This is a genomic window from Luteibacter sp. NPDC031894 (assembly GCF_050273135.1).
Classification (GTDB): domain Bacteria; phylum Pseudomonadota; class Gammaproteobacteria; order Xanthomonadales; family Rhodanobacteraceae; genus Luteibacter.
Genome location: NZ_JBNNMV010000005.1, coordinates 224,298 through 305,877 on the forward strand (window position 1 = coordinate 224,298; position 81,580 = coordinate 305,877).

At 67.3% G+C, this 81,580-nt stretch carries 61 protein-coding genes (1 of these 61 running past the window's edge); 21 read left to right on the plus strand and 40 right to left on the minus strand.

The window, feature by feature from the left end; genetic code table 11:
- From ACQKIE_RS14715 to ACQKIE_RS14730, 4 genes are all read left to right on the plus strand, one after another.
- A protein-coding gene (locus ACQKIE_RS14715; protein ID WP_427460370.1) for an MFS transporter crosses the window boundary here: on the plus strand, positions 1–250 show its 3' portion. It extends 1,010 nt beyond the left edge of the window; 250 of the gene's 1,260 nt are visible here — the last part of the coding sequence; its start codon lies beyond the left edge, outside the window; it ends in the stop codon at positions 248–250.
- A 62-nt stretch (positions 251–312) separates the two neighbouring features.
- The gene (locus ACQKIE_RS14720) at positions 313–1,614 is read left to right on the plus strand and encodes a thioredoxin family protein (protein ID WP_427460372.1); all 1,302 of its coding nucleotides are present in this window, start codon (positions 313–315) and stop codon (positions 1,612–1,614) included.
- A gap of 60 nt (positions 1,615–1,674) precedes the next feature.
- On the plus strand, positions 1,675–2,358 hold the full coding sequence (locus ACQKIE_RS14725) for a glutathione S-transferase (protein ID WP_427460374.1): 684 nt from the start codon (positions 1,675–1,677) through the stop codon (positions 2,356–2,358).
- A 93-nt stretch (positions 2,359–2,451) separates the two neighbouring features.
- Complete coding sequence (locus tag ACQKIE_RS14730; protein ID WP_427460376.1) at positions 2,452–2,775, plus strand: hypothetical protein; 324 nt, start codon at positions 2,452–2,454, stop codon at positions 2,773–2,775.
- A 68-nt stretch (positions 2,776–2,843) separates the two neighbouring features.
- Here ACQKIE_RS14730 and ACQKIE_RS14735 read toward each other — a convergent pair whose 3' ends face one another.
- From ACQKIE_RS14735 to ACQKIE_RS14745, 3 genes are all read right to left on the minus strand, one after another.
- Positions 2,844–3,179, minus strand: coding sequence for a DUF4377 domain-containing protein (locus ACQKIE_RS14735; RefSeq protein WP_427460378.1), 336 nt, complete (start codon positions 3,177–3,179; stop codon positions 2,844–2,846).
- Positions 3,180–3,297: 118 nt separating this feature from the next.
- The gene (gene aceE / locus ACQKIE_RS14740) at positions 3,298–5,991 is read right to left on the minus strand and encodes a pyruvate dehydrogenase (acetyl-transferring), homodimeric type (protein WP_427460380.1); all 2,694 of its coding nucleotides are present in this window, start codon (positions 5,989–5,991) and stop codon (positions 3,298–3,300) included.
- 166 nt (positions 5,992–6,157) lie between these two features.
- On the minus strand, positions 6,158–8,458 hold the full coding sequence (locus tag ACQKIE_RS14745; RefSeq protein ID WP_427460382.1) for an NADP-dependent malic enzyme: 2,301 nt from the start codon (positions 8,456–8,458) through the stop codon (positions 6,158–6,160).
- A 337-nt stretch (positions 8,459–8,795) separates the two neighbouring features.
- Between ACQKIE_RS14745 and ACQKIE_RS14750 the strand changes: the two genes are divergently transcribed.
- Positions 8,796–10,802 carry a reprolysin-like metallopeptidase gene (locus ACQKIE_RS14750; RefSeq protein ID WP_427460384.1) on the plus strand — a complete coding sequence of 669 codons (2,007 nt, stop codon included), beginning with the start codon at positions 8,796–8,798 and terminating at the stop codon, positions 10,800–10,802.
- 5 nt (positions 10,803–10,807) lie between these two features.
- Here the strand turns inward: ACQKIE_RS14750 and ACQKIE_RS14755 are convergent, their stop codons facing one another.
- Entirely contained in the window at positions 10,808–12,088 is a 1,281-nt protein-coding gene (locus ACQKIE_RS14755; protein WP_427460386.1) for a flavohemoglobin expression-modulating QEGLA motif protein, read from the minus strand.
- Between the two features lie 30 nt (positions 12,089–12,118).
- A complete protein-coding gene (locus tag ACQKIE_RS14760; RefSeq protein ID WP_427460388.1) occupies positions 12,119–12,865 on the minus strand; it encodes an FAD-binding oxidoreductase in 747 nt (248 codons plus the stop codon).
- An 82-nt stretch (positions 12,866–12,947) separates the two neighbouring features.
- Between ACQKIE_RS14760 and ACQKIE_RS14765 the strand changes: the two genes are divergently transcribed.
- Genes ACQKIE_RS14765 through dbpA form a run of 4 tightly spaced genes read left to right on the plus strand, consistent with a single transcriptional unit; the run spans position 12,948 to position 16,804 of the window.
- A complete protein-coding gene (locus ACQKIE_RS14765; protein WP_427460390.1) occupies positions 12,948–13,880 on the plus strand; it encodes an ABC transporter ATP-binding protein in 933 nt (310 codons plus the stop codon).
- Positions 13,877–14,650: an ABC transporter permease gene (locus ACQKIE_RS14770; protein ID WP_427460392.1), complete on the plus strand. Its 774-nt coding sequence runs from the start codon at positions 13,877–13,879 to the stop codon at positions 14,648–14,650. Before ACQKIE_RS14765 ends, ACQKIE_RS14770 begins: the two co-directional genes overlap by 4 nt.
- A gap of 13 nt (positions 14,651–14,663) precedes the next feature.
- Entirely contained in the window at positions 14,664–15,383 is a 720-nt protein-coding gene (locus ACQKIE_RS14775; protein WP_427460394.1) for a pseudouridine synthase, read from the plus strand.
- Between the two features lie 44 nt (positions 15,384–15,427).
- Positions 15,428–16,804 carry an ATP-dependent RNA helicase DbpA gene (gene dbpA, locus ACQKIE_RS14780; RefSeq protein ID WP_427460396.1) on the plus strand — a complete coding sequence of 459 codons (1,377 nt, stop codon included), beginning with the start codon at positions 15,428–15,430 and terminating at the stop codon, positions 16,802–16,804.
- 20 nt (positions 16,805–16,824) lie between these two features.
- On the opposite strand, the gene hrpB is transcribed toward dbpA, so the two are convergent.
- The 15 genes from hrpB to ACQKIE_RS14855 form a co-directional block, all read right to left on the minus strand.
- The gene (gene hrpB, locus ACQKIE_RS14785; protein WP_427460399.1) at positions 16,825–19,335 is read right to left on the minus strand and encodes an ATP-dependent helicase HrpB; all 2,511 of its coding nucleotides are present in this window, start codon (positions 19,333–19,335) and stop codon (positions 16,825–16,827) included.
- A gap of 38 nt (positions 19,336–19,373) precedes the next feature.
- Entirely contained in the window at positions 19,374–21,581 is a 2,208-nt protein-coding gene (gene gspD / locus ACQKIE_RS14790; protein ID WP_427460401.1) for a type II secretion system secretin GspD, read from the minus strand.
- A 35-nt stretch (positions 21,582–21,616) separates the two neighbouring features.
- A complete protein-coding gene (locus ACQKIE_RS14795; RefSeq protein ID WP_427460403.1) occupies positions 21,617–22,396 on the minus strand; it encodes a hypothetical protein in 780 nt (259 codons plus the stop codon).
- Entirely contained in the window at positions 22,393–22,995 is a 603-nt protein-coding gene (gspM, locus tag ACQKIE_RS14800; RefSeq protein WP_427460405.1) for a type II secretion system protein GspM, read from the minus strand. Before gspM ends, ACQKIE_RS14795 begins: the two co-directional genes overlap by 4 nt.
- Entirely contained in the window at positions 22,976–24,124 is a 1,149-nt protein-coding gene (locus ACQKIE_RS14805) for a PilN domain-containing protein (protein ID WP_427460407.1), read from the minus strand. Before ACQKIE_RS14805 ends, gspM begins: the two co-directional genes overlap by 20 nt.
- Positions 24,121–24,975: a general secretion pathway protein GspK gene (locus tag ACQKIE_RS14810; protein WP_427460409.1), complete on the minus strand. Its 855-nt coding sequence runs from the start codon at positions 24,973–24,975 to the stop codon at positions 24,121–24,123. Before ACQKIE_RS14810 ends, ACQKIE_RS14805 begins: the two co-directional genes overlap by 4 nt.
- The gene (locus ACQKIE_RS14815; RefSeq protein WP_427460411.1) at positions 24,972–25,637 is read right to left on the minus strand and encodes a prepilin-type N-terminal cleavage/methylation domain-containing protein; all 666 of its coding nucleotides are present in this window, start codon (positions 25,635–25,637) and stop codon (positions 24,972–24,974) included. The genes ACQKIE_RS14810 and ACQKIE_RS14815 overlap by 4 nt, the downstream gene beginning before the upstream one ends.
- Positions 25,634–26,053 (minus strand): prepilin-type N-terminal cleavage/methylation domain-containing protein, encoded by a 420-nt coding sequence (locus tag ACQKIE_RS14820; protein WP_427460413.1) that lies wholly within the window; start codon positions 26,051–26,053, stop codon positions 25,634–25,636. Before ACQKIE_RS14820 ends, ACQKIE_RS14815 begins: the two co-directional genes overlap by 4 nt.
- A complete protein-coding gene (locus tag ACQKIE_RS14825; RefSeq protein WP_427460415.1) occupies positions 26,050–26,556 on the minus strand; it encodes a GspH/FimT family pseudopilin in 507 nt (168 codons plus the stop codon). The genes ACQKIE_RS14820 and ACQKIE_RS14825 overlap by 4 nt, the downstream gene beginning before the upstream one ends.
- 17 nt (positions 26,557–26,573) lie before the next feature.
- Entirely contained in the window at positions 26,574–26,999 is a 426-nt protein-coding gene (gspG, locus tag ACQKIE_RS14830; protein WP_427460417.1) for a type II secretion system major pseudopilin GspG, read from the minus strand.
- 23 nt (positions 27,000–27,022) lie between these two features.
- Positions 27,023–28,240: a type II secretion system inner membrane protein GspF gene (gene gspF, locus ACQKIE_RS14835; RefSeq protein WP_427460420.1), complete on the minus strand. Its 1,218-nt coding sequence runs from the start codon at positions 28,238–28,240 to the stop codon at positions 27,023–27,025.
- 10 nt (positions 28,241–28,250) lie between these two features.
- On the minus strand, positions 28,251–29,966 hold the full coding sequence (gene gspE / locus ACQKIE_RS14840; protein WP_427460511.1) for a type II secretion system ATPase GspE: 1,716 nt from the start codon (positions 29,964–29,966) through the stop codon (positions 28,251–28,253).
- A 207-nt stretch (positions 29,967–30,173) separates the two neighbouring features.
- Complete coding sequence (locus tag ACQKIE_RS14845) at positions 30,174–37,784, minus strand: ESPR-type extended signal peptide-containing protein (RefSeq protein WP_427460422.1); 7,611 nt, start codon at positions 37,782–37,784, stop codon at positions 30,174–30,176.
- 211 nt (positions 37,785–37,995) lie between these two features.
- Positions 37,996–39,963: a PA domain-containing protein gene (locus ACQKIE_RS14850; RefSeq protein ID WP_427460424.1), complete on the minus strand. Its 1,968-nt coding sequence runs from the start codon at positions 39,961–39,963 to the stop codon at positions 37,996–37,998.
- Positions 39,960–40,409 (minus strand): post-PEP-CTERM-1 domain-containing protein, encoded by a 450-nt coding sequence (locus tag ACQKIE_RS14855; protein ID WP_427460426.1) that lies wholly within the window; start codon positions 40,407–40,409, stop codon positions 39,960–39,962. The genes ACQKIE_RS14850 and ACQKIE_RS14855 overlap by 4 nt, the downstream gene beginning before the upstream one ends.
- Before the next feature lie 591 nt (positions 40,410–41,000).
- Here ACQKIE_RS14855 and ACQKIE_RS14860 point away from each other — a divergent pair.
- Entirely contained in the window at positions 41,001–41,792 is a 792-nt protein-coding gene (locus ACQKIE_RS14860) for a TatD family hydrolase (protein ID WP_427460428.1), read from the plus strand.
- A gap of 12 nt (positions 41,793–41,804) precedes the next feature.
- Here the strand turns inward: ACQKIE_RS14860 and ACQKIE_RS14865 are convergent, their stop codons facing one another.
- Entirely contained in the window at positions 41,805–43,463 is a 1,659-nt protein-coding gene (locus ACQKIE_RS14865) for a Na+/H+ antiporter (RefSeq protein ID WP_427460430.1), read from the minus strand.
- Between the two features lie 537 nt (positions 43,464–44,000).
- Between ACQKIE_RS14865 and ACQKIE_RS14870 the strand changes: the two genes are divergently transcribed.
- Positions 44,001–47,102 (plus strand): carboxypeptidase regulatory-like domain-containing protein, encoded by a 3,102-nt coding sequence (locus ACQKIE_RS14870; RefSeq protein WP_427460432.1) that lies wholly within the window; start codon positions 44,001–44,003, stop codon positions 47,100–47,102.
- 108 nt (positions 47,103–47,210) lie between these two features.
- Here the strand turns inward: ACQKIE_RS14870 and ACQKIE_RS14875 are convergent, their stop codons facing one another.
- Positions 47,211–48,101 carry an EamA family transporter gene (locus tag ACQKIE_RS14875; RefSeq protein WP_427460434.1) on the minus strand — a complete coding sequence of 297 codons (891 nt, stop codon included), beginning with the start codon at positions 48,099–48,101 and terminating at the stop codon, positions 47,211–47,213.
- A 31-nt stretch (positions 48,102–48,132) separates the two neighbouring features.
- Positions 48,133–48,918 (minus strand): AMP nucleosidase, encoded by a 786-nt coding sequence (locus ACQKIE_RS14880; protein ID WP_427460436.1) that lies wholly within the window; start codon positions 48,916–48,918, stop codon positions 48,133–48,135.
- A gap of 191 nt (positions 48,919–49,109) precedes the next feature.
- Between ACQKIE_RS14880 and ACQKIE_RS14885 the strand changes: the two genes are divergently transcribed.
- Entirely contained in the window at positions 49,110–50,054 is a 945-nt protein-coding gene (locus ACQKIE_RS14885) for a DegV family protein (protein ID WP_427460438.1), read from the plus strand.
- Between the two features lie 2 nt (positions 50,055–50,056).
- The gene (locus ACQKIE_RS14890) at positions 50,057–50,698 is read left to right on the plus strand and encodes a DUF4124 domain-containing protein (protein WP_427460440.1); all 642 of its coding nucleotides are present in this window, start codon (positions 50,057–50,059) and stop codon (positions 50,696–50,698) included.
- Between the two features lie 7 nt (positions 50,699–50,705).
- On the opposite strand, the gene ACQKIE_RS14895 is transcribed toward ACQKIE_RS14890, so the two are convergent.
- Positions 50,706–51,944, minus strand: a complete 1,239-nt coding sequence (locus ACQKIE_RS14895; protein WP_427460442.1) for an Hsp70 family protein — start codon at positions 51,942–51,944, stop codon at positions 50,706–50,708.
- 79 nt (positions 51,945–52,023) lie between these two features.
- Positions 52,024–52,806 (minus strand): SDR family oxidoreductase, encoded by a 783-nt coding sequence (locus ACQKIE_RS14900; protein WP_427460444.1) that lies wholly within the window; start codon positions 52,804–52,806, stop codon positions 52,024–52,026.
- Between the two features lie 117 nt (positions 52,807–52,923).
- On the opposite strand from ACQKIE_RS14900, the gene ACQKIE_RS14905 reads away from it, so the two are divergent.
- The gene (locus tag ACQKIE_RS14905) at positions 52,924–53,136 is read left to right on the plus strand and encodes a hypothetical protein (protein WP_427460447.1); all 213 of its coding nucleotides are present in this window, start codon (positions 52,924–52,926) and stop codon (positions 53,134–53,136) included.
- A gap of 8 nt (positions 53,137–53,144) precedes the next feature.
- Here ACQKIE_RS14905 and sppA read toward each other — a convergent pair whose 3' ends face one another.
- Both sppA and ACQKIE_RS14915 read right to left on the minus strand, forming a co-directional pair.
- A complete protein-coding gene (gene sppA, locus ACQKIE_RS14910; RefSeq protein WP_427460450.1) occupies positions 53,145–55,064 on the minus strand; it encodes a signal peptide peptidase SppA in 1,920 nt (639 codons plus the stop codon).
- 52 nt (positions 55,065–55,116) lie between these two features.
- Positions 55,117–56,505, minus strand: a complete 1,389-nt coding sequence (locus ACQKIE_RS14915; RefSeq protein WP_427460453.1) for an MATE family efflux transporter — start codon at positions 56,503–56,505, stop codon at positions 55,117–55,119.
- A gap of 86 nt (positions 56,506–56,591) precedes the next feature.
- On the opposite strand from ACQKIE_RS14915, the gene ACQKIE_RS14920 reads away from it, so the two are divergent.
- The 3 genes from ACQKIE_RS14920 (at position 56,592) to tal (ending at position 61,383) form a co-directional block, all read left to right on the plus strand.
- On the plus strand, positions 56,592–57,764 hold the full coding sequence (locus tag ACQKIE_RS14920) for a DUF3667 domain-containing protein (protein WP_427460455.1): 1,173 nt from the start codon (positions 56,592–56,594) through the stop codon (positions 57,762–57,764).
- Between the two features lie 372 nt (positions 57,765–58,136).
- A complete protein-coding gene (locus ACQKIE_RS14925) occupies positions 58,137–60,311 on the plus strand; it encodes a primosomal protein N' (protein WP_427460457.1) in 2,175 nt (724 codons plus the stop codon).
- A 118-nt stretch (positions 60,312–60,429) separates the two neighbouring features.
- Positions 60,430–61,383: a transaldolase gene (tal, locus tag ACQKIE_RS14930; protein ID WP_427460459.1), complete on the plus strand. Its 954-nt coding sequence runs from the start codon at positions 60,430–60,432 to the stop codon at positions 61,381–61,383.
- Positions 61,384–61,465: 82 nt separating this feature from the next.
- On the opposite strand, the gene ACQKIE_RS14935 is transcribed toward tal, so the two are convergent.
- The 8 genes from ACQKIE_RS14935 to ACQKIE_RS14970 all read right to left on the minus strand — a co-directional run bounded on the left by ACQKIE_RS14935 (position 61,466) and on the right by ACQKIE_RS14970 (position 72,246).
- Complete coding sequence (locus ACQKIE_RS14935) at positions 61,466–62,872, minus strand: efflux transporter outer membrane subunit (protein ID WP_427460461.1); 1,407 nt, start codon at positions 62,870–62,872, stop codon at positions 61,466–61,468.
- A complete protein-coding gene (locus ACQKIE_RS14940) occupies positions 62,859–64,028 on the minus strand; it encodes an efflux RND transporter periplasmic adaptor subunit (protein ID WP_427460463.1) in 1,170 nt (389 codons plus the stop codon). The genes ACQKIE_RS14935 and ACQKIE_RS14940 overlap by 14 nt, the downstream gene beginning before the upstream one ends.
- On the minus strand, positions 64,018–67,221 hold the full coding sequence (locus tag ACQKIE_RS14945; protein ID WP_427460465.1) for an efflux RND transporter permease subunit: 3,204 nt from the start codon (positions 67,219–67,221) through the stop codon (positions 64,018–64,020). Before ACQKIE_RS14945 ends, ACQKIE_RS14940 begins: the two co-directional genes overlap by 11 nt.
- A gap of 80 nt (positions 67,222–67,301) precedes the next feature.
- Positions 67,302–68,675, minus strand: a complete 1,374-nt coding sequence (locus ACQKIE_RS14950; RefSeq protein ID WP_427460467.1) for a sensor histidine kinase — start codon at positions 68,673–68,675, stop codon at positions 67,302–67,304.
- The gene (locus tag ACQKIE_RS14955) at positions 68,653–69,333 is read right to left on the minus strand and encodes a response regulator transcription factor (protein ID WP_427460469.1); all 681 of its coding nucleotides are present in this window, start codon (positions 69,331–69,333) and stop codon (positions 68,653–68,655) included. Before ACQKIE_RS14955 ends, ACQKIE_RS14950 begins: the two co-directional genes overlap by 23 nt.
- A gap of 83 nt (positions 69,334–69,416) precedes the next feature.
- Positions 69,417–70,277 (minus strand): RNA polymerase sigma factor RpoH, encoded by an 861-nt coding sequence (gene rpoH / locus ACQKIE_RS14960; protein ID WP_427460471.1) that lies wholly within the window; start codon positions 70,275–70,277, stop codon positions 69,417–69,419.
- Between the two features lie 138 nt (positions 70,278–70,415).
- Entirely contained in the window at positions 70,416–70,733 is a 318-nt protein-coding gene (locus ACQKIE_RS14965) for a DMT family transporter (protein WP_427460473.1), read from the minus strand.
- 91 nt (positions 70,734–70,824) lie between these two features.
- Positions 70,825–72,246: a PLP-dependent aminotransferase family protein gene (locus tag ACQKIE_RS14970; protein WP_427460475.1), complete on the minus strand. Its 1,422-nt coding sequence runs from the start codon at positions 72,244–72,246 to the stop codon at positions 70,825–70,827.
- A 103-nt stretch (positions 72,247–72,349) separates the two neighbouring features.
- Here ACQKIE_RS14970 and ACQKIE_RS14975 point away from each other — a divergent pair, with 103 nt between their 5' ends.
- On the plus strand, positions 72,350–73,048 hold the full coding sequence (locus tag ACQKIE_RS14975) for an FMN-dependent NADH-azoreductase (protein WP_427460477.1): 699 nt from the start codon (positions 72,350–72,352) through the stop codon (positions 73,046–73,048).
- Here the strand turns inward: ACQKIE_RS14975 and ung are convergent.
- The 5 genes from ung to ACQKIE_RS15000 all read right to left on the minus strand — a co-directional run bounded on the left by ung (position 72,958) and on the right by ACQKIE_RS15000 (position 78,110).
- Entirely contained in the window at positions 72,958–73,659 is a 702-nt protein-coding gene (ung, locus tag ACQKIE_RS14980; protein WP_427460479.1) for a uracil-DNA glycosylase, read from the minus strand. The genes ACQKIE_RS14975 and ung overlap by 91 nt on opposite strands.
- A complete protein-coding gene (locus ACQKIE_RS14985; RefSeq protein ID WP_427460481.1) occupies positions 73,656–74,495 on the minus strand; it encodes a response regulator in 840 nt (279 codons plus the stop codon). Before ACQKIE_RS14985 ends, ung begins: the two co-directional genes overlap by 4 nt.
- A gap of 13 nt (positions 74,496–74,508) precedes the next feature.
- Entirely contained in the window at positions 74,509–75,489 is a 981-nt protein-coding gene (gene ftsX, locus ACQKIE_RS14990; protein ID WP_427460483.1) for a permease-like cell division protein FtsX, read from the minus strand.
- The gene (ftsE, locus tag ACQKIE_RS14995) at positions 75,486–76,163 is read right to left on the minus strand and encodes a cell division ATP-binding protein FtsE (protein WP_427460485.1); all 678 of its coding nucleotides are present in this window, start codon (positions 76,161–76,163) and stop codon (positions 75,486–75,488) included. The genes ftsX and ftsE overlap by 4 nt, the downstream gene beginning before the upstream one ends.
- Positions 76,164–76,304: 141 nt before the next feature.
- A complete protein-coding gene (locus ACQKIE_RS15000; protein WP_427460487.1) occupies positions 76,305–78,110 on the minus strand; it encodes a DEAD/DEAH box helicase in 1,806 nt (601 codons plus the stop codon).
- Between the two features lie 427 nt (positions 78,111–78,537).
- On the opposite strand from ACQKIE_RS15000, the gene trxA reads away from it, so the two are divergent.
- From trxA to ACQKIE_RS15015, 3 genes are all read left to right on the plus strand, one after another.
- Positions 78,538–78,864 carry a thioredoxin TrxA gene (trxA, locus tag ACQKIE_RS15005; RefSeq protein WP_427460489.1) on the plus strand — a complete coding sequence of 109 codons (327 nt, stop codon included), beginning with the start codon at positions 78,538–78,540 and terminating at the stop codon, positions 78,862–78,864.
- A gap of 150 nt (positions 78,865–79,014) precedes the next feature.
- A complete protein-coding gene (rho, locus tag ACQKIE_RS15010; RefSeq protein WP_427460491.1) occupies positions 79,015–80,811 on the plus strand; it encodes a transcription termination factor Rho in 1,797 nt (598 codons plus the stop codon).
- A 220-nt stretch (positions 80,812–81,031) separates the two neighbouring features.
- Positions 81,032–81,580 (plus strand): glutamate-cysteine ligase family protein (locus ACQKIE_RS15015; protein ID WP_427460493.1); only part of this gene is annotated, 549 nt, incomplete at its 3' end.

The window sequence follows — 81,580 nt, forward strand, 5'->3', positions numbered from 1 at the left end:
GACGCCTGACGACATGCGCGGCCGCGTGAGCGCGGTCAACGCCATCTTCATCAACACGTCCAACCAGCTCGGTGAGTTCGAGTCCGGCCTGCTCGCCGCCGCCATGGGCGCGGTGAACGCGACGCTCATCGGAGGCATCGGGACCCTTCTGGTCGTAGGCCTCTGGATGTGGTGGTTCCCCTCCCTGCGCCGCCGCCAGGGCCTTGTTTCCGAGCCCGAGCCCGTCGAGGGGGCCAGCGGCACGATCTGACACGGCACCCCAAAGCGTGCTATTAGGTAGACGTCTATACCTCCAAATGGGAAGGTGTCTCCATGAAGCGACTGTTCGCCGTCCTCCTGTTCAGCCTCGTTGCGACGGCCCAGGCCGCCCATCCGGGTCCCGCCACGCTCGACGAGGCCCTTGCCCAAGGCAAGCGCGAGCACAAGCCCGTGCTCGTCGATTTCCAGGCGGTCTGGTGCTACTCGTGCTATTTCATGGCGAGCCATGTGCTCAATGGCAAGGAGTGGGACGACCTCACCCGTAAAGTCGTGGTTTACGAGGCGGACGCCGACCAACCGGCCGACAAGGCCTGGATGGAGAAGCTCAACGTCCACTTCCTGCCGACGTATGTCCTGGTCGGCCCCGATGGCGAAGAACTCGGCCGCATCCTCGCCGAACGCCCCCGCGCCGCCTTCTACAGCGAAGTCGCGGGCATCCTTTCCGGCGACGCCCGCCTGTCGAAGCAGAAGGCCGACGCGGCGAAGGGCTCGCTGGCCGCTGTCGCCGACGTGCTCGACACCTACCAGCTCCGATACCAGGGCAGCGAGGGCATGGCGTGGTTCGACACGCTGCCGCCGATGGTGCGCAACGTGTCCGACAAGGACAAGCGTGTCGCCCTCGCCAAACAACGACTGCTCCTGCTGCAGGCCAAGGACAAGAAGGACGACGACGCCATCGTCGCCGCCGCGGGCAAGATCCTCGCGGGGAAGATCGGTTGCGACCGGCCGTACGTGCTCGACGACCTCCTCGGCGCAAGCAAGTCGCGGCAGCCCGATGCGCGGCGTGAGCTGCTGGCACCGCAGAAAGCACCTTACGAGGCGTACCTCGCTTCCCAGGTGTTCACGGACACACCCGCTTGCGCCGACCAGCGCAGCGCGGTTCTCGCGGCGGCCGACCTCGATGCGGCACTCGGTGACGCCCGCGGTGAGCAGGCGGTGCTGCGCAAGGCGATCGACCTCAGTCGCGCAAGGTTGCACGGCGATCTCCGCAGCGACCGCAATCTCGCGGATAACCTCCGCGTCTACCTCGTTCGCGTGAAGGCGGGCGATGAACTCGACACGCTGGAAAAGCAGCTGATCGCGGCCTATCCGGAAGACTACGTCTACAACTACCGCTATGGGCGCCGCCTGGTCGAAAACGGCAAGGCCGCGGAAGGTCTCCCCTACCTCGATGCCGCGGCGAAGAAAGCGTATGGCGCCAACCGCATCACGGTCACCACCTACCAGGTGAAGGCACTGCGTGCGCTGCATCGCGACGACGAGGCGCGGAAGCGGGTGGCCAAGACGGTAGCCGAGGAGGGCAAGGCATTCCCCGAGCAGACGAAGAAGCTCCAGGAATCCCTCACGACGATATGAACGAACGAAGGAGCGCCGTGGCCTGCTAGTCTTCGCGTTCCGTCACGCGCGAGCCGGCCCATGATCGTCGTCCACCACTTGAACAACTCGCGCTCGCAACGCGTGCTCTGGATGCTCGAAGAACTCGGCCTTTCGTACGAGATCGTTCGCTACCAGCGCGACCCGAAGACGATGCTGGCCCCGAAGGCCTTGCGCGCCGTCCACCCGCTCGGGAAATCGCCCGTGCTGGTCGACGGCGATATCGTCCTCGCCGAATCCGCGGCCATCCTGGAGTACCTGTTGGACCGTTACGGCGAAGGGCGCTTCGTTCCGACGCCGGGCACGCCCGATGCGTTGCGCTACCGCTATTTCATGCATTACGCGGAGGGGTCCGCCATGCCGCCCCTGCTGTTGAAGCTCGTCTTCATTCGCATGGAATCGGCGCCGGTGCCGTTCTTCGCCAAGCCCATCGCCCGCATGCTGGCACGCGGCGCGCAGAAGGCTTTCGTCGATCCGCAACTGGCGCTGCACCTCGATTACCTCGAAGGCGAAATCGGCGAGACGGGCTGGTTCGCGGGGGAGGATTTCACGGCGGCGGACATCCAGATGAGCTTTCCACTAGAGGCCGCGGCGAGCCGTGCCACCCTCGACGGTTCCCGGCCGTCGCTGCACGCCTTCCTCCAGCGCATCCACGCGCGTCCCGCCTACCGGGCGGCCCTCGAGCGTGGCGGCGACTACGACCTCGCACCGAAGCCGTCACGCTGAATCGCGGTTCAACTCCGTTGCCGCTGTTTACATGAGCCTCACGGAACCGACTGCAAAGTCTGCAGCCTGTAGAAACGCTGCGAGGAAACACCAATGAGCAGGAACCGCGAATTCGCACGCCAGGTCGAAAGCGCCGTCAATGGGGTTTCGGGCCGCGTCCGCCACTATGCCGACGAAGCTGCCGGTGCCGGCAGCGACCTGCTCGACCGTAGCCGTCGCATTACGGGCAAGCTCTCCCGCACCGCCAACGACCAGCGCATCCGCTATATGGCCGAAGACATCGCCGACGTGGCCACGTACCAGTACCGCAAGTTGCGCCGCCGGGTGCAGCGCCATCCGGGCGTAACCATCGGCATCGCGGCCGCCGCGATCGGTACCTTCCTGCTTATCCGGCACGCCCTGCGCGACGACGACTGAGGTCGGTCCGCGGGACACGAAAAGGCCGGGAGCGATCCCGGCCTTTCTTTTTGCGGCTACCGCATCGGTTACTGCACCGGGTGCTGCTCGACCACCTTGTCGACGTGCCAGCGCACGCGCGACGCGTCCTGCGGTGCGTCGCCAGGGCTGTGGACCTCGGTAATCTTCAGCAGGTACTCGTTGCCCGATTTCCAGTCGAAACCCTCCACCGGCACGGACGTGGCCTGCCAGGGTTCGGTGGGTTGCTCGCGGAACTGCAGGCATTCCGTCTTCATCGTGCCGGTGCCGCATGGCACCTTGCTGCCGGCGACATAGAGCAGGCGCGACCGCGATCCGTGGTCCGGTGGCGCCGTGGCGCATCCGGCAAGGGAAACGGCGATGAGGGCGAAGGCGACTAGGCGCATGACGAGTTCCATGGCGTGAATGCGAGAAGGAATACCACCCGGGCCATCGACGACGCGTGACGCGAAAACGACGAAGGCCGGGATGGCCCGGCCTTCGTCATGCTACACGTCCCTGGGATCAGACCGACATCGGATTCGGCTTATTCGCGTCCAGTTTGTATTCCTTGATCGCACGGCTGACGTCCTTGGCGTTGACCTTGCCATCCTTCGCCAGCGCGGCCAGGGCGGCGTGCGCGATCCAGTAGCGATCCACCTCGAAGTGGCTGCGCAGGTTGGCGCGGGTGTCGCTGCGACCGAAGCCGTCCGTGCCCAGCACCGTGTAGCGCACGCCGTCCGGCATGAACGCGCGGATCTGGTCGGCGAACTCGCGGACGTAATCCGTCGCGGCAATGGCGGGGCCCTGGCGATCGGCGAGCAAGCCAGTCACATACGGCACGCGCTGCGTCTCTTCCGGATGCAGGCGGTTCCAACGCTCGGCGTCGAAACCTTCGCGGCGCACTTCCGAGAAGCTCGGCACCGACCAGATGTCGGAGGTGACGCCGAAGTCCTTCTCGAGCAGTTCGGCGGCCGCGATCACTTCGCGAAGGATGGTGCCCGAGCCCATCAGCTGCACGCGCGGTTCGTTCTTCTTCGCCTTGCCGCCGTCCTTGAACAGGTACATGCCCTTGACGATGCCTTCCTCGCTGCCCTTCGGCAGGTCGGGGTGGGCATAGTTCTCGTTCATGACGGTGATGTAGTAGTAGACGTCTTCCTGCTCCTGCATCATGCGGCGCGTGCCGTCCTGCAGGATCACCGCCAGCTCGTAGGAGAAGGTCGGGTCGTACGACACCACGTTCGGGATCGCGCCGGACAGCAGGTGCGAATGGCCGTCTTCGTGCTGGAGGCCTTCGCCGTTCAGCGTCGTGCGGCCCGAGGTGCCGCCGATCAGGAAGCCGCGGGCGCGCATGTCGCCCGCCGCCCAGCAGAGGTCGCCGATGCGCTGGAAGCCGAACATCGAGTAGTAGATGAAGAACGGCAGCATCGCCACGTTGCTGATGCTGTAGCTCGTGCCCGCGGCGAGCCAGGCGCTCATGCCGCCGGCTTCGCTGATGCCTTCCTGCAGCACCTGGCCCTTCTGGTCCTCGCGGTAGTACAGCAGCTGGTCGGCATCCTGCGGGCGGTACTTCTGCCCGAACGGTGCGTAGATGCCGATCTGACGGAACATGCCTTCCATGCCGAAGGTGCGGGCCTCGTCGGCCACGATCGGCACGAGGCGCGGACCGAGCTCCTTGTCGCGCAGCATGAGGTTCATGCCGCGCACGAGCGCCATGGTGGTGGAGATCTCGCGATCGCCCGTGCCCTTGGTGATCTGCTCGAACGACTCGAGCGTCGGTGCCTTGAACGACTGGTCGGCCTTGCGGCGACGCTGCGGCAGCGAACCGCCAAGCGCGCGGCGGCGCTCCAGCATGTACTGCACTTCCTCCGAGTCCTTGCCCGGGTGGTAGTACGGCACTTCGTCCAGCTTGTCGTCCGGCACCGGGATGTTGAAGCGGTCGCGGAAGGCGCGCACGGCGTCTGCGTCCATCTTCTTCTGGTTGTGCGCCGGGTTCTGCGATTCGCCGGCGGCACCCATGCCGTAGCCCTTCACCGTCTTGGCGAGGATCACCGTGGGCATGCCCTTGGTGTTCACCGCCGCATGGTAGGCCGCGTACACCTTGTGCGGATCGTGCCCGCCGCGATTGAGGCGCCAGATGTCGTCGTCGGACATGTTGGCGACGAGCGCCGCCGTCTCGGGATACTTGCCGAAGAACTTCTCGCGCGTGTACGCGCCGCCGAAGGCCTTGCACGCCTGGTATTCGCCGTCGACGGTTTCCATCATCAGCTGGCGCAGCTTGCCGGTCGTGTCACGGGCGAGGAGCGGATCCCAGTAGCTGCCCCACACGACCTTGATCGCGTTCCAGCCGGCGCCGCGGAAGACACCTTCCAGTTCCTGGATGATCTTGCCGTTGCCGCGCACCGGACCGTCGAGGCGCTGGAGGTTGCAGTTGATGACGAAGATCAGGTTGTCGAGGCCTTCGCGGCCGGCCAGGGAGATCGCGCCCAGCGACTCCGGCTCGTCCGACTCGCCGTCGCCCATGAAGCACCAGATCTTGCGATCGGTCTTCGGCATGAGGCCGCGGTGCTCGAGGTACTTCCAGAACTGCGCCTGGTAGATCGCCTGGATCGGGCCGAGGCCCATCGAGACGGTCGGCACCTGCCAGTAATCCGGCATGAGGTAGGGGTGCGGATAGGACGAAAGGCCGCGGCCCTTGCCCTCCACTTCCATGCGGAAGAGGTCCATCTGGTCTTCGCCCAGGCGGCCTTCGAGGAAGGAGCGCGCGTACACGCCCGGCGCCGAATGGCCCTGGTGGAACACCAGGTCGCCCGGGTGATCGGCGCTCGGGGCGCGCCAGAAATGGTTGAAGCCGACGTCGTACAGCGTGGCCGACGAGGCGAAGCTGGAAATGTGGCCGCCGAGGTCGCCGGGCTTGCGATTGGCGCGCACGACGGTGGCCAGGGCGTTCCAGCGGATCAGCGAGCGGATGCGCCATTCGATGGCGGCGTCGCCGGGGCTGCGCGCCTCCATGTGCGGCGGAATGGTGTTCACGTACTCCGTCGTCGGGTCGAACGGCAGGTAGCCGCCCGCGCGACGGGTGGAATCCACCATGCGCTCCAGCAGGAAGTGCGCGCGCTCGGTGCCGTCGTGATTGATGACGGCATTGAGCGACTCGACCCATTCACGGGTTTCGGTGGGGTCGAGGTCCTGGTTCAGGATTTCGTCGATCTGGTCCATGGATGCTCCGCTCGCGCGTGACGCGCGCTCATGGGGACTAAGTGGGGCCGCTGGGGTGGCGGGAAAACCTTTTCATGATACCGCAAGGTTTCCCCATGCGCGGCGGTGTGGGGGTTTGGATCGTGTTAAATCGAGGATCTGGGCCGATTGGCCTCGGCCCGGACCGTCAATCGGGCACGACCGTCCTCGGCTTCCCGGCCCGGATCTGCGCCTCGACGCAGGCCACCGAGGTCATGTTCACCACCCGGCGGACCGTGGCCTGCGGGGTGAGGATATGCGCCGGCTTGGCCACGCCCATGAGGATCGGGCCGATGACCACGCCGTCGCAGAGCACGCGGATCATGTTGTAGGTCGTATTGGCCGCATCGAGGTTCGGGAAGACGAAGACGTTTGCCTTACCCTCCAGGCGCGAGTTCGGGAAGATTCGTTCGCGCAGTTCCGGCGTAAGCGCCACGTCGGCCTGCATCTCGCCTTCGACCTCGAGCCGGGGCGCCCGTTCGCGGATCAACTTGAGCGCCTCGCGCATCTTCCTGGCGTTACGCGTCTCGCGGCTGCCGAAGTTGGAATTGGACAGCAGCGCGATCTTCGGCTGGATACCGAACAGCTTCAGGCGGATCGACGCCTGCAGCGTGGCCTCGGCGATCTCCTCGGCGGTCGGGTCTTCCTGCACATAGGTGTCGAGGAAGAAGAACGTGCCCTGCTCCGTCGCCACGGCCGCCATGGCGGACGCCTCGGTGACGCCTTCGTCCAGCCCGATGATGTCGCGGATGTAGTCGAGCTTGCTCTGGTACGTGCCGACGAGGCCGCAGATCATCGCGTCCGCCTCGCCACGCTCCACCATCAGCGCGGCAATCACGGAGGGACGGGAGCGAACCACCGCCTTCGCCGACGCCGGCGTGACGCCGCGGCGCTCCATGATCGAGTGGTACAGGCGCCAGTATTCCTCGAAGCGCGGATCCGAGTGGATGTTGCACATCTCGAAGTCGATACCCGGCTTCAGGCGCAGGCCCGCGCGCACGATGCGCTTCTCGATGACGTCGGGCCGCCCGACGAGGATCGGCCGGGCCAGGCCTTCGTCCACCACCGTCTGCACGGCGCGCAGCACGGTCTCCTCTTCGCCTTCGGCGTAGACCACTCGCTTGGGATCGGCCTTGGCGCGGTCGAAGACGGGCTTCATCAGCAAACCGGTGCGGAAGACGAAGCTGGTGAGCTTCTCGATGTACGCCGGGAAATCCTCGATCGGTCGTTCCGCGACGCCGGAATCCATCGCCGCCTGTGCGATGGCCGGCGGCAGCTGGATCAGCAGGCGCGGATCGAACGGCTGCGGAATGAGGTAGTCCGGGCCAAAGCTGGGCGGCTTGCCGCCATAGGCCCGGGCGCTGACGTCCGACGACTCACGACGCGCCAGCTCGGCGATCGCCTGGACGCAGGCGACCTTCATCTGTTCATTGATGACCGTCGCGCCGACGTCGAGCGCGCCGCGGAAAAGATAAGGGAAGCACAGGGCGTTGTTGACCTGGTTCGGATAGTCCGAGCGGCCCGTCGCCATGATGCAGTCTGGCCGCACGGCCTTCGCGTCCTCCGGCAGGATCTCGGGATTCGGATTGGCGAGCGCGAAGATGATCGGGCGCTCCGCCATCGTCGCGACCATCTCCGGTTTCAGGATGCCGCCAGCGGAGAGGCCCAGGAAGATGTCCGCGCCCTCGACGATCTCCGCCAGGGTACGCTTGTCGGTATCGCGCGCGTAGCGCTGCTTGTCGGGGTCGAGATCGGTGCGACCGCTGTGGAGCACGCCGTCGCGGTCGAACGCGAGGATGTTTTCCTTCTTCATCCCCAGCGTGACCAGCATGTCGACGCAGGAAATGCCCGCCGCGCCCATGCCGGTCGTGGCCAGCTTCACGTCTTCGATCTTCTTGCCGGTGACGAGCAGCGCGTTGATGACCGCCGCGCCCACGATGATCGCGGTGCCGTGCTGGTCGTCGTGGAACACGGGGATCTTCATCCGCTCGCGCAGCTTGCGCTCGACCACGAAGCACTCGGGCGCCTTGATGTCCTCGAGGTTGATGCCGCCGAAGGTCGGCTCGAGGCTGGCGATGATCTCGACCAGCTTATCCGGATCGGTCTCGTCGATCTCGATGTCGAACACGTCGATGCCGGCGAATTTCTGGAACAGGACGCCCTTGCCTTCCATGACCGGCTTGCCAGCGAGTGCGCCGATGTTGCCGAGGCCGAGCACCGCCGTGCCGTTGGAGATCACGGCCACCAGGTTGGAGCGGGCCGTCAGCTCGGCGGCCTGCTTCGGATCCGCCACGATCGCGTCGCACGCGGCAGCGACGCCGGGCGAATACGCGAGCGACAAGTCGCGCTGGGTCAGCAGCGACGTGGTAGGCGTGACCTTGATCTTGCCCGGGCGCGGAAGGCGGTGGTATTCGAGAGCGGCTTGCCTCAGTTCCTCGGAAATGGCCATGGGATCCTGTGGGACGTAACGGGTCGGAAGGGGCGCATGCCGCCCTGTCGGGGGCTGCGATGCAAGCGGGCATGGTAGCACCGGCAAGCACGGCAACCGCCCGTCGGGGCTGTGTCGCAATACGACATGCAGTGATATGGACCCCGACCTATCCGTGCGATGCATACCTGGAATGCGACTGCGTTCAGGCGCACGTTGTGGCCCGGCATGGCGTCGACTGCCGCGGACTGACCCAAGACTGCGAATCCACCGACAGATTTTGCCGGGACTGCGGGGGTCTCATGCAGTTGCCTGGCACGACGCCGGGCGCTCCCCTCCCCTAAGGAAAGGATTCGAGATGTCCGTCCGTCATCCATTGATCTATCCGTTATCGGGCTTCTTCGCGCTTGTGTCATCGACCGCCCTGGCAGACACGCCACTCTGGCGAGACGCGCCCAGCACCCAGCAAAGGACGTCTGCCCGCGCCTCGTCCGACCTGCCGGCATCCACCCGCCGGGTCATCCTGGACCAGGACGCCCTCGAGAGCACGATGCGGCGGATGCGCGGAAGCAAGGCGCCATCGTCCCTGGCACTACCACTGCCGGCAGGCGGAAGCAGCACGTTCATGCTGGAACCCTCCGGGGTGCTCCCTCCAGGACTGGCGTCGCGTTACCCGGACCTGAAGAGCATGCGGGGCGAGGACGCCGAAGGGCGCCGTGTCCGCATCGACATGGGGCCCAACGGCATCGACGCGACGGTACGCGATCCCGCCGGTGACTGGCTGGTCCGGCCGGAAGCGCCTGCCGCTCCGAATGCGCGTTCCGGCGAGCGATTTCACGCCGTGTTCCGACGAGCAGTCGCCACCCGAAGGCCGCACGGCGAGAACGCCGACATGCACGAAGCAAGCGCCCAGGACGACGATGCAGGAGGCCGGCGCACGGACACGCCCGCTTATCGCACCTTCCGCATCGCCATGACGGCCACGCCCTCGTTTACCCGTAGCCAGGGCGGAACGCGGGCCCAGGCCCTGCAAGCCATCGTCACCGCCGTCAACCGCGTCAACCGCATCTACGAGCGAGACTTCGGGGTGCACCTCGTCCTCGCCGAGGACAACGACAAGCTGGTATTCACCCCGGACGAACCCGACCCCTTCGGTGACCTGAAGCCTGACGATGGGACCTACGACATCGATATGGCGCTGCGGAACGTCGAAGTCGTGTCGCGAGCCCTGGGCGACGATGCCTTCGACGTCGGTCACCTGCTGGATGCGCGGCGCGATAGCGGCATCGTCGGCGCGATCGGCAACACATGCACGCGATGGACGGGCAGGACGGAGGATCGCGACCTTTCCAAAGCCGCGGGCATGACAGGCAGTGCGAGGCCGTTCGGCGACCCCTTCCATGTCGACTTCATTGCCCACGAACTCGGACACCAGTTCGGCGCCTCCCACACGTTCAATGGCTGCTCACGCGCCCAGCGGGCGGCGGGTACGGCGCTCGAACCGGGAAGCGGTTCCACGGTGATGGGTTATGCGGGCCTGTGTGGCCAGCAAGACCTGCAACCGCATTCGGACGATTATTTCCATGGCGCGAGCGTCGAAGAGGTCGGGGCGTGGCTGGCAGGCGCCGGAGGTGCGTGTGCCACGACCGAAACCGCGACGGCGCGTCCGCCCTGGCTCGACACCGAAGGATGGCGGCGGCCCATGCGGGTGCCCGCGCGCACGCCGTTCCAGTTGACCGGCCTGGCGCGGTTCACGGAGGCCGGTGCGAGGACGAGCTACACATTCGAGCAGATGGATATGGGCGACTTCCAGATCGATGCGACCCTTACCGACCGTGGCAGCGGCCCCCTCTTTCGTTCGCGCAAGCCCCACATGGACGGGACGCAGACATTTCCCGCGATGGCGGTGCTGCTGGGAAGCGAGAAGGCGGACCAGGGCGACACCTTAGCGACGAGCGACCGTCGGCTGCGTTTCCGCATGACGGTTCGTGACGAGCGTGAAGGTTTGCGAACTCCCGCGGTCTATGCCGAACGCGTCGTGGAGGTCGTGGATACCGGCAGGGCCTTCGCGGTCACCGCGCCGCTACGGTCCGCCACCCTTCGGCGCGGCAAACCGCACATCGTCCGGTGGGATCCCGCGGATACCGCCAAGGCCCCCATCGACTGCCCGTCGGTGCGGATCGACGTGTCCATCGACGCCGGCTCCAGCTTCCTGGACATGCCGCTGGCCCGGCAGTTGCCCAACGAGGGGCGCGCCAAGGTCGTCATACCCGCCGATATCGCCCCTTCGACAGACGCCCGACTCCGCATCGCCTGTGCCGATGGACGCTTCTTCGCCATCTCCCCACGGCTACAGGTGCGCTAGCCGGCTCAGAGGCCGAGGGAGATTTCCTCGGCTTCCACGCCCGCCATGTGGATGTGGTTGACGAACAATGAAAAAGCCAGCTTTCCGGCCAGTCCGTGCACGTGCTGCATCCACGGCGGCAGGTAGCGCGGCAGGGCGATGTCGCCGCTTTGGAAGTGCGCCTCGAGGCTCATGACGTCGTGCAGCGCGAGCTTTCCGGCGAAAAGGTTGCGCAACAGGTCGAGCCGCCGCTGGCGCAACGCCCAGCGGAAGAACGTATGCACCGCCAGCAGGCCGCTGAGGTACACGTTGTCCTTCGCGAACGCGGAGCCACCGGTCAGCGGCACGCCGCGGAAAACGCGCTGCGCGGAGTGGAAGCTGTCGGGGACGTTCTGTCCGCATTCGCGGAAGTAACGGAAGACCTCGACGAAGTCGGCGCCGTTCAGGGCCATGTCGATGGCGAGGATGCGCAGGCTGATGCGCTTCAGCCGGGAGATATCGATCGCGCCGGACATCAGTTCGGCGAACACCGCCAGGCCTTCCTGCGTTGCCGTGACGCGCGGCGAGGTGCGCGCGAGGGAGGCCAGTACGGGCTGCTCGCGGCCGTTGAGGGCGGTGAGCGAATGCACGAAAGCTTCGTGCGCGAGGAGCTGGTGACGGTCGTATTCGGTGAAGCGCACGCCGGCGCGCAGGCGAATGCGGGTCGCGCCGGCCGCCGCTTTCGCCGTCAGTTCCGGATCGACTTCCACCGAAATGGTCCCGGGGGCGAAGAAGGCGTCCAGGCGCTCGGCCATGTCGCGGCGCAACTCTTCCGCGGGGATGACACCCGTGGCGTCCTCGGTCTCGAGGTCGGCGCCGAGCTCGTCGGCGAGGTCCACGAAGTAGCGGGCGGCATCGAGATTGCTCCGGTTGCTGCCGGGAATCGCATCACCCGGCTTGCCGTAGAGCAGGACGGACGTCTCGGTCACGCGCGCGCTGCCGGCCGCGTGCAGCATGTCCGCCGCGATGCGCCAGGATTCGGCGGTGCGCCGAAGGTATTCCGCGATCGGGTGGTCCTCGTCGGCTTCGGCCTCGATGGCCTCCAGCTCGGCACGGGTACCGTCCAGCATCGGCGGACGGTAGCGAATATCGGGGATCGAGAGGCGTCCTGCGCCGAATTCCTCGATCAGCCGCTCTTCCACCGAGGCTGGCCACGACACCGTGGGCAGGATGCGAATGCTGCCGGCGGCGACGAGGAGGCGCTGGTCCAGCGCGGCGTAACGCCGCATCTCCGGCGAGAGGTGTAACGGGACGGCAGGCAGGTGCATGGGGCCGGATTATAGGCCCGTGAACGCCTCTTACCGGGAGGAAATGTACTTCTCGCGGCGGATGTGCTGCACGGACAGGCCGTGTTCCTTCAGTGCCGCAAACGCCGCGTCCACCATGTTCGGGTTGCCGCAGAGGTAGGCGATGTCGCCCTCGCCGCTGGGTTCCAGCTCCGCGAGCATGTCCTGGACGTATCCGAGGCGGTCGTGCGGGCGCGGGTTCGGCCGGGCGCCACGGGACAGGCAGGGATGGAAGGTGAAGCCCTCATGGCTACGCGCGAAGGCCTCGAATTCCTCGCCGTAAAGCAGTTCGCCTTCGTTGCGCGCCCCGTACAGGAGCACGAAGCGGCAGCCGCGCGAGGCGATGAGTGCCTCGATCTGAGGCAGCATGGCGCGGTACGGCGTGACGCCGGTACCGGTGGCGATGAGGATGTAGCGGCGGTTCTGGTCGCCTTCCATGAGACAGAAGCGGCCATACGGGCCGCTGGCATCGACCGTGCCCCCATGCTCCAGGCCACCCAGCAGGGCGGTCGCGGCGCCGCCGTCGACGTAGCTCACCGCGATCTCGACGCGCTGCACCGGGCCCGAGCCGTCGCCCACCGTGCCGACCGAATAGCTGCGCTTGGTCGGCTTGCCGTCGTCGTAATGGAAGTGGACCTGGAGGAACTGTCCCGGCACGAAGGCCAGCGGCTGGCCGTCCACCCGCTCGAAGGAGAGGTGGCGCACCGTCGGAGCCAGCATGAAGCTGTCGACGAGGCGGAGCTGGAACTGTTCAGCCATGGAAAGTCTCTGTTGACGCCGGGGAACAAAGCGGGCCGGCAAAGCCCGGTATAATAGGCGGCTTGTCATTCCGGCGCAGCCCATGACCACTCCCGCTTTACACGTCAACGATTTACGGAAGACCTACGGCAACGGCGTGGAGGCCCTGAAGGGCATCTCCCTCACCGTGCAGCCCGGGGATTTCTTCGCCCTGCTCGGCCCTAACGGCGCCGGCAAATCGACCCTGATCGGCATCCTCTCCTCCCTGGTGAACGCCTCTTCCGGCGATGCCGAGATCTTCGGGGTGTCGATCCACAAGCACCGCAGCGAAGCGATGCGCCTGATCGGCCTGGTTCCCCAGGAGATCAACTTCAACCAGTTCGAAAAACCTTTCGACATCTGCGTGAACCAGGCGGGCTTCTACGGTATCGGCCGCGCCGAGGCCTCGATGCGCGCGGAGAAGTACCTGAAGGAACTCCGGCTGTGGGATAAAGCCCACCACCAGGCCCGGATGCTTTCCGGCGGCATGAAGCGGCGCCTCATGATCGCTCGCGCGATGATGAACGAGCCGAAGCTGCTGATCCTCGACGAGCCCACGGCGGGCGTGGACATCGAGATCCGCCGTTCGATGTGGCAGTTCGTCAGCGGCATCAACGCCGCGGGCACCACGGTGATCCTGACGACGCACTACCTCGAGGAAGCCGAGCAGCTCTGCCGCAACATCGCGATCATCGACCAGGGCCGTATCGTGCAGAACACGACGATGCGCAGCCTGCTGGCCACGCTGGACGTCGAGACCTTCGTGCTCGACGTGTCGGCCGTGCCGGCCACGTTGCCGAGCCCCCCGGGCGTCACCCTGCGCAAGCTCGACGACCACACCATCGAGGCCGAGATGTCCCGCGCGCACGATCTGAATTCCCTCTTCGCCACGCTTTCGACGCATGGCGTCACCGTCACCTCCATGCGTAACAAGGCCAACCGCCTCGAGGAACTGTTCGTCCGACTGGTCGAGCATGGCCGGGAGAACGCGGCATGAGCGGCGCCACCAACCTCGTCGCGCTGGGCACCATCGTCCGCCGCGAGATCATGCGCATCCTGCGCATCTGGACCCAGACGCTGATCCCGCCGGCCATCACGATGACGTTGTACTTCGTCATCTTCGGCAAGCTGATCGGCAGCCGCATCGGGCAGATGCACGGCTTCACGTACATGCAGTACATCGTGCCCGGCCTCGTGATGATGAGCATCATCACGAACAGCTACGGCAACATTTCCTCGTCGTTCTTCGGCGCGAAGTTCGGCCGTTTCGTCGAGGAAATGCTGGTCTCGCCGATGCCCAACTGGGTGATCCTGCTCGGCTACGTCACCGGCGCCGTCACGCGCGGCGTGATCGTCGGCGCGCTGGTGCTGGTCATCGCGCTGTTCTTCACGGACCTGCACGTGGCCCATCCCGTCATCACCTTCCTTTCGGTGGTCCTCGGCGCGTCGGTGTTTTCCCTGGCCGGCTTCGTCAACGCCGTGTTCGCGAAGAAGTTCGACGATATCGCCCTGGTGCCCACGTTCGTGCTCACGCCGCTGACGTACCTGGGCGGCGTGTTCTATTCCGTGGACCTCCTGGGTGAGCCGTGGCATAGCATCTCGCTCGCCAATCCCATCCTGTACATGGTGAACGCCTTCCGCTTCGGCGTGCTCGGCGTCAGCGACGTGCCCATCGTCACGGCGTTCGTGGTGATGCTGGTGTTCGTGGTGGGCCTGTCGGCGGTCGCTCTGCGCCTGCTCACCCGCGGCGTCGGCCTGCGCTCCTGACGAGCCAGCCGGGATGCGGGTAAACAAGTACATCAGCGAGGCGGGCATCTGCTCGCGCCGCGAAGCCGACGACCTCCTCGTCGCCGGACGCGTGACGATCAACGACGTCGTCGTCGGCATGGGCGCCAAAGCCCTCGATGGCGACGTCGTGAAGGTCGACGGCGAGGTCGTCGTCGCGCGCACGCTCATCGCCAGTCCGGCGAAGAGCCGGGGCATCTACATCGCGCTGAACAAGCCCGTGGGCATCACCTGCACGACCGACACCACGGTCGACGGCAACATCGTCGACTTCATCGACCACCCCCAGCGCATCTTCCCGATCGGGCGCCTGGACAAGGATTCGGAAGGGTTGATCCTGCTCACCAGCAACGGCGACATCGTCAACGAGATCCTCCGCGCGGAGAACCACCACGAGAAGGAATACCTCGTGGCGGTGAACAAGCCCGTGACCGACGAGTTCCTCGCCGGCATGGCGCGAGGCGTGCGCGTGCACGGCCAGATGACCCGCCCGTGCAAGGTGCGGCGCATCGCCAAGTTCGGCTTCGCCATCATCCTTACCCAGGGACTGAATCGGCAGATCCGCCTCATGGCGGCGGCCTTCGGTTATCGCGTCACGCAGCTCCGCCGCGTGCGCGTCGTCAACATCAAGCTGGGGCACCTGAAGATCGGCCAGTGGCGCAACCTGACCGAGGCGGAACTGCGCGGGCTGCTGCCAGAAAGGCAAGCCTGGTAGCCCCGTCCGCCGCGGGATCGGCGAAGGCGTGCGATCATGGCGGCATGAGCGACTTCAGCCAGCTACCCCTCTCGCCCGCCCTCCTCGACGCCGTCGAAGGCATCGGCTACACCGCCATGACGGCGATCCAGCGCGAAGCGCTGCCGCCCATCCTGGACGGGCGCGACGTCATCGCACAGGCACGCACGGGCAGCGGCAAGACCGCCGCTTTCGGGCTGGGACTCCTCCAGCGGATCGATGTCGCGCAGGTGCGCCTCCAGGCCCTCGTGCTGTGCCCCACCCGCGAACTCGCCGACCAGGTCAGCAAGGCGATCCGGCGGCTGGCCGTGAATATCCCCAACGTGAAGCTGCTCACGTTGTGCGGCGGCATGCCCCTTGGGCCACAGCTGGCGTCGCTCGAACACGATCCGCACATTGTCGTGGGCACGCCGGGAAGGGTCCAGGAACACCTGAAGCGCGGCAGCCTGCATGGTGGTGGCATCAAGATGCTCGTGTTGGACGAGGCGGACCGCATGCTCGACATGGGCTTCGAGGAAGCCATGGACGACATCGTCAAGCGCATCGCCAAGCACCATCAGACGCTGCTCTTCTCGGCCACGTACCCGGACGCGATCCGCGCCGTCAGCGCGCGCGTGCAGCAGGATCCGGTGAGCATCTCGGTCGAGGAGGCGCATGACGAAAGCACGATCGAACAACGCGTCGTCGAGGTCGAGCCGCCGGTCAAGGCCGATGTGCTCGCGCGCATCCTCGTGCAGGCGAAGCCGGAGGCCACGCTCGTCTTCTGTAACATGCGCAAGGACACCGAAACCGTCGCCGCGGAACTCGACCGGCGCGGCTTCTCCGCCCTCGCCCTGCACGGCGACCTCGAACAGCGCGATCGTGACGAAGTGCTGGTGCGCTTCGCGAACCGCAGCTGCACGGTCCTCGTCGCCACGGACGTCGCGGCGCGTGGGCTCGACATTGCGGACCTGCCGCTGGTGGTGAGCCACGACGTGGCGCACGATCCGGACACGCATACACATCGCGTCGGCCGCACCGGCCGCGCGGGCGCCACGGGCCTCGCCATCGTGCTCGCCGGGTCGCGCGAACTGAACAAGCTGCGAGCCATCGAGGAGCGCCTCGGCGGTCCCTTGCCCCGCTACCCGACCAAACCCGCCGGCGATGGAAGGAAGGTACTTAACCTCGCGCCGATGAAGACCCTGGTGATCGACGGCGGCCGCAAGGACAAGATGCGCCCCGGCGACATCCTCGGCGCGCTCACTGGTGAAGCCGGACTGGACGGCAAGGACATCGGCAAGATCGACGTCTATGCCACGCGCGCCTACGTCGCGATCCGCCGCGACCTCGCCAACAAGGCACTGGAGCGCTTGCGCGCCGGCAAGATCAAGGGCCGTAACTTCCGCGTGCGCCCGTTGGGCTGATCGCTGCGCGCGACGGACGATCAGGTGCCGCGCGGTTTCGCCCGGTGTGTCGCGGTGGCGGTCCACGGATCGTCAGGCCACGGGTGCTTCGGGTAGCGTCCCTTCAATTCCTTTTTCACTTCCGGGTACGTGCGATTCCAGAAGCCGGCGAGGTCCTGGGTGACCTGGATGGGACGGCCGGCGGGCGAAAGCAGGTGCAGCATCACCGGGACGCGACCGTCCCCGACCCGGGGCGTGTCGGCGAGCCCGAACAATTCCTGCAATTTCACGGCGAGCACCGGCGGCGCTCCGGCGTCGTCGTCGCGCGTGCCGTAATCGAGGCGACGTGTCATGCCGCTGGGAACCTTCAGTTCTTCCGGCGCGTGGGCGTCCAGCGCGCGGCGCTGGTCGTAGTCCAGCATCGACGAGAGAGCCTGGGACAACTCGGCGGCCTGTAGCGCCTCGAGCCGACGCTTGCCGGCAAGATGGGGAGCGAGCCAACGATCGAGGTCCCGCAGCAGCGCCTCGTCGCCCACGTCAGGAAAGCCTAGCTCCGGCCGCCACACGCGCAACGCACCGATGCGCGAACGCAGACGCAAGGCATGCTCGCTCCACGGGAGCGCGATCACGCCGCGCGATCGAATGGCCGCGAGCAGCGCCGGCACCGCGTCGTCGTCCGTCAACGGCACGGAACGGCGCGACATCACGAGCGCGTCGAAGCGGCGCTCCTCGAATCCCTCAGCGATCTGTCGCTCGTCGTCCCAGCGCACGACGCGTTCGACGATGAAACGATCCGCATGATCGCGCTCGAGGAGGGCGGGATCGAAAGGCGCCGCGGCGAAGATGAGGCTGTCACGCGCGTCGAGGCGCAGGTCGAGCACGACAAGCCAGGGTTCGCCATGCAACGCGCTCGCTTCGTGCAAGCGCGCGCCGCGCCCATTGGCGAGCTGGTAACGCGTTGCCTGCGCTTCGTCACGGCGGGCGACGCGATCGGGGAAAGCGTGGACGAGGAGGTCACCCACCGCGTGACTGTCAGGCACGCCACTCGCCGCGGTGCGCACGCCGAGTCGGCGTCGCCACCCCGACGCTGCCTTTTCGATGGCAGCCAGCGCACCCACGTCGGCGTAACCGCCACGAACCGCACGGGCGCCGCCATCGCGCCATAGGTGAAGTGCGGTCACGCGCTGCCGGAAGTCGTCGTTCCGTCCGTGTTCGCCACGCAGGGGCGAACGCGCCTCTACGAGTGCCAGCAGGTCCGCGACAAGCGGCCGGTGCGTTGCCGGTGCCCTTAGCGCGGCGGCGGCAAGGCGAGGCGTGGCACCGAGCGCGAGCATCTCGCGACCCAGCGGCGTGACGGCGGACGCCTCATCGATGGCTCCCAATCGGTGCAGGAGGTCGCGGGCCTGCCCCATGGCGCCGACCGGCGGGCGGTCCAGCCACGGCAGGTCGTCGCTGCCCCAGCCGGCCAGTTCCAGCGCGAGGCCCGACAGCTCGGTGTGTTCGATCTCGGCGCTGCGGGCCGCTTCCAGCCGCCGGCTCTGCGCCCAGAGACGGTAAGCTACACCTTCGGCGACACGCCCCGCGCGACCGGCGCGCTGGTCGGCCGAAGCTTGCGAGATGGCCACGGTCTCCAATCGCGCGAAGCCTGACGAGGGATCGAAGCGAGGCTCGCGCGCGAGGCCGGCATCGACGACGGCCTTGATGCCCGGCAAGGTCACGCTCGACTCCGCGACGTTCGTGGCAAGCACGACACGTCGCATTCCCGCTTCGGCAGGCGAAAGCGCCAGCTGTTGCTCGGCCAGCGAGAGTTCGCCATGCAGGGGCACGACGTCGATGCGCTCCTCGACACGCTCGAGCATGCCGCGCGCGCGCTCGATCTCGCGGCGCCCGGGGAGGAAAGCGAGCACGTCTCCGTCCGTCTCGCGCAGCGCCTGCAGGACGGTACGCACCAGGTGCTGCTCGATGGTCTCCTGCGGACGCGCCGGTGGATGCTCGACGCGAACAGGAAAGCTGCGGCCCGGGCTGGAAAGACGTGGCGCATCCAGCCACCGGGCGATGCGCTCGCCGTCGAGCGTCGCCGACATCACCAACAGGCGCAGGTCCGGACGCAAGCTCGATTGCACGTCCAGCGCCAACGCGGCGCCAAGGTCGCCGGCAAGATGCCGCTCATGGAATTCGTCGAACAGGACGGCGCCGACGCCGTCGAGCGTCGGGTCGTCCTGGATCATTCGGCCAAGGACCCCCTCGGTCACGACCTCGATACGCGTGCGGGGCCCCACGCGCGATTCAAAGCGGATGCGGTAACCGACGGTCTCGCCGACTTCCTCGCCCAACTGACGGGCCATGAACGCTGCCGCCGCTCGCGCGGCGATACGCCGCGGTTCCAACATCACGATGCGGCCGCCGCCGAGCCACGGCGCGCGCAGCAGCGCGAGCGGCACCTGCGTCGTCTTGCCGGCGCCCGGCGGTGCCTCCAGCACCAGGCGCGGGCACCCGGCGAGCGAGGCGACGATATCGGGGAGCAGGGGGGTGATGGGAAAGACGGACTCCATACCCCGCTATGGTACGCAACCTGTCTCTCGGTGCGGGATCAGCCCTCCGCGCGCGCCTGCACCGGCTCCGACGCCGTGGTCGCCGAGGCTTCGAAGGGACGCAGCGATCGGAAGGCCCGCCGGTACTCATCGGACACGCGCTTGGCATCTTCGCCGTCGGCGATCACCTTGGGCGTGATGAGGACGATCAGTTCCGTACGATCGCTGCGGGTCGAACGGTCACGGAACAGCGCGCCGAGCAGAGGAATGCGCGACAGGCCCGGCACGCCGTTTTGCGACCGGTCGTCCTGCTGGCGGATGAGCCCGCCCAAGAGGACGGTCTGTCCGCTCTGCACCGCGACCTGGGTCGTGAGCTTGCGCTTGGAGATCGGCAGGTTCGCTCCCTGGGCCGTCTCGTCCGCGCTGCTGACTTCCTGCACGACGTCCATGTACACCAGGCCGCCTGGATTCACGCGAGGCCGGACATCCAGGATCACGCCGGTGTCCTTGTACTCGACCTGGCCCACCTGATTGCCGCTACCGATACCTGTGTTCACGTAGGTCTGTGTCACCGGGATCTGGTCGCCGACCTGGATGCGCGCCTTGCGGTTGTTCACCACGACGAGCGAAGGAGCAGAAAGGATTTTCGTGTTCCTGTCGCGCTCCATGGCGCGGATCGCGACCTGGAGGTTCTTGTTGACGAAGGAGTAGTAGAACGTGTCGGCTCGCGAACCGGCTCTCGGACGCACGTCGCCCAGTTTCCACTGCTGCTGGTTTCCCGGTTGGGTCACGCCGCCTTCGCCGTCAGGTCCGCCCGCACCGGCAAGCCCTTCGAGGTACCACTGGACGCCGAAACGGAAGTTCTCGACCAGGTCCACCTCGAGGATGCGTGTCTCGATCTGGACCTGCAGCGGCCGGGCATCGAGCCGTTCGATCGCTTGCCGAATCTCCGCCCATTGCGAAGGCCGCGCACGGACCATCACCTGATTGTTGGCGTCGATGGCCGTAATGCTTATGCCTGAGCGGGCATCGCCCGTCGCCGGGCTGGAGGCGGCCGCCGGCGGCGAGTCGAAGAAGGAGGAGGATTCGCCATCGGCCGCGTTGTCGGCTGCGGACAGACCGCCGCCTTCCGCCTCGAGCCCTTGCCCGCCGCCCAATGCGGATGCCGTGAGGCCGGGCGCAATCCTCGCCGGACTGTCACCGGTGACCGCACCGCCGAAAACGTTGCCAACATATTTCGCGACGTCCGAGGCCAGCAGGTTGCGCACTTCGTAAACGAACAGGCGGGGCTCGTTGCCGCCGCCGCGGTCAATGCGCGCGATCCACTCCCCCACTTGTTCGACGTGCTCGGCACGCGTGGCGATCACGACCACCGCGTTGGTACGCGCGATGGGAATGAAGCGGAACAGCCCTGCGATCGGCGTGCCGCTCTTTTCGCCGAAGACGGATTCCAGCGCCGGCAGCACCTCGCCGACGGAGGCGTTCTCCAGGCTGAAGACGCCCACGGACATGCCCGCCACCCAATCCACGTCGAACGTCTCGATCGTGTCCTCGTAGTTGGCAAGTTCCGCGCGCGCGCCTGCCAGCACGAGCACGTTGCGCGCGGGATCGGCGAGAAGGATCGCGCCAGGAAGCACGAAGGGTTCGAGCAACTTCGCCATCGCCGGCGCGGCGACGTGGCGTAAGGGAAACAGGCGGGCGGTCGTGCCCGCGGCCGGCCGTGTTGCTTTCATGCTCGGTGCGATTCGCCCCGCCACGGCGCGGCTCGCGGGGAGGATGCTGTAACGGCCCTGGTCGCGGACGAGTGCGTTGCCTGTCCAGGAAAGCAGGGTCTCGAGAATCGGCAACGCCTCCTCACGCATGACCGGCTTTGCCGTGGAGAAGGAAATCGCACCTTCGACGCCCGGTGCGATCGAATAGTTGGCGTCGAGCAGATCCCCAAGGATCGCTTTCACCACGGCCTCGATCGGCTGGTTCTCGAAGTTGAGCGTGACGGTGCCCTCGCCCTTCGCTTCCGGCCGGGGTTTGTCGGCCGCACGTGGGTGGATGAAGCGCCCGTTGCCACGCCGGATGTCGCCGGCGCCACTCGTTTCCGCGAGTGCGGCTCCTGCCTCGTCCTCCGCCAACGGCAGTGCGCCGGGCACCGGATTGTGCACGCCCGCGAGCGCTTCCCGCTCCAGTTCGCCGTCCGGCCTTGCATGTTTCGGAGTGCAGGCCACCGTCAGCAAGGCCGCAAGCAGGGCCATGCCGTGCGTTCCGTGTTTCATATGTGGTTCCTCCTTCCCTGGGGCGACGTTGCCCGCTATCTCAAATCCGTGGCTTGCTGTTGTCGCTGTTGCTGTTCCATGCGGCGTTTCTGGACCGCTTGTTTAAGGGCTTCAATGCGCGCTCGCTGCAGCGCGTCGTCGCCCTGCCGGGGCTGTTCTGTTCTCGCCGTGCCTGCCGTAGCAGGACGCGGTAGCGAGGGGCCTGTCATGCCGGACGGCTGCCGCTCCACGTGCACGCCATTACCAGCCGCGGGCTGCGGTCGACCTGGCACGGGCGCCTGGCCCGGCGGCATGGATGGCATGCCTGCGCGCTGCGCGTCTTTCGTCAGCGGATCAGGCGCGGCCACCTTGAGAGTGAGCTCGCGGCGTTCACCGCCACTTTCGAAGACCGCGCTGCGTGGCGAAAGGGTGGCGAGGGTCCAACGGCCGTCACCGAGCGTGCCGCCTTCCTTGACCCGCACCGTGCTGTCCTTGCTCCGGTCGCGCAGCAAGGCCATGTGCAAGCCGGGCGTGACGATGATGCCTGTGAGCTCGAGGTCACCGATGTTGCCGGTGTCGTCACCGGCGTCCGCCATCGCCGCCGGCTTGCGATCCGCCATGAACAGGGGACGCTGCCAGACTTCGGCGAAACGGCCGAGTGGCGTGGGCGTCGGCATTGCCACCGGACGCGCGGCGGGTAACGGCTCCGGCGTGCCCGGCGCCTCCCATCGCACGCCGCGGCCGACGCCCAGCAGCAGCGAAGCGACCAGGGCGGCGAGCACCACCGCCACGGTCGCGAGCACCGGCGTCAAGCGACGTTGACCGGCGGCGTTCATGACGCCGCCTTCGGCGCGCGCGCCGCATGGATGTAGCCGGACACGGTGAACTGGACTTCCATCGGCGCCGCCGCGCCCGCACGGGCCGCAACGGGATTGCGATAGATGCTGAAGTCTTCGATGAAGAGGTAGGGCGTTTCTTCCTCGATGTCGTGCAGCACGGCGGTCATCGGCTGCATTTGGCAGCGCAGGCTGATGTTGACGGTGACCTTGCGATAGGGATCGCCGGCCTTCTCCTGGCTCGGCACCGGCATCTTCTGTACGACGTCGCAGGCACCGTCCTCGCGATGGGCCGCCGCGACGTCGACAATGCGCTGCATGAGGCCCGCGGCCGCGGCGTTGGCGTCATCGCCAGCCAGGAAGGCGTCGCTATGCGTCTGACCCTGCTCAAGGGCCGCCAGGCGCTTTTCCAGCTGCGGCCGTTCGGCAATGGCCGCGGCATACCGGCGATGGGTATCGCGCAGGTCGTCCATTTGGTCGGCGATCGCCAGTTGCGGCGCCACGAACCACCAATGGACGAGGGCGAAGTAACCGGCAACGAGCACGACCAGCAACAGCAGGAGCGCGGCGACGCGGGATTCAGCGGGCTTCATGCGCATTCGCGGTCTCCGGCTTCGGCATCAATGCCTTCGCCTGCATGTAGAAGCGCTCCTTGCCGGAAGTGGGGTCGGACTGGATCGTGCCCTGGAAGCTGGGCTCGCCGATGGTGCGGGCCCCCTTGAGCGCGTCGATGAGCCGTGCGGCTTGTGGGCTCTGGCCCTGGAAACCGAGTTGGCCGGTGCCGTTGAGCGTGAAGCGCTCGAGCCAGGTGTCGTCGGGGAGGCGGTGGGTCAGTTCTTCCAGCACCGGAAGGATGGAGGGGCTCTCCGTCTTCTTGCGGGCGAGGAATCCCGATGCGCCGGCACTGTCCATCAGTCGTTGCCTCAAGACCGACACCCGCTGCGCGTCGGCGCGCATGGACTCGACGGTGGCGCTCATGGTGTCGAGGGCCGTGTTCCTGTTGTGCAGCCAGCCGACCATGCCGGTGAACACGAGCAGCACGATCACCGCGGCCAGCGCCGCGTTGAGACGCCGGCGCCGGTCGACACGGCGGGGCGCCCGCGCCGGAGGAAGGAGGTCCAGACCGGCCAGGGCATTGCCTTGGGCCACGTCCACGCGGTCGGGATGGATGCCGAGCGCGGCAAGTTGGTCGAGCAACGGGTCGAGCGTCGAGCGCGGCGTGGCCGCTAACTCAGCGATGAAGCGGCCCTCCGCGGCGGTTTCGCCGAGTTCGCGGACGCCATAGTGGATGTCCTCTGCCCGGAAAGGTGTCTGGCGGTCGAGATCGAAGCCCACCACCTGGCGCAGGTTGTCCCGCGCCGCGAGCGGAAGGACGAGCCGGCGGCGCAGTACGTGCGCGGCCGGAAGCACCAGGGCGACGCGCCGGTCCATGGGATCGGCTTCGGCCAGCGCGTGCGCGAGCACGCCGGCGCGATGCTCCGGACCGTCGACGTCGGCGACTTCCGCGAGGCTCGCGGTTTCGCCCGCACGACGCAGTCGCCAGCCCGCCTCACCGCGCTCGATGGCATACCAGCGCTTGCCACCCGCGAACGCCAGGCGCCAGCGAACCGGCACGAGCGGTGCGAGTTCGCCGCCCCACCAGTGCAGGAAGCCAGGCAGCGCGCTGCCTCGCCAGGCTCGGCGCAGGCGGTCGAACTGTAACTGGGAGGCTTCCTGCAATGTCGTCATTCAGCGTCTCCTTCGCGCCAACGCAATACGGCGTAGGGCTGGTTTCCCGATCTTATCCCACGTAGTCGGATGGTCGATGTAAGGGAACTCCTGGTTCCGTCGTCAAGGATCGCTTCCGCACGTATCGTGTGCGTGACACCGTTGCCCCCCGCGACGACGCCGCCATCGGCCTGGCCTCGCTTCGCGAGGATCGCATCGGCGCCGGCGCGACCGAGCCCGGGAATGGCCGCGAGCGCCAGCGCCTGCGCATGCTCGCTGTTCGGCCGCTCGCGGCCCGACCAGATGGTCAAGGCAGGTGCCACCGCGCTCCAGGTCTTCGCATCCATGCCCAGCACCATCCGCGCCTCCTCGACCGTGGCGAAGGGGCCGTTGCGCGGTCCGTAGCCGACGCCGGCCGCGTCGTACTGCGGCTTCTTCGCACCGTTGGGCGATGCCGCGTCGCCGGGACGGCGCCAGTCCTGGATGGCGGAGGACAGACTCCGGGCCTTGTCGTCCGTCGCCCCTGCCGCCTTGAAGAGGCCGGTCAGCACGTCGCCTGAGGCGGCGTTCAAATCTACCTTTCCGTCTTCGTCGACGATCGTGATCGTCACCTTGGCGTCGTCGAATTCGAACAGGTAGCTGCGGCCATCGGCGATCCAGCGCGAGCCGATGTCGCGTCCCTGCAAGCCCTCGATGGCACGCATGACACCCGCCTCGGCAGCATAGTGGGCCCGCGTCTGTGCGTACTGGTAACGCGCCTGCAGGCCTTCCGTGCGCGCCAGCGCGGCGAAACCGCCCAGCATGATGGCCAGCAGCGTGCAGCCCCACAGCACGATAAGGAGAGCAACGCCTCGGTCGCGACGAGCCATCATCGGGTTATCGGTCCATGCGGCAGGCGCCCGGCGCTAAAACCGTTGCGCGACGCGGACGGATCGATCCGCACCGGCGCCAGCATCATCGGGAAGGCGACATTGCCGTCCAGCTCGAGGTCGACGCGAACCAAGGACGGCGTACGGCGTGCGTCGGGCCATTCGTCTTTCCAGTCACCCGGCCTGTTCTGCTCGTCCATGCCGCGATAGGCGAAGGCGCCTTTGCGGATGCCGCGCAGGAGCACTTCCGGCTCGCCGAGCGGTTGCGGATCGCTCCCATCGGGCGGCAACAGGGCCAGGCGCACTTCCAACCGGTACCCCGAGTTGCCGTCCTCGACCAGCGAGACCATCTGCAACTGCGGACCGAGCCGCGAAAGGTAACCCGGCAGAGGTGCGACGAAACGCAGCGAATGGTTGTCGCCCGCGAAGACGATGGGATCGCCATCGTCGGTCTGGTCGAAGGGCACCACCAGCGCCTGTGCCAGTTCGCCGCGGAGGAAATTCTGCGCGGATCGGATCTCGTCCATCCGCTCGATGGCGGCACCGCCGCTGCGAACGATGCGCGTGGCGGTACTGATGCCCGAATACACGCCGAGCAACACGATCGTCAGCAGGGCGAGCGCCGCCAGCACCTCCATGAGGCTGAAACCGCCGGCGCGCCTCATGGCGAGTTGCCTCCGCCGGAGCCGGCGAGGCGCAACGTGGAGAAACGGGCATGGCGCTCGCTACCTTCCTGGCCCCACATGACATCGAGGTCGAGGCGGTACATCCCGCCAGAGGCCCCATCGTCTCCCGCTGGCATGTCACCAGGAGGCTGGTAACGGCTGACGTTCATGCGCCAGCGGTAGGTGTCGTCGAAGCGGCCATCGCTCGCGCCTTCCTGCACCGGCTCCATCACGAATGCGCCGTCGAGCAGCGAACGAGCACGCAGCGCGGCCTGGGTGCGTTCGTTCGCCCGCGCGGTGAGGCTGAGCGAGCTGCCCGCCACCTGCATGAGTGCAGCGAATGCGATCGCGAGTACTGCAATGGCGGCGATCACCTCGAGCAGGCTGAATCCGCGCTGGCGAGGACGCGGCGTCATCGCGTGTCCACCACGCTGACGGCGCCCGTAAGCCAGGTGACATTGACATGCCATTCGCGCTGGCCGCGCTTGAGGGTGATGCGCCCACCGGTGGAACTGCCGTCGGGAAAGAAGCGGATACGGCCCGTGCTGGCGTTGGCTTGGTCTTCGCGCGCACTGGTGATCGATACCCGCATGTCCTTCGGCAGGTGGACGTCGTTCTTTCCCGGCGCCTTATAGGTCGATGCCGCGGTGTCCACTTCCAGCGCCAGGGCCTGTCCGCGCACGATCGACTGCGCGCGCGTCCAACGAAGCGCGGCCGCCAGTTCACCGCTCGCGGCGTTGACGCGAGCGCTGGCGAGCCCTTGCGTGACTGGAATTGACACGGCCGCAGCGGCGATGCCGATCAGGAGGATCACGGCCAGCATCTCGAACAGTGTGAATCCTCGTGGGAAGCGCGCCGGCACGCGAAGGGACCTTGCGGCAGGTCCGTTCGCGCGCCAGCGCGCTTCCCACGCACGCATCACCGGCGTCTCCCTTCTTACTGCCAGTTGCCGGCATCGGCCGAGTAGCCTTCGCCGCCCGCCTTGCCGTCCTGGCCGTAGAACACGAGGTCGAAGCTGCCGTGCTCGCCAGGATAGCGGTAGCCGAAGGGATGGCCCCACGGATCCTTGAGGTCCGATTCCTTTGCATACGGCCCTTGCCAGTTGCCCGCATCGGCCGGCTTGCTGGTGAGGTCTTCGAGCGCATGCGGAGGGGTGCCGTTATCGAGTGCGTAATTCTCGATCTTCTGGCCCAGCGTGGTGAGCTGGGCCTTGCCCGCGCCGTACTTGCCCTTGTCGACGTTCTTGCCCACCTGCGTGACGACGATGGCCCCGATGATGCCGATCAGCACGATCACGGCGAGCATTTCCAGCAGCGTGAAGCCGCGGGCATGGCTGTGGCGGAGAGTATGGTTCGCGCGCATGGAAAGCTCCTTGGAACGATTGATCAATTGATGTTGCTGGTGAGGCTGAGCAGCGGCAGCAGGATCGCCGCCATGATGAATGCCACGAGGACCGTCATGACGATGGTGAGCGTCGGCACCAGCGCGGCGAGCAGTCGGTCGATGGCGCGCTTGGCCTCCACGTCGAACGTGTCGGCGACCTTGAGCAGCATGGCGTCCAGAGCACCGGCTTCCTCGCCCACCTGGATCATCTGCAGGGCGAGGCGTGGGAAACGTTCCGTCTGCGCCAGCGCGGCACCCAGGCCCGCGCCACCTTTCACGCGGTCGGCCGCCTGCTCGAGGGCGAGGTCCAGAGCGCGGTTGCCGGTGACCTGCCGTGCGATGGCGAGCGACGAGAGCAGTGGGACGCCGTTCTTCAGCAGCGTGCCCAGCGTGCGCGCGATGCGCGCCGTCTCGACTTTCAACAGCAGCGGCCCCGCCACCCGCATCGTGAGGAGGCGGCCGTGGAAGGCGAGCTTCGTATCCGGATCGCGCAGGCGCAGCCGTAGCACCGTCGCCAGCACGGCGAGCAGCCCGACGATCGCCCACCACCAGTCGCTGATCGCCGTACCCATGGCCAGCACGACCTGGGTGATGAACGGGATGGGCACCTGCATGTCCGCGAAGATCGGCACGAACTGCGGCACGACGTACGCCAGCAGCAGCACGAGCGACCCAAGGACGCCGACCATGAGGAAGGCCGGGTAGATCAGCGCGTTGATGATGCTGCCGCGCAAAGCCTGCGCGCGCTCGAGGTAGTCGGCCAGCCGGCGCAGGGTCTCGTCGAGCGAGCCGCCGGCCTCGCCCGCGCGCACCAGGCTCACGTAGAGGCGAGGGAACACGCCGTTTTCTTCGTCCAGTGCCGTGGACAACGTGGTGCCGCCGCGTACGCGATCGCGGATGCGCTCCACCATGTTCTTCGCGCGCTCGCCCTCCGGCAGGTCGAGGAGGATGCCCAGCGCGCGATCGAGCGGCTGGCCCGCGCCGAGCAGCGTGGCGAGCTGGTGGGTGAACTGCGCGAGCTGGTCGCCCGTGAAAGGCCCCTTGCGGAACATGGCGGCTAGGCCGCTGCCAGTCGATTCACCATCGGCGGGCGCGGCTTCCAGCGGCGTATGGCCCTGGTCGTGCAGGCGCGCGACCACGTCCTCCACGGACGTCGCCTCCATCCTTCCGGAGAGGACTTCGCCGGCGGCGCTGATGGCTCGGTAGCGGAACTGGCTCATGCGCGTCGGCCTACGATTCCTGCGTGACGCGCAGGACTTCCTCGATGGTGGTGATGCCGGCCACCGCCTTTGCGAGGCCGTCCTCATACATCGTGCGCATGCCTTCGGCGCGCGCCTGGCGCTCGATCTCGCCCGCGTCCGCACGCTGCATCACGAGCCGGCGCAGCGGGTCGCTCATCACCAGGAATTCCATGATTGCGCGACGTCCGCGATAGCCGGTGGGATTGGCGGCGCTCGAGCCGGGCTTCCACAGGCGGATCGGCCGCTCGTCGGTGTATTTGTGCAGTTCGAATTGCTCGATCACCTCGGGCAGTGCCTCATAGGGCACCGCGGTTTCCGGATCCAGGCGTCGCACGAGGCGTTGCGCCAGGATCCCGTTGACGGTGGAGCCGAGCAGGTAATCCTCCACGCCCATGTCGAGCAGCCGTGTGATGCCGCCCGACGCGCTGTTGGTGTGCAATGTGGACAACACGAGATGGCCGGTGAGCGCCGACTGGATGGCGATGCGGCAGGTTTCCAGGTCGCGCATTTCGCCGATCATGATGACGTCCGGATCCTGGCGGACGATCGAGCGCAGCGCGCCGGCGAAATCGAGGCCGATCTGCGGCTTCACCTGGATCTGGTTGATGCCTTCGATCTGGTACTCGACCGGATCCTCGACGGTGATGATCTTCACGTCGGGCGTGTTGATCTGCGACAGCGCGGTGTAGAGCGTGGTCGTCTTGCCCGAGCCCGTCGGGCCGGTGACGAGCAGGATGCCGTGCGGACGATCCAGCACCTCGACGAAGCGGCCGCGGAAGTTGTCGGTGAAACCGAGGGACGCGAAATCGAAGACCACGGATTCGCGATCGAGGATGCGCATGACCACGGACTCGCCGAAGCTGGTCGGCACGGTGGAAACGCGCAGGTCGAGCTCCTTGCCCTGCACGCGCAACTGGATGCGGCCATCCTGAGGAAGGCGGCGCTCGGCGATGTTGAGCCGCGCCATGATCTTCACGCGCGAAATCACCGCGGCGGTCGAACTCGAGGGCGGCGCTTCCACTTCGTGCAGCACGCCATCGATGCGGTAGCGCACCTTGAGCCGGTTCTCGAACGGCTCGATGTGCACATCGGAGGCACGTTGTTCGACCGCGCGTTGCAGGATGAGGTTGACCAGGCGAATGACTGGCGCTTCCGAGGCGAGGTCGCGCAGGTGCTCGACGTCGTCCTCCACCGCGGCGTTGCCGTCCAGGCTCTCGACGATGCTGCCCATCGCCGACCTGCCCTGCCCGTAATACCTTTCGATCAGGTCGTCGATCTCGGAGCGCAGCCCCACGCGGAGCTGGACGTCGCGGCCCGTTGCCAGGCGGACCGCCTGCAATGGATAGGGATCGGCGGGATCGGCCACGAGGAGGACCAGCCCGTCGTCACCTTCGCGAACCGGGACCACGTGGTACTGCTTGAGGAAGCGGACCGAGAGTTCGGTGTCCGCGGGCGGCAACTCCGGTGCGTCCTTGGCCGCCAGCAGGGGGAGTCCGAGGAGGTCGGCCCACGCGTCGGCGAGGTCCCGTTCCGACACCAGTCCTAGCCGGGCCATCAGGGCCGTGAGCGTCCCTTCGGGCGTTTCGTCGTGCAGGCGGCGGGCCCGCGCGAGGTCGGTGTCCTTCAACCGGCCGTGGGCGACCAGGTGCGCGCAGACCTGTGCCTCGCCGGGTTCGCCGGTGAGCATGTCCCTGTGCTCGGTCATCGCAGACATGCCATCTCCACACGGTCCGTTGATTGCGTCGTCCGTCGCGATCGTTCCTGACCGTACGGGCCGCTATTGGTAGCACATACCGTGCGTCGACGGCGACCGCGACGCGCGCGTTCCGCGACGTGGCGCAAAAAGGAAAAGCCGGCGTTGCCGCCGGCTTTCAAGGACTTGGCGGCGCCTTGTAGGGCGCCGCCGGGCTCATTACCAGCCAACGCCTACGCCAACGCCGCCGGAGCTTTCGCCGCCGCTGATCGCGGCGCCGAAGGTGACGGTCGCATTCGGGGTGAGGCTCCGCGAGTAACCGACCGACAGCGCGCCCTGACCCTTGTAGCCGCCGACGCCCACGCCGAGCCGGTTGTCGCCGTTCACACCCTGCGTACTGAAGGCCATCTGGGACATGGCGGCCCCCATCGCGCCCACCTTGTTCAGGCGGTCGTTGAGGTTGTTGAAGCGGTGGTCGACGGTGCGCTTGTACTCGTCGAACGCACCGCCGCTGACCACGTCGCCGAACTTCTGGTCGGTGTAGGCCTTGGCGCTTTGCAGCGTCGTGGCGTCGCCCTGGTCGGAGTAGGACTTCGCGGTGGCCACGGCCTGGTCGACCTGGCTCACGTTGGCGGCGTCCGTCGGCGCGGTACCCGCGGCGACGTTGGTGATCGGCGCACCGCCGCCATCGACGGCCGCCGGGGTGATGGGCAGCGCCGCGGCCGCGGGAGCCGGAGCCCCGGTCGCGGCAGGCGCGGGCGCCACGGCGGCGGCCGTCACCGCGGCCGCGACCTCCGGCACCGCGGTGGGCGCCGGCGCGGAACGGGCTGCGATCGACGGTGCCGCGGTGCCGCTACGCGGCAGCGCGGCGCCGGGCTTCGTGCCGCCGCCCGACTGCGTCTCGAGGGCACCGACGCGATTGCCGAGCGATGAGAGCGCGCCATCCAGGGCTCCCACCGCGTCGCCTACCGAGCCGTAGGAACCGCCCTGCACCCGGTACACCGGCCCGACCAGCCCGTTCGCACCCATGGTCGCACCGCCACCGAGGGCCATGGCCACGGCGTTGCCCGCCGCGCCGGACGTTCCCGAGAAGGCGCTGGTCAAGGCGCTGTTGAGCTGGCCAAGGTTCACGGCGTCTGTCGTTTGGGTACCCGCCGCCACATTCGTGATCTGGCGATTGTTACCTGCACTGCCCACCGAGACGGTGTTCGCCCGGGTGGCGAGCGAACCGCTGCCGAGCGCCACCGAATTCGCCGCCAGCGCCCTCGCGCTGTCGCCGATCGCGGTGGACCCTGCGGCACTGGCGGTTGCAAACGCACCGATCGCCGTGGCCGATTCGTTGCCCGCGGAGGCGAAGGCACCGGAAGCCGTGGACAGGTCGCCCGTTGCGCTGCTGCCCGCACCCGTGGCCGTCGCGAGTTCGCCAGTGGCCGAGGCGTCATCCGAGCCGTCCGCCGCGCCCGTCGCAGACACATAGTGAGCGGCCGAACTGACGCTGTCGGCCAGCGTATCGAGCTGCCCCTTGTTCACCGCATCCGTGGTTTGCGTGCCGGCAGCCACGTTGGTGACCTGCCGCTCGGCACCGACATCGCCCACCGAGACCGTGTTCGCGCGGTTGTTGAGCGAGCCGGCACCCAGCGCCACCGAGTTGTCGGCATGAGCGGTCGCCGATGCGCCGATCGCCGTGCTGTCGATGCCGTCCGCCCAGCTGTTCCAACCGAGCGATGTCGCGTAGTCCGCCGTGGCCCAGGCACCGGCGCCGAACGCGGCCGCTCCCGTGCCCGTCGCCTGCGCCGGGATGAAGCCGAAGAACGTGGTGCCACCGACGGCCACGCTTTCGTCGCCGGTCGCCTGCGCGCTCTCGCCCACCGCTGTGCTGCTCACGCCCGTGGCCGCACTCAGTGTGCCGACCGACGTCGAGTAGTCGCCGATCGCGTTCGCGACCGCACCCACCGCCGTCGACTGCGCGCCGCTGGCGAAGGCACCCACGCCGTTCGCCGTGGACGCGAAACCTTCCGCGTTCGCGCTCGCGCCCACCGCCGTGCCACCGACACCCGCGCTGGTCGCGCCGGTTTCCACCGGGACACCGCCGTTGGTGATCAGCGGATTGCCGTCTTCATCGACGGCATTGCCGCCGACCGCCACGCTTCCCGGACCGTCGGCTATGGCACCCGCGCCGTAGGCCACACTGTTCTGGCCGGTGGCCACCGCGCCATAACCCGTCGCCGTCGACTGCGTGCCGGTCGCGACAGCGCCCGAACCGAAGGCACTCGCACCCTGCGCACCCGCGAAGGCACCCGAGCCCGCCGCCGTGGCCTGCTCGCCCACCGCCAGCGCATCGTCACTGCCATCGTTCAGGCCATTGGCCTTGAAGTAATGACTTGCATCGCTCACGCCACCGGCAACTGCGTCGAGCTGGCTCTTGTTCACCGCGTCGGTGTCTTCCGTGCCCGCGGCCACGTTCGTGACCTGCCGCTCGGCACCGACATCGCCCACCGAGACGGTATTCGCGCGGTTGTTGAGCGAGCCGGCACCCAGCGCCACCGAGTTGTCGGCATGAGCGGTCGCCGATGCGCCGATCGCCGTGCTGTCGATGCCGTCCGCCCAGCTGTTCCAACCGAGCGATGTCGCGTAGTCCGCCGTGGCCCAGGCACCGGCGCCGAACGCGGCCGCTCCCGTGCCCGTCGCCTGCGCCGGGATGAAGCCGAAGAACGTGGTGCCACCGACGGCCACGCTTTCGTCGCCGGTCGCCTGCGCGCTCTCGCCCACCGCCGTGCTGCTCACGCCCGTGGCCGCGCTGAGCGTGCCGACCGACGTCGAGTAGTCGCCGATCGCGTTCGCGACCGCACCCACCGCCGTCGACTGCGCGCCGCTGGCGAAGGCACCCACGCCGTTCGCCGTGGACGCGAAACCTTCCGCGTTCGCGCTCGCGCCCACCGCCGTGCCACCGACACCCGCGCTGGTCGCGCCGGTTTCCACCGGGACACCGCCGTTGGTGATCAGCGGATTGCCGTCTTCATCGACGGCATTGCCGCCGACCGCCACGCTTCCCGGACCGTCGGCCATGGCACCCGCGCCGTAGGCCGCACTGTTCTGGCCGGTCGCCACCGCGCCATAACCCGTCGCCGTCGACTGCGTGCCGGTCGCGACAGCGCCCGAACCGAAGGCACTCGCACCCTGCGCACCCGCGAAGGCACCCGAGCCCGCCGCCGTGGCCTGCTCGCCCACCGCCAGCGCATCGTCACTGCCATCGTTCAGGCCATTGGCCTTGAAGTAATGACTGGCATCGCTCACGCCACCGGCGACCGCGTCGAGCTGGCTCTTGTTCACCGCGTCGGTGTCTTCCGTACCCGCGGCCACGTTGGTGATCTGCCGCTCGCTACCGACGTCGCCCACCGAGACGGTGTCCGCGCGATCAGCCGTCGAATTCGCACCGATCGCCACAGCGTTGTCCGCGAGGGCCCAGGCATTCGCGCCCAATGCGGTCGAGCTGTCGCCCAGCGCCCAACTGCCCGTACCCACCGCGACCGCGTTCGCGCTCTCCAGGCCGAACAAGGCGAAGCCGGTTTCGGCGTAGTTGCCGATTGCCACGCTGCCCTCGCCCGCCGCACTGGCGCCGCCGCCGATCGCCGTCGATCCGGCGCTGTACGCCGCGGAACCGTAACCCGTCGCCACCGATAGATCGCCATCGGCGAATGCCTGGGAACCGTTCGCGACCGCGCCAGCGCCCGACGCTTGCGCGAGGAAACCGGTCGCCGTCGCCTGCTCGCCCTGGGCGAACGCCGCCGTGCCGAGTGCGGTGGCGAACTGTCCTTCGGCCTGTGCGCTCGCGCCGACCGCCGTGGCCGCGAGGCCGGACGCCGTGGCGGGGCCGACGGCCTCGCCCGTGGCGGTGTACGTGATCAACGGATTGCCGTCTTCGTCCAGCGCTTGTCCGCCAATGGCGGTCGTGCCGTTCGCCGACGCCTGCGCGCCCGAACCATACGCCGCGCTGTTCTGCCCGGAGGCGACGGAACCGTAGCCCGTGGAGGTGGCGAATTGCCCTGTTGCCACCGCACCCGAGCCGATGGCGCTCGCTCCGGTGGCTCCGGCGTAAGAACCTTGACCGGTAGCGGTCGTGTAATCGCCGCTGGCGAAGCTGCCCGCGCCGATGCTCGAGGCACCCGTCCCGTCGGCGATCGCGCCGTGGCCGTTTGCCGTGGATTCGTCACCGGAAGCCAGGCTGCCGGCACCCGTCGACGTGGATCCCGCACCCGAGGCTTCGGCGTTCGCGCCCACCGCCGTGCTGTCCTCCGCCGTCGCGGCGGCCAGACCACCTACTGCCGTCGCATTGGCCGCCGCCGCATAGCTGCCGCTGCCGATGGCGGAGGCGAAATCGCCGTCCGTCGCGGCCGCCGCGCCGACCGCCGTCGACTGCACGCCGCTGGCCGTCGTCTGCGCACCCAGCGCGCTGGCACCGAGGTCGGACGCCGTCGCGCTTTCTCCCACGGCGGTCGTGCTCTCGGCGTTGGCCCAGCTGTTCCAGCCCAACGCCGTGGCGTAATCCGCCGTCGCCCAGGCGCCCGCCCCAAAAGCCGCGGCGCCCGTGCCTGTCGCCTGTGCCGGGATGAATCCGAAGAACGTGCTGCCACCCACCGCGACACTCTCGTCGCCGGTAGCCTGCGCACTTTCGCCCACGGCGACGCTGCTCGCGCCGGTGGCCGAACTCTGTGTACCGACGGCCGTCGAGTAGTCGCCGATGGCATTCGCCACCGCGCCGAAAGCCGACGATTGCGCACCGCTGGCGAAGGCACCCACGCCGTTCGCCGTGGACGCGAAGCCTTCCGCGTTCGCGCTCGCGCCCACCGCCGTGCCACCGACACCCGCGCTCGTTGCGCCGGTATCCACCGGGACACCGCCATTGGTGATCAGCGGATTGCCATCTTCGTCGACGGCATTGCCGCCAACCGCCACGCTTCCCGGACCGTCGGCCACGGCACCCGCGCCGTACGCCGCACTGTTCTGGCCGGTTGCCACAGCGCCATAACCCGTCGCCGTCGACTGCGTGCCCGTCGCCACGGCGCCGCTGCCAAAGGCGCTCGCACCATCGGCCCCGGCGAACGATCCGGAACCCGATGCCGTTGCGTATTGTCCTGTCGCCAGCGCGTCGTCGGAGCCGTCGCCATTGCCGGTCGCCTTGAAGTAGCGCGTCGCGTCGTTCACCGATGCGTCGAGCTGACCCTTGTTGACCGCGTCGGTGTCTTCCGTGCCGGCCGCCACGTTGGTGATCTGCCGTTCGCTGCCGACGTCGCCCACCGAGACCGTGTTGGCGCGGTCCGTGTAGGAACCCGCGCCGAGCGCGACCGAGTTGTCGGCTCCCGCTATCGCGGATTCGCCGATCGCCGTGCTGCTCACGCCGTCCGCCCAGCTGTTCCAGCCCAATGCGGTGGCGTAGTCATTGGTTGCCCACGCGCCGGCACCGAAGGCCGACGACGCATAGCCCGCGGCCTGAGCCGGAATGAAGCCGAAGAACGTGCTGCCGCCGACCGCCACACTCTCGTCGCCGGTGGCTTGCGCGCTCTCGCCCACGGCGACACTGCTCACGCCCGTGGCTGCGCTTTGCGTGCCGACCGCAGTCGACAGGTCCCCGATGGCATTCGCCACCGCGCCGAAGGCGGACGATTGCGCACCACTGGCGAAAGCGCCGACGCCGCTCGCGGTGGACGCAAAGCCGCTGGCGTTCGCGCTCGCACCGACTGCCGTGCCGCCGACACCGGCGCTCGTCGCGCCCGTATCCACCGGCACGCCACCGTTCGTGATCAGCGGATCGCCATTCGCGTCCACGGCCACACCGCCGACCGCGACGCTGCCCGGGCCCTCGGCCTGTGCACCGGCACCATAGGCCGCGCTGTATTGACCGGTCGCGACGCTGCCGTAACCACTGGCCGTCGCGTTTTCGCCCGTCGCCACCGCGCCGCTACCGACGGCACTCGCCCCGTTCGCACCGGCGTACGCGCCCTGGCCGACCGCTGTCGTGTAGTCGCCGCTTGCAAGGCTGCCTGCGCCGAAGGTCGAGGCACCGGTGCCGGTGGCGATCGCACCGTGACCGTTGGCCGTCGATTCGTCGCCGTCGACCACGCTGCCCGCGCCCGTCACCGTCGAGCCGCTGCCCGTCACCGCGCTGTTCGCGCCGACCGCCGTGCTGTCGTCGCCATCGATGGTGGCCGCGCTGCCGACGCCTGTCGCATTGTCTCCCCAGATGGAAGTGTTCGATCCGTAGGCCGACGCGTTCTCACCCCAGACGAACGAATTCGTGCCAACCGTCGTGGTCTGCCCGCCGATCGCCGCGCTGCGGTAACCCACCGCCACCGCGCCGACGTCCAACGCCCCCGCGACCGCACCCACCGCCGTCGCGTTCAGATGGTCCGCCGTGCTCGACCAGCCAAGCGCCGTCGTGTAGTCCGCGGAGCCCCAGGCACCGTTGCCGAATGCTGACGAGCCGACGCCGCTGGCGAGGGTGGGAACGAAGCCGCCGTAAGCGGTGCCACCGACGGCGACGCTTTCCTCACCCGTGGCCTGCGATGTCTCGCCCACGGCGACGCTGCTGATGCCGGTGGCCGCGCTCTGCGTGCCGATGGCCGTCGAGTAGTCGCCGATGGCATTCGCCACCGCGCCCACCGCCGTCGCCTGCGCACCGCTGGCATAGGCGCCGACGCCGCTAGCGGTCGACGCGAACCCGCTCGCGTTCGCGCTTGCGCCCACGGCGGTACCGCCGACACCGGCGCTCGTCGCACCGGTGTCGACTGGCACGCCTTGGTTCGTAATGAGTGGGTTGCCGTCTTCGTCCACGGCGACGCCGCCCACGGCGACGCTGCCCGGGCCAGCAGCTTGCGCGCCTGCACCGTACGCCGCGCTGTTCTGTCCTGTCGCCACGCTGCCGTAGCCGGTTGCCGTGGCGTTCGTTCCCGTCGCGACCGCGCCGCTGCCGGTGGCGGTGGCGCCGTCGCCATTGGCGAAGGCGCCCGAGCCGGACGCCGTCGCGTTCTGGCCGGTCGCCAGCGCGTCGTCGCTCCCGTCACCGAGGCCGTTCGCCTTGAAGTAGTGGCTGGCGTCACTCACGCTCGCGGAGAGCGCGTCGACGTCCTGTGCGACGCCGTCGACGGTCTGCGTCAACGTATCCACGCGGTTGGAAACGCCCGTCACCGTTGTGGAGACCGTGTCCAACTGGCGCTTGTTCACCGCGTCCGTCGATTGCGTGCCGTCGGCGACATGCACCAGCTGGCGATCTTCGTTGACCTTGCCGATCGATACCGTGTTGGCGCGGTCGGCGATCGAGCCGTCGCCGAGGGCGACGGAATTCTTTGCCGTGGCACGTGCACCGGTGCCGATGGCTGAACTCGCGGAACCGCTCGCGTACGCCGATGCGCCGATGGCGACGGCGCTGGTGCCGATGGCACGGGAGGCTTGGCCGGCCGCGGTGGACCATAGCCCGAGCGACTGCGCATCGTTGCCGAGCACCACACTGTAAGCACCATCGCTGCGCGCCTTCGTACCGACCGCGCTGCTGTAGTCGCCTTCGGCCTTCGCTCCGGTACCGCAGGCGAAGGCATCCGCGCCCTTCGCCACCGGCGCCTTGCCTTGCAGGCCAAGCAGGTAGCCTCCGCAGACGTTGCCCGCCTGTGCCGTCGGGCTGCCCAGCGCCAGCATCACGCCGGCGGCCAGGGGCAGTGCGGCCAAGGCGGCGCGGAGGCGTCGGGAGGTACCGCCTTTGCCGCGGGCTCGCGCCAGTTCCGACGCCACGACGAGAATGCCGAGGGATGTGTTCCAGACCTTGCTGTAGATGGTATTCACGTCAACCTTCCTCCCAGATGTCCGCTGATGAGCGATCGATGCGCGGGCGCGCGGCGCGCTGCCCGTCGCCAGTCCGTCGCGACCGCGGCGGACGATGTGTCTGTGACTGCTTTCCCCTGGCCCCGGACCGTCGAATACAACGAAGTATTCTGGGACCCGCGGCGCATGCCCCTTGAAAGTCGAGGCCCCGGCGAACCGGGGCCTCTTGCCGTCAGAGCGTGTAGGCGCCCAGGACGGATACCCCGGAGTACGCCTTGACGCCCTTGACCGTCAGCGTCCAGGTCCCCGCCGCCGGCTTGCCGGCCGTGAACGGTTCGCTGTTGCCCGGGCGATTCGGCTGGTCCTTCACCGTGCCGCTCGGATTGGTCACGGAGATCGAGACATCACCCGAGCCTCCGTACGTGCGCAGCGTCAACGTCTTCGCGTTGGCCGGTACGGTGAGCAGGTAGACCGTGGAGGCACCTGCCGCACCCTGCTGACCATTGAGCGCCACGTTGTTGTTGAGCACGATGCCCGGAGGCGCCGGCGGCGGACCCCACTCGTCGTACTGCGCCTGGGTCTGTGCATCGCCGAGGCAGGCGTTGAGGCTGGATGCCTGTCCGGCCGTGATCAGCCCGTCGGCCGCAAGCTGTGCGGCGTAGGCCGTGACACCGGCGCGATAGGCACCCACGTCGTCCGCGTTGCCCGCGATGATCTTCGCGTTGGCGATCACGTTGGCACCGATGACCATGCCGCCCGGCACGAGCTTCGGAATCCCCGTGTCGCAGCTCAGCAGGAACTGGTTGCCGCGATCGATGCCCCAACCGATGTCGTCGAACAGCGCAGGCGTGAGGTCGAGGTCGATCTCGCCACGGAGATCCTGGCTGATCGCGTACTCCATGAGCGCGTTCGGGGTCAGGCGGGTGTCGTAGTGCGAGAACGACGAACCACCCGACAGGACAGTCGGCGCGTAGATCAGCACGCCGTCCGCGTTCGTGCCGGACAGGCCGGTGCCCTTGGCGACGGCGCCGGTGAGACCGGTGAGGTTGGCCTTGAGCTTGTCGCCATCGACCTGGTTCACCAGGATCACGGGGATCGTGACCGGCGAGGCCGGCGTACCACCGGGCGTCACCGCCGCGGGCTGGTTGTTGGCGAGCAGGACGGCGGTGGCGCCGGCTGCCTGGGCGTTCAGCGATTTCACCGTGAAGTCGCAGGTGCCGCGATCGATGAGCGCGACCTTGCCGGCGATCGCCGAAGCATTGGTGATGGCGGCGCAACCGTCGTTCGGCACCGCCCGGACAACGCTGCCCGAGAAGTTCGCAGCCGTGGCGGTCGGGCCGAAGGCGGCCTGCGCGAACTCGTAATCGCCGACGGCTCCCGCCGGGGCGGAAACGCGGTACACGTCGGGCTGGCTGAGGGCGAGCGGTGCCTCACCGACCACGGTCGGACCGGAGAACGCGAGGTGGCCGTCGTCTACCGCGGCCGTGACGCGTTGCACCGGGGTCAGTGCGTCCCAGTAGACGCCGTTATGCTTGACGAAGGTGCCATAGATGTCCGGATGCGAATCCGCACCGCCCGGGAAGTCCTCGCCGGTCTGCAGGTCCGTGAGGCCCAGGAAGCCGAGGCCGTGGGCCATTTCGTGCAGCACGACGTTGAGGAAGTCGATCTGCCCGTCGGGCACCTGGTGGTCGAGGCCCATGTACCACTTCGAGCCTTCGATACAACCGGGTGAACCCAGCGCGCCGTTGAACTGGCTCTGGATGTCGGCATTGCCCGGATCGAGGTCTTCGCCCGCCAGGGCGTCGGCCTCGGGACCGGCGTACCAGGTGTTGGCGATGGCGCCCGCCGGCAAGGTGGCGCCGGCATCGAACGTGAAGACGGACAGGGGGCCGGACGAGCCGAGCACGCCACCCGTGGCGTCGCATTCGAGCGGCTCGAAGGTGGCGTTATTGATGATGGTGACGTTGCTCTTCAGGTAAGCGCCGTGGATGTCGGCAGCGAACTGGAAGACGTTGAGGGCTTGTTGACCGAAGGTCGTGCCGGGGTTGCCGCCCACGGGTGTGGCGGGCGTGTGGTCGTCGAGGCCCTGGCCGGTGCCGACGTCCTGGTTGACGATCTTGATCTCGGCGGCGGTGGCGCTCATGGCACCGCACAGTCCGGCTGCGAGAAGGGCTGAGTAGAGCAGGCCGCGGCGGATCATCGGGTGGCCTCCGGTGCCTTGGGCGCAGCCTGCGCGCCGTGGTCGTCATGGTGGATGGTGAGGCTGCCGTCCGCCGCGCGCGTCGCGACGACGCTGCTCATCCGCTCCTGCGGCAGGCGCATGCCGGTGGCTTTCGCGCCGTTGCGGAGGGTGACCTTGCGGGCCGTCTTCACGGCATCGGCGTTAGTGCGCGGCTGCCCGGTGAGTGCCGAGACGCGGCTCTGCCGGACTTGTGCCGCTTTTGCATAGGCCGCCCGCTCAGCGGCGGTCGGTGCGCGTACCTTGCCGGTTGCCGGATCGATGGCGACGACCTGCAGGCTCTGCCCGGCCGCGGCCTTGGGTGCTGCCTGGGTGGAAGGCGTATCGGCGGCATAGGCCGCTCCCGCCACGGTGAACATGCCCGTCAGCACGAGACCCAAGGCCTGTGCCAGTGTTCGTGAAGTCATTACCAGTACCTCCCTAGTGCGGCGCCGGGACCCCTCCCTGCACGCCCACCGACGAAGACCCCCTCGCCGGCGTAAACACTCGAGGATTCGACGTTCCCCTCAACGCCAACCCAATGCTGCCCACCGCCGCGCAAGGCGCGACGGCGACGATTCATGACGTGAAGAGGTCCATCGGACCGGTGGAGACATCGGGCGCGGGGCCCTGGATGGGCGAAGCCTTGGCTGGCTTCGCGGCGGAACGGTTTACCATCTGCACTACCCCTTGCCACGTGGTACTGCCGCAGACGACCTCCCGGGCCGTCTTCCCTTTTGATGTCCTGGTGGACATCCCCTGCCGAAAAAAGGTGGTCTCGCGATCCTTACTTGCCGTGGTCCCCCGCGTCGTCTTCTTGACGACGGTCTCTGGAACGTAGCAGCAAGAAAAAGCGATCGTCAATCTTTTGACGCGCCATTTCGGATCGTCCTAACGGCCTATGCTGAAACCTCGGCGAAAGCTTGTTCGGACGTCCATATGCTTTCCAATTCATGGCCTTGCGTGCCAATAACGCGCGTGAAGGCGAACTTCACACCCTCAGCAACGCGAAAGAAAACATGGACTTGATCGACATCGGCGCCAACCTCACCCACGAATCCTTTCGTCAGGATTTTGACGATGTCCTGACCCGGGCGAGCGCTCATGGGGTCGGCAAGATGGTGGTGACGGGCGCGTCGCGCGAAGGCAGCGTCCACGCCCTCCAGATCGCCCGCGCGAGCGGAGGCCGGCTCTTCGCGACGGCGGGAGTCCATCCTCATCACGCCGTCGACTACGACGATCGGACCGACGCCCTCCTTCGCGAACTGGCTCGTGAGCCGGAAGTCCGGGCGGTCGGCGAAACGGGACTGGACTACAACCGCAACTACTCGCCGCGGGACGTCCAGCGCGACGTCTTCGAGCGGCAGCTCGAGATCGCGGTGGAGGCAGGCAAGCCGCTGTTCCTCCACCAGCGCGACGCGCACCACGATTTCCTCGCCATCCTGAAGCGCTACCGCGACCGGGTCCCCGCGGCGGTGGTGCACTGCTTCACCGACACGGGCGAGGCCTTGCGCGATTACCTCGACCTGGACTGCCATATCGGGATGACTGGCTGGATCTGCGACGAGCGCCGCGGTGCGCACCTGCGCGAGCTCGTCAAAATGATCCCGGCGAACCGGCTGATGCTGGAAACCGATTCCCCTTACCTCCTGCCGCGCACGATCCGGCCCATGCCCAAGGACCGGCGCAATGAACCGATGTACCTGGCCCACATCCGCGACGAGGTCGCGCGGGATCGCGGGGAAACGCGCGAGGCGCTGACCGAGGCGACGACGCGCACGGCGACTGCGTTCTTCGACCTGCCTGTCTGACGACGGGATGGATCAGCCGGAGTGCAATCCCGTCAGCGCCGCTTCCGCCAGGTCCACTTCGCGCGCGAGGGTGCGCAACGTTTCATCGTTGATCTTGTTGCCACGGCGCAGTTCGGCGAGCTCCTTCCGCTCCGCGCGTAGCGCCGCCAGTCGCATCGCCCGTTCGGTGCCGGCCTCGGCGCGCGCCTTCTCCGGCACATCGCCTTCCTCGCCCGCCGCTTCCAGGCGCTGCTGGTAATCCGCCATCACGCGCGCAGCGACGCGCGAGGCTAGTGCGATCGCATTCTCGTCGCCCTCGCCCTCGACGCGTTTCTGTTCGTTTGCGATGCCACGCAGTGCCGCTTCCGCCGTGAGCGCGCGCGTCTTGCGTTCCTCGCGCACGCGCGGGTCCTCCCCATCGAGTTTCAAGCCACGCACCAGCAGTGGCAAACCGATGGCACCGAAGACCAGCGTGCACAAGATCACGCCGGTCGCGAGGAAGATCATCAGGTCACGCGTGGGAAACGCCACGCCTTCGCTTTTCATGAGCGGCAGCGAGAGCACGCCGGCCATCGTGATCGCACCACGCACGCCGGCGAGCGCCGTCGTCCAGACCAGGCGCGTGCCTGCCCTCGGTCGTTTCTCGCCGCGATGCCAGGCACGCATCAGCACGAAGCGCAGCGAGACCCAGACCCAGATAAAACGGAGGACGACGAGGGCAAGCGTGATGGCCACCACGTAGACAGCGAGGTGCCACGTCTCACCGCCACCGGCCTGGCGGATATCGATGGCCACGTTGTCGATGATCGCCGGCAATTGCAGGCCGAGCAGCAGGAAGATAAGGCCGTTGAAGATGAACTCCACCATCGACCAGACCGCCCCGTTCTGCACGCGCGTGGCGACGTAGCCTCCCTTCGACACGTCGGTGTGGTTCATCGTCATCCCGGCCGCCACCGCCGCCAGGATGCCGGAGACATGGAAGTGCTCGGCAAGGAGGTAGGCAGCGAAGGGGAGGATGAGCACGAGGCCGACCTGACTCGCGGGATCCACCTCGCTGGCCCAACGGATGAGGCGCCGCCGGACAACACCGAAGACGAAACCGACGAAAGCACCGGCAACCACGCCGCCGAGTGCCTTCACCGCGAAATCGCCCGCGGCCGAAACAAGCGAGAACTTCCCCGTGAGTTCCGCCGCGACGGCGAACTGCAAGGCGACGAGACCGGATGCATCGTTCAACAGCGCCTCGCCCGACAAGACATGCATGAGGCGCGGCGGCATCTTCGAACCACCGGTGATCGACGTCACCGCCACGGCATCCGTCGGCGACAACACCGCGGCGAGCGCGAACGCCACGGCCAACGGCACGGTGGGAATCATCCAGTGCACGAAATAGCCGATACCGAGAATGGTGAAGAACACCAGGCCGATCGCCAGGGCCAGGACCGGCCGGCGCAGCAGGAACAGTTCGCGTTTCGGTATGCGCCAGCCGTCGGCGAACAACAGCGGCGGAATGAACAGGAGGAAGAACAGTTCCGGATCGAATTCGACATGCATGCCGAAGGGCCGCGCAAGCAGCGCGCCCAGCGCGATCTGCAGGAGCGGCAACGGCAGCCGTAGCGGAAGTATCCGGACCACCGCCCCCGACAAGGCGACCACGAGGAGGAGGACGAGAATGGTGATGACGAGATCCATGCGCGGACGCTAACGGCGAGGTCAAGCGTAGGCAACAGCAACCGTCCGCCCCGCGTCGGTTGCGAGGCATCGTCCGTAATTATCTGCTTAGGACGTATTCCTGTTGTTCCCTTGTTGGACAGAGACTTATGTTTTCCAACTCACCGGATTCCCATGGCGTCGAGAAACACTCCCCAGATTGGCCGCTCCCGGGAGGGAGCGGCCTTTTTTTTAAGTGCGCAGGCACGAAAACGCCTCGAAAAATCCGGCCGATCATGAAGCTTTTTTCATCCCCGCATTAACGACCGACCGATCTTCCTACGACGGATGCCGCCGAATGGCGTTGCGTCGCTGGAACGGCCTTGCGACACGCACCGACGACCCTTGCGTTCCATCGACTTGCAAGAGCCAGAAGAACTTGTGTTCAGGGAACTCGCATTGAGTGCGCCTTGTCCCGGGGCGTAGCTTGCCCACGCTTGTTGCAACTTCGTTAACCGCTTCGCACGTCGAGGGACGGCGGGATGGTTTGGATCAGTGGGCCATTGGCCGGGAGAACACATGGGATCGCGTCATTCGGTGGAGCGTACGCAGCGACGCTCGCTTTCTTTTGCCATCGCGTTGGGGTTGGGACTCATTGCGACAGGCGCCTTCGCGCAAAGCACGGTCGGCGGTATCTACGGCACGGCGGACGCCGGGGCACAGGTAACCGCGACCAACACGGGGAGCGGCCTCAGCCGTTCGGCCACCACGGGTAGCGACGGCCGGTTCACCCTCTCGTCGTTGCCGCCCGGCACCTACCGCGTCACGTCGACCAAGGCCGGCCAGAGCGCCACCCACGAGGTGCAGGTCGTCGCCGGGCAAGGCTTCAACCTCAACCTGGCATCCCCCGGCGGCGCCCAGGACCTCGGCACCGTCGCGGTCACGGCCAACGCGCTTCCGCCCATCGACATCACGTCGAGCCAGACCAACACGGTGATGACGTCGGACCAGATCAAGCAACTGCCACTGGCGCGCAACCAGACGGCCGTCGCCTTGCTGGCGCCAGGCGCCACCCGCGGCGACAGCGCGTTCGGCAACCTCGCCTCCTTCAGCGGTGCGTCGGTGGCGGAGAACAGCTATTACGTCAACGGCTTCAACGTCACCAATTTCTTCCAGAGCCTGACCTACGCGCAGGTTCCGTTCGAAGCCATCGACCAGGAGGAAATCCAGGATGGCGGGTACGGCGCCGAGTACGGCAACTCCACCGGCGGCGTCATCTCGGTCAATACGAAGCGCGGCACCAATGAGTGGAAGGGTGGTATCGACTACACCTGGAACCCGTACCAGTTCCAGGCGAACCAGCCGAACGTCTACCTGCGCAACGGCGGTCTCCTGCAGAACAACCGGCACAACAGCAATTACGTCATGGGCAACAACCAGACGGGCAACGCCACCGACTTCGGCCAGCGTTGGAACGCCTGGCTGGGCGGCCCCCTGATCAAGGACAAGCTGTTCCTCTTCGCGCTGGTCGGCGGGACGCGCACGGCCGACGAGCACTACGGTGATACGACAGGCGGCGGCAACTTCAACAAGACCACCATCAAGGATCCGCGCTACCTGGTGAAGCTGGACTGGAACATCAACGAGAGCAACATCCTCGAGTACACCGGCTTCAGCGACTCCAGCACGCAGCAGCAGAGCGTCTACGGCTACAGCTACGACGACAACGGCCAACCACATCGCGGCGACTACCTCGGACAGGTGTACGACAAGAGCGGCGGGATGAACAACATCCTGAAGTACACCAGTTACGTCACCGACGATTTCACGATCTCGGCCCAGTACGGCGAAAGCGTGAACCGACGCATCGAACGTGCGACGACCGCGGACGGCACGGTCGAACAGTACGACGGCAACATCTTCGACGCGGTGAACTCGCCCGGCTGTCCCATCATCAACGATCGGCGCACGCCGGTGAACGACGGCGCATCGGGTTATCCGCACTGTTCGTTCACCACGGGCACGCTCAGCACGCCCGACGGCGAGGACAAGCGCCGTGCCGGCCGTATCGACTTCGAGTATCACCTCGGCGACCACGACCTGAAGGCCGGCTGGGCACGCGACCACTTCACCACGGATACCGGCACGGCCTACGAGGGCGGCTCGACGTACACCTATCAGTCGATCCCGGAGAGCATTCTCGGCCACGCGCCGGGTCTCGATCCGGCCGACAGCGTCGTGGAGCAGGCCGTCTTCGCCACCGGTGCGAAGGTGGGGATCACGCAGAAGTCCTACTACCTGCAGGACGACTGGCATGTCAGCGACAATTTCGTGGCTCGCATCGGCGTCCGCAACGACGGTTTCGACAACACCAACAGCCTCGGCCAGACCTATGTCAGCCAGACCCACAGCTGGCAGCCGCGCCTCGGCTTCTCCTGGGACGTGCATGGCGACTCGACGCTGAAGGTGTACGGCAGCGCGGGCGACTACTCGCTCCCGCTGGACGGGAATGTCGCCTTGCGTGGCGCTGCCGCTTCGCTCTACCAGATCCGCTACTTCAGCTACACCGGCGTCGACCCAGTCACCGGTGCGCCGCTCGGTCTCGGTCCCGTGCCCGCCGCGTACGGTGCACAGTTCCCCTCGCGCACCGGCACCGTGTTCTCCAATGGCGAGGCCGGTGTCGTCCCGAATCCCGGTTCGGTGGCGACGAAGGACCTGAAGCCGTTCAAGCAGCGCGAGTTCATCCTGGGTGCCCAGCAGCAGGTGGCGGACTGGACCCTTGGCGCGAAGGCCATCTATCGCAAGGTGCTCACGGGCATCGACGATTCCTGCGATTTCCGACCGATCGCCAAGGCCGCCAACGCGCAGTACGGGCTGAACCTGGACACCGGCAGCCTCACGCCGGCCGACTCGAACGTCCCGGGCTGCTACATCTTCAATCCCGGCAGCTCGGTAACCCTGAGGACCCCGGTGGATGCCACGGGCACCCTGTACGACATCCACCTTCCCGGCACGGCAGTCGGCGAGCCGAGCTACAAGCGCTCGTACATGGCCTTGCAGCTCACCGCCGAACGTAACTTCGACAATGTGTGGTACCTGAAGACGTCGTACGTGTTCTCGCACACCCGGGGCAACTCCGAAGGCGGCGTGGACTCGAGCAACGGGCAGGCGGATACCGGCACGACCGAACTGTTCGACTACCCGGAGATCATGGCCGGATCGAACGGCTACCTGCCGAACGACCGCAAGCACACGTTCAAGATCTATGGCGCGTGGCAAGTCACGCCCGAGTGGCTGGTCGGCGCCAACGGCGTGCTGCAAACCGGACGTCCGGAGAGCTGCTACGGCCTGAATCCCATCGACGGGCAGGTTGACGGTGGCTACGGCGGCGGCGCTTACCTCTACTGCGGCGGCATGATCGTCCAGCGCGGGTCCGTGGGCCGCACGCCCACGTACTGGAATATCGATCTCAATGCCTCGTACAAGCCGGATTGGGCGAGGGGCGTGACCCTGTCGGCCAACGTGTTCAACATCTTCAACAAGCAGCACACGACCACCATCAACGAGGTGGGCGAGGACAACAACGGCGCGTCCCTCTCCGGGAGCACGTACAAAATCCCCACCAGCTTCCAACAGCCACGCTACGTGCAACTTTCCGCCGAGTACGATTTCTCACTCTGACGTACACCACAAGAAGACATGGCGCGCGTCCCCCGACGCGCGACCGGTGCGAACCTCCCCAGATCGCCGCCCGCTCCCACGGGCGGCTTTTTTTCTTTGCCGCGCGGCTTATGCCACGGCAGTGCGTCGCATCGTCCGCAGGCGCGGCGCCAGCACGAACAGTCCCACGCCGGCCAGCATGATGGCCATGCCTGCCCAGACCATGGGGCCGAACCGTTCCTGGAAGACGAGGTGCGAGGTCAGGATACCCGACACCGGCACCAGCAAGGACAGCGGCGCGACCAGCGCGGCCGGATACCTCTTCATGAGGTTGTTCCACACCAGGTAACCGAAGACCGTCGTGATGTATGCCTGGAACAGGACCGAGCCGGCGGCCGCCCAGCTGACGCCGCGGACCAGGCCGGTGAACGGTGCCGCACCCTGGTCGGCATAGGTGAGGACGAAGAGCACCGGGGCGGAGAAAAGGCTCGACCACGCGATGAACGCGATCATGTCCTTTGGCTGGTAGCGCTTGACCAGGATATTGCACGCACTCCAGCTGAGCGCCGCCAGCAGCACCAGCGCTATCCCCAGGACGGTGGACGACCCCTGCGTGTAGAGGATGACCACGACCAATCCGGCAGCGGCGAGGAGCATGCCGAACCATTGCGGCACGAGGACCTTCTCTCGTAGCAGCGCCGCACTCAGGAGCACGGTGAAGAACGCGCTGAACTGCAAGACCAGCGACGACAGGCCGGGCGAGAGGCCCTTCGCCATCGCCATATTCACCACCCACCACAGGCCCACGCCGAACAGCACGCCATAAGCGGCGAGCACGGCGAGCGGCACGTCGCGCGGCCGGGGCAGGAAGAAGACAAGCGGAAACGCCGTGAACGTGAAGCGCAAGGCCGTGAGGAGGAGGAGCGGATCGAGATCGCGCAGACCCACTTCGATCACGGAGAAGTTACTTCCCCAGATCACGGTCACGAGGATGCCGAGCAGCAGGTGGCCCACTTTCATGTCGTCGCTTCCAGCGAGGGGGCCCGAGAGCTTACTCCCCGTCGTCCTCGAAACGCAGGTGCTTCACGCTTCGGCCGTGGCGGCGGACGAGCTTGAGCGCCTCGACGCCGACCTTGATGTGGCGCTCGACGAAGTTGGCGGTCACGGCGGCATCGCTGGTCTCGGTTTTCACGCCCTCGGGGATCATGGGCTGGTCGGAGACGAGCAACAGCGCGCCACAGGGGATGTGATTGGCGAAGCCGGCGGCGAAGATGGTCGCCGTTTCCATGTCGATCGCCATGCTGCGCGTGCGGCGCAGGTATTCCTTGAAGCCGTCGTCGTGCTCCCAGACGCGACGGTTGGTCGTGTAGACGGTGCCGGTCCAATAGTCATGGCCGAGGTCGCGGATCATGGTCGATACCGCGCGCTGCAGCTGGAAGGCCGGCAGCGCCGGCACCTCGGGAAGCAGGTAGTCGTTCGACGTGCCCTCGCCGCGAATCGCGGCGATCGGCAGGACCAGGTCGCCGATGTTGTTCTTCCGCTTCAGGCCGCCGCACTTGCCGAGGAAAAGGACGGCCTGGGGCTCGATCACGCTGAGCAGGTCCATGACCGTCGCCGCGTTGGGACTGCCCATGCCGAAGTTGATCAGCGTGATGCCGTCCGCGGTGGCATTGGGCATGGGCCGGTCGCGACCGCGTACTTCCACGCCGTGTTCGTGAGCGAAACGGTCCACGTAGTGACCGAAGTTGGTCAGCAGGATGTGCTGCCCAAAGCCCTCCAGCGGCGTGCCCGTGTAGCGGGGCAGCCAGTTGGAGACGATCTCGTTCTTGGTTTTCATGCCGAATCCGGATGCGCTTGCGCCGGCGGTACGACTTCACATGCCGACGGCGCGGTTACCGGCGACGCCACGCCGGCGGAGTGCCAAATTCATTCGTGCGAGTGTAGCATCCGGGCACAGGGGTCGCGCCGCGATGCATGGGGCATGCGGGCGTCACCGGGGCCGGCAGGCCTTCGACCGGGGAGTAGCCGATGCGGATCGGCGTGGCGATCGATGCGGCCTGTGACGTGCCGCATGAGTTCCTTGAGCGGAGCGGCGTCGCCGTGATGCCCATCGCGGTGAAAGTCGACCTGCAACGGTTCAAGGACGATCGCGATCCAGCGGAGATCCAGCGTTTTCGCGACCAGAAACTCGGCAGTCGCAGCCATTCGGCGGAAACCGAGCCCAGTTCGGTGGAAGACGTGCAGGCCCTCTTCCTGGATCGGCTGGTGAAGGAATACGACTGCGTCGTCTGCCTCACCATCATGACGACGCGAAGCCCTATCCACGACAACGTCATCAAGGCCAGCTTCGCGATCCTGAAGAACTACCGCCCCATTCGCGAGGCCGCCGGACGCAGCGGTCCCTTCCTGATGCGGGTGGTCGACACCCGCAACATCTTCGCCGGGGCCGGTCCGGCCGTCGCGGAAACGGTGCGCATGATCCAGACGGGCCGTTCCCCTGCCGAAGTGCGGGAGCGCGCCGCGCAGGTCGCCGATTGCTCCTACGGCTACATGCTGCCGCGCGACCTCAACTACCTGCGCTCGCGTGCCCGCAGCAAGGGTGACCGCAGCGTGAGTTTCCTCAGCTCCATGCTCGGGACGGCGCTGGACATCAAGCCGATCCTGCGCGCCCATCGCGGTGAAACCGGCCCGGTGGGCAAGGTCCGCGGCTTCGAGCAGGGTGCACTGGCGCTGTTCGAGTACGCGGCGAAGCGGGTGCAGGCCGGGTTGCTGGTGCCGTCGCTTTCGCTCAGCTACGGCGGCGACCTGGACGACATGCGCAACCTGCCTGGCTACAACGCGCTCGTGCGCACCTGCGAGGACGCCGGCGTGCAGGTGCTGGAAAGCCCCATGGGCATCACGGGCATGGTCAACGTGGGTGAAGGGGCCATGACCCTCGGCCTCGCTTCCGAAGACCACGTGGCCGAGTTCTGAGCATGCGCGGCGTCCGCGTCGCCCTCGCGGCTATCGCGCTTCTGGCATGGGGTACGGCCGCGTCCGAGACCGTCTACAAGTGCGAGGCGGGCGGTCGCACGATCTACCAACAGACGCCTTGCGCGAAGAACCAGCGCCAGCGAACGATCCAGTTGCAGGACGCGGCTCCGGCAGCGAGCCGCCCTGCTCCCGCGTCCATGCCATCTCCTGCGCAGGATGCGGCGGTGGCCCCGCCACCCTCGAGCCCCCCTGCTCCGCCACCGACGTTGTTCGGCTGCATTCGCGCGACGGATGGCAAGTCCTACACCAGCCCCGATGGGCAACCGCCTCCGTACATGGCGCCACTAGGCGTGCTCGGCGCGGTGAGCCAGCCCCTCGCCGACACCTACGGCAGTCGTGGCGCAGCCATCGCATCCGCACCGGAACTCAACCGCGGCAAGGGGAACGCGGCGGCGGTGGCCACGAGCAACTACGTGTGGGTGCAGGACCAATGCCGGCCACTGACACCTGCCGAAGCGTGCGGCGTGCTGCGTGACGAAGCGGAAGCGAACCAGCGGTCGATCCGCAACGCGTTCAAGAGCGAACGGAGCCCGCTGGAAGCGAAGGACGCACAGTTGCGGGAACAACTGAAAGGCTGCGGCTAACGGCGCGTCACGCCAGGGCGGCGGTGAACTCCGTGGCCGCCACGGCCAGTCCCGACACCACGCCCAGCGACGGATCGCCTTCCACCATCGGGATCCCCGGGAAGCTCTCGCGCACGGCCGCCTTGACGACCGGCGAGCGCGAGGTGCCGCCGGTGACGAAGACGCTGGCCGGGACGGACGGCCATGTCTCGCGGACCTCGGCGAGGAGGCGCTGCATGCGCTCGACAAAGGGCTGTACCGCCTCGTGCATGTGCTCGCGATCGATGTGCACGCCCAGCCCCGTCTCCAGGAAACCCAGGTCGGCATCGGCACGTTCCTCGCTGCTCAGCACGATCTTGCTGCGCTCGGCGGTCTGGTTGAGTCGTGTCGTGGCGCCGGGCTGCCGCAAGGCCTGCAGGCGCGCACGCCACGGCTCGTCGACGAAGCGGTAATCCTGGCGGCGGAACTCACGCTGCTTCGGAAGGTTGTGCACGCTCGCCGCTTCAACGAAATGGTGCACGGGCACGCGCGTCACGTTGTTGCCGAGCTGCGGCATGAACGCCTGCATGCTGAGGTTGACGTCGAGGTCCGTGCCGCCCTTCGCGAGGCCCCATGTGCGGACGATGGTCGGCAAGGCGTCGCCGCCGAGCTCGGCAAAGGCGACGTCGGTGGTGCCGCCGCCGATGTCGACGATCAGCGCGGTCTGCCGGGTGGCGAGACGCTTGTGGTAGTGCATGGCCGCGGCAGCCGGCTCCTCGAGGAAGGACACGCTGTCGAAGCCGGCGACGGCGGCGGCCTCGCGGATGATCTCCACCGCCTGCTCCGAGCCTTTCTCGCCCATGGAGCTGCGAAAGTGCACCGGCCGGCCGATGACGGCCGTGCGCACATCGTCGCCGAACTGGCGGCCGGCAGCGAGACGGATATGTTCGAGGATGTACGTGGCGATGTGCACGACGACCTTGCGCACCTGCGGATCCATCCGATAGCCGAACATCGATTTCGGCGACTCGATCAGGTTGCCGTCCCCATACTCGAGGTACGCCTCGACGGCGTCGTCGCCGAACAGCGCCTGCTGGAACCCCTCGACGGTGGCCGCCGCCGATTCCGCGGCGCGACGCCGCGCCACGGTGGGATCGGGCACCACTTCCGGAAAGAACACGGCGGTACGGAACTGCTTCGCCTCGCCAAAGCGGACCAGGGTGAGCTCGCCGTCGACATAGGTCGCGGCGGCCGAATAGCTCGTGCCTAAATCGATACCGATCTGCATGGACGTTCTCGGGGAGCGACGGCGGGCGGGCGCGTGCGATGCGCCCCGAAAGCCCGGGGGAACCGCCTATGTTAAGCCTTCAGAAGCCGTAGCGCAGGAACCCGCCGTCCACGGCCACGATTTCCCCGGTGACGTAGCTCGCGGCGGGAAGGCAGAGGAAGGCGACGGCGCCGGCGACCTCCTCGGGTTCGCCGATGCGGCCCATGGGAGTGCGATCCAGCACCTCCTCGAGGTATTCGGGATCGGCCAGCGCCGGTTCGCTCCGCTGCGTGCGGATATACCAGGGCGCGACCGCGTTCACGCGGATGCCGTCCTCCGCCCATTCGCAGGCTAGGTTACGCGTCATCTGGTGCAGGGCCGCCTTGGTCATGCCGTAAGGCGAGCCCGTGCGCACGTGCACGATGCCGGAGACCGAGCCCACATTCACGATCGCCGCGTTCGCATGCTGGACGAGGTGTGCATACGCCGCGCGACTCATCTCGTAGGCGCTGAAGACATTGAGTTCGAAGAGGGCGCGGTACTCGTCTTCCTCGTAGTCCAGCGTCGGTTTCGGCGCGTTGCCGCCGACGTTGTTGACGAGGATGGAGAGGTTAACTCCCAGGTCGGCGACCCAGTCGAAGACGGCAAGCCGGTCTTCGTGGTCGGACAAGTCGGCGGCCATGCCGAGCACCTCGACCTCGGGACATTCCTCGGCGAGTTCGTCGCGCACTTCCTGCAACGCCAGTTCGTCGCGCGCGACGAGCAGCACGTCGGCACCAAGGGCGGCCAGTTCCCGGGCGCAGGCGTAGCCGATGCCCTTGCTGGCTCCGGTGACGAGGGCGGTGCGGCCGTCGAGGCGCCAGCTGGCGAGTCGTGGATGCATGTGGGATCTCCGTGCTTTGCGGCGATCGTAAGGGATCGGGCGCCGGATGTCCGGCGCGAGATTGCGCTCGCCCCGCGACGGCGCCAGACTCGGCGCCGACACCGGAGGACCCGCGCCATGATCCGTTACGTTCCGCTAGTGGCCCTGGCCATCGCCTGCGCGGCCTGTTCGAAGCCACCCCAGCCACACGAGCCGCCGGCGCCCCAGGCCCGGGTGGAAACGCCTTGGGATTCCCTGGAGGCGCAGAAGAAGAAGGCGCAGGACGTGCAGAAGACCGTCGATGCGCAAGCCAAGGCGCAGGCGGACGCGGTCGACGCCCAGACGCAGTAGCCGCGCCTTCAGCGCGGCGAGCAGAAGCAGTACGCGTACACGTGCGGCTTGCCGGCTTCGGCCGTGCGGAACAGCGACCACTCCGGCGCCAGCTTCGGCAGTTCAGCCACCCAGGACGGCAAGCGCAAGCCCCAGGACATCGCCACGCGTGCTTCGGAGCTGTCCCCGATGTTGGTCAGGAAACGCTCGAAGGCGCCCATCGGCTTCTCCGCGTAGCGCACGTGAAAGTCCTTGCCGAGGCCAGCCTGTTGCGCGGCGTCGCGGACGGCGTCGTCGAGGCTGCCTAGCCGATCGACCAGACCGCGATCCAGCGCCTGTCGACCCGTCCACACGCGACCCTGCGCGATGGCGTCGATCGCACTGAACTCCTTGCCGCGCGCCTTCGCCACGTTGCCGACGAAATCGCGGTAGCCCTTGTCGATGATGCTCTGGATGAGCATGCCGACGTTCGGATCCAGCGGTCGGGTCATGTCGAACGCACCCGCGAGCGGCCCGGTGGCGACGCCGTCGCTCTTAACACCGATCTTGGCGAGCGTGTCCGGCACGGTGAAGAACATACCGAAGATGCCGATCGAGCCGGTGATGGTGTTCGGCTCGGCGTAGATCCGGTTGGCATTCATCGATATCCAGTAGCCGCCGCTGGCGGCCACGTCGCCCATCGATACCACGACCGGGATGCCCGCCTCGCGCGTCAGTTCCACTTCCCTGCGGATCTGCTCGGCGGCGTAGACCTCGCCGCCCGGCGAATTCACCCGCAGCACGAGCGCACGCGTGCGCCGGTCGTTGCGGACCGCCCGAATGAGGGCCGCCGTGGAGTCGCCTCCGATCTTGCCCTGCGCCTGCTTGCCGCCGGAGATCTCGCCCTCGGCGACGACCACTGCGACACCCGGGCCCGTCTGCAGCATGTCGACCGTGGAAAGACCGCGATCGGCGACGTAGCCCGCGAGGTCGACCTGGCGAAAGCCTTCGTCCTTCCGGCCAGCAGGCACGCCTTCGCTGCGCAACATCTTGACGAACTGTTCCTCGGTCGCGATGCCATCCGCCAGCTTTTCGTCGATCGCCAACTGGGCGAGGCTGCCCTTCGCGTCGCGCACGCGCTCGGCCAGGCCGTCCACGTCGGCACGCAACGCGGCCGGATCGAGGTGACGCATGGCCGCCACTTCGTCGATCCAGGTGCTCCACAATCCGCCCAGCCAGAAGGCGTCGGCCTCCTTCGATTCCGGCGAGGCATGGTCGAGGATGAAGGGCTCGGCCGCACTCTTGAACTGGCCCACGCGGAACAGGTGCACCTGCACGCCGAGGCGGTCGAGCATGTCCTTGTAGAACAGACGGTAGTTGGCGAGTCCCGTCGCCATCACGCCGCCCTGCGGATCGATGTAGAGCTTGTCGGCGTGCGCGGCCAGGTAATACTGCCCTTGTTCGAGGCTGACGGCCCAGGCGAGGACCGGCTTGCCGGCGGCACGGAAGCGATCCAATGCGGCACCGACCTCGCGCAGTGCGGCGAAGCCGCCGGCCTGCAACTTGTCGGGACGCAGGACGATGCGGCTGATCCGGTCATCCGTGGCGGCGCTGTCGATGGCGCGGACCAGGTCGCGGACCTGGACCTGCTGCACGCCGTCGCCGGTCATGCGCCCGATGGCCCGGGACAGAGGGTCCGCGCTGTACTGCTCGACCAGCGCCCCTTCCGGCGCCAGCACCAGTACGGTTCGGTCGTCGACACGGTTCGCCCGGCCGCCCAGGAACACCAGCAGCAGGAATACCGCCAACAGCCCGAAGAAAATCGTGTTGATGATCACCAGGCGGGTGATGTTGAGGCCGCGGCCGAAGCCGAGCAGGAACCGGCCGAAGCCGCCGGTTCGGCGCGGGGGCGGAACCGGCCGCGGATGTTCCGGCAGGGGCGGGGGCACGGCGTCGTAGCGATCCGACATCTAAGCGGTTCCTCTCAGGTTACGCGCAGCGTAACGCGTCGGACCGTTGGCATCACGTGTGGAATGGCATGGGCACCGCGGTGTCTGGATCGTTCCGCCAGTTTCCCTTCACGCTGCTTCGCCAGAACCTTGCGAAAAGGAGCACGGCGGCCATGCTGAGCCCGGCGATCAGACCCATCCACATGCCGCGGGCGCCCATGTCGTGATGGAACGCCAGCCACCAGCCGATCGGCATGCCGACGACCCAATAGGCGAACAACGTGATGCCCATCGGCACGCGCGTGTCCTTGAGCCCGCGCAGGGCACCGTTCGATGCCACCTGGATGCCGTCCGAGAACTGGAAGAACCCCGCCAGGATCAGCAGCTGCGAGGCCATCGCGATGACCGCCGCATCGCCGGTGTACAGACGGGCAATGGCCTCGGGAAAGGCCAGCATCACGCCGGACGAGACGAACTGCGTGACGAGCACGAGCGCGATGCCGGACAAGCCTGCGTAGCGGACGCCCGCCACGTCGCGACGCCCCGCCGCGTTGCCCACGCGCACGGTGATCGCCATCGACAAGCCGAGCGGCACCATGAAAGCCACGGAGGCCACGTTGAGCGCGACATGGTGGCCGGCCGTGACCGTTTCGCCGAGGCGGCCGATCAGCAGGGCGACCGCGACGAACAGGCCCGCCTCCATCAGGAGGGTCACAGCCATCGGCAACCCGATGTGCAGCAGCTTGCCGATCTGCCGGAAATCCGGTTTCGCCATGCGCCCGCGCAGGTGCAGGTCGCGGTAGTTGCGATGCTTCAACACGTAGATGGCGAAGCCGAGCATCTCGGCCCAGAGGACCACGGCCGTGGCGATGCCACTGCCGCGCGCGCCCATGACCGGGAAGCCGAGCTTGCCGTACATCAACACGTATCCCAGCGGAGCGAGCAGGACAAGGCCGCCGAAGCTGAAGTACATCGACGGCCTCGGCATCGACAGCCCCTCGGAAAGGCCGCGCAGGGCGAAGTACGTCGTCAGCGCGGGTGCCGCGAAGCAGATGGCGTGGAGGAACGCTTCCACGTCGGGACGCATGGAGGCCACCACGCCGAACAGCACCATCAGCGGCGACGCGTGCCATACCGCGACGCCGAGCAGCAGGCCGATGCCCCAGGCGATGTAGAGCGCCTGGTGGAACACGGGACCGACCTCGCCGCGCCGTCCCGCGCCGTCGAGCTGCGCGACGGTCGGGGGCACGGCCATCATCGTGCCGATGCCGGTGACGATGGCGAGCACCCAGATGCTGGCGCCCGTCACCACGGACGCCTGCGTGTGCGCTGCCTGGTGGCCGGCGAGCACGGCGTCGACGACGTTCGTGCCGATGGCGGAGAGTTGCGCGACGATCATCGGCAGGGCCAACCTCAGGGTGGCGCCGATTTCTCGCTGCGCCCGTGCGCGGTCGATGGTCATGGGGCGTATGAGGACAGGGGGCCGCCCATTGTAGCGGCTGCCGTGCCATCATCCGCACCCGGAAGGGGACAACCCGGGGAACTTCGATGAACCAACTGACGCCGTCGTCCGGCCTGCGCTGCGCCAATTGCGGCGAGGAACTCAAGGGCGAGTTCTGTCACGGCTGCGGCCAGTCGATCAAGAGCGTGATCCGGCCGGTCTCGCACATGCTCGAAGATGCCGGCGACCTGTTCTTCCACATGGATGAGCGCATCGTCCACACGCTGCCGCCGCTGTACACGAAGCCGGGCTTCCTCACCCTCGAATATTTCTCGGGACGCCGCGTCCGCTACATCGCGCCGTTCCGGCTGATGTTCGTGTTCTGCCTCCTGGCGTTTTTCTTCTTGCACCTCGCGATCAGCGACGCGCACTTCGATACCGGTTCGCACGCAGGGGCGCCTGCGAAGGACGACGTCTCGGCTCTCCACGCCGCGGCGACGGCCGAAGAGGTGCGCACGCTCTACCAGGGGCAGATGGAGGAGTTGGACGCGGCGAAGGCCGCGCCCGACCTCCCGGCACCTGCGCGTGCCGCCATCGGTCTCAGCCAGGACATGGTCCGCGACGCGGCCAATCGCCGCCTTGCCGAGCTGAAGGCCGATCCGATCACGCCCGACACCAATGCCGAAACCGGCGCCGTGAAACGCAGCCACCGGAAAGCGAATGGCTGGTTCGTCGGGCCGACCACCGTCGACATCGCCTGGCTACCGGATGTCGTGACGCGCCGGTTGGCGCTCGGCATCGCCCACTTCAAGGCGAACATCGCCGAGGTCCTGGATGGCGGGCCGGGGAAGGCGGAGGCGATCCGGCGGATCAGCGAAGGGTTCTTCGGCGTGCTCCCGCAGACCCTGCTGGTGATGATCCCGGTGTTCGCGCTGATCCTGAAGTTGTTCTATGCCTTCAAGCGGCGGCTCTACATGGAGCACGTGATCGTGGCACTGCACAGCCACGCCTTCCTGTTCATTTCCCTCCTCGGCCTGATGCTGCTGGGCTTCGCCAAGGACGCCATCCATCCGCATTTCGCGCTGGGAAGTACCGTCATCCTGTTCGTCCAGATGGCCATGTGGGCCTGGATGCCGGTGTACCTGCTGATCATGCAGAAACGCGTCTATCGCCAAGGCTGGCCGATGACCCTCCTGAAGTACTGGCTGATAGGCAGCGTCTATTTCTGGCTCGTCCTGTTCGCCCTGTGCATAGCGGTCGTACTCGGCGCCGCGCACTAGGATTTTTTCCTACGCGGCAGGGGGTTGTGCACAGGCCGGGACCCCCCTTCGCGTTTGTCAAGATGGAATGGAGAGGCGGTGAACACGGCCCAACGGCCGATTCTTAAGCCATTGATTCTTAGGTACATTTCAGCTTGGTTAAAATGTACGCAAGCTAACCGGAATGGCCCAACCACGCGCCTTGGATGGCTTCCATCCGAGGCTCATCCACAGAGTTATCCACAGCGCTTGTGGATAACACGGAAAGCGGTCCGGGGGCGGGCACTTACAGCTTCTTCTTCCCTTCCGGCACTCCATTCTCGGGCAAACCCATGTGTGGCTGGTCAATCATTGACCAGCGCTTTCGGCATCTCCCTTTAAACTAGGCCTCGCATGATTCCCGTCCTTCGAGTCGCCCTCCCGGTGCCGCTGCCCACGCTGTTCGACTACCTGCCGCCCGCGGTCGGCGAGGCCGTGGCGGGTTCCCGGGTGCGCGTGCCCTTCGGGCGGGGGGAGATGGTGGGCGTGGTGGTCGACGCGTCGGCCGAGGCGGCGGTGGGCGCCGGGCGCCTGAAGCAGGTGCGCGAGGTCCTCGATCCGTACCCCCTGCTGGACGACGAGCTGATGGCGACGCTCGCCTGGGCGGCGGACTACTGGGCCGGCGCGCCCGGCGAGGCGTTCGCCAATGCCCTGCCCCTCGCCTTGCGGGAGCCGAGGGCCTTGCCTGCGACCGGTCGCGAGGCGTGGGCGCTCACGCTGCAGGGCCGCGCCGCCCGAGACGCCAGGAGCCGCAAGGGTGGTTCCGCTGCCCTCCTCGACGCGCTGTACGACGGGCCGCGGGCCGCCGATGACCTGGCGCTGGCAGTGCCCGCCTGGCGCCCGGCGGCGCGCCGCCTGCTCGAGGCGGGACTGGTCGAGAAGCTCGACCTCGAGGGGTCGGCGCTGCCGGCCGCGTCGGCGCCCGGCCCCGCCCTGAGTGACGAGCAGGCGGCCGCGGTCGCTGCCATCGGCGAAGGATTCGGCAGTTTCCAGGCGTACCTGCTGGACGGCGTGACGGGCAGCGGCAAGACCGAGGTCTACCTGGCGCTGATCGAGCGGGCGCTCGCGCAGGGAAAACAGACCCTGCTCCTCGTCCCCGAGATCGGCCTCGCGCCGCAGACGGTCCGCCGGCTGCGCGAACGGCTCGGCGTGGCGGTGGAAGTGCTGCATTCGAACCTGGCCGAGGGCGAGCGCGCACGCGCCTGGCTCCGGGCGCGCAACGGCACGGCACGTGTGGTGCTCGGCACCCGCTCGGCGGTGTTCACGCCACTGCCGCACGCCGGACTGATCGTCATCGACGAGGAACACGATCCTTCCTATAAGCAGCAGGAAGGCTTCCGCTACCACGCACGCGACCTGGCCCTGGTCAGGGCCCGCGCGCTCGACGTGCCGGTCGTGCTGGGCTCGGCCACGCCGTCGCTGGAGACGCTCGGCAACGTCCAGGCCGGGCGCTACAGGCGGCTGGTCCTGCGGGCGCGGCCGGGCGCGTCGCAATCCACGCGCGTGCAGATCGTGGACATGCGCGCCCAACGACTCGACCACGGCCTGTCGCCAACGCTCGTACACGCGGTGGCGGCGTGCGTCGAACGCGGCGAGCAGGCGCTGGTCTTCCGCAATCGGCGGGGCTACGCCCCCGTGCTTCTCTGTCACGACTGCGGTTGGCACGCCGACTGCCCGCGCTGCGAGCGGCCCATGACCCTGCATGCGGGGCGCCGGCGGCTCATCTGCCACCACTGCGACAACACGGCAGCGGTGCCGGCGGCCTGCCCTGTCTGCGGCTCGGCTAACCTGAGCCCGCAAGGCCAGGGCACCGAGCGGCTGGAGGAGGCCCTGGCCGAACGCTTTCCGGACGTGCCCGTGGTGCGCATCGATAGGGAGACGACGCGGCGACGCGATGCCTTCGGCGACATCCTCGACAGTCTCCGCGAGGACAGGCCGGCCATCCTGGTCGGGACGCAGATGCTGGCGAAGGGCCACGACCTGCCCAACCTCACGCTCGTGGCCATCGTGGGCGTGGACGAGGGCCTGCACAGCGTGGACTTCCGCGCCGGTGAGCGGCTGGCCCAGCTCGTGGTCCAGGTGGCGGGCCGCGCCGGGCGCGCCAGCAAGCCGGGAAGCGTGCTGTTGCAGACGCACCACCCCGACCACGCGATGCTGCATACCCTGCTTCGCGGCGGCTATGCCGCGGTGGCGGAGAGCCTGCTCGAGGAGCGCCACCTCCTGGCGCTGCCACCGTTCTCGCACCAGGTCCTGCTGCGTGCGGACGCCCTGGGGCGCGCCGAGGTGAACGATTTCCTCGCCCAGGCGCATGCCGCGATCGGCGACCCGGGCGACCTGCGTGTCGCCGGGCCGATGCCGGCGCCCATGCCGTTGCGCGCGGGGCGCCACCGGGGGCAGCTGCTGGTCGAGGCCGCGTCGCGGGCGCGCCTGCACGCCTTCCTCCGACCCTGGCGGCAGGCCCTCCCCGGGCTTCCCGCCGCGCGCAAGGTGCGCTGGTCGCTGGACGTGGATCCGATCGACCTCTATTGATTCGAGGGGCTTTCGCTCACACCTCTTGGATATCTGTGAACCGAAACGTATGGATGCCTACATTTGCTCCGCGTTCGGCGCGACAATAGACGTCTTATCAGGTAACGGAACCCCCAACGTGACCAGCCAACTCGAGCAACTGCGCAAGATCACCACCGTCGTGGCCGACACCGGCGACATCTCCGCCATGAAGAAGTACAAGCCGGAGGACGCGACCACCAATCCGTCGCTGCTCCTGAAGGCCGCCGCCATCCCGGAGTACGCCGGCTACATCGACGAAGCCATCCAGTGGGCGAAGTCGCAGAGCAACAGCCGCGACAGCCAGCTGACCGATGCCAGCGATCGCTTGTCCGTGCTGATCGGCCGCGAAATCCTCAAGATCGTCCCGGGTCGCGTTTCCACCGAGGTGGATGCCCGCCTGTCCTTCGACACGCATGCCTCCATCGACAAGGCTCGCCGCCTGGTCGGTTTCTACGAGGACATCGGCATCAAGCGCGAGCGCATCCTCATCAAGCTCGCGTCCACGTGGGAAGGCATTCGCGCCGCCGAACAGCTGCAGAAGGAAGGCATCAACTGCAACCTGACGCTGCTCTTCAGCTTCGAACAGGCCGTGGCCTGCGCCGAGGCCGGCGTGTTCCTGATCTCGCCGTTCGTCGGCCGCATCTTCGACTGGTATGTCGAACACACCGACAAGAAGACGTATGCACCCGAGGAAGATCCGGGCGTCCAGTCGGTGCGCCGCATCTACGACTGGTACAAGCTGCACGGTTTCGAGACCGTCGTGATGGGCGCCAGCTTCCGCAACATCGGGCAGATCCAGGCCCTCGCCGGTTGCGACCGCCTCACCATCTCGCCGGACCTGCTGAAGCAGCTCGACGAGACCAACGAACCGCTGCCGGTCGCGTTGAAGGACAGCGGTCGCCGCGAATCGGCCGCGGTGAAGATCGACGAAGCCAAGTTCCGCTGGGGCCATAACGAGAATGCCATGGCCACCGACAAGCTCGCCGACGGCATCCGCAAGTTCGCGGCTGACCAGCGCAAGCTCGAGGAGCTGCTGGGGGCGAAGCTTTAAGCTCCAGCGATTCGAGCGAAGGGAAAGAACGAAGGGGCCGCAAGGCCCCTTCTTCGTTTGTGGGATCCAAAGCGGCGATGCTTTAAGCGCTCCAACCGCCGCCGAGCGCGCGGACCAGTTGCACGCTTGCGCGCAGTTGCCGGGTTTCAAGGTCGATCACGCTGCGGCGTGCGTCGAGCGCCGCGGTCTGGGCCTGGACCACGTCCAGGTAACCGACGGCGCCTTCACGGTAGCGATTGAGCGAGAGGTCAACCGAGCGCTGGGCCGCGTCGGCCGCGGCACGTTGGTCGACGAGGGCGGTGCCGAGGTCGCGCAGGAGGGTGAGGTTGTCTTCCACCTGGGCGAAGGCATTGAGCACGACGTCCCGGTATTGCGCGCCGGCCTCGTCCGTCGCCGCCTTGGCCGCCTCGACGCCCGCCTTGCGACGACCGCCGTCGAACACGCTCAGCAGCACCGTGGGGCCGATCGCCCAAAAGCGATTCGGCGCCGTCGCGATGCTGCCCCAGCGATCGCTTTGCCAGCCGCCCTGCCCGTCGATCGTCAGCTGCGGAAAGAACGCCGAACGCGCGATGCCTATGCGAGCGTTCGCCGCGGCCGTGCGTCGCTCCGCCGCGGCGATGTCCGGCCGGCGCTGCAGGATCACGGAAGGCACGTCCAGCGGGATCGTCGGCACCTTCACCGATGCGTCGTCGGTGGCGAGCGAGAAGGCCGACGCGGAATCGCCCACCAGCACCGCGATCGCATGCAGCACGAGCGAACGCTGCGCCTGCGCCTGGGTCAGCTGCGACTTCGCGTTCGACAGTTGCGTCTGCGCCCGCGCCACATCGAGCCCTGAAGCGATGCCGCCCTCATGACGCGACTGCGTCAACGCGAGGGCCCGCGCAAACGCCGTGATGCTCTCGTCGAGCACCTTGATCTGGCGGTCGAAGCCGTTGAGCTGGAGATAGTTGTCCGCGAGCTGGGCCTGCAGGCTCAGTTGCACCGACGCGAGATCGGCTGCCGAGGCCGCTTCTTCCGCGGTGCCCGCGGTCACTGTGTCGCGCACGCGGCCCCAGAGGTCGACTTCGTAATCGAGCTGCGCCCCGATGGTGTAGGAGTTGTAGTTGCTGGGCGAGGTCGCGCCCCGCAACGGCCGCGTGTCGGATTCCCGGTTCCATTGGGCGTTGGCATTGAGCCCGATCTGCGGAAACAGGCCCGCGCGAACCTGGCGAGTGAATGCTTCCGACTGCTCGTAATGCGCCAACGCCGCGGCGAGCGTCGCGTTGTTCGTCAGCAGCTTCGCCTGCAAGGCATCGAGGCGTGCATCGCCGTAAAGCCTCCACCAGCCGTTGCGGTCGAGCCGGTCGGCGGGCTTCGCCTCGGTCCACGGTGTGTCCGCATTGGCATAGGCCGGCGCGACCGGCACGTCGGGTGCCTTGTATGTGGGGGTCAGGGAACAACCGGAGAGAGCCGCGGCGACCAGCATCGCGACGACGTTACGCCTTGGCATGGTCGCCATCCGCCTTTGCCGTCACGCGCACGCTGTCGCCATCCGCCAGTCCATCGGGTGGGTTCTCGATCAGGCGATCGCCTGCGGCGAGGCCCGAACCCAACTGCACCGATTTACCGAAGTCGCGCGCGATGGTCACGACCTTGAAGGTAACCTTGTTCTGCGCGTCGACGGTGGCGACGCGCAGCCCTTTGTCGTCGAAGACCAGCGCACTGGCGGGCACGCGCAAGAGAGCGGTGTCGGCAGGCAGGTCGAACGTGACGCTGGCATAGCCGCCCGGAAGCAACTTGCCGTCGGCGTTGTCGACCGAGACCTGGACGAGCGTGGTGCCCGACGCGGCGTTGATCGCGGACGAAGTGGACTCGACCGTGCCCGAGAACGTCTTCCCGGGGTATTCCGGAACGGCCAGCTTCACGGTGGCGCCCGCGCGAATCGACGGCACGTAGTTCTGCGGCACGTTCACGTACATGCGCAGCTTATGCACGTCCGAGACGACGAACAGTTCCTGGCCACCGCCACCGGCGTTGATGAGCGCACCGACATCGGTCTCGCGCGCCGTCACCACGCCGTCGAAGGGCGCCACCAGCTTCGCGAATCCCTTCAGCGCCTGGATCCGCTCGAGGTTCGCCTGCGACGCCTGGGCGAGTGCGTGCTTGGCGTCGTAATCGCCGGTCTTCTCGTCGACTTCCTGCCGTGACACCGAGTCCGAATCGCGCATCGCCTGCCAGCGCTTCGCCGTGGTGAGCGCCAGTGCCTCGTTGGCGCGAGCGCTCGCAAGGTCCGCCTTCGCCTGGAGCAGTTGCTGGTCGAGGTCGGGCGTTTCGAGTTCCGCGAGCAACTGGCCTGCCTTCACCTTCTGGCCGATGTCCGCCTTCCAGTACTTAAGGTAGCCGCTCGTGCGCGCGAAGATCGGCGCGCGCGCATAGGCCTGCAGACGGCCGGGAAGATCGAGCTGCGCACCGCCCTGTCCGCCTTCGGGCGAGACGATACTGACGGTCGGTACGGCCTGTGCGTCGGTCCATTCGCGCAACTTGCGCGAATCGTTGGCGCGTGTCGCCACGCCGGCCACGACGATGGCAAGGACGACGATCGCGGCGATGACGCCGGCGAGGCGAAGCCGGCGCGGTGGCGGTTGGTGCAGGGTGTCAGGCGACATGGACAGGCTCTCCGGAAGCGTTCGCCGGGGTGGAAGACGGATGGCCGCGGCGGCCGTGGACGATGCTGAAAACGATGGGTACGAAGAACAGCGTGGCGGTGGTGGCGAAGATCAGGCCACCGATCACGGCGCGGCCGAGCGGCGCATTCTGCTCGCCGCCTTCACCCAGGCCGAGGGCCATGGGCGCCATGCCGATGACCATTGCCAGCGCGGTCATCAGCACGGGGCGGAAGCGAACGAAGCCACCCTCCAAGGCCGCCTTCATCGCGTCGCCATGCTCGGCGAGGCGCTCGCGGCAGAAGCTGACGACCAGGATCGAGTTCGCAGTCGCCACGCCCATGCACATGATGGCGCCGGTGAGCGCCGGCACGGACAGCGTGGTATGCGTGGCGAACAGTATCCAGATGATTCCCGCGATGGCCGCCGGAAGCGCGGTGACGATGACGAAGGGGTCGCTCCAGGACTGGAAGTTCACCACGATGAGCAGGTAGATCAACACGATCGCGCCGAGCAGGCCAAAGATCAGGCCCGAGAAGGCGTTGTTCATGGTCTGCACCTGGCCCAGGAGCGCTGTGCTCGACGCCTTCGGCAGGAATTTCCGGTTGGCGTCGACGACCTTCTGGATGTCCGCCGCGACGGCGCCGAGGTCCCTGTCCTGCGTGGTGGCGAAGATCTCCACCATGGAATTGATGTTGTACTGGCTCACCACCGAACTCATGGCGGTGCGCGATACGGAGGCGAAGCCACCGAGGATCTGCGCACCCGCCGTGCCGGTGCTCGGACTGATGGGTACGTTCTCGAGGTCGGGCAGGCTGTCGATGCTGTATTGCGGGGTCTGCATCACGATCGGGTACGACACGCCGTTCTTCGGGTTGAGCCAGAAGGTCGGGGCGACCTGGCTCGACCCGGCGAGGTTCACGCCGAGGCTGGCCGTGACGTCGCGCTCGGTGATGCCGACCTGTTGCGCACGGCTGCGATCCACGTCCACGTTGAAGGCAGGGCTGCCCTGCGACTGCTGGATGCGCGCGTCGACGACGCCCGGCACACGGCGGATCTCGCGCAGCAGGCGATTGGCGTAGGTGAAGTTCGCCGATACGTTGGGTCCGCGGATCTGCAGGTCGATCGGCGCGGGCGAGCCGAAGTTGAGGATCTGGCTGATGATGTCCGCCGGCGGGAACGAGAACGTAGCGCCGGGGAACTGGCGCGGCAACGTCTCGCGCAGCTGGCGAACATAATCGGCCGTCGGTGCATGTCCTTCGTTGAGCGCGATCTGGATGTCGCCGTCCTGCGAGCCGATGGTGCCGGTGTTGTTGTAGGTCGTGTTGATGCCCGAGACCGGCTGGCCCATGTTGTCCACCACGGTGCCCAGGTCCTCCTTCGGAATGACCTTGCGCACGGCCTCGTTGACCTGCGCGAAGAGGCGCGCCGTCTCCTCGACACGCGTGCCGATCGGTGCACGCACGTGCATCAGGATCTGTCCACCGTCCACCGCCGGGAAGAAGTTTCGCCCCAGCATCGGCACGAGAAGGAACGACAGCAACACGAAGCCGAGGAACCCGATCGTGAAGACCTTGCGGTGGAGTAGCGCCATTTCGAGCAGCACGTGGTAGCTCGCACGCACGCCCTCAAAGCGCTTCTCGAAACCGCGCTGGAAACGGACCAGCGGGTTGCGCGACACCTTCCCGTGCTCGCCGTGCGGGTCGTCGTGGGCATGCGGCTTCAGGAGGTACTTCGCCATCGTCGGCACGAGCGTGCGCGAGAGGATGAAGGACGCGATCATCGCGAACATCACGGCCTCGGCCATCGGCACGAAGAGGAAGCGCGCCACGCCTTCGAGGAAGAACATCGGCACGAACACGATGCAGATGCACAACAACGAGACGAAGGCCGGTGTCACGATCTGCGCCGCACCGTCGAGGATGGACGTCTCCACGTCCTTGCCCTGCTCGAGGTGCCAGTTGATGTTCTCGATGGTCACCGTGGCGTCGTCGACGAGGATGCCTACGGCAAGTGCCAGGCCGCCCAGCGTCATGATGTTCATCGTCTCGCCGATGGCCGACAGCGCGGCGATCGAGCCGAGGATCGCGAGCGGGATGGACGTGGCGATGATAACGGTGGAGCGCCAGCTACCGAGGAACAGCAGGATCATGAGGCTGGTGAGGGCCGCGGCAATGACGCCTTCGCGCGCCACGCCTTCGATCGCGGCGCTGACGAACAACGACTGGTCGCCGATCGGCGCGATGGTGAGCCCCGCCGGCAGGGCATCCTTCATGTCCGCGACGCGCTGCTTGATGCCGGCGATGATTGCCAGCGTCGAGGCCGAGCCGTTCTTCATCACCGTCATGAGCACCGAACGGTCGCCGTTGACGTGCACGATGTTGGTCTGCGGCGGCGAACCGTCGCGCACGTGCGCCACGTCGCGGATGAACACCGTGGCGCCGTTCGCGACCTTCACCGGCAGGTTGCCGAGATCGTCGATATCCGACGGCGAGTTATTGAGTTGCAGCGTGTACTCGTAACGCCCGATCTTCTGCGTGCCGACCGGCGTGATGAGGTTCTGCGCGGCAAGGGCGTTGGCCACGTCCTGCGCCGACAAGCCGCGCGCCTGGAGCGCCTGCGGGTCGATGTCGATCTGCACCTGGCGCGTCTTGCCGCCATACGGATAAGGGATGGACGCGCCCGGGACCGAGACCAGCTGGGGGCGGATGATGTTCTGGCCCAGGTCGGCGAGGTTCTGTTCGGTAAGGCCCTTGCCCGACAACGCCAACTGGATGATCGGCACCGTCGAGGCGTTGTAGTTGAGGATCAGCGGTGGGGTGATGCCCGGCGGCAGCTGTTTCAACAACGTCTGCGCCACCGCCGTCACCTGCGCGTTCGCGGTGCGGATGTCCGCGGTCGGCTGGAAGAAGATCTTGACGATGCCGAAGCCCTGGATCGAGTTGGCCTCGATATGCTCGATGTCGTTCACCGTGGTCGTGAGCACACGCTCGAACGGCGAGGCCACGCGACCGGCCATCTGGTCGGGAGGCAGCCCCGTGAACTGCCAGACGACCGCGATCACGGGAATCTTGATGTCGGGGAAGATGTCCGTCGGCGTGCGCAGGGCGGAGAGCGGCCCGATGATGAGGATCAGCAGAGCGAGGACGACGAAGGTATACGGCCGCGTGAGCGCGATCCGGACGATGCCAATCATGGGGGGATGGATTCCGAGGCGTGTGTTGCGTCGCCGCGAAGTTTGCGCCGGCGGCATCTGCCGGCGTAGTTAAGATTTATTTAGGCGGCTGCCGGACAGGTCACCGAAAAGACCGCGCCTTTCTCGTTACCGCCGACGGAAAGCGAAAACCCGTGCAGTCGCACGATGGCGCTGACGATCGCCAAGCCCAATCCGCAGCCCGGTTTCGAACGCGTCTCGTCGCTGCGATAGAACCGTCGGAACACTGCTTCGCGCTCGTGCGGAGGAATGCCCGGTCCGGTATCGGCGATATCCACGCGCGCGCCGCCATCGAGGCTTGTCGACGCGATGAGGCGCACGGCGCCGCCGTCCGGCGTGAACTTGATGGCGTTGCCGACAAGGTTGGCGAAAGCCTCGAACATCAGTTGCCGGTCTCCGCGCAGCGCCGGCAGGCCGGCCAGTTCCAGCTCGAACCGCTGGCCCCGGTCCTCGGCCAGGGGTGCGTAGAACTCGTGCACGTCGCGCAGCACGGTGCAAAGGTCGATGTCCTCGAAGCATGCGCTGCGCTGGCGGTCTTCGAGTTCGGACACGCGCAGCAGGGCGCGGAAGCGCGAGAGCACCGTGTCGATCTCGCTCACGCAGGCGTCGAGTTGCTCGCCCTCTGGCCGGTCCTCGAACTGCTGCTGCAGGCGGTAGAGGCGTGTGCGCATCCGTGTTAGCGGCGTACGCAGGTCGTGCGCGATATTATCCGTCACGCCCTTCACTTCGCCGAGCAGCCGTTCGATTTCGGCAAGCGTGGTGTTGACCGTGCCCGCTAGCAGGTCCACCTCGTCGCCAACGCCACTTACCGGGAGACGCACGCTCAGGTCGCCTTCGCGGATCGGTTCCATCGCTTGCTGGATCGCGCGAATGCGCCGCGCCGGGCCGCGCGCGATCAGCACACCGCCCAGCACCCCGGGGATGAGGGTGAGCGAGAGCCCCCAGAGGAGCCCGTGGCGGATGATCGTGCCGATCCCGTCGATCGTGGCGCTTTCCTTGGCCACCACGAGGCGCGTGCCGTCGGGCAGTTCGCGAACGAGGCCGCGCACGCGGGCCGTCGTCGTGCGCGTGGGGCTGGCGAAGTTGGCGTCGAGCGAGCGGACGACGCCGTCCTCGTCCAGCTCCTTCGGCAGGGTGGCGATGTTGCCGGCGACGCGCCGGCCCTGGGCGTCGAAGAGGCCCATCCACATGGCGCCCTGCACGTCGATCTCGCTGGCGGCTTCCACCGTGGCGCGCATGTGGTGGGGATCGGTGCCTTCGAGGTAGCGGACGCGCGAGGCGAGCATCTGGTCCACCACGCCGCACAGGTAGCGCGACGTCTCCCACTGCACCACGCCCAGCAACACCACGCACCAGACGGCGAACAGCGCGCCGTAGATGATGATCAGGCGCGACGTGGCGGAACGCCAGGCGTCAGTCAGCGGGCGCAAGGACATACCCCGAGCCGCGCACGGTGCGGATGAGCGGCGAATGGCCGGCACCGTCGATCTTGCGACGGAGGCGGCCGATATGGACGTCGATGACGTTCGTGCCCGGATCGAAATGGAAGCCCCAGACGTGCTCGAAGATCATTTGTCGGGTGACCACCTGGCCCGCGTTGCGCATCAGGAACTCGAGCAGGCGGAACTCCGTGGGGAGCAACGTCAGCGCTTCCCCGCGGCGCTGCGCGTTGTGGCGGACGAGATCGAGTTCCAGGTCGGCGACGCGCAATCGCGTTTCGTTGCCGCCCTGGCGCCGGCGACGCAACAGCACTTCCGCGCGCGCAGCCAGTTCGTCGGGCGAGAACGGCTTGGTCAGGTAATCGTCGCCGCCGGCACGCAGGCCGCGCACGCGCTCGTCCACGTCGGAGAGCGCGCTGATCATGAGCACCGGCGTGTCCACGTCGCGCTGGCGCAGCGCGGACACGACGTCGATGCCGTCCATGCCGGGCAGCATGCGGTCGAGCGTGATGATGTCGTACCCGTCGGCGAGCGCGCGCGCGAGACCCTCGCGACCGTCGGCGACCCAGTCGGCGACGAGGCCGTGCGCACCCAGCTCCGCGACGATGTCGCGAGCGGTGACTTCGTCGTCTTCGATGACCAGTGCCCTGGGCATCCTGTTCTGCTCCTGTGGGGATGACGCCAACGGAAAACGGCCCCATGGAGGGGCCGTTCCGGATAGTACGCCGAACCGCGGACTCAGGCCGCGATGGCGACGCGCATCTTCTTCATGGCATTCGCCTCGATCTGGCGGATGCGCTCGGCCGACACGCCGTACTCGTCCGCAAGATCCTGCAGCGTGGCCTTGTTGTCCTCGGCCAGCCAGCGGCGCTGGATGATGTCGCGCGAGCGATCGTCCAGGTTGCCGAGCGCCGACGACAGCGCGCCCATCTGGTTGTTGCTGGCGTCTTCCTCGGCGAGGTTGTCGTACGGATCGGCGCCTTCGTCGACAAGGAACGCGGCCGGAGCCGGCTTATCGTCGTCGTCCGCATCGGCCGGAGCCTCGAAGCCGATGTCACGGCCCGAAAGACGCGATTCCATCTCGCGGACGGTGGCCTCGGGGACGCCCAGGTCGTTCGCGACCACGCGCACTTCCTCGGCGTTCATCCAGCCCAAGCGCTTCTTGCTCTTGCGCAGGTTGAAGAACAGCTTGCGCTGCGCCTTGGTGGTGGCGACCTTCACGATGCGCCAGTTGCGCAGGATGAACTCGTGCATCTCGGCACGGATCCAGTGCACGGCGAAGCTGACCAGCCGAACGCCCTGGTCCGGGTCGAAGCGCTTCACCGCCTTCATCAGGCCGATGTTGCCTTCCTGGATGAGGTCCGACAGCTGCAGGCCGTAGCCGTTGTAGCCACGGGCCACGTGGACCACGAAACGCAGGTGGGACATCACGAGCTGCTTGGCGGCGTCGAGATCGGCGTCGTCACGGAAGCGGCGCGCCAGCGACTGCTCCTCGTCAAGGCTGAGCACGGGAATGCGGTGCACGGCCGAGATATAGGAATCCAGACTGCCAACGACGCTCGGTAGCCCGTAATTCCGGGTGGCGAGGGCTTGGGACATGTGTGGAACCTCCTGAAAGTCTGTTCGCAGATTAGCAGTCCCGGAATGAGAGTGCTAAGCCAGCCCGAAGTTCATCGGTTAACTGTACGCAATGGTACAGAAATACCCCCGGCATGTCCAGAGCCTCGCACGTGCGGTTCAGGCGGGGACCAGGCGTAGCCCGATAATTCCAAACAGAATCAGTGCAATACAAGCGATACGGGCGGGCGTAGCTGAATCGCCGAGGGCGAGGATGCCCACGACGGCCGTGCCCACCGCGCCGATACCCGTCCAGACGGCGTAGCCGGTACCCACCGGAATGGTCTTCAGCGAGACCGACAGGAGGATGACGCTGGCGACGCCGGTAGCGACCGTGACGAGGGCGGGCAGCCAGCGCGTGAAGCCTTCGGACGATTTCATGGCGAAGGCGAAAACGATCTCGAGGAGACCGGCGGTAGCGAGCAGGAGCCAGGGCATGGGAAGGAGCCGAATCGAAGGGAGGACACATCGTGCGCCGTCGCTGTTCGCGCCCGGAGAGCCAAGATGCGCGTTTCCCGCCGGGCCATGCTCAAAGCAGCCTGGCGAGCCTCGTCCCGAGTTCCGCGGCGCGCGCCCGCGAGGCAATGTTGGTGAAGCTGACCAGCAACGCCGGCATGCCTTCACCTTCGACCATCCAGTCCGCCATGGCTTCACCGTACAACCCGTCCTCGCGCATGCGGGCCACCAGTTGCTCCGGCGACCAGCGACCCTCGAAGCGCAGGATCAGGTGCATCCCCCCCGGTGGCGAGTCGATACGCAGGCGGTCACCCAAGACATCCTTCAGGCCGCCGATCGTCGCCTCCCGTCGCTCGGCGTAGCAGCGGCGCATTTTCTGGATGTGGCGCGCGAAGTGCCCCTCGGCGACGAACGCCGCGGCGATGGCCTGGGTCAGCCAGGGCGTGTCGCCGGCGAACGTGTGGAAGACCTCGGCGAACCGCTGGACCTGCGCTTCCGGCAGTACGAGATAGCCAAGCCGGATGCCCGGGAACAGCACCTTGCTGAACGTGCCGGCATAGAGCACGCGCCCCTCGCCGTCGAGGCTTTTCAGCGCGGGCAAGGGCCGACTGACGTAGCGGTATTCGCCATCGTAATCGTCCTCCACGATCCAGGCGCCGGCGTCTGCCGCCCAATCCAGGAGGGCCAACCGCCGTGGCAACGAAAGCGACACGCCAAGCGGACTCTGGTGGGCGGGCGTGACGACGGCCATGCGGGCGGTCGGCGCCAGCCGCAGGCCCTCCGCGACGACGATCCCCTCGTGGTCGACGGGAACGGGCACACCCGCGACACCCCATTGCCCGAGCAAGTCCCGTGTGGGCGGGTAGCCCGGGTTTTCCAGCCACACGCGATCGCCCTCCTTCAACAAGGCGCGCGCGATCAGCCCCAACGCATGGCGATACCCCGCCGTGACGACCACCTGCTCCGATGAGCAATCGATGCCGCGCGAAACGCGCAGGTACGTGGCGATCTGGGCGCGCAGTCCAGGCAGGCCGAACGCGGGCGGGTTGGCCATGTCGGCGGGCTGCATGCTGCGTGCATGGCGCGCGCCCAGGCGTGCCCAGATCTTCCGGGGAAACATGTCGAGCGCCGGCAGGCCCATCTGGAAGGGCAGGATCGAATCCGCGCGAAAGCTCGGGGCGACCGTGTCGCCTCTCGCCCGCGGCGGTACGACCGCTACCGGCGCGCGCGGCTTGAGGCCGGGCGTCACGACGGTGCCGGCCTGTCCGCGCGCCTCGATATATCCCTCGGCGGCGAGCAGGGAATACGCGGTGTCGATGGTGCCCCGCGAGAGGCCCAGTTCCTGGGTGAGCGCACGCGCCGACGGGATACGGTCGCCCGGCTTGAGCACGCCACTCGCGATCGCGTCGCGGAACCGGTCGTAAATCTGCCGGTAGTAGGACTCTGTCGCCCTGGGATCCAGCGGTCGGATCGTGCTGTTCGTGCGGCTGCTCATGGGTGGTCGAATGATGGCATAGCCCGGATGTCGATTCTTGGACCTCGTGCCTGTGCCATGGATTCGTAGGATGCACCTAACCTTCCTACGCACCGGATGAGCCATGAAAATCCTGCACGTCAGCTGCAGCCCGCACGGGCAACGCGCGGAGAGCGACAAACTCGCGCGCAAGATCATCCTGCACTTGCTGATGGAACATCCGGAAGCGACGCTGTTGCAACGCGTGATCGGCGACGGCTCCATTCCGCACATCGACGCGAACTACGCCCTCGCTCAGCACTCCGGCACGGCGGAAGTCACCGGCGACGGATCGATGGCGCTTTCCGACATCCTTATCGGTGAGTTGGAAGAGGCCGATGTGGTCGTGATCGGCACGCCGATGCACAACTACAGCGTGCCCTCCTCACTCAAGGCATGGATCGACCACGTCGTTCGGGCGCGGCGCACCTTCCAGATCACGCCCGCGGGCAAGGTCGGCGGTCTGCGCGATCGACCGGTGTTCGTGGCCGTGGCCTCGGGCGGCCGTTTCTCGGGTGAGCACGTGCACCAGCCGGATTTCCTCACGCCGTACCTGCGGGCGATCCTGGGCATGGTCGGCTTGCATGACCTGACTTTCTTCACCGTCGAAGGCACGGTCGCCGCGCCGGCGGTCCTGGCGGAAACGCGGGCGCGGGCGGATCGGGCGCTGAGGGAGTTCTTCGCCGCTCGCGATCAGGCCGGCAGCGCGGAGCGGCTCGGCAACGACCAGTCCACCGGCGGCTCGCCGCGCGACACTAGGTACGCATTGGCCTTGGCAAAGTGACCGCAGCCCATGAAGCCGCGATGCGCGGATAGCGGCGAGGGGTGCACGCTGCGCAGGACGAGGTGCCGTTCGCCGTCGATCAACTGGCCCTTGCGCTGTGCATGGCTGCCCCAGAGCATGAAGACGAGGCCTTCGCGCTCACGGTTGAGCGCGGCGATGGCCGCATCGGTGAAGCCTTCCCAGCCCCGGCCCTGGTGTGAACCGGCGTTGCCCGCTTCCACCGTGAGCACCGCATTGAGCAGGAGCACGCCGCGGTCCGCCCACGGCGTAAGACAACCGTGGTCCGGGCGGGGGATGCCGAGGCAGTCCTCGATTTCCTTGACCATGTTCAGCAGCGACGGCGGCACGCGCACGCCCGGGCGAACGGAGAAACTGAGTCCGTGGGCCTGGCCGGGGCCGTGGTACGGGTCCTGGCCGAGGATGACGACGCGCACCTTGTCGAAGGGCGTATGCGCGAAGGCGTTGAAGATGTCGGGGCCGGGCGGATAGATGACCTTTCCCTGCGCCTTCTCCTCCCGGAGGAACGCCGATAGTGCGAGCATCTCCGGACGGTCGAGGTAGTCGCCGATCCTGGCTTTCCAGGATGGCTCCAGCTTCACCCGGTCGTTCAATGCGCCGTCCTTTCCCGCAGGTGCAAGGCGACGCGCAGCTGGAACAACAACTTCGTGATGAGCAGTTTTTCCTCGACCGGCTTCTCGACGAGGTCGTTCGCGCCGGCGCGCAGCAGCGCGGCCTGGTTGGCCGGGTTTTCGTCGCCGGTCATGACCAGCGTGGGCAATTGTCCCTTGCCGTAGCCGAACTCGTTGCGGATGCGCTCGACGAGGTCGCCGCCGGTGAGTTCGCCCTTGAGGCTGACGTCGGTCAGCACGACGTGCGCGCCGACCTCGCCCCGCTCGCGCGCTTGCCGCAGGTGCTGGAGCGCGTCCTCCGCGCTGATGACGTGGTGCACGGTCAGACCGTACTTTTCCATCATCCGCCGCGTCGCGAGTGCGACGACGCGACTGTCTTCCACGTAAAGCACCTCGCCTTCCGCGCCACCCTCCGGGCGTACGTAGCCGCGGATGAACTCGGCCAGCGCACCGAAGCCGAGGGATTTGTCGAAGTAATCGGTGACGAATTCTCCGAGCTCGCGACGGTGCAGCCGAGCCTCGACATCGCCGGACACGACGACGATCGGCATGTAGATCTGCGGCGTGGATTCGCGCACGAACCGTGCGACGTCGAGGCCGTCCATGTCGGGCAGGCGCAGCGCGACGGTGACGAAGTCGAAGACGCCTCGCTGGAGTTCGGCCTGGGCTTCCGCGCCCGTGGCCGCTCCGACGATCTCGACACCCGGCACCTCGGCCGCGACGACGCGCGCGATTAGCTGGCGGACGACCTTCGAGCCGTCCACCAGGAGAATGCGCGGCGTGGCGCCGGCAACACCCGAACCGATGTGAGATCCCACCTGCGCCCCCCTCTCAGCCCGCCGCGGCGCGGCGGATCTGCCGCGCGCTGACGAGTCGTGCACCGAGCCACCCCAGCACGGCCGAGGCGAAGGGTACCGAAAGCAGGAGCCATGCGGGGAGACCGCCAAAGCTGACACTGCCATCGTAGGCCGCCGCGAGCCGTCCGACCGGCCCGGCCATGGCCAATTCGAGCACGACGGCCAGCGCCACGGCGAGGACGCCCGCCAGGAAGCCGAGCCATATGCCCGCGTACAAATAAGGACGGCGGACGAACGGCCGGCTGGCGCCGATGAGCAGGAGGACGCCGATCTCGGCGCTGCGGCTCTGGATGTCCACGCGGATGGTGTTGCCGACCACGAGCAGGGCGGCGATCCCGAGCAACAAGGCGAGAAGGCCGACCGCCCGGCTGCCCACGCCGACGATGGCATCGAGTCGCTGTCGCCACGCGCCCGTGTCCTGGACCATGTCGACGCCCGGCGTGGCTTTCATCGAGTCGACGAGCCGGTTCACTTCCTCGATCGACAAGCCGGGCTTCGGCTGCACGGAAAGCACATAAGGCAACGGGTTGGCGTCGAGCGACTGCAGGGCACCGGAGAAACCCTGCACCTCGGCCAGTTCATCGAGGCCATCCTTCGGCGTGCGCACGACGATGTCCGCCACTTCCGGACGGCCGCGCAGCGCGGAGGCGGCGGTTTCCGCCATGCCGGCATTCTGTCCCGGCTTCATGAAGGCGCTGATGGACTGGTTGCGCCCGAGCGCATCGCCCATCCGCTGCACGTTGCCGAGGAGCAGGTAGAAGGTGAGCGGCAGGGCCAGGGCGACGCCCATCACCGCCACCGTGAGCAGGGTGCCCAGCGGCCGCGCACCGAGCCGGCGCAGGCTGATCGACATGCTCCACGCGTGGTGCTCACGCCAGGCCCCTACCTTGCGTGGACCGCTGCGCCGCGTCTTCTCCGGCTCCGGAGTCCTGCGGGATTCGCGAACCGCGTTCATACGACCTCCGTGGCGGGCACGTCGGCGACGAGCTTGCCGTGGTCGAGCACGACGACGCGTTTCTTCATTCGTTTGATCAGCATGAGGTCATGGCTGGCGACGAGGACGGCCGTGCCGACGGCCTGGAACTCGGCGAACAAGGTCATGATTTCCATCGCCAGCTGCGGGTCGAGGTTGCCCGTGGGCTCGTCGGCGATGAGGACCGCGGGCTTGGCGACGATGGCGCGAGCGATGCCCACGCGCTGCTGCTCGCCCGTCGACAGCGCCTCGGGCAATTGTTTCTCGTAGCTGAGCAGCCCGACCTTTTCGAGCGCGGCGCGCACGCGACGGCCGCGATCGGCCGGAGACACGCCCGCGATGATCAACGGCAGTTCCACGTTGGCGAAGACGCTGCGGTCGAGCAGCAGGCGATGGTCCTGGAAGACCATGCCGAGCTTGCGCCGCACCCGGGGAACATCGCCGGGGCGGACCGTGTTGAGCTTCTGGCCGTCGAGGGTGACCACGCCGTTGGTGGGTCGTTCGATCATCGCCAGCAGCTTGAGCAACGTGCTCTTGCCGGCACCGGAGTGCCCGGTGACGAAGGCCATTTCGCCCGCGTCCACGTGGAACGACACGTCGGTAAGGGCCTGGTGACCGCCCTCGTACCGTTTGCTCACCAGATCGAAACCGATCACCGCGTTACCCGTTGGCCGTGGAGCTCCAGAGGATAAGGGATGTACTACAACCTGTGGGAGCCGCTTGAAAACATGTAGGAGCCGCCATAGCGACGAGGCACCTTCCCCTCGCCGCTATAGCGGCTCCTACAGAAGCAGGGCTTAGCGACCGCCGAACAGGCGCCCGATGCGGCGCAGGAGGCCCATCTTTTCCTTGGTCGGCTGCGCGGCCGGCGTCGGCGTCGAAGCCGGTCGGCTGGCAGTGACCTGGCGCGACGGGCGACGGGCGGGGTTCGCCTGGCCTTCGGCGTGGCGCGGCGCCCCCTGCCTGGCGCCCTCGGCGCGCGCGCGATTGCCGTTCGCCGCGCCACCGCCGTTGGCAGCGTCCTGGCCATTCTCGGCAGTCCGGCCGCTCGTCGCGCCCTGGCCATTCTCGGCACCCTCGCGAGCACCGCGGCCACGGCCGCCACGACGGCGGCGGCGCTTCTTGCCCGCGCCATCGGCCGCCATCGCTTCGGCGGCGGCGGGCAGCTCGGCGACGGTTTCAGCAACCACGACCGTCTTCATCGGCACTTCGGTCGGTGTCCCGGCAGCGGCCGGACGATCCTCGCGCGGCGGGCGCGGACGGCGCTCGCGGCTGCCGGAACGGTCTCCGGAACGCGGGCCGCCACGACCATCGCGACCACCACGGCCGCCCTTCTCCGGCGGGGCGCCGCGGGTGGGGATATGGCCACCGGTGTCGTTCGGATCGTCCACCTCGTCCTGCACGCCGTCGGCGCGCGGGCGGGGTGCGGGCATCACCAGCATCTTCGCCTCGATCGAGGCGGTGGGGATCTTCTGGTTGATGTAGGTCTCGATGTCCGGCAGGCCCATCGCGTAGAGGTCGCAGGCGAAGCTGATCGCGTCGCCCTCGGCACCGAGGCGCGCGGTGCGGCCGATGCGGTGGACGTAGTCCTCGGCATCCTGCGGCAGGTCGTAGTTGAAGACGTGGCTGACCGCGGGAATGTGGAGGCCGCGGGCGGCGACGTCGGTGGCGACCAGCAGATCGATCTGCCCTTCCTGGAACCGCTGCAGCAGCTTCTGGCGCTTCACCTGCGGCACGTCGCCGGAAATGGCGCCGACGCGGAAGTTGTGCCGCTTCAGGCGATCCGTGATGCGCTCCGCGGCGGCCTTGGTATTGACGAAGATGATGCTGCGCTCGGCCTTGCTCTCCTCGAGCAGGTTGAACAGCAGCGGCATCTTCTCTTCCTTGGACGGGAAGTAGACGACCTGGCGGACGCGGTCGGCGGTGATGTTTTCCGTCTCCACCACCAGCTTCTCGGCTTCGTGCATGTGCTCGTAGGCGAGTTCCAGCACGCGATGGCTGAGGGTGGCGGAGAACAGCAGCACCTGGCGCTGCTCGCGCGACGGCAGGCGGCGGAAGATGAAACGCACGTCCTTGATGAAGCCGAGGTCGAACATGCGGTCCGCCTCGTCGATGACCATGACCTCGACGCTGCCGAAGCCGAACACGTCCTGCTTGTAGTAATCGAGCAGGCGGCCCGGCGTGGCGATGATGATGTCGCAGCCGTCGCGCAACTGCTGGCGCTGCTTGTCGTAGTCCACGCCGCCGTAGATCAGGGCGCTGCGCAGGCCGGTGGCCTTGCCGATGGCCTGGAAATCCTTTTCGATCTGGATCGCCAGTTCGCGGGTGGGCGCGATGACGAGGGCGCGGGGGTCGGCGTCCTTCCGATCCGGGTGCGCCGGGTTCTTCAGGAGGCGGTCCATCAGCGCGACCAGGAAGGCGAAGGTCTTGCCGGTGCCGGTCTGGGCCTGGCCCGCGACGTCGCGCCCGGCCAGGGCGACGGGAAGCGTCAGCGCCTGGATGGGGGTGCAACGGGTGATGCCCGCGGCGGCAAGGCCTTGCTGGAGCAGCGGATGGAGGTCGAGGTTTTCGTAGAAGACGTCGGTGAGAACGGTTTGGGACATGTGGAATGAAGGGCCTGGAAGCTCGCGCCACGCTGGCGGGGCGCCGTCCCGGCGGCATGAGGAGCCCACGGGACAGGGAAGGTCCGGCCGGGTCACGGGAGTGTCGGGAGGGGCCGGTTGCCAGTCCGGCGGCCTGCGACGCGCCCGGCGCGCGAAGGCCGGAGGCGATGGTGGCCGCACCCGAGGGTTCCCGCTGGCATAGGTGAACCGGCTCGGAAAACCGGTTTACCTATGTCAACGGAAACCACCCGCCGGCGACCTTGAATTGCTTGAATCGCGCCCCTAGTTGGGTTGGAATGAGGGCCGCCGGCTGCAATGGCCAAAGACCTTCGGTTCCGGTTGGACCCGCGACATGGGGCTCCTTAGTGTAGCCGATGCGAGCGTCACGGTCGTCAACCCCCCTTCCACCCCTGTTTTGGAGATCATGGTGAGCGACAAGATCACCCATACGAGCGACGCCGCGTTCCAGAAGGACGTCCTCGATTCCGACACCCCTGTCCTGCTCGACTTCTGGGCGGAGTGGTGCGGCCCCTGCAAGTCGATCGCCCCGGTCCTCGACCAGCTGGCCGACCAGTACGACGGCAAGCTGAAGGTCGTGAAGATCAACATCGACGAGAACCAGAACACGCCGCGCCAGTTCGGCGTCCGTGGGATCCCGACCCTGATGGTCTTCAAGGGCGGCAAGGTCGAGGCGACGCAGATCGGCGCCGTCGGCAAGAGCCAGCTCGACCAGATGATCCAGAAGGCGATCTGATCGCCCTGCTCCACTCCGCCGCCGCGTGAGGCGCTTTACGCCGCGCCTCACGCGATGCTAGGCTCTAGGAGTTCGCCGGGACACCGCTTGTCCCCCACGCTGCGAACCCTCTCCCATTCTTCTTCCAACGGCGCCCCGTGAGGTTTGCCCGTGTCCGATATCGAAACCAAAGACTCCATCGACGCCAAGGGCGCCGGCGACCAGCCAGCGACCGAACCGCGTCCCCGCACCCGTCGCAAGGCGCCGGCCGCCGAAGCTCCGGCGGTCGAGACGAGCGCTCCGGCGCCCGCTCCCGCCAAGCCCGCGCCGTCGCCTGCACCGGCGCCCGCCCCGCAGGCCGAGCTACAACTCGGCAGCCCGTCGGCGCCACCCGCGCTCCCTCCCCTGCCGCAGCCCCAGTCCGAGGCGCGTGACGGAGGGCAGCAGGGCCAGGCGCAAGGGGGTGGCCAGCAGCCGCCGCGCGGCGACAACCCGAACCAGCAACAGAACCGCAATGACCGTAACGAGCGCGAAGGCCGCGGCCGCCGTCGCCGGAACGAGCGCAACCAGCAGCGCCAGGGTGGCGGCGGTGGCGGTGGCGGTGGCGGCGGTGGCAACGGGGGCGGCAACTACCAGCACCCGCGCAACAACAACGGCTATCCCGTCGACGACGACGAGAACGCCGATGCCGGCAGCAACGATCGCCTGATCAACCTGACCGAGCTGAAGCGCAAGAACTCGATCCAGCTCCTCGAGTTCGCGGAATCGCTCGGCGTGCGCGAGGGCGTGGCCCGCCAGCGCAAGCAGGACGTGGTCTTCAACATCCTCAAGGCCCATGCCCGCTCCGGCGGCGGCATCTGGGCGGAGGGCGTGCTCGAAATCCTCCAGGACGGCTTCGGCTTCCTGCGTTCGGCGGACGAGTCCTACCTGGCCGGTCCGGACGACATCTACGTCTCGCCCAGCCAGATCCGCCGCTTCAACCTGCGCACCGGCGACTACATCACCGGACGCGTCCGCCATCCCAAGGAAGGCGAGCGCTACTTCGCGATGCTCAAGGTCGACGACATCAACGGCGATCCGCCGGAGGCGTCGAAGAACAAGCTGCTGTTCGAGAACCTCACGCCGCTGTTCCCGCGCAAGGCGTTCAAGCTCGAGCGCGGCAACGGTTCCACCGAGGACATCACGGGCCGCATCCTCGACCTGGTCGCGCCGATCGGCCGTGGCCAGCGTGGCCTCATCGTCTCCCAGCCGAAGTCGGGCAAGACGATGATGCTGCAGAACATCGCCCAGGCCATCCAGTACAACCATCCCGACGTCCACCTGATCATGCTGTTGATCGACGAGCGTCCGGAAGAAGTCACGGAAATCGCCCGCACCGTTCGCGCCGAAGTCATCAGCTCCACCTTCGACGAGCCGGCCGTGCGCCACGTGCAGGTCGCCGAGATGGTGATCGAGCGGGCCAAGCGCCTGGTCGAGCACAAGAAGGACGTGGTGATCCTGCTCGACTCGATCACCCGCCTCGCCCGCGCCTACAACACGGTTGTGCCGAGCTCTGGCAAGGTGCTCACCGGCGGTGTCGACGCCAACGCCCTGCAGCGTCCGAAGCGTTTCTTCGGCGCGGCGCGCAACGTCGAGGAAGGCGGCAGCCTGACCATCATCGCCACGGCGCTGACCGACACCGGCTCGAAGATGGACGAGGTGATCTACGAGGAGTTCAAGGGCACGGGCAACATGGAAGTGCACCTGTCCCGCCGCATCTCCGAGAAGCGCGTATACCCCGCGATCGATATCAACCGCTCCGGCACCCGTCGCGAAGACCTGCTCATCGATCCGGACCTGCTCGCGAAGATCTGGATCCTGCGCAAGCTCCTCCACCCGATGGACGAACTCGCGGCGATGGAGTTCATGCTCGACAAGATGAAGAACACGAAGTCCAACGACGAGTTCTTCAATTCCATGAAGCGTTAACCCGCCCTTCACTGGAACATGCGAAAGGCCGCCCCTCGGGGCGGTCTTTTTTTGGGCGGGTCGCACACCCTCTTTGTTGAACCGGCCGGCGGCGCCGGGACACTTTGGGCACACGGTCCATCGTCGATGCTACGCTCCGCGCGCAGGCACCTTTTGCTTGCAAGAAGTCGTCCCCATGTGGTCCGGCTACCGGCCGAGCGCCCTACGTCAAGGAAAGTCCGTGTCCATCCCCAGCGCCGCGAAGAGCACGCCCATCGGTAGCCGCCATGACCTGGTCGCTTACCTTGCTAAGGGCGAGAAGCCAGGCTCCGAGTGGCGCATCGGCACGGAACACGAGAAGTTCGGTTTCTATACCGACGACCTCACGCCGCCACCGTTCGAGGGCGACCGTCCCGGCATTCGCGCGATCCTCGAAGGACTCGCCGCGCGCTACGGCTGGGACATCGCGCGCGAGGGCGATACACCGGTGGCGCTCACCAAGGGCAAGGCGAACATCACCCTCGAACCCGCGGGCCAGCTCGAACTCTCGGGCGCGCCGCTGGAGACGATCCACGAGACGTGCGACGAGGTCACCAACCATCTGCAGGAAGTGCGCTCGGTGGCCGAGGAACTCGGCATCGGTTTCCTCGGCATGGGCTTCCAGCCGAAGTGGCGTCGCGACCAGATGCCGTGGATGCCCGAAGGCGAGTTGATATATACCGGCGGAGTGGCAAAAGAAAAGCGGCCCTTAGGCCGCTTTTTTTGTTATCAGTGCAGCGGTCCCGGAGGG

Coding starts and splice junctions, on each gene's coding strand:
- dbpA (WP_427460396.1), top strand. CDS start 15,428: ATGAGCGACTTCAGCCAGCTACCCCTCTCGCCCGCCCTCCTCGACGCC.
- ACQKIE_RS14745 (WP_427460382.1), bottom strand. CDS start 8,458: ATGGCCATTTCCGAGGAACTGAGGCAAGCCGCTCTCGAATACCACCGC.
- ACQKIE_RS14805 (WP_427460407.1), bottom strand. CDS start 24,124: ATGACGACATTGCAGGAAGCCTCCCAGTTACAGTTCGACCGCCTGCGC.
- ACQKIE_RS14735 (WP_427460378.1), bottom strand. CDS start 3,179: ATGCGCCTAGTCGCCTTCGCCCTCATCGCCGTTTCCCTTGCCGGATGC.
- ACQKIE_RS14975 (WP_427460477.1), top strand. CDS start 72,350: ATGAAAATCCTGCACGTCAGCTGCAGCCCGCACGGGCAACGCGCGGAG.
- ACQKIE_RS14885 (WP_427460438.1), top strand. CDS start 49,110: ATGCGGATCGGCGTGGCGATCGATGCGGCCTGTGACGTGCCGCATGAG.
- ACQKIE_RS15000 (WP_427460487.1), bottom strand. CDS start 78,110: ATGTCCCAAACCGTTCTCACCGACGTCTTCTACGAAAACCTCGACCTC.
- ACQKIE_RS14905 (WP_427460447.1), top strand. CDS start 52,924: ATGATCCGTTACGTTCCGCTAGTGGCCCTGGCCATCGCCTGCGCGGCC.
- ACQKIE_RS14925 (WP_427460457.1), top strand. CDS start 58,137: ATGATTCCCGTCCTTCGAGTCGCCCTCCCGGTGCCGCTGCCCACGCTG.
- ACQKIE_RS14945 (WP_427460465.1), bottom strand. CDS start 67,221: ATGATTGGCATCGTCCGGATCGCGCTCACGCGGCCGTATACCTTCGTC.
- ACQKIE_RS14775 (WP_427460394.1), top strand. CDS start 14,664: ATGCGGGTAAACAAGTACATCAGCGAGGCGGGCATCTGCTCGCGCCGC.
- ACQKIE_RS14860 (WP_427460428.1), top strand. CDS start 41,001: ATGGACTTGATCGACATCGGCGCCAACCTCACCCACGAATCCTTTCGT.
- ACQKIE_RS14725 (WP_427460374.1), top strand. CDS start 1,675: ATGATCGTCGTCCACCACTTGAACAACTCGCGCTCGCAACGCGTGCTC.
- ACQKIE_RS14940 (WP_427460463.1), bottom strand. CDS start 64,028: ATGTCGCCTGACACCCTGCACCAACCGCCACCGCGCCGGCTTCGCCTC.
- ACQKIE_RS14970 (WP_427460475.1), bottom strand. CDS start 72,246: ATGAGCAGCCGCACGAACAGCACGATCCGACCGCTGGATCCCAGGGCG.
- gspE (WP_427460511.1), bottom strand. CDS start 29,966: ATGACCGAGCACAGGGACATGCTCACCGGCGAACCCGGCGAGGCACAG.
- gspG (WP_427460417.1), bottom strand. CDS start 26,999: ATGCGCGCGAACCATACTCTCCGCCACAGCCATGCCCGCGGCTTCACG.
- ACQKIE_RS14820 (WP_427460413.1), bottom strand. CDS start 26,053: ATGACGCCGCGTCCTCGCCAGCGCGGATTCAGCCTGCTCGAGGTGATC.
- ACQKIE_RS14865 (WP_427460430.1), bottom strand. CDS start 43,463: ATGGATCTCGTCATCACCATTCTCGTCCTCCTCCTCGTGGTCGCCTTG.
- ACQKIE_RS14955 (WP_427460469.1), bottom strand. CDS start 69,333: ATGCCCAGGGCACTGGTCATCGAAGACGACGAAGTCACCGCTCGCGAC.
- ACQKIE_RS14720 (WP_427460372.1), top strand. CDS start 313: ATGAAGCGACTGTTCGCCGTCCTCCTGTTCAGCCTCGTTGCGACGGCC.
- ACQKIE_RS14880 (WP_427460436.1), bottom strand. CDS start 48,918: ATGAAAACCAAGAACGAGATCGTCTCCAACTGGCTGCCCCGCTACACG.
- ACQKIE_RS14850 (WP_427460424.1), bottom strand. CDS start 39,963: ATGATCCGCCGCGGCCTGCTCTACTCAGCCCTTCTCGCAGCCGGACTG.
- ACQKIE_RS14730 (WP_427460376.1), top strand. CDS start 2,452: ATGAGCAGGAACCGCGAATTCGCACGCCAGGTCGAAAGCGCCGTCAAT.
- ftsX (WP_427460483.1), bottom strand. CDS start 75,489: ATGAACGCGGTTCGCGAATCCCGCAGGACTCCGGAGCCGGAGAAGACG.
- ACQKIE_RS14815 (WP_427460411.1), bottom strand. CDS start 25,637: ATGAGGCGCGCCGGCGGTTTCAGCCTCATGGAGGTGCTGGCGGCGCTC.
- ACQKIE_RS14795 (WP_427460403.1), bottom strand. CDS start 22,396: ATGAACGCCGCCGGTCAACGTCGCTTGACGCCGGTGCTCGCGACCGTG.
- aceE (WP_427460380.1), bottom strand. CDS start 5,991: ATGGACCAGATCGACGAAATCCTGAACCAGGACCTCGACCCCACCGAA.
- ACQKIE_RS14900 (WP_427460444.1), bottom strand. CDS start 52,806: ATGCATCCACGACTCGCCAGCTGGCGCCTCGACGGCCGCACCGCCCTC.
- ACQKIE_RS14870 (WP_427460432.1), top strand. CDS start 44,001: ATGGGATCGCGTCATTCGGTGGAGCGTACGCAGCGACGCTCGCTTTCT.
- ACQKIE_RS14810 (WP_427460409.1), bottom strand. CDS start 24,975: ATGATGGCTCGTCGCGACCGAGGCGTTGCTCTCCTTATCGTGCTGTGG.
- ACQKIE_RS14920 (WP_427460455.1), top strand. CDS start 56,592: ATGAACCAACTGACGCCGTCGTCCGGCCTGCGCTGCGCCAATTGCGGC.
- gspD (WP_427460401.1), bottom strand. CDS start 21,581: ATGAAACACGGAACGCACGGCATGGCCCTGCTTGCGGCCTTGCTGACG.
- rpoH (WP_427460471.1), bottom strand. CDS start 70,277: ATGTCCCAAGCCCTCGCCACCCGGAATTACGGGCTACCGAGCGTCGTT.
- ACQKIE_RS14760 (WP_427460388.1), bottom strand. CDS start 12,865: ATGGCTGAACAGTTCCAGCTCCGCCTCGTCGACAGCTTCATGCTGGCT.
- ACQKIE_RS14895 (WP_427460442.1), bottom strand. CDS start 51,944: ATGCAGATCGGTATCGATTTAGGCACGAGCTATTCGGCCGCCGCGACC.
- gspM (WP_427460405.1), bottom strand. CDS start 22,995: ATGCGCATGAAGCCCGCTGAATCCCGCGTCGCCGCGCTCCTGCTGTTG.
- ACQKIE_RS14855 (WP_427460426.1), bottom strand. CDS start 40,409: ATGACTTCACGAACACTGGCACAGGCCTTGGGTCTCGTGCTGACGGGC.
- ACQKIE_RS14825 (WP_427460415.1), bottom strand. CDS start 26,556: ATGCGTGCGTGGGAAGCGCGCTGGCGCGCGAACGGACCTGCCGCAAGG.
- ACQKIE_RS14935 (WP_427460461.1), bottom strand. CDS start 62,872: ATGCCAAGGCGTAACGTCGTCGCGATGCTGGTCGCCGCGGCTCTCTCC.
- gspF (WP_427460420.1), bottom strand. CDS start 28,240: ATGAGCCAGTTCCGCTACCGAGCCATCAGCGCCGCCGGCGAAGTCCTC.
- sppA (WP_427460450.1), bottom strand. CDS start 55,064: ATGTCGGATCGCTACGACGCCGTGCCCCCGCCCCTGCCGGAACATCCG.
- ACQKIE_RS14875 (WP_427460434.1), bottom strand. CDS start 48,101: ATGAAAGTGGGCCACCTGCTGCTCGGCATCCTCGTGACCGTGATCTGG.
- ACQKIE_RS14915 (WP_427460453.1), bottom strand. CDS start 56,505: ATGACCATCGACCGCGCACGGGCGCAGCGAGAAATCGGCGCCACCCTG.
- ACQKIE_RS14770 (WP_427460392.1), top strand. CDS start 13,877: ATGAGCGGCGCCACCAACCTCGTCGCGCTGGGCACCATCGTCCGCCGC.
- ACQKIE_RS14765 (WP_427460390.1), top strand. CDS start 12,948: ATGACCACTCCCGCTTTACACGTCAACGATTTACGGAAGACCTACGGC.
- ACQKIE_RS14950 (WP_427460467.1), bottom strand. CDS start 68,675: ATGTCCTTGCGCCCGCTGACTGACGCCTGGCGTTCCGCCACGTCGCGC.
- ACQKIE_RS14965 (WP_427460473.1), bottom strand. CDS start 70,733: ATGCCCTGGCTCCTGCTCGCTACCGCCGGTCTCCTCGAGATCGTTTTC.
- ACQKIE_RS14890 (WP_427460440.1), top strand. CDS start 50,057: ATGCGCGGCGTCCGCGTCGCCCTCGCGGCTATCGCGCTTCTGGCATGG.
- ACQKIE_RS14755 (WP_427460386.1), bottom strand. CDS start 12,088: ATGCACCTGCCTGCCGTCCCGTTACACCTCTCGCCGGAGATGCGGCGT.
- hrpB (WP_427460399.1), bottom strand. CDS start 19,335: ATGGAGTCCGTCTTTCCCATCACCCCCCTGCTCCCCGATATCGTCGCC.
- ACQKIE_RS14750 (WP_427460384.1), top strand. CDS start 8,796: ATGTCCGTCCGTCATCCATTGATCTATCCGTTATCGGGCTTCTTCGCG.